77 protein-coding genes, 1 pseudogene and 1 riboswitch are annotated in these 81,343 nt (G+C 45.1%); of the genes and pseudogenes, 34 read left to right on the top strand and 44 right to left on the bottom strand.

From position 1 onward, the window contains the following. Positions 1–145 precede the first annotated feature (145 nt). Positions 146–811 (bottom strand): annotated as a pseudogene (locus tag BLQ60_RS12935) (pseudouridine synthase). A gap of 169 nt (positions 812–980) precedes the next feature. Between BLQ60_RS12935 and BLQ60_RS12930 the strand changes: the two are divergent. Continuing rightward, positions 981–1,220 (top strand): DUF2789 domain-containing protein, encoded by a 240-nt coding sequence (locus BLQ60_RS12930; RefSeq protein WP_092621389.1) that lies wholly within the window; start codon positions 981–983, stop codon positions 1,218–1,220. 62 nt (positions 1,221–1,282) lie between these two features. Here BLQ60_RS12930 and tusA read toward each other — a convergent pair whose 3' ends face one another. Beyond that, positions 1,283–1,546, bottom strand: a complete 264-nt coding sequence (tusA, locus tag BLQ60_RS12925) for a sulfurtransferase TusA (RefSeq protein ID WP_092621386.1) — start codon at positions 1,544–1,546, stop codon at positions 1,283–1,285. A 184-nt stretch (positions 1,547–1,730) separates the two neighbouring features. On the opposite strand from tusA, the gene BLQ60_RS12920 reads away from it, so the two are divergent. Together BLQ60_RS12920 and lnt are read left to right on the top strand one after the other, a co-directional pair. Beyond that, entirely contained in the window at positions 1,731–2,567 is an 837-nt protein-coding gene (locus BLQ60_RS12920; protein ID WP_092621350.1) for a CBS domain-containing protein, read from the top strand. 5 nt (positions 2,568–2,572) lie between these two features. After that, positions 2,573–4,141, top strand: a complete 1,569-nt coding sequence (lnt, locus tag BLQ60_RS12915) for an apolipoprotein N-acyltransferase (protein ID WP_092621347.1) — start codon at positions 2,573–2,575, stop codon at positions 4,139–4,141. Positions 4,142–4,334: 193 nt separating this feature from the next. Here the strand turns inward: lnt and BLQ60_RS12910 are convergent, their stop codons facing one another. The 3 genes from BLQ60_RS12910 to gspF form a co-directional block, all read right to left on the bottom strand. Beyond that, complete coding sequence (locus tag BLQ60_RS12910; protein ID WP_092621344.1) at positions 4,335–4,667, bottom strand: hypothetical protein; 333 nt, start codon at positions 4,665–4,667, stop codon at positions 4,335–4,337. Between the two features lie 277 nt (positions 4,668–4,944). Further along, positions 4,945–5,496, bottom strand: a complete 552-nt coding sequence (gene gspG / locus BLQ60_RS12905) for a type II secretion system major pseudopilin GspG (protein WP_280137884.1) — start codon at positions 5,494–5,496, stop codon at positions 4,945–4,947. A 19-nt stretch (positions 5,497–5,515) separates the two neighbouring features. Next, a complete protein-coding gene (gene gspF, locus BLQ60_RS12900; RefSeq protein ID WP_092621341.1) occupies positions 5,516–6,718 on the bottom strand; it encodes a type II secretion system inner membrane protein GspF in 1,203 nt (400 codons plus the stop codon). Positions 6,719–6,940: 222 nt separating this feature from the next. On the opposite strand from gspF, the gene BLQ60_RS12895 reads away from it, so the two are divergent. Together BLQ60_RS12895 and BLQ60_RS12890 are read left to right on the top strand one after the other, a co-directional pair. After that, positions 6,941–9,199, top strand: coding sequence for a primosomal protein N' (locus BLQ60_RS12895; protein ID WP_092621338.1), 2,259 nt, complete (start codon positions 6,941–6,943; stop codon positions 9,197–9,199). 52 nt (positions 9,200–9,251) lie between these two features. After that, positions 9,252–9,605 carry a hypothetical protein gene (locus tag BLQ60_RS12890; protein WP_092621335.1) on the top strand — a complete coding sequence of 118 codons (354 nt, stop codon included), beginning with the start codon at positions 9,252–9,254 and terminating at the stop codon, positions 9,603–9,605. Positions 9,606–9,663: 58 nt separating this feature from the next. Here BLQ60_RS12890 and BLQ60_RS12885 read toward each other — a convergent pair whose 3' ends face one another. After that, a complete protein-coding gene (locus BLQ60_RS12885) occupies positions 9,664–10,179 on the bottom strand; it encodes a hypothetical protein (RefSeq protein WP_092621332.1) in 516 nt (171 codons plus the stop codon). Between the two features lie 264 nt (positions 10,180–10,443). On the opposite strand from BLQ60_RS12885, the gene BLQ60_RS12880 reads away from it, so the two are divergent. From BLQ60_RS12880 to BLQ60_RS12860, 5 genes are all read left to right on the top strand, one after another. Next, positions 10,444–11,007, top strand: a complete 564-nt coding sequence (locus tag BLQ60_RS12880; protein WP_092621329.1) for a hypothetical protein — start codon at positions 10,444–10,446, stop codon at positions 11,005–11,007. Positions 11,008–11,202: 195 nt separating this feature from the next. Continuing rightward, positions 11,203–13,125, top strand: coding sequence for a monovalent cation:proton antiporter-2 (CPA2) family protein (locus BLQ60_RS12875; protein ID WP_092621380.1), 1,923 nt, complete (start codon positions 11,203–11,205; stop codon positions 13,123–13,125). Positions 13,126–13,316: 191 nt separating this feature from the next. Beyond that, positions 13,317–14,189, top strand: coding sequence for an Hsp33 family molecular chaperone HslO (gene hslO, locus BLQ60_RS12870; protein WP_092621326.1), 873 nt, complete (start codon positions 13,317–13,319; stop codon positions 14,187–14,189). Between the two features lie 160 nt (positions 14,190–14,349). After that, positions 14,350–14,586, top strand: coding sequence for a PspC domain-containing protein (locus BLQ60_RS12865; protein ID WP_092621323.1), 237 nt, complete (start codon positions 14,350–14,352; stop codon positions 14,584–14,586). A gap of 232 nt (positions 14,587–14,818) precedes the next feature. Further along, positions 14,819–15,199 carry a hypothetical protein gene (locus BLQ60_RS12860; protein WP_143005224.1) on the top strand — a complete coding sequence of 127 codons (381 nt, stop codon included), beginning with the start codon at positions 14,819–14,821 and terminating at the stop codon, positions 15,197–15,199. 86 nt (positions 15,200–15,285) lie between these two features. Here the strand turns inward: BLQ60_RS12860 and BLQ60_RS12855 are convergent, their stop codons facing one another. Further along, positions 15,286–16,752, bottom strand: a complete 1,467-nt coding sequence (locus tag BLQ60_RS12855; RefSeq protein ID WP_092621317.1) for a phospholipase D family protein — start codon at positions 16,750–16,752, stop codon at positions 15,286–15,288. Between the two features lie 126 nt (positions 16,753–16,878). Beyond that, positions 16,879–17,556, bottom strand: a complete 678-nt coding sequence (gene fabR / locus BLQ60_RS12850) for an HTH-type transcriptional repressor FabR (protein WP_092621377.1) — start codon at positions 17,554–17,556, stop codon at positions 16,879–16,881. 324 nt (positions 17,557–17,880) lie between these two features. Between fabR and BLQ60_RS12845 the strand changes: the two genes are divergently transcribed. The 3 genes from BLQ60_RS12845 (at position 17,881) to BLQ60_RS12835 (ending at position 20,529) form a co-directional block, all read left to right on the top strand. Then, positions 17,881–18,981: a flavin reductase family protein gene (locus BLQ60_RS12845; protein WP_092621314.1), complete on the top strand. Its 1,101-nt coding sequence runs from the start codon at positions 17,881–17,883 to the stop codon at positions 18,979–18,981. Positions 18,982–19,058: 77 nt separating this feature from the next. Then, on the top strand, positions 19,059–20,153 hold the full coding sequence (locus BLQ60_RS12840; RefSeq protein ID WP_092621311.1) for a fatty acid desaturase family protein: 1,095 nt from the start codon (positions 19,059–19,061) through the stop codon (positions 20,151–20,153). 139 nt (positions 20,154–20,292) lie between these two features. Further along, the gene (locus tag BLQ60_RS12835) at positions 20,293–20,529 is read left to right on the top strand and encodes a hypothetical protein (RefSeq protein WP_092621308.1); all 237 of its coding nucleotides are present in this window, start codon (positions 20,293–20,295) and stop codon (positions 20,527–20,529) included. Positions 20,530–20,705: 176 nt separating this feature from the next. Here BLQ60_RS12835 and urtE read toward each other — a convergent pair whose 3' ends face one another. The 5 genes from urtE to urtA all read right to left on the bottom strand — a co-directional run bounded on the left by urtE (position 20,706) and on the right by urtA (position 26,491). Continuing rightward, positions 20,706–21,404: an urea ABC transporter ATP-binding subunit UrtE gene (gene urtE / locus BLQ60_RS12830; RefSeq protein ID WP_092621305.1), complete on the bottom strand. Its 699-nt coding sequence runs from the start codon at positions 21,402–21,404 to the stop codon at positions 20,706–20,708. 10 nt (positions 21,405–21,414) lie between these two features. Next, positions 21,415–22,311, bottom strand: a complete 897-nt coding sequence (gene urtD / locus BLQ60_RS12825) for an urea ABC transporter ATP-binding protein UrtD (protein ID WP_092621302.1) — start codon at positions 22,309–22,311, stop codon at positions 21,415–21,417. Then, on the bottom strand, positions 22,312–23,382 hold the full coding sequence (gene urtC, locus BLQ60_RS12820; protein WP_092621299.1) for an urea ABC transporter permease subunit UrtC: 1,071 nt from the start codon (positions 23,380–23,382) through the stop codon (positions 22,312–22,314). A 5-nt stretch (positions 23,383–23,387) separates the two neighbouring features. Beyond that, entirely contained in the window at positions 23,388–25,082 is a 1,695-nt protein-coding gene (gene urtB / locus BLQ60_RS12815) for an urea ABC transporter permease subunit UrtB (protein WP_378235214.1), read from the bottom strand. 119 nt (positions 25,083–25,201) lie between these two features. Beyond that, positions 25,202–26,491, bottom strand: a complete 1,290-nt coding sequence (gene urtA / locus BLQ60_RS12810) for an urea ABC transporter substrate-binding protein (protein ID WP_092621296.1) — start codon at positions 26,489–26,491, stop codon at positions 25,202–25,204. A gap of 319 nt (positions 26,492–26,810) precedes the next feature. Between urtA and BLQ60_RS14215 the strand changes: the two genes are divergently transcribed. After that, positions 26,811–26,939 (top strand): hypothetical protein, encoded by a 129-nt coding sequence (locus BLQ60_RS14215; protein WP_280137883.1) that lies wholly within the window; start codon positions 26,811–26,813, stop codon positions 26,937–26,939. Positions 26,940–26,984: 45 nt separating this feature from the next. Beyond that, a complete protein-coding gene (locus tag BLQ60_RS12800; RefSeq protein WP_092621289.1) occupies positions 26,985–27,542 on the top strand; it encodes a hypothetical protein in 558 nt (185 codons plus the stop codon). Between the two features lie 55 nt (positions 27,543–27,597). Here the strand turns inward: BLQ60_RS12800 and BLQ60_RS12795 are convergent, their stop codons facing one another. The 3 genes from BLQ60_RS12795 to BLQ60_RS12785 all read right to left on the bottom strand — a co-directional run bounded on the left by BLQ60_RS12795 (position 27,598) and on the right by BLQ60_RS12785 (position 31,357). Further along, the gene (locus BLQ60_RS12795; protein WP_092621285.1) at positions 27,598–29,043 is read right to left on the bottom strand and encodes a Na+/H+ antiporter family protein; all 1,446 of its coding nucleotides are present in this window, start codon (positions 29,041–29,043) and stop codon (positions 27,598–27,600) included. Positions 29,044–29,214: 171 nt separating this feature from the next. Continuing rightward, positions 29,215–30,126 (bottom strand): alpha/beta fold hydrolase, encoded by a 912-nt coding sequence (locus BLQ60_RS12790; protein ID WP_092621371.1) that lies wholly within the window; start codon positions 30,124–30,126, stop codon positions 29,215–29,217. A gap of 319 nt (positions 30,127–30,445) precedes the next feature. Continuing rightward, entirely contained in the window at positions 30,446–31,357 is a 912-nt protein-coding gene (locus tag BLQ60_RS12785; RefSeq protein WP_092621282.1) for a LysR substrate-binding domain-containing protein, read from the bottom strand. A 118-nt stretch (positions 31,358–31,475) separates the two neighbouring features. Here BLQ60_RS12785 and BLQ60_RS12780 point away from each other — a divergent pair, with 118 nt between their 5' ends. The 6 genes from BLQ60_RS12780 (at position 31,476) to BLQ60_RS12755 (ending at position 36,500) form a co-directional block, all read left to right on the top strand. Further along, positions 31,476–32,159, top strand: a complete 684-nt coding sequence (locus BLQ60_RS12780; protein ID WP_092621368.1) for an FMN-dependent NADH-azoreductase — start codon at positions 31,476–31,478, stop codon at positions 32,157–32,159. 122 nt (positions 32,160–32,281) lie between these two features. Then, positions 32,282–33,220 carry an ABC transporter permease gene (locus BLQ60_RS12775; protein ID WP_092621279.1) on the top strand — a complete coding sequence of 313 codons (939 nt, stop codon included), beginning with the start codon at positions 32,282–32,284 and terminating at the stop codon, positions 33,218–33,220. A 41-nt stretch (positions 33,221–33,261) separates the two neighbouring features. After that, positions 33,262–34,143, top strand: a complete 882-nt coding sequence (locus BLQ60_RS12770; RefSeq protein WP_171259114.1) for an ABC transporter ATP-binding protein — start codon at positions 33,262–33,264, stop codon at positions 34,141–34,143. Positions 34,144–34,246: 103 nt separating this feature from the next. After that, on the top strand, positions 34,247–35,248 hold the full coding sequence (locus BLQ60_RS12765) for an isopenicillin N synthase family dioxygenase (RefSeq protein ID WP_092621272.1): 1,002 nt from the start codon (positions 34,247–34,249) through the stop codon (positions 35,246–35,248). A gap of 1 nt (position 35,249) precedes the next feature. Next, entirely contained in the window at positions 35,250–36,149 is a 900-nt protein-coding gene (locus tag BLQ60_RS12760; RefSeq protein ID WP_092621268.1) for a hypothetical protein, read from the top strand. Between the two features lie 18 nt (positions 36,150–36,167). Next, the gene (locus tag BLQ60_RS12755) at positions 36,168–36,500 is read left to right on the top strand and encodes an SMR family transporter (protein ID WP_092621265.1); all 333 of its coding nucleotides are present in this window, start codon (positions 36,168–36,170) and stop codon (positions 36,498–36,500) included. A 132-nt stretch (positions 36,501–36,632) separates the two neighbouring features. Here the strand turns inward: BLQ60_RS12755 and BLQ60_RS12750 are convergent, their stop codons facing one another. The 6 genes from BLQ60_RS12750 to BLQ60_RS12725 form a co-directional block, all read right to left on the bottom strand. Then, positions 36,633–37,661, bottom strand: coding sequence for an ABC transporter substrate-binding protein (locus BLQ60_RS12750; protein WP_092621262.1), 1,029 nt, complete (start codon positions 37,659–37,661; stop codon positions 36,633–36,635). A gap of 52 nt (positions 37,662–37,713) precedes the next feature. Beyond that, positions 37,714–39,513: an allophanate hydrolase gene (atzF, locus tag BLQ60_RS12745; RefSeq protein ID WP_092621259.1), complete on the bottom strand. Its 1,800-nt coding sequence runs from the start codon at positions 39,511–39,513 to the stop codon at positions 37,714–37,716. 83 nt (positions 39,514–39,596) lie between these two features. Further along, complete coding sequence (gene nikR, locus BLQ60_RS12740) at positions 39,597–40,082, bottom strand: nickel-responsive transcriptional regulator NikR (RefSeq protein WP_092621256.1); 486 nt, start codon at positions 40,080–40,082, stop codon at positions 39,597–39,599. 80 nt (positions 40,083–40,162) lie between these two features. Then, complete coding sequence (locus BLQ60_RS14210) at positions 40,163–40,294, bottom strand: hypothetical protein (RefSeq protein ID WP_280137882.1); 132 nt, start codon at positions 40,292–40,294, stop codon at positions 40,163–40,165. Positions 40,295–40,667: 373 nt separating this feature from the next. Beyond that, entirely contained in the window at positions 40,668–40,910 is a 243-nt protein-coding gene (locus tag BLQ60_RS12730) for a hypothetical protein (RefSeq protein ID WP_092621250.1), read from the bottom strand. Beyond that, positions 40,900–42,111, bottom strand: a complete 1,212-nt coding sequence (locus BLQ60_RS12725; RefSeq protein ID WP_213030479.1) for an MFS transporter — start codon at positions 42,109–42,111, stop codon at positions 40,900–40,902. Before BLQ60_RS12725 ends, BLQ60_RS12730 begins: the two co-directional genes overlap by 11 nt. A gap of 200 nt (positions 42,112–42,311) precedes the next feature. Here BLQ60_RS12725 and BLQ60_RS12720 point away from each other — a divergent pair, with 200 nt between their 5' ends. After that, positions 42,312–43,049, top strand: a complete 738-nt coding sequence (locus BLQ60_RS12720) for a hypothetical protein (protein ID WP_143005223.1) — start codon at positions 42,312–42,314, stop codon at positions 43,047–43,049. 47 nt (positions 43,050–43,096) lie between these two features. Here BLQ60_RS12720 and BLQ60_RS12715 read toward each other — a convergent pair whose 3' ends face one another. The 4 genes from BLQ60_RS12715 to BLQ60_RS12700 form a co-directional block, all read right to left on the bottom strand. After that, positions 43,097–43,432 carry a hypothetical protein gene (locus BLQ60_RS12715; RefSeq protein ID WP_092621362.1) on the bottom strand — a complete coding sequence of 112 codons (336 nt, stop codon included), beginning with the start codon at positions 43,430–43,432 and terminating at the stop codon, positions 43,097–43,099. Positions 43,433–43,618: 186 nt separating this feature from the next. Then, on the bottom strand, positions 43,619–47,239 hold the full coding sequence (gene uca / locus BLQ60_RS12710; RefSeq protein ID WP_092621244.1) for an urea carboxylase: 3,621 nt from the start codon (positions 47,237–47,239) through the stop codon (positions 43,619–43,621). A 17-nt stretch (positions 47,240–47,256) separates the two neighbouring features. Next, positions 47,257–47,910 carry an urea amidolyase associated protein UAAP2 gene (locus BLQ60_RS12705; protein WP_092621241.1) on the bottom strand — a complete coding sequence of 218 codons (654 nt, stop codon included), beginning with the start codon at positions 47,908–47,910 and terminating at the stop codon, positions 47,257–47,259. Positions 47,911–47,964: 54 nt separating this feature from the next. Next, positions 47,965–48,765, bottom strand: coding sequence for an urea amidolyase associated protein UAAP1 (locus tag BLQ60_RS12700; RefSeq protein WP_092621238.1), 801 nt, complete (start codon positions 48,763–48,765; stop codon positions 47,965–47,967). A gap of 66 nt (positions 48,766–48,831) precedes the next feature. Beyond that, a riboswitch (guanidine-I (ykkC/yxkD leader) is annotated at positions 48,832–48,941 on the bottom strand. A 280-nt stretch (positions 48,942–49,221) separates the two neighbouring features. Between BLQ60_RS12700 and bioB the strand changes: the two genes are divergently transcribed. Beyond that, positions 49,222–50,229, top strand: coding sequence for a biotin synthase BioB (bioB, locus tag BLQ60_RS12695; protein WP_092621359.1), 1,008 nt, complete (start codon positions 49,222–49,224; stop codon positions 50,227–50,229). Between the two features lie 152 nt (positions 50,230–50,381). On the opposite strand, the gene BLQ60_RS12690 is transcribed toward bioB, so the two are convergent. The 3 genes from BLQ60_RS12690 to BLQ60_RS12680 form a co-directional block, all read right to left on the bottom strand. Next, positions 50,382–52,097 carry a VWA domain-containing protein gene (locus BLQ60_RS12690; protein WP_171259111.1) on the bottom strand — a complete coding sequence of 572 codons (1,716 nt, stop codon included), beginning with the start codon at positions 52,095–52,097 and terminating at the stop codon, positions 50,382–50,384. Between the two features lie 303 nt (positions 52,098–52,400). Beyond that, positions 52,401–52,757 carry a DNA transfer protein p32 gene (locus BLQ60_RS12685; RefSeq protein ID WP_092621356.1) on the bottom strand — a complete coding sequence of 119 codons (357 nt, stop codon included), beginning with the start codon at positions 52,755–52,757 and terminating at the stop codon, positions 52,401–52,403. A 195-nt stretch (positions 52,758–52,952) separates the two neighbouring features. After that, positions 52,953–54,080, bottom strand: a complete 1,128-nt coding sequence (locus tag BLQ60_RS12680) for a hypothetical protein (RefSeq protein ID WP_092621232.1) — start codon at positions 54,078–54,080, stop codon at positions 52,953–52,955. Positions 54,081–54,265: 185 nt separating this feature from the next. Here BLQ60_RS12680 and BLQ60_RS12675 point away from each other — a divergent pair, with 185 nt between their 5' ends. From BLQ60_RS12675 to BLQ60_RS12660, 4 genes are all read left to right on the top strand, one after another. Continuing rightward, positions 54,266–54,739 carry a hypothetical protein gene (locus tag BLQ60_RS12675; protein WP_092621229.1) on the top strand — a complete coding sequence of 158 codons (474 nt, stop codon included), beginning with the start codon at positions 54,266–54,268 and terminating at the stop codon, positions 54,737–54,739. A 93-nt stretch (positions 54,740–54,832) separates the two neighbouring features. Next, a complete protein-coding gene (phoU, locus tag BLQ60_RS12670) occupies positions 54,833–55,573 on the top strand; it encodes a phosphate signaling complex protein PhoU (RefSeq protein ID WP_092621226.1) in 741 nt (246 codons plus the stop codon). Between the two features lie 155 nt (positions 55,574–55,728). After that, positions 55,729–56,685: a glutathione synthase gene (gene gshB, locus BLQ60_RS12665; RefSeq protein ID WP_092621223.1), complete on the top strand. Its 957-nt coding sequence runs from the start codon at positions 55,729–55,731 to the stop codon at positions 56,683–56,685. Between the two features lie 44 nt (positions 56,686–56,729). Further along, positions 56,730–57,848 (top strand): phytanoyl-CoA dioxygenase family protein, encoded by a 1,119-nt coding sequence (locus tag BLQ60_RS12660; protein ID WP_092621220.1) that lies wholly within the window; start codon positions 56,730–56,732, stop codon positions 57,846–57,848. A gap of 59 nt (positions 57,849–57,907) precedes the next feature. Here the strand turns inward: BLQ60_RS12660 and dusA are convergent, their stop codons facing one another. Continuing rightward, complete coding sequence (dusA, locus tag BLQ60_RS12655) at positions 57,908–58,891, bottom strand: tRNA dihydrouridine(20/20a) synthase DusA (protein WP_092621217.1); 984 nt, start codon at positions 58,889–58,891, stop codon at positions 57,908–57,910. A 244-nt stretch (positions 58,892–59,135) separates the two neighbouring features. Between dusA and BLQ60_RS12650 the strand changes: the two genes are divergently transcribed. Beyond that, complete coding sequence (locus tag BLQ60_RS12650) at positions 59,136–59,954, top strand: AraC family transcriptional regulator (protein WP_092621214.1); 819 nt, start codon at positions 59,136–59,138, stop codon at positions 59,952–59,954. A 33-nt stretch (positions 59,955–59,987) separates the two neighbouring features. Here the strand turns inward: BLQ60_RS12650 and BLQ60_RS12645 are convergent, their stop codons facing one another. Both BLQ60_RS12645 and BLQ60_RS12640 read right to left on the bottom strand, forming a co-directional pair. After that, positions 59,988–60,584, bottom strand: a complete 597-nt coding sequence (locus tag BLQ60_RS12645) for a LysE family translocator (RefSeq protein WP_092621211.1) — start codon at positions 60,582–60,584, stop codon at positions 59,988–59,990. Between the two features lie 189 nt (positions 60,585–60,773). Next, positions 60,774–61,841: an asparaginase gene (locus BLQ60_RS12640; RefSeq protein ID WP_378235213.1), complete on the bottom strand. Its 1,068-nt coding sequence runs from the start codon at positions 61,839–61,841 to the stop codon at positions 60,774–60,776. A 216-nt stretch (positions 61,842–62,057) separates the two neighbouring features. Between BLQ60_RS12640 and yihA the strand changes: the two genes are divergently transcribed. The 6 genes from yihA (at position 62,058) to BLQ60_RS12610 (ending at position 67,452) form a co-directional block, all read left to right on the top strand. Then, on the top strand, positions 62,058–62,906 hold the full coding sequence (yihA, locus tag BLQ60_RS12635) for a ribosome biogenesis GTP-binding protein YihA/YsxC (RefSeq protein ID WP_092621208.1): 849 nt from the start codon (positions 62,058–62,060) through the stop codon (positions 62,904–62,906). 104 nt (positions 62,907–63,010) lie between these two features. Beyond that, positions 63,011–63,943, top strand: a complete 933-nt coding sequence (locus BLQ60_RS12630) for a metal-dependent hydrolase (RefSeq protein ID WP_244516048.1) — start codon at positions 63,011–63,013, stop codon at positions 63,941–63,943. Between the two features lie 279 nt (positions 63,944–64,222). Continuing rightward, positions 64,223–65,173, top strand: coding sequence for a transporter substrate-binding domain-containing protein (locus BLQ60_RS12625; RefSeq protein WP_092621203.1), 951 nt, complete (start codon positions 64,223–64,225; stop codon positions 65,171–65,173). 109 nt (positions 65,174–65,282) lie between these two features. Next, positions 65,283–66,029 carry an amino acid ABC transporter permease gene (locus BLQ60_RS12620; RefSeq protein ID WP_092621200.1) on the top strand — a complete coding sequence of 249 codons (747 nt, stop codon included), beginning with the start codon at positions 65,283–65,285 and terminating at the stop codon, positions 66,027–66,029. Beyond that, positions 66,029–66,712 carry an ABC transporter permease subunit gene (locus BLQ60_RS12615; protein WP_092621196.1) on the top strand — a complete coding sequence of 228 codons (684 nt, stop codon included), beginning with the start codon at positions 66,029–66,031 and terminating at the stop codon, positions 66,710–66,712. The genes BLQ60_RS12620 and BLQ60_RS12615 overlap by 1 nt, the downstream gene beginning before the upstream one ends. Positions 66,713–66,726: 14 nt before the next feature. Next, positions 66,727–67,452 carry an amino acid ABC transporter ATP-binding protein gene (locus BLQ60_RS12610; RefSeq protein WP_171259112.1) on the top strand — a complete coding sequence of 242 codons (726 nt, stop codon included), beginning with the start codon at positions 66,727–66,729 and terminating at the stop codon, positions 67,450–67,452. A gap of 337 nt (positions 67,453–67,789) precedes the next feature. Here BLQ60_RS12610 and BLQ60_RS12605 read toward each other — a convergent pair whose 3' ends face one another. The 12 genes from BLQ60_RS12605 to BLQ60_RS13990 form a co-directional block, all read right to left on the bottom strand. After that, positions 67,790–69,052 (bottom strand): dicarboxylate/amino acid:cation symporter, encoded by a 1,263-nt coding sequence (locus tag BLQ60_RS12605; RefSeq protein ID WP_092621190.1) that lies wholly within the window; start codon positions 69,050–69,052, stop codon positions 67,790–67,792. 182 nt (positions 69,053–69,234) lie between these two features. Next, positions 69,235–71,661, bottom strand: coding sequence for a glucose/quinate/shikimate family membrane-bound PQQ-dependent dehydrogenase (locus BLQ60_RS12600; protein ID WP_092621187.1), 2,427 nt, complete (start codon positions 71,659–71,661; stop codon positions 69,235–69,237). A 144-nt stretch (positions 71,662–71,805) separates the two neighbouring features. Continuing rightward, positions 71,806–73,122: a carbohydrate porin gene (locus BLQ60_RS12595; RefSeq protein WP_092621184.1), complete on the bottom strand. Its 1,317-nt coding sequence runs from the start codon at positions 73,120–73,122 to the stop codon at positions 71,806–71,808. Between the two features lie 54 nt (positions 73,123–73,176). Continuing rightward, a complete protein-coding gene (locus tag BLQ60_RS12590) occupies positions 73,177–74,637 on the bottom strand; it encodes a right-handed parallel beta-helix repeat-containing protein (protein WP_092621181.1) in 1,461 nt (486 codons plus the stop codon). Positions 74,638–74,749: 112 nt separating this feature from the next. Further along, the gene (gene aroD, locus BLQ60_RS12585) at positions 74,750–75,544 is read right to left on the bottom strand and encodes a type I 3-dehydroquinate dehydratase (protein ID WP_244516052.1); all 795 of its coding nucleotides are present in this window, start codon (positions 75,542–75,544) and stop codon (positions 74,750–74,752) included. Between the two features lie 177 nt (positions 75,545–75,721). Further along, a complete protein-coding gene (pcaG, locus tag BLQ60_RS12580; RefSeq protein ID WP_092621175.1) occupies positions 75,722–76,351 on the bottom strand; it encodes a protocatechuate 3,4-dioxygenase subunit alpha in 630 nt (209 codons plus the stop codon). A 15-nt stretch (positions 76,352–76,366) separates the two neighbouring features. Beyond that, on the bottom strand, positions 76,367–77,092 hold the full coding sequence (gene pcaH / locus BLQ60_RS12575; RefSeq protein WP_092621172.1) for a protocatechuate 3,4-dioxygenase subunit beta: 726 nt from the start codon (positions 77,090–77,092) through the stop codon (positions 76,367–76,369). 27 nt (positions 77,093–77,119) lie between these two features. After that, positions 77,120–77,614 (bottom strand): 4-carboxymuconolactone decarboxylase, encoded by a 495-nt coding sequence (pcaC, locus tag BLQ60_RS12570; protein ID WP_092621169.1) that lies wholly within the window; start codon positions 77,612–77,614, stop codon positions 77,120–77,122. A gap of 77 nt (positions 77,615–77,691) precedes the next feature. Then, positions 77,692–79,047 (bottom strand): 4-hydroxybenzoate transporter PcaK, encoded by a 1,356-nt coding sequence (pcaK, locus tag BLQ60_RS12565; protein ID WP_092621166.1) that lies wholly within the window; start codon positions 79,045–79,047, stop codon positions 77,692–77,694. Between the two features lie 64 nt (positions 79,048–79,111). Then, complete coding sequence (gene pcaD, locus BLQ60_RS12560; RefSeq protein ID WP_092621163.1) at positions 79,112–79,897, bottom strand: 3-oxoadipate enol-lactonase; 786 nt, start codon at positions 79,895–79,897, stop codon at positions 79,112–79,114. Next, positions 79,894–81,249: a 3-carboxy-cis,cis-muconate cycloisomerase gene (pcaB, locus tag BLQ60_RS12555; RefSeq protein ID WP_092621160.1), complete on the bottom strand. Its 1,356-nt coding sequence runs from the start codon at positions 81,247–81,249 to the stop codon at positions 79,894–79,896. Before pcaB ends, pcaD begins: the two co-directional genes overlap by 4 nt. A 22-nt stretch (positions 81,250–81,271) precedes the next feature. Then, a partial coding sequence (locus tag BLQ60_RS13990; protein WP_143005225.1) for a hypothetical protein occupies positions 81,272–81,343 on the bottom strand: 72 nt, incomplete at its 5' end.

Genomic DNA, 81,343 nt, shown 5'->3' with positions numbered 1-81,343 from the left:
TTAGCTAAGTCATTGTTTATCAATAATTTTTAATCTGCATCTCCGCCGATAGGTGCGCATTCTACACCATTCCAAAACCAACGCAACCCCATTTCGTACTCTTTTTTATCGGGTGGACGTTTTTTAGGCATATTCCAGCATTTTTCTAAAAGTTTGGTGGACTATTGATCAAAGTTTCATGATTTTGCAATGGATGCATGAATTTAAGCTGTGATGCGTGTAGTGCCATTTGCGTTGTATGGGCATTTTTCGCCTGTGGATTATAGATTTTATCACCGACAATGGGATGTCCAAGATGCATCATATGCACACGCAGTTGGTGTGATCGACCTGTAATGGGATAAAGTTTCACTTCTGTACAATCGTATTCAGCACGATATTGCACAGCTTGATATTGGGTTTGCGCAGATTTTCCGATCTCGTAGTCGATCTTCTGGCGTGGACGATGATCCCAATCAGCCATTAAAGGTACATCGATCACACCCGCTCCGTCTAATTTCCCCTGAACAAGTGCTATATAGGTTTTCTCAATTGTCCGTTGTTGAAATTATCGACTCATTGCCACTTCCGCTTCACGATGTTTGGCAAAGATCAGAATCCCTGAGGTTGCCATGTCTAGGCGATGTAACACTTTTGCTTGTGGAATTTTTTGTAATATACGCCAGTAGGCACTGTCCTGATGTTCTGGCAAGCGCCCCATCACCGACAACAGTCCCGCAGGCTTATTAATAGCGATCAGGTCTGTATCTTCATAGAGAATTTCCAAGTCTGACTGCGGTGGGTCATAAATAAAGTCAGGATCAAGTGGCATGGTCTAATCGCTATATTTTGAGGTGAATCAGGATGATGAAATGGCCTGTTGCTCGACGTAGCATCTTAACTCTATCTTTTTGTATTGTTTTGCAATCCATCTATATTTCAAATCCTCAGCTATGCTATGTTTAATCAAATTGCACGCAATCAAAAGGAATATTGTCATGATGAACACCTCTCAACCCAGTATGACGCATTTGTTCGAACAACTTGGATTGGATGCAGATGAGTCTGCAATTCAAAGTTTCATCAAAGCACACCAGCTCGGTGCGGATGTGTATATTTGCGATGCGCCATTTTGGAATACTAGCCAACGTGCTTTATTGGCGGAAAAAACCATTACCGACGATGACTGGACCATTGTTGTCGATCAACTCAATGAAGCACTGCATGAAGATTCGGTTTAGGCTAAATCAAGTGGGGTAAAACGGACTGGCAATCGTCCGTTTTTTTATGGATAAAATTGATGTTATTGCTTTTGCACTTGATAATAATAAATCGGCTGTCCTTCAAACTCACGTTCCTCTTGAATCAGTAAAGCATGCCCAAGGTGCATACAAAACTTTGGAATATCCCATGAGGTCGACGGATCTGTCGCCAAAACTTCAATCACATCCCCCTGTGCTGATTTACGAATCGCTTGATGCAACATCATCACAGGTTCTGGACAGCGCAAGCCCCGTGTATCAAGCTGTTTGCTGATCTGATGTGTCGATTGCTCTGGTAAAGTCATACGCTCACGCATTGCATTACAAAATAAAGCCGAGATTTTAACATAAACTGCGGACACAGCTATAGCCTGAAAACCGTCTACAGACTGCAATAAATTTCCACATGTTTTTAGATGCATAGCCCATCTTTCTTCGGTATGATGAGTTCACCTTTAGACATTATTTGTTGGTATTTTAGGATCTGTCATGCAAGACGAATCAAGCCCCTCGTGGGCACGTGGCTTAAAGAAATGGTTAAACACTGCGCCTGAAACCCGCGATGAGTTATTAAAACTCGTCCATGATTCACGGCAATATCTCGAACCCGATACGGTCGCAATGCTCGAAGGCGTGCTTGATCTGCCAGCGACCAAAATTCGAGAAGTGATGACACCACGTCCTGCTTTGGTGAGCTTACAAGAAGATGATGATGTGCTGGACATTATTCATGTGCTCATCGAGTCTGCGCACTCTCGCTTTCCAGTATTTTCTGCGGAAAATAGCGATAAAGTGGTGGGTGTTTTGCTGGCAAAAGATCTGTTGCCATTTTTGAATCAACGTGAACGCAAAGTGGATATTACCGCATTAATGCGTCAAGCAGTGTTCGTGCCAGAAAGTGCTCGTTCTGATCAAGTGCTTCGCATGTTAAAAAATACCCAGTCACATCTTGCCATCGTGATTGATGAATATGGTACGACCTCTGGCATTGTGACTTTAGAAGATATATTAGAAGAAATCGTCGGTGAAATCGAAGACGAGCATGATGAAGTTGATCAATTTGCCCAGTTTATTCAGCCTGACCCAGAATCTGAACAGCAAAATGCTTGGATTGTGCAAGCCCTGACGCCGATTGAATACTTCAATAGTATTCTTGCCACAGATTTTCCTGATGATGAAGTGGAAACCATGGGCGGATTATTGTTACAAGAAATTGGTTTGGTGAGCGACTTAGAAGGTCAAGTGGTCGAGCTGGCGGATTGGAGTTTCACCATTATCGAGGCGGACACACGTAGCATCCAACGTATCCGTGCTGTACGCGCATGAGTTCGATGTTTTTTTCCAGTCTTAGACAGCGTTTAATTGCAGCCCCTGCTTTTCAACAGCAACATCGTTTTTCACTTGGGTTAGTGTGTTTGATTGCACTGTGTGCAGGTGCGGTGTTGCCTCTGGCGTTGGCACCCTACCATTTTTGGTGGTTAGCGATTCTCTCGCCTGCACTACTCTACGCCTGTTTACATCAACGCAGTAGCAAACACGCTTTGTTCATCGGTTGGAGCTATGGCATCGGGCTGTGGTTTGTCGGTGCGTTTTGGTTGTACACGTCAATTCATGTTTATGGAGACACGCCTGCTTATCTTGCGGTAATTTTGATTGCCTTGATGGCGATTGCCATGGGCGTGTTTAGTGCGGTGCAAGCATGGCTGTATCGTCGATTCTTTCCTGAGACACCGTTGACCTTTGCGCCAATTTGGGTGTTTTTTGAATGGTTAAAAACATGGATTTTTACAGGATTTCCGTGGTTATTCGTCGGCTATGCCTTTACCAATTATGGCTTGGATGAATATGCGCCGTTGTTGGGTATTTTTGGCGTATCTTTTGTGGTGATTCTGATTGCCTCTGCGCTAACCGAATGTTTATTTGGCAAACGCTTTTGGATTTTACCGATTCTGCTGTTGATTGCAGGCGCTTTTGGTGCAAAACAAATCCAGTGGGTGACACCAAAAGACCAAGCACCGCTCACCGTATCCTTGATACAAGGCAATATTCCACAAGATTTGAAATGGTTGGTGGAATATCAGGCGCAGACTTTAAGCATCTACGCCACCATGAGCCAAACCGAATGGGGACGTGATCTGGTGGTGTGGCCTGAAGCCTCGATTCCGATGTTCCAGACCGATATTCAACCTTTTCTCAATATCATCAGCGACCATGCCAAAGCGCAAGGTTCTGCTTGGGTCACAGGGATTCCGTATTGGGATGTCAATAACTCTACTGCCAATAAGCCATTGTATTACAACAGTATCATGGCAACTGGTGCCGAGTCACACGGCATGTATTTTAAACAACGTCTGGTGCCTTTTGGCGAGTACATTCCTTTTTCTGGCGCGTTGTCTTGGGTCGTGCCTGGGGTTGCCAATGATTTGGCACTCAGTGGCTTTAGCGCAGGTCATGATCAACAACCACCATTGATGATCAAAAATCACCGTTTGGCTTCAGCGATTTGCTATGAAGTGGCTTATCCGAATATCACCCGTAAAAATGCGTTGGATACCGACTTCCTTGTGACCATCTCCAACGATGCGTGGTTTACAGGCACAGCTGGCCCATGGCAACATCTGCAAATGGTACAAATGCGTGCAAAAGAAAACGGGCGCTGGATCATTCGTGCCACCAATACGGGTGTGACGGCGTTCATCAATGAGCAAGGTCATATCGTCAGCAAATTGCCAATGGATGTGCGTCAAGTGCTGCGTGGTGAGTTGCCTGCCTTTACAGGTCAGACCTTGTATAGTCGCTTGGGTGATTGGACGATTTTGTTATTCTGTGCGTTGTTGTTGATACTTGGTTTAGCGTATAAGCCAAAAGTGGTCGATACTCGATTTAAACAGCGTCGTTAATTACAGTCTGAAATTTTACGTTAAACTTCAAATTACCCCAAGTAATCCCCCCACCTAACCTCCCCCTCAAAGGGGGAGGAACTCTCAACAGCACTCCTCCCGTTGTAGGGGGAGAGGTTCTCAAGAAGAACTCCTCTCCTTTTAGGAGAGGCTGGGTGAGGTCATGAACATGACTCAGCTTAAAAATAGACGACTAAATCTGCAACAACGCCGTAATCAATAAACTACTAAAAAACACCATCGGCACTTGGCGATACAATTTAAACACGCATTGTTCAATCTTGTTCTCGGTAAAACTTACCTGCCAAGTCGCAACCTGCAATGCCATCCATACCGCGACTAAGCTACTTGCAATGATAAAACTCAATGCAAAAAATCCAATCACAATTTGACTACTGCCTTCGGCACCTTGTAGCAAATCTATCCAAAATAATGAAATCGCAAAACTGGTTAAAATGACCACATTGACTTTAATCATTTTCCAGTGCAAATGATTGACTTTGTCTTGAACTAAAAATTCAAACATCTCCCCCTCCTAGAAAATGATTATTTTCGTGTTTAATAATTATGCAAAAAATAAATCCAGAAAGTAACTCTATTTTTACTCATAATTCATCAAAATTGTAGCTATCAAAATTAAGAATTATTATTAAGTAAATTACAACATGCTGTTTTATATAAAATTATCAGGATTAATTGATTTTAATTATTATTACGATCGAATATTTCTTATATTTAAATTCGGCTTTAGATATTTTCTCCAAAGCCGAATCTCATGATTATTTATTCAATCTATTTATATTTTAATGTTGATAATAAATATCAGCATCATTTCCTTCCCCACCTTCTTGACCGTCTGCGCCAAATGAATAGAGGTCATAAGGGCGACCTTCGGTACCTGGAACGGTGTATTGCAGATCGTTATCCCAACTGTCGGTTGGATAGCCACCTTTGACATAGCCACCTTGCATCCAGTTTTTCGCCGAAGCAGGTTGTTTGATCAAGGCTTCGAGTCCGCCATCTTGCATCGATGGATAGCGACCATTATCGAGTTTATATTGATCGAGTGCGCCTGCTGTACCGCTCAAAGTGATTTCTGTGGTATCGACTTTGGCTTTTTCACCTCGACCCATGACATTTGGTACGATTAACGCTGCTAAAACTCCGAGAATCACGATTACAACCATAACTTCGATAAGGGTAAAGCCTGAGACACGATGTAGTCGAGCAGCGCTCGACCGTGTCGCAAGGACACAAGCTGTGCTTGGGCAATCAACTTCGGTGACGTGTTGGCTCAAATGATCGACAGATTGTTCATGTTGTTGTTTGTCCAATTGGCGCATCGCTTGACTCATAAAATATAACTCCAAAACCTTAAATTAAATTATTCATATTCACGATCGGTAGCATCACGGCGATCACAATCACTAAAACGATTCCTGCCATAAATACCAACATCAAGGGCTCAAGTAAAGCCAGCAATGTCGTGATCAGGCTACTAATTTGTTTATCTTGCATATCTGATGCACGAATCAGCATGCGATCAAGCTCACCTGAGTTTTCACCGCTACGAATCATTTGTACCATCATCGGTGGGAAATAGCCCGAACGCTCAAGCTGTGTGGCAAGATTACCACCTTCTACAACCCTTTCCGCCGCATGGTTGACTGCATCACGAATCACCCAATTGCTACTCACCGCTGCGCCGATTTTTAAGGCATCGACCAACGGCACACCCGATCGGGTCAGAATGGACAAGGTGCTGGCAAAGCGTGCCGAGTTTATACCACGAGATAATTTACCAAATAATGGCAACTTGAGGATAAATCGATCAAGTGTGTAATGTCCTGCATCCGTTCGTAAAAATCGACCGAGCAGAAACAAGCCTAGCGCACCGAGTACCAGCATGTACATCCAATAATTACGGATAAAATCACTGCTCGCCATCAAGGCTTGGGTAATCCACGGCAAGGCTTGGTCGGTATTGGCAAAGACCTTGACGATATCAGGCACGACATAAGTCATCAATCCCATGATGATCCCAAAGGACATCAGCATCAGAATCACAGGGTAAATCATCGCTCCTTGGATCTTCTTCTGCATGGCAAAGCGACCTTCGGTATAATCTGCCAACTGTTCCAAGATCAAATCCAAGTGCCCTGAACGCTCACCCGAAGCTACGGTGGCAATATATAAAGTCGGAAAATTGCCACTTTGATCCAAGGCTTTGGCAAGCGAATGCCCTTCTAAGACTTTGGCACGTACAGACAGCAATAAACTTTCAACGTGTTTCTTTTCGCTTTGTTTGGCGACAGCTCGAATGGCTTCTTCTAAAGGAATACTGGCGGCGATCAACACCGATAATTGCCGTGTCATCAATGCCAAATCATAAGCAGTCAGTTTCTTTTGAAACCATCGACTTTGACCAGTTTGTTTGTGTTGTACCGCTTCGACTTGCAATGGCGTCAGTGCTTGATCACGCAACTGCTGACGAATCTGCCGAGCAGAATCACCATCCATGATGCCTTTATGTTGTTTTCCTGAAGCGTCGAGCGCTGAATATTGATACGCAGGCATTGCCAACTCTTAACTTTTCGATTTCATTATGCCATTATCTCGGTGATGGATTTTTGCAGTTTTTCCTTGCGAATGTATCGCTTAGATCGTTTTAAATCTATCCATCACAACTTGGACTCAAGCATAACTGAGTATCGTATTTTGCGCCATGTCTGTTTAAGATTTTTCGCTCGACTATTTTCGATTCACAATTTTCGATCCACTATTTAGGTCGCCTATTTTATGACAGATGTGACACCACCAAAGTCAGCTTCACAACACACTGTATATCCTTATCGTCTGCGTGTGGCGATCGCAGTGCACATCTATGATTTGATTGACTATGAAGTCACGGCACAGCAATATGCTGAAGCAGTGATTGGCGCACGGGTCAAAGTGCCGTTTATGAATCGGCAGTTGATCGGCATCATCGTGGAAAAGTTTGATTCCAATACGCCATTTCACGGGCAATTTAAACTCAAAACCATTACAAAACTGTTTGATGAACCTGCGCTACTTGATCAGCAAGTATTACATTTATTGCAATGGGTGGCGCAATATTATCAAGCACCTGTGGGTGAAGTGGTGCTTTCTGCGTTGCCCAACTTCTTAAAACAAGGTCGTCCTTATTTATTGCTTGCGTATCATTGGCAAGCGTTGACGATCAAAGAGAATGATGCAGACACGGCAAAGCTACCACAAAAAACTTCAAAACTTTTTGCCGCCTATCAAGCCTTGCAACTGCATCGCAATGGCGCAACCGAAGCAATTTTAAACATTTCAGGCATTAGTACGACACAGCTGAAACAACTGGAAAAACGTGGACTAGCCGAGAGCTTTCAACAGCCGATTGACTTTCAGCCAACCGCAATGCAACTGGCTCAAATGCCATTGGACGCCAACAGCGAACAAAAGTCAGCAATTAAAAAAATCAGTCAATCTTTGGGTAAATATCAAGGTTTTCTACTTGATGGCATTACAGGCAGTGGCAAAACCGAAGTCTATTTGCAAGTGATGCAAAAAGTCTTGGAAAAAGGACAACAAGTCCTCGTCCTCGTGCCTGAGATTGGACTGACACCGCAGACCATTGACCGATTTAAAGCCCGCTTTCATACGGATATTGTGCTACTGCATTCAGGATTGAGTGACACCAAGCGTCTGCAAGCATGGCAACAGGCGCAGACAGGCAAAGCCAGTATTATTTTGGGGACACGCTTGGCGATTTTCTGTCCTTTGCCAAAGCTGGGTTTAATCATTCTCGATGAAGAACATGACCTATCCTTTAAACAGCAAGACCACATGCGCTACCACGCTCGGGACGTGGCGCTGTACCGTGCTTTTAAGCAGAATTGTCCGATTATTCTCGGTTCTGCCACACCGAGTTTTGAAAGTTTACATTTGGTCGAACAAGAGAAATTACAGCATTTAACTTTGACTGAGCGTGCAGGACAGGCACAGCCACCGCAGTTCAAACTGATCGACCTCAAAGCGCAAAAAAAACAGTTTGGACTTGCCGAACCATTAATTCAACACATCGACGCGCAGTTAAAAAAGCAACATCAAGTCTTAATCTTCATCAATCGGCGGGGTTATTCCCCTGTGTTGATGTGTGGTGCGTGCGCTTGGCAAGCGGATTGTCCGCAGTGTGATACCCATCTCAGCTATCACCTCAAGCCTCGCCCGATCTTGCAATGTCACCACTGCAACTACATGCAACCCGTACCAAAAGTCTGCCCTGCGTGCAATCATGAAGACTTACTTCCGATTGGTCACGGCACGGCTCGCATCGAAGAAAGTTTAAACCAACTTTTCCCCGACTATCCTATGATTCGGGTTGATCGAGATACCACTACACGCCAAGACAGTTGGCAAAAGATTTATCAACGTGCCCATCGTTCGGGTGCGGCGATATTCTTGGGTACGCAGATGCTCGCCAAAGGGCATCACTTCCCTTATGTCAGTTTGGTGACGATCTTGGACATTGATGCAGGGCTGATGAGTGCCGACTTTCGAGCGCCTGAACGCACGGCACAATTGATCATGCAAGTCGCTGGGCGGGCTGGGCGTGGTCAGATCAAAGGCGAGGTATTGTTGCAAAGTCTACGTCCCGATCATCCGCTATTACAAAGTCTAGTGACCAAAGGCTATGCCAGTTTTGCCAAACAGGCGTTGGCGGAGCGTAAAATTGGGCATCTTCCGCCCTATCGCTACTGCGTGTTGATCCGAGCGGAAAGTCAGAATGAATTGTACAATGTCGATTTTCTGCAATTCGCATTACAACATTGGGCGAGTTTTGGTGAGGCAAAAGTCGATGTGTGGGGACCTGTACATGCGCCGATGCCGAAGAAAGCAGGATTTTATCGGACGCATTTGATCTTGTTTAGTGATTCACGTGTCGAGCTACAACGGCAGATTGCGCCGTGGTGGCAATGGTTATTTAAACAACAACGTAAATTTGAACTGCGACTGACCTTGGATATTGATCCGCAAGATTTGGGGTGATTTTAAGGTTTTCCAAAAATCTCTCAAATTTAAATTTTTTTAGGTATGTGCAATGAATATTGAAGAACTATTTCAGCAACAAAATACACTTTTAAATCATAAAATTGAACTTCAAAATGTTCACTTAGTTATTGATCCTCTTGGAAACTGTTTTTTATCTCCTCACCCCCTACATGACAATCAATTTCCTACTTTACTGATCTCATTAGATTGTGAAAATTTAGAAACACTGTTAGAAAGTCACGATGATCTAGGAGCTTGGCTAGGTGGTAATTTCCCTTATCATGATCGGATAGATATTCATGCAACATTAGGTTTAGGTACGACAAAACGTCAACCTCTCAAACTCACGAAAATCTCAAAGTTAACATTGTATCGCTACAATCAAATCTACAAAATTTTGTAAATATTAGATGATGAAAAAGCCCATCAAAGGTGGTTATGTGTGTCTAGAATTTTAGTGGCTATTCACTCCAAACTTCATCTAAATGTTTTAAATCATTATATGCTTCTTCAAAATTAGTAAATTTGAATGTTAGACTAGGAGATGAAAAATTATTTTCCCAAATTACTGATGTTACTATACCGTGTGTATTACCCCATGCCTGTCCAAATCGAATCCATTTGACTTCTGATTGAGTACTGATTTGTTCAACCATAATTACACTACACACAAGATCTAAATCATCAGGACAAATTAAAATTGGAATGACTGTGGATACTGCATCAGATTCACACATTCTAGGTTTTAAAAGTTTCCAAACATTACTCAAAGCAAAATCATCCTGGTGGTCATATAACCATCCCTGTGCGGGTACTAAACTGGTTGAATCACTAAAACTAGTATTTTTACTAATCCATGTATTTAATGGAACCTCGTCGATAGCCAATATCGGAAATGGTTTCAGATTCCCATTTCCATCATGAACACACCCATCTATAGGATGCTCTTTTAATAAAATTGCTGAAATTGAATTCATTTTTTATTTAGTCGTTAAATGATTGTCTAAAATTAACATATTGCGAATGAGATGAAAATTTTTAAAAGCATATTACTTAAATTCTGAACAAAGTAGAAATGATGCGATGCACAGACTTCCATTGCTATTTTTGCATAATCCATCTCAAAACATCCCATTCCGTTGTACACTATTTAACAGGTAGAACCATTCAGGATAGTTGTCCTTTTTGGGTTTATGCCTAAAGCGATGTAGAAAATAACAAAAACCGTAAGGAGAAATGCGATGTACAAATATGCCATCCTCTTCTGCTGTTTCATCTATTCGACAAGCTATGCCAATGTACCCCAATTCGACGCATATCCCGCCGAAATCTATCAAGGCAAAAGTGCCAAACTCAAAATCGACAATCCCACTGCACGCATGTTTAGAACCCGATTCCGTAACGCCTTGCGTGATGGTCAGCCTGATTTTGCAGGAGAATACACTTTGGTATCTTGGGGCTGCGGTGCAATGTGTGTGATGCATTCTTTCGTCAATCTGCGTACAGGACGAGTGCTCGAACATGGCTTCGGCGGTGAGCTCGGCGAATCACTCGATGGCTATCAAGCGGATAGTCGGCTTTTGATCGCAAGCGCACACGAGGATCATGGCGATCCTGATAAAATCAAATATGTGGTCAAATACTACGAGCTTAAAAATCACCAACTGCGCTTGATCGACAAGGTCTATGCAAAAAAACCGCAACCCGTCGAAAAAGTGGCTGAACCACCTGCCGAATCGGTGGATACACAGCCCGAATTAAACGCCCAACCCATCGAAAAGGCACCTGAATCAATCGCCGAGTAGCTCAGCTAAGGCAAGTCGTTGATAAAAGCTATCGAGGATAACAATTCACATCAACAACTCACATCACCAGGCTTAAAGATTGCATCCTTATACGTCCGATGAATGCTAAATTTTGTCGAATCCATCTCAAAACAAGCCATTCCGTTGTACACTGCATAGAAATTGATTGCGACGATTTAGATACATTACATGGAAATCACCCCTCTGGTTCAGATCATTATATTTTTGGCGGCTGCCCTATTGCTTGTACCGCTCGGTAAGCGTTTTGGTATTCCGACCGTTTTGGGTTATTTGGTCACAGGCACGATCCTTGGACCAAGTTTGCTAAATATCGCGCACGATACCGAACAGATCGGACATTTAGCTGAGTACGGCGTGATCATGCTGATGTTTTTGATCGGATTGGAACTGCGCCCTCAGCGTCTGTGGGAGTTACGTCAGTCGATCTTGCTGATGGGTAGCTTGCAGATGCTGATCAGTGGCATCGTGCTGACTTTGGCGATTTGGTTGGTGTTTTCGTGGCAGTTCAATACCAGTGTGGTGATTGGTTTTGCCTTGGCATTGTCATCGACGGCATTTGTATTACAGCTCCTGCGAGATCGTGATCAATTGGCGACGAGCTATGGTCAACAGACCTTTTCGATTTTGCTCTTTCAAGATATTGCGGCGATGGTATTGCTGGCGTTGATTCCCGTACTCGCTGGCAACAATGGCGGTGCGCATCATGGTATCGCTTATTTTGCAGCGGTCATTGCCTCATTTTCAGGCTTGTTTTTATTTAGTCGCTATATTCTCAGACCATTTTTCCGTTTTGTGGCGAAAAGTGCCGCCACCGAATTACTCACCGCCGTAGCATTATTTATCGTGCTCGGTGTTGCGGTATTGATGGAGGCGATCGGACTGAGTACCACGCTTGGCGCATTCTTGACAGGTGTCTTGCTTGCTGATTCTGAGTTTCGTCATGAGCTTGAAGCCAGTATTCAGCCGTTCAAAGGCTTGTTGCTCGGTTTGTTCTTTATGACCGTTGGCATGGGCGTGTCATTGCATGTCATTGTGGAACAACCGCTATTGATCGTGTTCGGTACGCTCGCTTTGATGATGATTAAAATCGTCTGTGTGGCGGGCATTGCGCTATATCGTAAAAGCTCTGCACTGAATAGTTTGCGACTTGGTGTTGCTTTATCGCAAGGTGGTGAATTTGCCTTTGTGGTGTTTGCTGTGGCAGCGAGTGAGGGCATGATTAGTCAAGCGATGACTAGCCCTCTGACCTTGATCGTGACGTTATCGATGATTTTGACGCCGATATTCTTCTGGATCATGGATCATTGGATCGAACCGATTCTAAGCAAAAATGATATACCACAAGCCTTTGATGAATTACCAAAACACGATCAACACATCATCGTGGCAGGCTTTGGGCGTTTCGGGCAGATTCTGACCCGTATTGCGCATTTGCATCAGATTCCATTTACCGCAATTGATAATAATATCGACCACATCGACTTTATGCGCCGTTTTGGAGGGCATGTTTATTATGGTGATGCGACCGTGCCTGAGATTTTGCAGTCCGCAGGTGTGGAAACCGCAAAACTCTTTGTCATTGCCGTGGATGATGTCGAGGATTCACTCTATATCGCACGCCATCTGCGCTTACACCATCCAAGTCTAACGGTGTTGGCACGTGCCCGAGATCGTCGTCATGTCTATCAACTGCGTGAGTTGGGCATTGATCAGGTGTGGCGTGAGAGTGTGCATTCTGCCCTGTCGATGTCTGAACAAATGCTGAATGCGTTAGGCTATGAACCCGAACGCAGTAAAAATCATGTGGCGAACTTTGCCCACTATGATGAAAAACTCATCCGTCAACAGCAAGCCAACTACAATGTCAATCCGCAGAAAATGCGCACCGCTTATGATTCAATGATGCAAGATTTACAGAATTTGTTTGAAAATGATGAATTTGTCCATCGTGAACAAATGCAGAAAATCGAAAAGCATCAACCAATCAAAGATGAAATGAGTGGCTCACTCCATGACGATGAAGATGCAAACGATTCGGCTCACCAACCTTCTGAAGATTCGCCTAAGGAAAATTCATCGCATCATGATATGCGGTAAACTGGCTATCACGAAAGTCAAAGTAATTTATTTCTGATACGAGGCAACTGAGCGAAGGTGTACATGAGGTACTGCGAGTGAAGTTAACGAAGTAGCAGATTAAAGTACTTTGACGATGTCGGGAAATTGAGCTGGAAGAACTTGAGATTTAACCCTTTCGCCACCATAAAATGCAGGAAATGGAGAATATTATGTCTGACATCCGCCAACGCTTTTATATACACGACTGTCCTGTCCGTGGCGAAGTGGTACACCTAGAACAATCCTTACACACCATCCTTGCGCAGCGTGAATATCCGCAAGCGATCAAAGTGTTACTTGGGGAAATGCTCGTTGCAAGTGCATTGCTTGCCAGCACCTTAAAAATCAAAGGGCGACTCAGCCTGCAAATCCAAAGCTCAGGCACATTAAAATGGGCAATGGCGGAATGTAATCATCTCGGCGATCTGCGGGCTTTGGCAGAGTTTGACAATGATCCACGTTTTAGCGAAGCCACAGACAGTAGCACTGTGCTCAATCATCTGCATGGCGGTGTACTGTTTATCAATATCGAGCCTGAGTTTGGCGATCGCTACCAAGGCATCGTGCCACTCGAACATGCTACTTTGGCGCAGTGTTTGATGCATTATTATGACTTGTCTGCACAGATTCCAACTCGTATCTCTCTCGCAAGTAATACACAATCTTCGGGCGGATTATTGATTCAGCTCTTGCCTCGTACCGAAGAAGAGCAAGAAACTGTCGATACCGACCTGTGGCCTCGTCTGACCATGCTTACTGATACTATCAAAGCGGATGAGTTAATCGACTTGCCTGCGCAAGAGATTTTATATCGTCTTTATAATGAAGAAGATGTGCGTCTACCTGACAGTGAAGCACTGCAATTTGGCTGTACCTGCTCCAAAGAACGCTGTGCCAATGCCTTGATTCAGATCGGTGAAGATGCAGTTAAAGAAACCTTGATGGAACAAAATCCGATTGAGATGAACTGCCAGTTCTGTAACACGACCTATCGCTTTAGCGCAGAAGAAGCATTAGGACTGTTTGGACGACATGTCAGCTAAATCACAGCCGAAACTGTCTAAAACCGCGCAGTGATTTTTTAAATCGGATAACAATCCTTAACAATTCAATCGCTGTGCAAAGATTGAAAGTCGAGCCAAAGACCACATATATAAAGTATCGCAATTGAATCATTTTATTTTAGAGGAGAATTTTTCAATCATGCAAAAACAAGGTTTATATCGCTCGACTGGACAAAACATGATCGCAGGCGTGATGGGTGGTATTGCTGAACGCTTTGGTTGGAATGCAAACCTACTACGCATCATCTTCGTATTGGTTTCGGTGATGAGTGCGGGTTTCCCTGGAATTTTGGTGTATTTGGTACTTTGGTTATTGATCCCGAAACAAGCCAAAATCGAACATCAAAATGGACATAACATCCGTACTGTAAATTAATGCAGTCAATCCGTTTCTGCACATTAATTAGAAAAACAATCTCGTTTTAAACCCTTTTAAGCTATTGTTCCCCCCAAGACAATAGCTTTTTTTTGCCTGAAAAGGTGGAATCACTGCTGATCGTATTATTATGGAGTTTCATCCAAAAAAATTTTGAAAGACTTGGCGAAATTGTGCGAATTTCGCATAATACACAAATCAATAAACGACAATTATGCTGAGCAAAACCATTATGTCGATTTTTATACTGCTTATTTTGGCTTTTCTTGCCTTTGCCTTTTATCGCTATCGTCAATATCAAAAGCAACGTGAGATCGAAGAAATGGCAGCCGATGCGCAGGCTTATGTCAGCTCAGAAGTAGTGGAGCTGTTGCAACGCTTTAAAACCATCGCCACTGAAAACGATACGGCAATGTCGGCACAGCACAAAAAAATCCAACTGCATATCAAGAATGTCACGGAAAACCTACTCTGTCATACCGACAGCGAACAAAGTGTGCGTGAATATCTCGCCCAAGCCAAACAAGAATTGGCGTTGATCAATATCGAACTGGAAAAGCTCTCAGGTCAAAGTCAACCTGATGCCGATCAAGCCTTTGATGATTTAAAATAGGCGATGATTTAAAATAGACAAAACGAGAGCATAAAAAAGCCTTGTGATCTGTGCGATGACAAGGCTTTTTTCATGTCAATCATCGCTTAAAACGTCGACAATCCAGACCATTCCATAAAACGATACAACCAATATTTCAGCCACGATTCATCTTTGTATTGATCATAATCGACACTCATGACCTGACCATTTTGGTTTTGCCATGCTTGGTCAAAATACTGCTGTGCAGAGGCAATCGCAGGATAGCTCGCCTGTCCTGTCACAGAAACATTGGTTTCCAAATTATAATTTTTCAGATTTCGAGCCGTATAATTCGCAGAACCGAGAATGACTTGCTTGGTCTGATCTTTCTTCGTAATCACCAACAGTTTGCTATGACATTGTTCACCTTGGGTATTACACCAACGTACAGGTACATTATTTTTGTGGAGTTCCCACGCCACTTGACGATTTGGAATACCATTTTTTTGCATGCCAAACGCATCTTTATTCGGATCAAGCAACACGTTGACCTGCACGCCACGTTGCTTGGCGGCAATCAAGGCTTTGACGATGTGGCGCTCAGATAAATAAAACATCATCAAATCAAGCTGCTCACCCGAAGCGGTCGCATTGATCGCTTTGAGCACATGATCATAAATCTGTTCTTCGGTCAGCAGTTGTACTTGCGGTGCATCGCCAGTGATCTTATTCTCACCCATAATCAGCGCAGGCACATCGCCTTGTGACATTTTGGCGACCGTGGCTTCAGTCGCTAACACTTCTGAGGCAATCTTGCCATGAATGATCATCGCAACATTGCTATGCTCTGAACTGCCATCATGCGGATTCGCCGAAGAAATTAGCGTTTTCCAGCCCGTTAAGGTATCGACCACCATGGTTTTACGATGATTGGCTTTGAAGTTGGCAAGTGCCAGATAGCTGCGCAAAGTGATTTTCTGCGCACCGAATGGATTTGGCAACCAACCTGTTTCGGTATTATTACCAAGGCTTTGACAGCACATATACCACAGTCCTGACCACGCAGGATTGGAGGCACGCAATGGACGCAAATCGGTGACCACCACTTTAATTCCAGCATTTTCAAGCTGATGCAAATGCTCTGGACGCACGCCACCGTAGACCGTATTGATCGGATCGGTAATCAACACGATTTGCATCCGAGGATTGAGCTTTTTCTTATCAATCAGTGCTTTGGTCAATTGTGCCGTGAGCGGTCGATGTTGCATCTTCGACTCACCAAGCTCAGCATTAAACAAGAACATATCCAGCACAATGGTGCTTTGCGCTTGATCAATCAAAGTCAACATGGCATCGAAAATCTGCTGTTCATGTTGGCGTTGACCGCTGCCATCGACGAAGGTACGATCCGCCAAAAACTCGACATTACTGGCACGCGTTTGCCCTGCAAAATCAAGCCCTTCAGGAATCGACTTATAGGTTTGAAAAATCGCTGATGCCACATACGTGATCAGCAAAATCAATGCAATGACCATCATATAGCGTTTAACCGACCAGTTTAATTTACGGTGAATTCGTTGAAATACTCGCATACAGCCCACTCGACACTTTGCCTGAGCTTAAAACCAAACTACAGACAACACAATGACAAATTTGCAACGTCATTGTCACTTTGGAAAATTGAAAATAATTTAAATAACAGAATCTAAATCAATGCATTACAGCTTACGTGCACCGATCAGTAAAATTTGAATCATGATCACGGTTTGCTCGGCAATCTTTTGGCGTTCGGCTTGTGGTAATTCGATCACCTTTGCACCCATATTAAAGACCAACTGGGTAATGGCTTTGGCGACCAAATCAGGATAGGCAATCTGATTGTGATGGTGTTGCTCTAGGCGCACGATGTCATCTTGCAATTCTTTTTGAAAATCATCCAGTTGTTGCTCGACTGCCTGACGATATGACGCCGAACCTGTATATCCTTCACGAAGCAGTAGCGCCAAATTACCCTCATCTGCATCCAGCTCTTGAATAAAAATATCCACTGAACTTTGTACGATACTTTTGCCCTTTTGCGCTTCAAGCCGTGCTTGGCGGATAATCTGACGAAGCACTTTACCAGAGCGACCAATCAAGGCGATGGCAAGCTCATCAATATCACGAAAATGTCGATAAAAGCTATTCGGCGCAATCCCTGCTTCACGTGCAATTTCCCGCAGACTCAATGACGAAATACTGCGTCCAGAACGGATCAGATTCAGCGTTGCTTCAAATAGCTCAGCTTGGGTAATCGATGCTTTACGTCCTGGGCTACGCAATACAGGTTTGTCGGCATCACGTTGATCGCTATCGTGCTCGAAAGATTGCTCAGGATGTTGCAAGGTGCTTGTCATGGGATTGATGCGCTCAGCCATGGCTCGATGCACAGTGATCGAGACCATTGTATCTATAGAAAAGCCTAGTATAACGGTAAGCTATTTTTTTGTGAAATCTGTCGTGATTTTTTAAGCATGACCTTGCTTTTATGGCTGTAGATTTGGATTTTTTCGGCACTTTTTTGTAAATATTAAAATCATTTTAATTCAAATAAATAGCAACAATACTCAGCCTTTAACTGCGCAATTTTTACATAATCGAGGGAATAATTCTGGTGAATAACTATACATACATATATACAAGTGTATAATAATTACAAATCCCTTATTTTTGAATATGTGATGACAACATTATTAAAAAGCAACCCGTGGTTGCGTCTCCTGAGTGACAGTGTGTTTGATCGTTCAACCGCTGATTTTTGGTTACAACGTATCAATCCACTGTGGTCTACCGAAGAAATGCGTGGACGCATCACCCAGCGCCAGCAAATCTCTGACGATATGTATGCGCTAACGATTCAGTGTAATCGTCAGATGGATTTCGGCTTGGCAGGACAACATCATCCTGTTTTTGTGGAAATCAACGGCATCCGTTATGAGCGCAACTACAGCCTCACCCGACTCGATCCACAGCATGTCGCTTTGCATGTTAAGCATGTTGCGGGTGGTTTGGTGAGTACGTGGCTGTGTGAGCAAGCGCAAATTGGTGACATCATTCGCTTTGGTGCGCCTTATGGCGAGGTGGAGTTTCCACATTTCCAGAGCCAGCGTTTGGCATTTTTGGCGGCAGGCAGTGGCATTACACCCGTGTATAGCTTATTGCATGATTTACATGTGACAAAGCGCTTTGCCGACTACCAAATCCATCTGCTGTACTGGGTGTCTAAGCAAGGTGAATTGGCATTTTTTGAACAATTTCAGCAATGGCAAGCTCAATATCCGAACTTCAAAGTGGACTATATCTGCACCCGTGAACCTGCAACGGCAAATGATCCGCTACACACTCGACTCAGTGCACAGCATGTTGCACAGATTGATACCATTGAGGACGTAGCCGTCTTTGCCTGTGGTCCTTCAGGTTTTGTCGAGACAGCGCAATCACTGACGATGAACGCAAAACAATTCCAAGGTGAAGCCTTTTATTTTTCTACACCGAATGTCAGCGATACAGCATCAACAGCGGTCGAATATGTCGATCTACATCTCACTCGCTCTAACAAGCACGTGCAAATCAAAAAAGGCGAATCGATTTTATCTGCACTGGAAGCAGAAAATATCCGTCCACAGCATGGCTGTCGCATGGGTATTTGTAATAAATGCGCATGCCAAAAGGTCAGTGGCAGTACTCAGCATATTGCCAACAAACAGCAAAATCATGAAGCCCATCAGTCGCTACGCATCTGTGTCAATAGTGCGCAAAGTGACCTTGAATTGGATCTATAACAGCGCATGCTTACTCACTGCGCTTGATTTGAACACCTTGCCCGCTTTGCTTAGCTATAGAATTTGAGGAATACACCATGAATATGCCCGTCAAAATCGAATATTTTAAAAATCCTAAAAACCGTGAACTGACACCTGCTGAGCTTGAGCGTTTTGCACAAGAGCTCGATGCAATCAAGCAAGAAGTGCTCGATGATCTCGGTGAAAAAGACGTCAAATACCTACGCCGAGTGATCTCCACGGTACGTTATAGCAATGCGCTTGGTCGTGCGCTGTTATTTGCTGGCTGGTTTCCACCTGCGTGGTTGCTCGGCACAGGTTTACTTTCGGTTGCCAAAATCTTGGAAAATATGGAAGTTGGACACAATGTCATGCACGGTCAATACGACTGGATGAATGATCCTAACTATACTGGTCAAGGCTACGAGTGGGATACCGTTGGCACTTCAGACAATTGGCGGGAAACACACAACTTCAAGCATCACACCTATACCAATATCAAAGGCATGGATGATGACATCGGCTATGGCTTACTGCGTCTATTTCCTGAGCAACGCTGGAAAGCAGGCTATCTCTTACAACCTTTATATAGCATTCCATTTTGCTTGCTATTCCAATGGGGCGTAGCGATTCAAAACCTAGAACTGGGCAAATGGTGGATTGGTAAAAAAAGCAAACAACAGCTCTTGAAAGAGTGGAAGCCAATGCAAGCCAAAATCGGCAAGAAACTATTTAAAGATTATGTGTTCTTCCCCGTGATTGCTGGCCCTAGTGCATTACCTGTATTTTTGGGCAACTTGACCGCCAATGGCGTGCGTAACATTTGGACTTTTAGCATTATTTTTTGCGGACACTTCACCAAAGATGTCGAAGTTTTCCCAAAGACCGTCTTGCTGAATGAATCCAAAGGACATTGGTATATGCGCCAGATTCGTGGTTCATCGAATCTTACAGGTTCGGAAGCCTTTCATATTTTATCAGGGCATCTCAGTCATCAGATTGAGCATCATTTATTTCCCGAAGTACCTGCACGTCGTTATCGCAAAATGGCGCCAAAAGTCGAAGCCGTGTGTAAAAAATATGGTCTAAACTACAACAATGCCAGCCTTGCCAAGCAGTTTGGTCAAGTGGTTGGGCGCATCGTAAAATATGCTTTCCCATTTAAAAAGTAAGTTAAAGTCGAAGCAATGCAAATGAACACTGCATTGCTTCACATCCCAGCTTCATATCTAAGTTTCACATCAAAACTACCCATTCTCGCTCGGAAAATGGCATAATATCCCGCAAATTTTGCACAGTTAAGGTACTGCTATGGCAATGCGTCCAACCGTTCGCCGTCACGCTTTAGTGATCATCGTATTTGCATTGGTTCAATGGGGCTTTGTGATGCTGGCATTACATCATAACTGGTGGCATCTCGATAAGAATGGTCGCATCCTTGCATTCTGTGCCAGTGCCTTCGGTGGCGCATGGCTGTTAATTATTGCGGTGCTCTATATGGTGATCAAAGGCAATGATGGCAAAAACGATAGTCAAGACGTCAAATAAACAACCAACGACGTTCTAAATACAAAAACATTCCTCGACTGAACATACAGTGAGGAATGTTTTTTTTGAAATCAGATCGCTGTTTTGACGACAACAGCGCATCTTGGCTTAAGTTACATTTTTGCTTAAATCATATTTTTACTTAAGTCACATTTTTACTTAAATCACATTTTGGCTTAAATCGCCACCAAATCTTGAATGCCTTTCTCCTGCATTTCACTGCCGACACCCTGCGCAATCACTTGCCCACGTGCCATCACAGTATAGTTATCGGCAAGCTCTTCGGCAAAGTCATAAAATTGCTCCACCAAAATAATCGACATATCACCACGATCTGCAAGTTTACGGATCACTCGACCGATATCTTTGATGATTGACGGCTGAATGCCTTCGGTCGGTTCATCCAAAATCAACACCCGAGGCTCAGATGCCAGTGCACGTGCAATCGCCAGTTGTTGCTGTTGCCCACCTGACAAATCACCACCTCGGCGATGTTTCATCTCATCTAGCACTGGGAAAATATCATAGAGATGGCTCGGTACTTTACGGGTTTTCGCCCCTGAAAATTTTGCCATACCGATCAAGATATTTTCTTCCACGGTTAAGGTCGAAAAAATATCCCGTCCTTGAGGCACATACGCCAAACCAGCCCGAACACGTTGTTCAGGCGTCATTTTGGCAATGTCTTTACCATCGAGTAAGACTTCTCCCGACTTGATCGGCAAGATGCCCATCAAACATTTCAGCAAAGTGGTTTTACCCACACCGTTACGTCCGAGCACCACAGAACATTCACCCACAGGCGCATCCATCGACACATCACGCAAGATATGACTTCCACCATAATACTGGTTGATTTGTTTCACTGCTAACATGTGCTACTCCTTAACGCCCTAAGTATTTTTCGATCACGTCTTCATTGGCTTGGACTTCTGCCAATGTGCCTTCGGCGAGGATTGCACCTTGCGCCAACACCGTGACCTTTTCACTGATGGTGTCAATAAAGCTCATGTCATGTTCAACCACCACAAGCGTATGGTTCTTTTTCAGCTCCAAACACAGCTCTGCGGTACGTTCTGTTTCTGCATCGGTCATGCCTGCCACAGGTTCATCCAGCAAGATCAGCTTGGGACGTTGCATCAACAGCATGCCTATTTCTAACCATTGCTTTTGTCCGTGTGACAGTAAGCCCGCAGGTTTGTTGACAAATTCTTCAAGGCGAATTTGCGCCAAGGATTCATCTAGTGCTTGCTGTGCATCACTGCTTAACTTACTGCGAAAACTTTTAAACACCCGCTTATCACGAGGTGCAGCCAGTAATAAATTTTCCATCACGGTAAAGTTTTCAAAAACGGTCGGCTTTTGGAATTTTCGTCCGATGCCTGCCTCAGCGATTTCTTCAGTACTCATTTTCGCCAAATCATAATTCTGACCAAAAAATGCTGTACCTTCTGTCGGGCGTGTTTTGCCTGTAATCACGTCCATTAATGTGGTTTTACCCGCACCATTCGGCCCGATAATGCAGCGCAATTCGCCTTCTTCGATATACAAAGACAAATCATTGAGCGCACGAAAGGCATCGAACCACACACTGACTTTTTCCAAATACAGCGCAATCCCATGACTAAAATCTGCACCTTGCGTTTTGGTGCGTCCATAACCTTCACTGGCATGTCCACCATGATCTTTTAAATGATTGTTTAATTGCTCCTTTGAATCACTGTTTGAAGGATCGTCATGCTGTGCATTGTGTTGTGCATTGTGTTGTGTAGCGACAGACATTTAGTTGCCCTCCTTTTTAAAACGGTCGAACAAACCAATCACCCCTTTCGGCAAGAAGATCGTCACCACAACAAATAATCCACCCAAAATCAGCAACCATGCTTCAGGATAGGCGACGGTAAAGTAGGTTTTCACCCCGTTAATCAGACCTGCACCCAAGATCGGACCAATCAACGTGCCTCGACCACCCGCAGCCACCCACACCGCCATTTCGATCGAGTTGACGGGATTCATTTCACTTGGATTAATGATGCCGACTTGTGGTACATACAGCGCACCAGCCACGCCTGCGATCACCGCAGACAACACCCATGCCGAGAGCTTGTACCAGAGCGTGCGATAGCCGAGATATTGCAGACGGTTTTCACTGTCACGAATTGCACCAAGCACTCGCCCATAAGGCTGATTCATTAGGTGACGCAAGCCGATATAAAATAGCAGCAAAGTCAATGCGGTCACGAAGCACAATAATGCCCGTGTCGGCGCTGAGGTAATATCAAAACCCAAAATGGTTTTAAAGCCAGTAAAGCCATTATTGCCACCAAAGCCTGTTTCATTGCGAAAGAACAGTAACGCCGCCGCAAAGACCATTGCCTGACTGATAATTGAGAAATAGACGCCTTTGATCTTGGAACGAAAGGCAAAAAATCCAAAGATCAATGCCACAATCCCTGGCACCAACACCACCAAGATCATCGCCCACCAAAAATGCTGTGTGCCTGTCCAGTACCACGGCATCTCCGTCCAACTGAGAAAGCGCATAAAGTCAGGCAGACCATCGCCTGCACTTTGGCGCATTAAGTACATCCCAAACGCATAACCACCAAGTGCGAAGTACAGTCCATGACCAAGACTTAAAATCCCTGCATAGCCCCACACCACATCGAGTGCCAATGCCACCATGGCGAGACACATGATTTTACCGATCAAGGTCACCCAATAAGCAGACAAATGCATCGGCGAATCGGCAGGTAAAAGATGTAGCCAAGGCAATGCCAATAGCACCGCAAAACATAGCCCAATCAACAGCGCACTGCGTGGCTTATCCGATAGTAATTGCATGATTTTCATCGTGTTTACTCCACAAAACGACCTTTAATGGCAAACAACCCTTGTGGTCGTTTTTGAATAAACAGAATCACCAATACCAATAGAATGATCTTGGCAAGCACTGCACCCATACCGATTTCTAATACTGTCCCGCTGACACCGAGACCAAGCGCTGCAAGGACTGCGCCCCACACTTGACCAACACCGCCAACCACCACGACCAAGAACGCATCAATGATGTAGTTTTGTCCCAAATCAGGTCCGACATTACCCACTTGTGCCAAAGCACAGCCTGCAAGCCCAGCAAGTCCAGAACCGAGTCCAAACGCCAACATGTCGATTCGAGCCGAGCGAATACCGACCGCACGAGCCATTTGACGGTTTTGCGTCACCGCACGCACGAACAGCCCAAAGCGGGTTTTGTTGAGTAAAAACACCAGAAGTAAAAGCACGACAATGGTAAAACCAATAATCGCAATACGGTTATATGGCAACATCAGACTTGGCGTGATTTCGACAGCACCACTCAGCCATGAAATATTCGAGACCTCGACATTTTGCGCACCGAAGATCATCCGTACCAATTGCATCAGGATCAAACTGACCCCGAAAGTTGCCAATAAGGTTTCAAGTTGACGACCATACAACGGACGAATCACAAGACGTTCAATCACCATCCCAATGATGGCACTGACCAAAAATGCCGCAGGAATCGCAGCGATCAAATACCAATCCAGCATATCGCCGAGATAGGTTTTAAACAGGCTTTGCACCACATAGGTGGTGTAAGCGCCGATCATGATCAGCTCGCCATGCGCCATATTGATCACACCGAGCAAACCGTAAGTAATCGCCAAACCTAGCGCAGCCAGCAATAAAATACTGGCGGTACTTAAGCCTGAAAAGACATGACCTGTCCATTCACTGGCTTGGATACGGGTTTTGATACTGCCCTGTGCATCGAGCAAAGCTGCTTTCAGTGCTGGATTCAGATTCGCTGCTTCCGATGCGGCTTGTAGCTCCGCCAACACTTCTGGACTATTGCTTTCTTTCAGCGTTTTCACCGCATTGATTTTGGTCAGCACGTCTTCACTTTGAAAATCCATGCGTGCTTTGAGCTGTGCCAATGCCTCTTTGACTTTATTATTTTTCTCATCTGCATAAAGCTGAGAGACAACCTTGCTATCCAATTCTTGATAATTTTTTTCCAGAATTTTTACCGCTTGCAAGCGTTGTTTGGCGTCATCTGATTTAAGTTTGGTGCGTGCTTGTCCATAATTTAACGCTTGACGCAAGGTATTGGTCAGCGTGACTTGAGATAAATCACTCGGCCAAGTGCTAAGTTCAATATGACTTGGATAACTGAATAATTTCTCATCGTTTTCAAGGATGTAGGCGACGCCTTTGCTGTCTTGATACAGTTCATTTTTATCAATCAATTCAACCAACTGATCAAATTCTTCAATCGAAGCTGTCCAGTTATTCAGCATATTTTTACGGGTATTAAAATCGCCTTGTACAAATTGTTGAATCGCATCAACGGCAACGGATGCTATTGCCGCTGAAGTTGGGTTCGCTGTGGTGCTTTGATTTTCTGATGATGCTGTAGATGTTGCGGGTGTTGATGCAGTAGAAATGTGTGGTGCTGATGTAGAGGTGCTATTTGCGGTCGATTGATCTGCCCATGCATTGCTCGAAAGCACATGCATCGACAGTAACATCCCCGAAAACACCTGTAGCAGAGTAGAGAGCTTCATCTGATGCCCCTTTAAAGTCTTATTTTCGGTGTAAAGAATAAAAAATCACCTACTGCAAGTGGTGCAGTAGGTGGGCTACAAAACTATTTTGGAATATATGGGCTCCAGTTTTCCGCACGGATCACTTCAGGGGTTTTGTACACCACATCAAACTGACCATCGGCACGGATCTGACCGATCATGACTGGCTTCCACAGGTGGTGATTTTCTTCATCCATCTTCAAGGTATAGCCAGACGGTGCAGCATAGGTCTGTCCTTTCATCGCTTCGCTGACTTTAGCGACATCGGTTGAACCTGCTTTTTCAACCGCTTGCGCCCACATATGGATACCAACATAGGTCGCTTCCATAGGGTCATTGGTGACTACTTTGTCTGCGTTTGGCAATTTATAATCAACAGCGAACTGTTTGTAATCTTTGACAAATTTGCTATTGGTTGGATTTTTCACCGACATGAAATAGTTCCACGCCGCCAAGTGACCGACCAACGGTTTGGTATCAATCCCACGCAATTCTTCTTCACCGACCGAGAATGCCATCACTGGAATGTCCGAGGCCTTGATGCCTTGGTTGCCTAGCTCACGGTAGAACGGTACATTCGAGTCACCATTAATGGTTGAAATCACAGCAGTTTTCTTACCCGCAGAGAATTTCTTGATGTTCGATACGATTGTTTGATAATTACTGTGACCAAATGGCGTGTACTCTTCCATGATGTCGGCATCTGCCACACCTTTAGACTTTAAGAATGCACGTAGAATTTGGTTGGTGGTACGCGGATAAACATAATCCGTACCCAACAGCACGAAGCGTTTCGCTGCACCGCCTTCTTCACTCATCAAGTATTCCACCGCTGGAATTGCTTGTTGGTTTGGCGCAGCGCCTGTGTAGAAAATATTTTTCGATTGTTCTTGCCCTTCATACTGCACTGGATAGAACAATAAGCCATTGAGCTCTTCAACCACTGGCAAGACTGACTTACGAGAAACAGAAGTCCAGCAACCGAAAATCACATCGACTTTATCCTGCGTCAATAGCTGACGAGTACGCTCTGCGAATAACGGCCAATCCGATGCAGGATCAACCACTACAGGTTCGAGTTTTTTACCTAACACACCGCCCGCTGCATTGATTTCATTGATGGTCATCAAGGCGGTATCTTTGAGTGAAGTTTCCGAGATTGCCATGGTGCCAGACAGGGAGTGTAAAATACCGACTTTAATGGTGTCACCACTTGCCGCAGGTGCTGTACTCTCGGTTTTTGTGGTTGCGTCCGTAGTTTTATCTGCAGGTTTAGAACAGCCAACCAAAGTCACGCTGCCCATCATGGCTGCGACTAAAAAAGACAGTGGCATAATGCGTTGTTTAATCATTTTTGAAGCCCCTAAACAAAGGAAAATTTAAATATGTAGCCAAATTAGCGTAATGAGATAGATTCAATAATTATGCCAAAATAATTATTTTGTTATTTTTCAAAAAGATATCCTTAAATTGGCACACCATTTTTTAAATATCAGGTTGATGTCACACAAGTTCACTGGAAAAGGTACACAAATGGCGCATTTCTAAAAGTCACATTTTGGTGCAATATAAAGCATCTTGATTAAAATAATTGTCAGCACCATGAAAAAATCCAGCATCTTCAAAAAATCAACATGGTCGAAATTTTACATTCTCACTGTCAGCGCTAGCATGTTGCTCGCAGTATCCAGTCTAGGGCTTGCCATAGATCAGGATGCCGAAATTCGTCAAGCCTGTGAAAAAATTCCTAGCCTAAAGCAACAAGGTGCGAAGTTTTACCAACAAAAGAACTATACTTAAGCCTTAAAAGCCTTTAAAAATAACGCTGCACACACTCATTTTTGTTTGATTAATCAAGACACTGTACCCAATCAACTGACCGAAGCCGACCTCGCCACAGCGTACAATAATATCGGGCTCACCTATAGTAAGCTCGGACAATATGCATGGGCGAAAGCATGGTATGCGCTGTTGCCAAAGGATAAAAAAAGCCAGTACAACCTCAGCAAACTGCCGAAAAATCTCTATCGCAACCACAATGTGGTAGGAGAATATGTCAGTTATGCAGGGCAAGGTGCATGGGATATGGTGACGGTCACGGATCAGGGTGATCATTATGGCGTGGAATTTTATGGTTTACGAATGGGGCTTTTCGGGCTGATTTATGGGCCAAATTTGGGCGAGTTTCATATCAAAATGACCAAGAAAAATGGCGGGACGAACAGTAAAGCCAGCAAACATCATGCAGTATATCGCTACGAAGATTGTCAGATTGATTTAGATTTTTCTAATGCGTCACTGAGCAAACAGTTTGTTCAAGTCAAACAAACCAAAGGCGATGTTTCTAGCTGTGGTTTTGGGTATGGTGTCTATGCGAATGGTGTTTATCAAAAAGTGAAATAAACACCATCGCTTAGAGAAGTTAACGTTCTTTCAGATCATGCTTATAAATACAGGCTTATAAATACATCGCCGCAATCCAACCAAAGATCAGCAGTGGGATGTTGAAGTGCAAAAAGGTCGGCACCACGGTATCCCAAATATGATCATGTTGATCATCTGCATTGAGTCCTGCTGTCGGGCCAAGGGTCGAATCCGAAGCTGGAGAACCTGCATCACCGAGCGCCGCTGCTGTTCCAATCAACGCCACAGTCGCTAAAGGTGAAAAACCAAACTGGGCACACAGTGGCACATAAATCACTGCCAAAATCGGTACGGTCGAGAACGATGAACCGATGCCGAGTGTCACAAAGAGACCAATTAACAACATCAAAAATGCCGCCAACGCCTTATGCCCACCAAGCTCAGCCATCACGCCTTGGATCAGACTTTCGACCTGACCTGTGGCTTGCATCACCGAGGCAAAACCTGATGCGGCAATCATGATAAATCCGACCAATGCCATCATACGCATACCTTGTACAAAGACATCATCGGCTTGTTGCCATTTAAAAATCCCTGCTGCCGACAACACTGCAAAACCAACCAATCCACCCAAAATCATTGAGCCCGCATAGAGCTGTACGCTAATGGTGAGTAGCACGGCAAGACACGCCATCAATAAGGTTTTCTTGGCAATTTGAGGCACATCATGCGCTTCGGACTGTAAACTTTGTCCGTCTTGCTTTAATACCTCATCTTGCTTTAATACGTTGTCTTGGTTGAGCTGATTTTCGGTTTGAAGCGGTTGTTCCAAGTCCATTTTTTGTACACCAGCAACCGCCTGCATCTGATAATGACGTGGTTTGCGGTAGCTGATAAAGACCGCCACCAACATGCCGAGGAACATCCCCGCAACAGGAATCGCCATTCCCACAGGCAACATCCAGCGCTCGACTTGCAGATTATATTTGGCGCCAACTTCATTGATATTGCCCATCAAAATCTGCTCTAAGAAGATCGAACCGAATCCGACAGGAAGCAACATATACGTCCCCACCAAGCCCATAGTCAGCACACATGCCACCGCACGGCGATCTAGTTTCAGATGATTCATGACTTTGAGCAGTGGCGGAATCATCACTGGAATAAAAGCGATATGTACAGGAATTAGGTTTTGCGAGAAGATCGCTGCCACAAATAAAATCGCAAATAACACATATTTGAGTTTTGCCGTCTTGGCTTGCTCCGCTTCTTGACCAAGTAAGCCAAGGAGCTTGTGTGCCAATAAATCGGGCAAACCCGACTTAGACAATGCCAAAGCAAATGCACCGAGCACCGCATAGGATAATGCCACCTCAGCACCACCGCCCAAGCCCTCATTAAAGGCTTTGACCGTATCCGAAATCCCCAAACCTGCAACCAGACCACCGACAATGGCAGAGATCACCAAGGTTAACACCACCGATACCCTCGCCAACGACATGGCAAACATCAGTAAAATTGCAATCACAACTGCATTCATGAAAAGTACATCAGCAAAAATAATGCGCTATTCTACCAGCCACATTGCGCAAGGTCGAAAAAATCTCAGTCATTCCCTGCAATGTCTTTTAAGTATTTCATTTTGCGAATATTTATAACGATGATCTTTTTAAAGTCACTATTTTTTCAGCGGATGTTTTAAGTCACAGTTTTACGACGGATGTTTTAAAGCAAACGATCGAATATATTTTGCAATCTCTTTTGGCTGACTCAAAATTGCCCAATGATTGGCATCGACTTCAACTCGGCTAAAATCTTTGACCCAACAGGGCATTTCATCCATATATTCTGCACTGACAAAACGATCTCGCTTGAGCACGATCGCCTGCACAGGACACTGCGCATAACGGGCTCGAGGATGGCGCAATGTCGCCATAAAATTGGCACGATAGAGTGCAATACCCTGCCGACCATCTTGTGTCACCAAGGTGCTGGCAGGCAAATGATCTTGTCGCTCCAACTGCGTCAACAGCTTTTGCCAGCGCTGTGCGGAACTCAAGCGCCAATAACTCGGTGCCAAAAACGGCAGATGAAATAAGCCGATATACCACGATTTTCCCAACATCTTGAGTGCATGGATTGGCTGAAGGCGCATGGCTTTTTGCAAATAAGAATAAGCATGATCCAAGCATGGCCCTGAAATGGTCGAATAGGACAAAATCTTGCATTGAAAACTAGGCTCAGTCACCGACTCCCAAGATTGAATCGAGCCCCAATCATGCGCCGCCAAATGAAAGGCACGATTTGGAATCACTTGTGTGGTTACTGCATTCAAATCTGCGGATAACTGCGCCAAGCGATAGCTGGATAATTTCTTCGGCACACTGGAACGACCAGCACCTCGCACATCATAGCTGATCACATAAAAGTCTTGGATTAAATACGGGATCACCAATGCCCAGACGTCTTGATTGTCTGGATAGCCATGTACCAGTACCATCGGTGGGTTGTGTGCGTCTCCCCAGCATTGCACAAAAAGTTGTTCGCCATCTGAGCAGTTGACCCAATGTTGTGATGTGGCGGGCTGTGCCGATGTTGGTACGAATGCTTGTACGTTTTGCATATTCGTTTTTTGTTTTGTGCGCATGTTTTTTCCAATTCATTATTTCAGTTCAAAGCAATTCATTTAAAAGTGATTCATTTAAAAGCGACTCAACTCAAAACTGTTGATTTCAAACAATTCCTTTTAACAGCGTCAACTCAACCCAATGAAATCCGATCGGTGCTTCATGGATGCCACAAGAGTATGACCTAGAGCAACTGGCGATGAATTGACCTGAATCAGTGCAATGGCTTAAAAATGGTCAAATGATCCAGCGTTCAGCGTTATGATGAAGCGCCCGAACCATCACATTAAAAGCGAAAAGTCATTTTCAACCGTATCAAACCCCATCCCGTGGTCTCGTTTGCGTCTGTTGTTCTAACCATTGGCAAAACACCTGAACCGCTTCATTATCCTGCGACCGTTTTGGTATCATGGTGTAATAATCCAAACCCTCAAGTGGCGCTGAAAGCTCCTGCATATTACAACTGAGCCATTCATTTTCCAGACTTTGGGTAATCAGCATTTGATTAAGTATGGCAATACCCTGCCCAGCCAGCGCCGCCTGATAGACCTGCATTTCATCTTCAAAATATTGAATTTCAAAATCAAAACGTGTTTTTAGAAATGACGAAATCGCCTGCTCATAATCGAGCTGTTTCAGATTTTTATTTTTGAGCTTCACACATAAGAATTTCCACACTGTTTGCTCTGCCAAATGTTGCCAATAGCTCGGTGTTGCCACGCACTGTAGATGATCCGCACACAAGCGCTGACTATTTTCCTGCGTGTTTTCCTGTGCTGAAAACGCACCATAACGAATCGCTAGATCACTGTTCAGATCGTGCTCTATGTCGATGAGCTGATCATTGGCTCGAATCTGCACATCAATCTCTGGGTGCAATTGCTGAAATTGACTGAGCCGAGGCACCAGCCACATCGCCGCAAAGGCATGTGTGGTGGAAATGGTCAGCGTATTGGCGCTGCTTGCGATTTGCTCAAGACTATGCTGAATCATCGCCAAAGACTGCCGTACACTTTGCGCCAAAATTTCACCTTGTGGGGTCAAGCTCACCGCACGGGTTTGACGATGAAACAGCTTGATGGAAAGCTGATCTTCCAACAGCCGAATCTGGTGCGAAATCGCCGTTTGCGACACAGATAATTCCTGCGCCGCCAATTTAAAACTGTGTAATCGAGCTGCCGACTCAAAACTTTTTAATGCTTTTAATGAAGGCAATTGTGCAAACATGGCAGGTACTCAAAAGGTCATGGCTGAATTATTTGCATCTATACGAAAATTTATCCCTTTTGTCAAAAGCACAACGCATCCGCACAATAAAAATTTCCTTGATCACGAGTACATACTCATGCGCCACATTTTAAGATTAGATGCCAGTGTCCGCCACAATGATGCAACACAGCCTCAACATCGCTCCATTTCCAAACAGCTGGGTGACTTATTTATAGACACGTTTCTCGCCACAAGGCTGAATACGACTGCTGAAATGTCAATCATGCATCGAGATTTAAGCCAACATCCACCGCACTTTATTGATGCCGAGTGGCTGGCTGCGGTGTTTAGTGAGCCGTCGGCACGAAGTGAGGCACAATCTGCGTTATTGGCAGAATCAGATCAGTATATTGCCGAAGTTGAAAAAGCCGATGTGATTTTGATCACCACGCCGATGTACAACTATGGCATGCCTGCGGTACTCAAAGCATGGTTTGATCAAGTGATTCGTATTCACAAAACCTTTAGTTTTGATCTGGAGCGAGGTGATTTTCCACTGGAACCGATATTTTCCAATAAAACCTTGGTTTTGCTCAGCTCTACAGGCGAGTTTGGCTTTGAACCTAGCGGGATTCGTGAACACATGAATCACTTAGGCACGCATATTAAAGTGCTCAGCCATTATCTTGGTGCCCAATATTTTTATGACATTCGCTGTGAATACCAAGAGTTTGCAGATCAACGCCATCAAGATTCTTTGGAAAATGCCAAGCAACACACCATCGCTTTGGCAAAGCGTTTAAGCAATAGCGCACATTAAAAAGTACACCATCTAAAAATCGCACTATCTGAAATCACATCGAATGAGTACGCTCAAAATGGCATCAATATTGCTTAAATAATATTACGATTCTCAAAAAAAGTAATACTAGGCGATAGATTATGGTGAATACTGCGCTATCCAAGCGAAAAAAGCTGATTTACAGCCTTTTTTCCTTTCTGATACCGATCCTGATTTGGTGTGCGGTGAGTTATTTGCCCTTTGTTTGGCATCCGCAAGTCGAGATTACCAACTCGGGAAGTGTGTCGTACTTCCAAGTCGGCAGTCGCATCGACAAAAGTGTGTTTTATCTTGAAGCACAAAATGCCGTCAATGAGGGCAATGCACCACCTGAAGGCAAATTAGCCAATCCAATTTATTTGCCTGCGCCACATGAGGTCGCCAAAGCGCTGGTGACTTCGTTTACCACACCGCCTGCGCAAGCTGATGCGCCGTGGTTACATCAAAGTCTGTGGCACAGTATCAAGATTGTCTTTATCGCTTTTTTTATCTCCTCGATGATCGGTGTCCCGCTGGGGATTTTGTGTGGATTTTCTGGCACGATTTCCAAGCTCACCGAGCCTTTTGTCGAGTTTTTCCGCTATTTGCCTGCGCCTGCTTTTGGTGCTTTGGCGGTGGCGATTCTGGGGATTAATGATGCGCCAAAGATCGCCATTATTGTGATCGGGACGCTATTTCAACAGATTTTGATCATAGCCAATACCACCCGCATGGTCGATCGTGGCTTGGTTGAAGCTGGCTTTACCCTCGGCACCAATAAAATGAAAAGTTTATTGCATGTGGTGATTCCTGCGGCACTGCCTGATATTTATCAAAATCAACGGGTCTTGCTCGGCTGGGCGTGGACATATTTGATCGTGTCTGAGCTGATTGGTGCAACCTCGGGGATTACATGGTTTATCACCCAACAAGCTCGCTATCAAAACTTTGACAATGTGTATGCGGCGATTCTGATCATCGGCATCATCGGCTTGGCATGTGACTTTATCCTAATGAAACTCGGTGAGCGCATGTTCAAATGGAAACAAGGAGCAAAATAATGACTGAACACTTCGATGCAAATGTCGTTGACGAACACATCTTGGATGAACAGAGATATGATCAACACGCCTATTTTGAACAGATCTATGCCCGTCCAGTGATCTTAGAATCCAAAAAACTCACCCAAGTTTTCCAACATGACAATGTACAACGTACGATTTTGAATCAAATTGATCTAAAGATTCATCAACGTGAATTCATCTGCATCATTGGCCCATCAGGTTGTGGTAAATCGACCTTGAGCCGTGTGGTGGCTGGACTGGATCATTTTGATAGCGGTGAAGTGCTGATGGATGGTTCGCCCATTCACGGCACCTCGCCTGAACGTGGCATGGTGTTCCAAGGCTACACCCTGTTCCCGTGGAAAACCGTCAAAGAAAATGTCATGTTTGGTCCGCTGATGAAAGGCATGAGTCGTACCCGTGCCGAAGAAATGGCACGAGAATGGATTCACATCATCGGTTTGGATAAATATGAAAATCAATATCCACACCAACTTTCTGGTGGCATGAAACAACGTGTTGCGATTGCACGTGCCTTGGTTAATGAGCCCAAAATATTACTGATGGACGAACCTTTTGGTGCACTCGATCCGCACACTCGACAAAAAATGCAAAAGCATCTGCTCGATCTGTGGCAAAACATCAACATCACTATCTTATTTGTCACCCATGATATGGATGAGGCAATACTACTCGCCGATCGCATCGTGGCGCTTAAAGCCAACCCAGGTGAGATCAAAGAAATTATCGAAGTGAATTTGCCTCGACCACGCACGCCAGAACTGATGCAAAGTGATGCCTTTAAACAGCTCAAAGCGCATGTCAATCAGTTGGTACATGCCGATGATGATGCACATGATCCTGCGATGGATAATTTGCCAGAGATTCCTCGGATGACGCATGTCAGCAACACGAAATAAACCATTTTAAATCATTAATTTCAGAGGTGCTGAATTCGGACTCGGGACGACCCGATGTCTATTATCCTATTTTGCTGGACGACCAGCCCAAAGGTGAATGCACATGCAAACAGATCAATATGTTCTACCGATGGTCGATATTTCCAAACTCAATAGCAACGATTTGAATGATCGCCTAGAGGTTGCAAAAGCACTTGATCAGGCTTGTCGTGAAGTTGGCTTCTTATATATCAAAGGTGATCAACTTCAGCCCAAGCTTTTTCAACATCTCATAGAGATTTCAACGCAGTATTTTGCCCAGCCTGAAACCGAAAAAATGCGCCACTATATTGGTTTATCGAAAAATCACAGTGGCTATGTACCGATCGGTGAGGAACAATTCAAAGAAAATGTCTACGATCTCAAAGAATCTTATGACATCAATTATGATTATTTGCTCGAGGATACTCGCCCCCTACTCGGTCCGACCCTATGGCCCGACTTTCCAGATTTCAAAACCACTGTGCAAAGCTATTACCAACAGGTTAAAAGTGTTGGGCATCAGTTATTCAAAGGCTTTGCACTGGCATTGAATTTAGATGAAGATTACTTCGGCGCCCACTTACAGCATGCACCAAGTCAATTGCGTTTGATTCACTATCCGTATAATCCTGATGCACAAGATGCTTTCGGCATTGGCGCTCATACCGATTATGAATGCTTTACCTTATTACTGCCAACTGCACCAGGGCTACAAGTTTTGGACAAATCAGGCGAATGGATCGATATACCGCTCATCGAAAATAGTATGGTGATGAATATCGGCGATATGATGGAAATCCTCTCCAACGGACGCTATCTCGCCACCAAACATCGGGTCAAAAAAGTCAAAGAAGAACGCTACTCTTTTCCGCTATTTTTCTCCTGTGATTACGATTATGTGATCCAATCAGTGATCCCAAATGAAGCCCCAAAATATGCACCGCTCAAAGGGGGTGAGCATTTATTTAATCAAACAGCACAGACTTTTGGCTATTTAAAAAAGAAAGTTGCGTCAGGAGAGATCGTGCTGGAAAATGCCCGACCGCTGTATTCCTTTGGCATGAACGAACAGCAGGAGGTGTGATATGGCACATCTCTTGGATTTATGCGCGCAACTGCCGATCAGTCAAATAGAGGATGTTCAGTTCCCAAACTATCTTTTGGGCTGTTTTCGCCGAAAAAGCATTAGCTTTTTCAATGGACTCACCGATGAAGAAACCATTGTCTATTGGTTTCAATCACGCACATTTAGCATTGATTTGCGTCTCAGCGATGGACAGGATACGCCAATCTGCGAACGCCAAGCATGGATTGGTGACACACTTTGGGATGATCAGCAACAGCTTTTGTCATGGCATATTGATCAAGGTTATCAAACACGAACCCAGTGGCCAGAACCTGCAAAGCTCTATCCTATCGGCAATGCCGTGCTGGAGTTTTCACCATCGAATGCCTATGTCGAAGATTGGCGCCAACAAATCAAGACAACACAGCCTGTATCCCTGCTTGGCTTAAGGCTGAAATATGTCAAACATGTTGAAACTGGTGTACAGCACATGATGGATGGTGGATTAATTGTTTGTGGTGACACATTAGTATTTTGCCGAAGTCGCTTGCCCGATCAGCAACAAAAATGCGCCCAATATTCAGACCTACAACTTGCACTCAATGCGGGCAATCTTAGCGAACAAGACATCAATAGCTATCTGCTTTCGATTGCCTTGCAGGATGGCAGTATCGCTCATAGCACACAGGATCAGCAGGTTGGCCAGTCGATTGCATTGGATCATTTTGAGTTACTTGATACTGGCATGCTCAAACAACATAGTGAAATTGCGGGGATAGCCTACGATTTTTATTTTGAGCTAGACCTGTATTTGCCTGTATTTCATCCACTGCAAAGCACAACCACGACTGCACAAACTGAAAGATGGATGGATCAAGAGCAATTACATTTACGCCATCATGCTACCGTGGTGCACTAATTTACCGAGTGAGGACGCATGTTGCCCTATCTTTATCTTGCTGTAGCGATCATCGCTGAAGTCATCGCCACTTCAGCGTTAAAAGCCTCCAATGGCTTTACCGTATTAGTGCCATCATTGATCACAGTGCTTGGCTATGTGGTGGCGCTATTTTTCTTATCGATGACTTTAAAATATTTCCCTGTCGGCATTGCTTATGCGATCTGGTCTGGGGCGGGCATTATCCTGATCTCATTGGTGGGCTGGACGGTGTTTAAGCAGTCTTTAGATCTGGCTGCGATCATGGGCTTGGGGTTGATGATTTCAGGAATTATTGTGATTAATCTATTTTCTAAAAGTACCCATATTTAACTGTTGCGCTGATGCGTTTGGCTCATTCATTTTGATCCAACATGACCTCGTAAACTCATTTGATCTACTTATTTCGTCCCATAAAAAAATCCGCACGCATTAGATGGTGCGGATTTTTTGCAGCTTAATCGTTTATTTTAAACTTTCGATCAACGCCGGATTGATCAAGCCATCGGCATCCACTTCGGCGGTGTAAATGCCATTTTCCACGTTGAACTTATTGACGTGATAAGTTGAACCATAGATTGAGTCAAAACCTGTACCTTTGGTAAACACGGTTTTATTGGCAGCCAAATCAAGCAGATGCGTCCCACCGACAAATTGTTCATATTGTGCTGGATCGACACCAACTCGCTTCGCCATGATTTGCACAGCTTCCTCATGTGTGGCTGGATCATTGATAAATTTAACGGTTTTATCCCACACTTGGATGACTTTTTTCCACTCTTCTTTGTGCGCAGACAGATGGGTCATGTTCACGGAAAGCGTGTCATAGATCAGACCCGGCTTGTCTTTGGATGAATAAATAATTTTTGAACCAGCCACCGCTTTTAGCGCTTGGTTGGCTACGGGTTGCCACACTGCAATCGCTGAAATATCTGGGCTGGCAAAGACTTGTGGCAATTCATTGGTGACTGAGTTGACCAATTTGATGTCTGCACTTGGAATTTTCGCATCAGTTAATGCAGTTGATAACAACAAATGATCTACCAAGCCTTTTTCAGTCGCAACAGACTTCCCTTTGAGATCAGCAAGACTGTTGATGCCATCTTTGGCGATGATCACATCATTACCTGCCGAATAGTCGGTTGCCATGATCATGATGCCTTTGGTGCCACCCGTTGAGGTAATCAAGTTATCGCCATTGGTGACCAGCACCGCATCAAGCTGATTTGCCGAAAATGCATTCAATGAGGATGAATAGTCAAACCATTTAAAATCCACATTTAAGCCTGCTTCTTTGAGCCAGCCTTTCTCAATGGCAACTTGCCAAGCAACAAAGCCAGGCCAATCACTATAACCAATACTAATCGTATCAGTTGACGTGCTAGCACTTTGCTCGGCTTTTGGCTGAGCTTCTGGGACTTTGGCGGTGTTGTCACACGCCGTTAAAAACATACTGAGCATCACGCCCATCGATAAAGTTGCGGTACGAATCATAGGACTTCCCCTTTTATAACTGATAAGAACGTGCTGATTTAAACGTGTGAATTTAACCGTTTAGCGAGGCGATATATTTTCGCCAACCGCCAAATTCACTGATATTGATTGCATCTTCGAGCGCATAGCCTTCACAAATAAAACCTTTTACCCACGAGCCATCTGCAAGTTGGACATTGCCAATGCCAAGTGGTGCAGGTACTTCAGCTACGATTGCACCGAATAATGCCTTTGGAATCTCCCAAACTTCGACCTCGATCGACCGTCCTTCGGGGTGATATTGCAAACCTGGTTTTGGCGGTGTGGTATTTTTGAGGGCATACAGTTGATAATTTGCACTGGTCGTCGTTTTTTGCAGTAAAACGCCTTGTCGTGTGGTCAATTGAAAATTGAGTGGCATGCCCGACAGATGTGCGCCTACAACCGCCAAACGTACAGAATGCGTTGATTCTATTGCCCCTGTAGATTGATAAGTCTGCGCTGAACGCCCCAATGGTAGATTTGAAAGCGCTTGCCAAGCCTGACCAAATCGTGCCAATGCCTGATCATGCCAAGCCTGACTAATCAATGTCATGCCACTCGGCAAGCCATCTTCACGCATCACATTCGGCAGCGCTAAGGCGCTTAAATCCGCCAAATTGACAAAATTGGTATAGGCACCCATATGACTATTCTTGGTCAATGGATCGGCTTCAACCTCATCAATGCGATAAATCGTCGGTGCAGTCGGCACCATCAACGCATCAAACGGCGCAAGCGCTTGTTGAATCAGATTTTGTAAATGCGCCCGACGATATTCAGCCTGCATCACATCCGTTGCGCTAAAGCCATCTGCTTGACTGATGATCGAAGCAATCACAGGATGACAATCCTGACGTGTCACCATGCGCTCAACTGCCACCGTTCGCTCTGCCACCCATGCATCGTTATACAATGCAGATGCCAAGTCATTAAAAATCGTAAAATCAATGGCTTCGACTTCATAGCCGAGTGTTTTGACTTTTTCGATCGCCAACTGAAAAGCCTGTGCACTTTGCTCATCCCCATAAAACTCCAGTTGCTGGGGCACAGCAATTTTGCCTTTGCTAAAACCGACAGGGACATTTTCTGGATGTGTTCGTGAATAGTCATCTGAGGCATCTTTGCCCTGCATGATACCTGCCACTTGCCACGCATCATCGACAGTCAGAGCAAAGATCGAGATCACATCCAAAAGGCGACACGCTGGCACCAAACCCGTGCTGGAGAACCAGCCTTTAGTCGGCTTGAGTCCCACAATATTGTTGTGTCCCGCAGGCACACGTCCCGAGCCCGCAGTATCCGTACCAAGCGCAAATGGCACCATGCATTTTGCGACCACAACGGAAGAACCTGAGCTTGAGCCACCACTAATATAGTCTGCATTAAAACTATTTTTGACTGCGCCATAAGGCGAGCGTACACCGACTAGACCTGTAGCAAATTGATCAAGGTTGGTTTTACCAATCACGATTGCACCTGCCTGCTTGAGCTTTTGTACCACCGTTGCATCGTCACTTGCCAAATACTTGGCGGCTTCACAGGCTGCGGTGGTATGAAATCCAGCCACATCAATATTGTCTTTGACCGCAAATGGAATGCCAAACAATGGAAATTTTGCATACAGCTCAGCCATTTGCAGCTCAGTGTGTAGATTAGTACAGTGCGCTTGCAATTGATCGATTTGCTGTTGCAGTTGTGCGTGATCCGCACGTTCAATCCACGCATGATCATCATTATTCAACGAATCCACATAAGCCAATAAATCGCTTAATTGAATGCGTTGCTGTTGATACGCCTGTTGCCAATCTGTCAGTGTCCACAAGTCTTGCACGTGATTACCCTTCGTCTGTATTTGCCAATCTGTATAAAAATAAATCGTGTGTCGTCAAATGCATCATGCTGTTACGATGCACTTTATTTCAGCGCATTCTGTTCTTGCGCATTCTGTTCCTGCTCATTTTGTTCCTGCTCATTTTGTTGTAGCGGTGGCATCACCGCATCCATCAACTCCAAATGTCCTTTGATCACACCTTTGACTGCGACAAATTGTTGGCTAATGCATTGCAATTCATTACTCATGCCTTGCAACAGCATCACCTCTAGGATTTTGTCTTGATCCAGCTGTACCGTCAGTGAGCTAATCACTTGCTCCAAATGCTGATGTTGCAACTCTGCCAACTGCGCCCGAATATTGGCAAAATTACGGTCATAAAGCAGGGTCATGGTGCCGACCATCACGGCATTCGCCGTGGCTTGCTCAGCGATCAGACGGTAATTGATCATATCGACCAAGGCTTTAGAACGGCTGTCGAAGCCTTGTTGTTCCACCAACTGATCGAGCAAACTCAGGGTTTCTTCGGGCACCGTGATGCTAATCCGTGTTAATTTCTGCTTTGCCATACGCCGACGCCCTGCACTTATGATGTCTGTACTTATTGTTTCTAAACTGGCTATTTCTGCACCTACTATTTCTGTACTTGCTATTTCTGTGCTTGGTCATTGGCACCATAATAATGGCTACGATAAAAATTGGCTCGAGCAGTCAAAAGCTGTGCCATACACGCCAAGAGTTGACGGCTCATCTGTTGAAATCGTTGTTGAATCTGTGACATATTCATACTCCACATTAAAATATTACTTTTATGAAATTTCGTAATACTTGTATTGATTAATGCAGAATCTATGCCATATTGCGCAATTGACAATGCAATGGCTGGATAAGCGTGAGTTGGTGCGATGTTTATCATTGTTTTGCTTTAATTTTTATTGAGTTTTGTCGCTGTTTTTCTTTAGTTTTTTCTTTGCTTTCGCTTTATTTTTTTCTAAGTGATCAATGGCAACTCTGCCCTTTTCTAGGCATTGTGCTGTTAAGCGTTTTATATGAATGATTTTGTTGAAAAATGCATCAATCTAGCGCAAAACCCTGCGCAGACGACTTGAAATAGTGCAAAAGTAAAGCATCTGTGAAATATCAACAGACCCCAATTAATGTGGGCAAAACACTGCACTGATATGCTCAAATAAATCAGGCGTTTGAGACCATAAGCCAATTGAAAGTCCCAATAGCAACACGGCAATAGATATGATCCACCAAAACTGTGGACGTCGAAGTAGTGCAGTGTTTTGCGGGGTGAATGCCGTCACCGTGTTGTTGAGTTCTGTTTGATTTGACTGTGCTTGATTTGACTGTGCTTGATTTGATTCGGCTAGACTGATTTTAATTGTCATGGATCACCGCCTGCTCTTTGACCATCAGATGCACCAATACCCCAAACACACTCAGTGCTATCGAAAACATCCAAATGGTATTGTAGTTGCCTGTCACATCATGGTTCAGCCCACCGAGCCAACCACCGAGGAACGAGCCCACCTGATGGGTGAGAAAGACGATACCGCTCAGCATCGACAAGTAACGCACACCAAACATTTGCGCCACCAAGCCATTGGTTAACGGTACGGTAGATAGCCACAAAATACCCATCACCACCCCAAAAGCATAAACACTATAGACCGTCAGTGGCAACAGTAAAAATGCAACAAAGGCGATGCCACGCAAGCCATAGATCAGCATCAGCAATCGGGTCTTGGAATAACGATCACCCAGCCAACCTGCACCATACGTGCCGACGATATTAAACAGCCCAACCAAGGCGAGAAATACCGTGCCCGTGGTCGCATCAAAACCATGATCAATCAAATAACTCGGCAGATGCACACCCAGAAAGACCACCTGAAAACCACAGACAAAAAAGCCTGCTGCCAACCACCAAAATGATGCATGTTTGGCGGCGATCTTCAGCACACTGGAAAATTGTAAAGGTGGAGACGATGCCGTGATCGGTTTGGCTTGACCATTTTCACGAATCCATAATGAGAGTGGCACGATCAAGGCGATCAATACCGCAGAGATCAATAACGCCGCCGACCAGCCATAATGTTGTATCAACAACAATGTGGTCGGCAACATAATAAACTGCCCGAACGAGCCCGCCGCACTAGCAATCCCCATTGCCATACTACGCTTCTCTGGCGCCACCGCTCGCCCTACCGCCGAAAGCAATACCGAAAACGAGGTTGCAGATAATGCTAAGCCAAGAATAATGCCCAGACTGAGATTGAGCAGCCAACTACTTGAGCTAAATGCCACCAAAATCAGCCCGAGTGTATACAGCACACCACCCACCGCCACCACAATCCGTGTACCAAACCGATCCGCCAATGCACCAGTAAACGGCTGTACAAAACCCCAAATCAGATTTTGCATGGCGATCGCAAGGCTAAATACTTGATGTCCCCAATGAAACTCCGCACTCATCGGTGTCAGATATAAGGCAAAACCATGACGCACGCCTAACGACAGCCCGAGAATCAAGGCACTGGCAATAATCATATATAACAAGGTTTTGCGGTGATCTTGTGCAATACTCATCGGCGGACTCAACGGCTAAGGTACAAAGCGGAAATACATTCATCCCATATGAAATGTCGAGGCATTATAAAGTGTTCTCAATCTGTTTCTCTAGCCATTCTCTTTCAAAAGCACCCAGACTTTAGACCAAGGCAAAACATAGAGTTCAACAGGAATTTCATTTACAATGCGGATATGCAGTGTGCAATGGACAATAAAAGATGAAAAAAATATTCGGATTATGTTTCGCAGTGGCGCTCATGGGATGTAGTGAACAAAAAGAGCCCGTGAATGTCGAAAAACCACAAGCCAAAGTCGAACCAGCACAAGCTAAAAAAGAAGACGCCATACAATTTACTGAACAATTAGAAGTTGCGCCTGAATTAAAAGATTTTCAGCCCTATGAGCTAGGTGAATTGGTGAAAAACTTAATGCCCGATGCGCAACAAAATCAACCGCTCCAAGTCTGGCAATGGGAGCATTTAGCCAATGATGCAAAAATTCTATGGCTCACAGATAGTTATAAACAAGAGGAAAATGCCTATACCTCGAGCACAGTGTCCTCTCGTGAAGGATTGGCACGTGTGCATCAGCTGGGTGCACGTGTTTCAGAACTCAAAGACCGTAAATATGAGTTGCCTTGGCTTATTCGTTTTGAAGGTGCTGATGCAAGATTTGGGGTCACCTTAATCAATTTACGTCCGAATACCGATGTCATGGTCGGCTTTGATGATCCGATCCCATCACTGAAAAAACAAGGCATCAAGATCACGACCATTTGTGATCAACGCTATGCTGGTGAGGAGGTCAATGTATCGTTATTGGAAGCATCAAACAAGCAACCGACCTATTTGATTGATCGTACCAGTAGTGGCTCTCGAGGGGAAAGTCGTTGGTTAGAGCTGAGCTTACAAAATTTAAGTACCGAATGGTGCCCTGATGATAGCTCTGAAGTGTGATATGCCATTTCAGATGATGGCTCTGAATAACTAAAAGTAGAGAAAATTTAATTTGACATACCTGTTATTTTTATTTTGAATTTACTCCACAATGTTATTTCTATAATGACCTGATAAGGGGAATTAAATATTATTTTCATGACTTGCTTACGTCCATCTAAATGAAAGTTTTCTAAATTTTCCAAATAAATATCAGTGATCACGTTAGACATGTTATTTAGGACTATTCTAACACTATCCTCTACATGACCGATGTATACTATTAATTCATTATCCTCCTCATCTAAGAATCGTAATTTTTGTACATAATTTTCATCGATACTACAATCACAACCGAATTCGGAAGCTAATTCATCACATGATGGAATAACAAATTTTGGCATTATGTTCTCTTTAATGATGGTCATCGGAAATATACAAGCAAGTCTAAAAATTTCTGACGCCTCGCAATTTTAAACCAACATATCGAATCCACATTGCCCCTAATACATTAAAACGCAAAAAACCTTGCTCACGAATGAACAAGGTTTTTTAAGGATGGTATTTACAGCTTCTCGTGACAGCGTTCGCTAGATGGCATCAAGGACAAACAACACCTGCCCTGTCTTCACCGCATTGCCCTTATCTGCCAAGACTTGATGCACTTTCATACGCTCTGGCGCAACGATCGGGATTTCGATTTTCATCGCTTCGATCACCGCCAGAGTCTGCCCTTCTTCGACCACATCGCCAACAGCACATTCAACTTTCCAAATCGAGCCAGGCATGTGCGATTCCACCGCCATACCATGTTCAGGAATGTCGATTTCACTATCATCACTGACATCATCGGCACTATCTGAGATATATTCAGCAAGTCCTGCCTCATGCCAGCGCTGACGTTCAGCTTCAAAGTTGGCTTGTTGCACCTGTTTGAAGGCTTGGATACTCTCGGCATTTTCATTTAAGAAGGCATTGTATTCCTTGAGATTGAGCACGCCTTCTTCAATGCGAATTTGCAAACGCCCCGCTTTGAAATCTTCTCGCATGTCGAGCAATTCGGCTTCGCTGACTTCATAAAATTTAATTTGGTCAAAGAAGCGTAGTAACCACGGCTTATCCACCTCGAAGTTGTCATTACGACGATAGCGACTCCACATTTGCGTGGTACGCCCAACGAATTGATAGCCCCCCGGTCCTTCCATGCCGTAGACACACATATACGCACCGCCGATACCGACTGCATTTTCAGGTGTCCATGTCCGTGCAGGATTGTATTTGGTGGTGACCAGACGATGGCGTGGATCAAGTGGCGTTGCCACTGGCGCACCAAGATAGACATCACCCAAACCCATCACCAAATAGTTGGTGTTATAGACCACATCTTTGACTGCTTGTTTAGACGCCAAGCCATTGATACGGCGGATGAATTCGACATTGTCAGGACACCACGGCGCATCCTCACGCACCAGTTGCGTGTATTTTTCGGTGGCAAGTTGGGTTTGTGAATCTTCCCAAGCCAATGGCAAATACACGGTACGAGATGGGACTTGCATATTTTCAATATCAGGCAATTCGCTTTCTGCCTGTTGCAACATCTGAAGTAAAGTTGGCTGATCAAGCACGGTCGCATCGAAATGGATTTGTAGCGAGCGAATCCCAGGTGTGAGATCGATAATGCCGTCAATTTGATTATTTTGGGTGTGATCTTTGACCCATTGCATCAACGCATGAATACGGAAGCGCAAATTAAGATCTAAGACCAAATCGCCATATTCAACCAACAGATAATGATTGCCTGCAGGACGGTAGACCACGTCAGGCGCACCATTTACACCACTTTGACGAGCCAATACCGCATCTTGCAAAGTCTCTGTTTCAGCTTGGAAAGTGGCGGAATAATTCCCCATTGCCACGCTGTCTTGCTGTATCTCGGCTTTATATTTCAAATTTAACTGTTGCGCTTGTGCATAACTGACAGGGATAAATTGTACCTTATCCCCTGCTTTGAGCTGTCCGAGCTTCCACAGCTCCGAATGAATCACCACCGCAGGACAAACAAAACCACCCAAACTCGGGCCATCTGGACCAAGGATAATCGGCATATCACCTGTAAAGTCGATCGCACCAATCGCATAGGCATTGTCATGAATATTCGATGGATGTAGACCCGCTTCACCGCCATCGGTACGTGCCCAATCTGGCTTCGGTCCAATCAGGCGAATCCCTGTACGGCTCGAGTTATAGTGAATCTCAAACTCATGCGCAAAGAAGGTGTCAATATCACTTGGCGTAAAGAAATCAGGCTCACCGTGAGGGCCATACATCACAGCGATTTGCCATGTTTTTTGGAAATTTGGCTTGTCGTTTTCACTGAGTGCGTGTTGGCTTTGTTGTTCGACTGGATTGGCAAAAATCGGCAACATATCACCAATCAATAGGTTACGCCCTGCATGCCCGCCAAACTGACCGAGTGTAAACGTCGCCTGACTGCCTAAATACTCAGGTAAATTCAAACCGTCTTTGATACCGATATAACTACGGCAACCCGTGCTGATTTTGCCACATTTCAGCACTTGTCCTTTTTTCACGGCGACCGTGGCATACATGGCTACTGCTTCACCGTCTAGGGTGGCACTCATCTCACCGCCTGTGATGACGATCTGACTATCACAATGAAACTTTAAGGTTGGCCCTTGCAAGGTGCATTCGAGCCCAGCGGTGTTGTAGGCATTACCGAGTAATTGGTTAGCAACATTCAGACTCAAGGCATCCATCGCGCCTGACGGCGGCACACCGACATCCCAGTAGCCCAATCGTCCTGTGACATCTTGCACCGCTGTCTGAATCCCTGCCTGCAAGACTTCGATTTTTTGCACTTGCCATGTGAAGCTGTTGAGGAAACGAGTGGTCTGTGTGCCTGCTTGGAATACTTCACCTGCAACGATGTTTTGTAGATATTCCAAGTTGGTTTCAATGCCTGCGATTTTGGTCTGTGCCAAGACATCGCTCATCGCCTGAATCGCATCTTCACGATCATCTGCCGTGACAATGATCTTGGCAATCATCGGGTCATAATATGACGACACATTTGAGCCCGTTTCTACCCAAGTTTCCACACGAGCACGTGGGTCAAACTGCACATCTGTCAGCAAGCCCGCACTCGGCTGGAAATTTTTCACAGGGTCTTCGGCATACAAGCGCACTTGGATCGAATGTCCTCGTGGCGCAGGCAAGCTCGCAGGCAGCTGCAAATCGCCACTTGCCAAAGTCACCATCCACTCAACCAAATCCACCCCAAAGACTTGCTCAGTCACACCATGTTCGACCTGCAAACGGGTATTCACCTCAAGGAAATAAAATTCTTGCGTATCGGTGTCCATCACGAATTCGACCGTACCCGCTGAGCGATATTTCACCGACTGCATCAGTTGAATCGCAACTTTTTGGATGTAATCTCGCTGTGCATCGGATAGATGTGGTGCTGGGGTTTCTTCGATCACTTTTTGGTTACGACGTTGCACTGAACAATCCCGTTCACCCAATGCCAACACATGCCCTTGTCCATCACCGAAGATTTGTACTTCGATATGACGGGCATTTTCGACAAATTTCTCCAGATAAATGCCTGCATCTTTAAAGTTGGCTTGCGCAAGATAAGATACGGTGGCGTAGGCTTCTTTGAGTTCTGATTCATTCCATACCAAACGCATGCCGATCCCGCCACCGCCTGCGGTACTTTTCAGCATCACAGGATAGCCAATGCGTGTTGCTTCGCTGAGTGCTTCGGCTTCATCCGCCAACAAGCCACTACCTGGGAGCAATGGTACTTGACTTTGAATCGCCAACTCCCGAGCCGTGTGTTTGAGTCCAAATGCCAGCATTTGATCGGCGGTCGGTCCGATAAAGGCGATGCCGTTTTGATCACACAAATCACTAAATTCTGCATTTTCAGACAAGAAGCCATAACCAGGGTGAATGCCTTGTGCCCCTGTGCTTTTGGCGATTTCGAGGATTTTGTCGACATTCAAATAGCTTTTGTTGGCAGGCGCTTCACCGATGCAATAGGCTTCATCCGCCATACTGACATGCAAGGAATCACGATCTGCTTCGGAGTACACCGCCACCGATTGGATGTTGAGTTTTTTTAAGGTGCGGATAATACGACAGGCAATCGCCCCACGATTCGCAATCAGTACTTTATTAAACATATCAGCTCCTTGGGTGCTTAAGCCTGATCACGAACGATCAATTGGATACGGGTTGGGTTGTAGGCATTACATGGATTATTCAGCTGTGGACAGTTGGAAATCAGCACAATTAAATCCTGCTCGGCACGCACTTCGACATATTTTCCTGGTGCCGAGATGCCATCATCAAACTTGAGGTGCCCGTCACTGGTCACGGGCACATTCATAAAAAAGTTAATATTTGGACCAATGTGCTTGACACTCAGCGCATGTTTTTTGGCGATTGGATGGGTTGCCAAAGCATACATATAGTTGTTGCGACAGCTATGCATCGGATATTTATCATGCGAGTAACGCACGGTGTTGCTTTCACAAGAACACGCACCGCCCAAGGTATCGTGACGCCCACAGTTATCATCGACAATGGTGGCGATCGGCTGGGCAAAGTTAGAGTACAAAGTGGTGCCTTTCTCAAGATAAATCCGTTGATTTTGCGCAATAGTATCGGTGGCGCTATAACGCTCTTCGGGATTGTTTGCCGAGAAGAATAAGGTGTCTACGGCTTGATTGCCTTCAAGGTCGACGATACGAAATAATTGCCCTTTTTTGACTTCGCACATCCATGCGTCGCCCGCAAGACAGACTTCACTTAAGGTACTGTTTTCAAACTGTTGTAGTGCTAAATTGCTCATCATAATGCTCCAAATGCCGATATTGATCTTTTTTCTCAGTGCTGATGCAACACTTTAGTACGCACCTTGCAGGGCGTAGTAGCGTGCGTTATTGGCAAAACCATTCTGGTTTTGCTGGCATGAATCTCGACAGACGTCCTGCTCAGCCAACGCATTGGCTTTGAAAAGTTTCATCTGAATATCCGCAGGTGCATAGGTTTCGCTACGATCTAAGCCGTGTGGCGCATTGGATAAAAACACTAAACAATCCATTTCAAAGCGCAGTTCGAGCACATTACCTGTGTTATCACTGTCGATATAACTGAGCTCACCCGCATCATTTGGACTGACTTTGGAAAAGAGATTGACCGTTGCAGTCAGATCACTGGCACTGAGTGAAAACTTGGTCATCTCGATTAACAGACTTTCTACACCATTGCGATACATGGCATTGCGTGCATCTTGAAAGCGCTGTGTACCAAACTGCTTGGCAATCTGCGCTGGGGTACTTGGTCCACACATCGCATCATTCCAACCATGATCATCTCGTACAATCGATGCCATCACCCGCCCGAGATCGGAATACAGCACATGACCTGTAGATAAATATGCAGTGTGTTGCCCCTTCAAACTGTCTGGCATGTTGAAGCGTTCGAGTTTATCCGCTGCATTGACACAAAATAGCGAGACATTGGCATGTTTGCCTAACGATTCAAATTGCAATACCGTGCCACGTTGCACTCGACCCGACCAATGATGACCACTCGGCAACAATTCTTCCCACAGCGCTTGCCCATTGTGATAGCTGTTTTGCCCAAGTGCATTGTTTTGGACGTTGCTTTGAGCATGATTTTGAGCATGGTTTTGCAGACTCATAATGACTCCTTAGAGATTTTCGATTTTTCCTGACAGTCTGAGCGCACCCAAGTGCAAAGACCGCTGATCTCCCGGGCTTTTATCCCGCCGTGTAGTTCGTGCGAACCGTCATCTCTCGGTCCAGTCATGTACGCAGATCATCTCATCACGCCATCGGAACCCTAGATCACTTTGATATATGCAAAATAAAGAGCAAAACCTGTGCCAATTTAGTAATACTATTTTTATAAAAAGTAATACTATTTTGGTGCAAGATCCCAGCTGCGTGACAAAAGGTGCACTCTGATCAAGCAAATTGATTCATTTTTAAACAGAATCAGCACAATTTTATGCCGATGAAATTGGTATGCTTTTTGAAATAAGAAAAATCTAAGTAAGGCACTGAAAATTATTTTTGAACGATTTTTTGAACGAGTTATTAATTATCTAATGGCATATATTATGAACACAGCACAGATGCAACACTTGGAACATTGCCGAGTCCCACGCAACGACTGGACTCGAGCAGAAATTCACAGCCTCTATCAACTGCCGTTGATGGATTTATTGTTTCAGGCGCAAAGCATTCATCGCCAGCATTTTGAAAAAAACACCATTCAAGTCAGCACTTTACTCTCAATCAAAACAGGAAAATGCCCTGAAGATTGCAAATATTGCTCGCAGTCTGCACATTATGATGCCGACCTCGAAGCGGAAAAACGCATCGCCGTTGATAAAGTGATCCGTGAAGCGCAAGCCGCCAAAGCCTCGGGGTCTTCACGTTTTTGTATGGGTGCAGCGTGGCGCAATCCGCATGAGCGAGATATGCCCTATGTTTTGGAAATGGTCAAAGAAGTCAAAGCACTCGGGCTAGAAACTTGTATGACTTTGGGGATGCTCAACGCTTCCCAAGCCACCCGTTTAAAAGATGCAGGACTGGATTATTACAATCACAATCTCGATACCTCACGTGAATATTATACCAATATCATCAGCACCCGTACATTTGATGATCGCTTAAATACGTTGGATCATGTCCGTGATGCAGGCTTAAAAGTCTGTAGTGGTGGGATTGTTGGACTCGGTGAATCTGAACAAGATCGCATCGGTTTACTGCATGAATTGTCTACGTTGCCAATTCATCCTGAATCTGTACCGATCAATATGTTGGTGCCTATCGCAGGGACACCGCTTGCTGATGTCGAGAAGTTAGATGTGATTGACTGGATTCGCACCATTGCGACTGCACGGATTCTCATGCCGAAAAGTTATATTCGCCTGTCTGCGGGTCGTGAATCGTTGAGTGATAGTGATCAGGCATTGACATTTATGGCTGGGGCAAATTCGATCTTCTCGGGTGAAAAACTGCTGACCACACCGAATGCAGGACAAGGACGAGATCAACAACTCTTTGCCAAACTGGGCTTAGTTGCAGAAAAACCACAAGTGAGTGTCCGTGAAACTGCCGTCGATGCAATGGCGTAAAATACGATCGATCCCAAATCCTATTTGAAAAAGCCAATCTGAAAAAAGCTAATCTGGAAAAGCCAATAAAAAGCCCCGCAAGATCTTTTGCAGGGCTTTTGCCGTATGTTGTCGAGTACGCCACTTCGACAAGCTGAATGCGAGTTTGCGTGTTAATCAGGATATTGCAGTTGTGCTTTTTTCATCAGTGCAATCATTTCTTGCTTCTGTCCAAAACGATCATCTGTTGCGCCCGCTTGCGCCATTTGGATGATCTGTTGCCAGCTTTGCACAGGAATGTCCTTGCGTTGTTGCAACTTGCTGGCAAACTGCGCTGCTGCAGTGGCAAAATACATATCTGCACCCGCATTTTTCCATGCAACTAGACTCTTTTCACGGATCGGTGCTTCGATCAATTGTGACGTCGTTTGTTGCATCGGCTTATAGCGTAATTTCAGATAGGCAATTTCCCCATTACGTGTGCCTTTTACAGCACTGCCACTATTGTTTTGATAACGGAGTGGGTCGAGCGTCGATTTTGCACCAACAGGGATAATTTCATACAGTGCCGTGACGGTATGTCCCGCACCAATATCACCCGCATCGACCTTGTCATTATTAAAGTCTTCTCGTGCCAACTGACGATTATCATAGCCAATCAAGCGATACTCTTGCACATAGGCAGGATTAAACTCAACCTGCACTTTGACATCTTGTGCCACATTTGCCAAAGTCGAACTCATCTCATGAATCAAGACTTTTCGGGCTTCACCGATCGAGTCCAGATACGAATATTTTCCGTGTCCTGCGTCTGCCAATTGTTCCATCAAGCCATCATTATAATATTGATTCCCGACACCGAGCGTCGAGAAACCAATGCCTTTGGACTGATATTGGCGAATCATTTGCGTCAATGACTTGGTATCTGTCGTGCCGACATTGAAGTCACCATCGGTGAGCAATAGAATACGGTTAATGCCATTTTTGATCAGGTGCGTTTGGGCTTGGCGATATGCCATATTGATGGCATCTTCACCATTGGTCGAACCTTCTGCACTCAAGCCATTTATCGCAGATTTGATTTTACTTTTCTGTGCACCCGATACCCCTGAAAGCACCAATTCCTCTTTGCCACTATAGGTCACAATGCTGATTTTATCTTGCGCACGCAGATGATCGGTCATTTCGAGGAGAGCTGTTTTCACCAAATCCAGTTTATCTTCACTGCCCATCGATCCTGAGACATCAATCAAATAGACCAAATTGGTCGCAGGTAAATCTTTGGCATGGATGTCTTGTGCTTTCAGTGCCACTCTTAACAGTTGATGTGATGAATCCCAAGGCGCTGTGGTCAACAAGGTATTGGTGGTAAAAGGCAGTTTACGCTGGGTTTGTGGATAGTCATATTCAAAATAGTTGATAAATTCCTCAGCACGAATCGCCTCACTCGGCATCTTCTGCCCCTGCCAGATCATTTGTCGTGCATTGGTATATGAACCTGTGTCCACATCGATGGAAAAGGTCGAAACAGGCTGTTCACTGACCCGCTTGATCGGATTTTCGATATGATTTTCATAGTTCTGAGTGTTTTGCTTTGGATCGGGCGCAGGATAAGGTGGCACAGATGGATGGATGGCAATGCGATTCATCCCAGTATGCTTTGCCCCAGCAGACTGCCTATAAAGCATTTGATTTTGAGATACCGCTGCTGCTTCGACCATCGGCGCCGCTTCAACTTCAACCACTGCGGATTCCGTCGCAATCTGAGTATCTGATGCCTGACGTGGTGAAGAGCTACAGGCGCTTAATGCAGATACACCGACGAGCAGGAATAGCGAACCCATCACAGGAGCGCTTGGCTCTAGTCGTTTCATTGCTAGTTGTTTCATTGCTAGTCGTTTCATTATTGATAATGTCACTGCGTCTTGATCCGTGATGTTGTGAACTGTAGTTTTGTGATTTGTGGTTTTCTGCTTCATCGCCATTCCTTATTGCCCATGTTGTTCATTTTTTTACATATTCAATTGATCTAAATTAAAGCATAGTTTTCAACCCGCAAAATACCCTTTAACCACAATCATACATATTGATGTCTCATTCAAAAGCATCCTTCAAAAGAATGCATCACATAGGTTTCTTGCGCAAAAAAAAATTGCGCCCGAAGGCGCAATATGGACATGATATTTTGTATATCACTCAGTCACTGCAGCACCTGCACCGCCACCAAGTGCACCACCAATGGCTGCACCTGTACTACCACCGATGACTTTTTCACCGATGATTGCGCCGACTGCACCCCCAACCGCACTACCTGTTGTGCCTTTGGTTGAGCTACCTTGGCTATTTGAACCAAGACCCGCACCTGCTGCCGCACCAACGCCAGCACCCGTACGTCCACCTGCTTTTTGACCAACCGCACCACCAACTGCACCGCCAACTGCGGCTGCACCGATACGGTTTTGTGATGGTGTTGCGCTAGCACAGCCCACCAATAATGCAGCACTCATCGCCACACTTGCCAAAGCTGCTGTCGCTTTACGATTTTGCATCAACATGGTTATTTTCCTTTCTCGTCGTTTATGGATTCAGTATGCAAACTGAATAGGAATGAATCATGCACTTTTCGTTATCGCTTTGTGACTAGGCTGTAGCTTCGGTCACATTTTGAGTGAATTTTGACAATAAAAACCCGACTTAGTACAGTTCACGGTCGGGTTGTTTTTGATAAAAGCAATGTCTAGCGATTATTTAAACCACGTTTCAAGACGTAATAAAGCACCGACATGATGATCACGATCTTCGTCCTTATCGTTATAATAATTCAGCTCGGCTTGGACGAAAAACCATTCTCGCCATAGCGGTTGACGCCATCCCAAAAACGGCCCCCAACTGTCTAATTCTGGGGTGTTATCTTCGATGTCACCGCCTGTGTAGATGCCATAGTTAAACCAGTGATCATGGAAAAACTGATGCTGACGATAAATGCGATTGTCCCAGCCAAAGTCCTGCTCTTCATCGTCATCGGTGTAGGTCAAGGACAATTGATCGGTAAAATAGGCTTGATTTGGGCGAGCATGACGCAGTTCCAAGTTGGTGCGCAAATAATGCTTACTATCTAAGCCATAGCGATAGATTTGTTCGGCATGGGTGGTAAAGTCGTTATTTAAATCCCAATCCTTTTCCGCTTTGAGTCGTGCATAGACATCGTCCCCAGAGCGTATCCCGAGATCGGCGTCGGTATCGATACCCCACGGATTTTTCCACTGCGACCAACGCAATGCGATGGATGAATTGTCATTTTTGGACTGTTCACTGTCTAAGGTTTTGTTGCGATCACCACGTGGGTTTTCATTGCCCATGGAGACGCTGTTGCGGATTTCATTATCCAAACTGTCATCACCAAACACCACACTGAGCTTATTTTCTAAGGTCGGTAATTTGACTTTACCACGCACACGTGGCTTGACATTGAAGTCATCATACTCATCCCACTCGGTATCGAGGATAATGCGCAAGGTCGCCCACGCAGGCTCATTCGGATCAGGCTCACCGAACCAGTTATCAATGCTATGCGCACGTTTTTGTAGGCTATTGCTATATTTCGCTTGGGCACGATCCCACCAAGAATTGTCTTTGGTTTCTTCGGTTGAGGGAACATTTTTACGATCGGACTGCGGTGGCAATATGGTCGGCGTGCTATCGATGGTTTCAGGAATAATATCCAGTACCGTTCCAGTCGGTGGCTCAGGCTGTGCAATGGCTTGTGGATCCGCTTCAATTGCATCATTTGCAGCGTTCACCACAGTTGAAAAAGACAAGCTAGATACAGCACACACGCCGAACATCGCCAATCTGAGAGAGTTTAATTTCATTTTTCGCCTCAATAATCAGATTCAAAAATAAAAAACGATCGCCACAATGCATCGTAAAGCGCACAAAATTCACATAAACTGTGCAATAGCAAAATATTAACATCATTTTTTATACAAACAGTTAAATATTTTGATTAACCGTGTAAAAAATTTGAATAATTATCATATGGATAGAATGTTTAATTATGGATTATCAGCCCATTTCGCTCAATCTCGCCGTACAAATCGCCATTCTTGCCAGTGCACTTTTTCTGTTGATCGGGATGTGGACTGGGGTGTGGAAATACCTACAAATTCGTAAGTCACCGTCCGCTCGAGCACATTATTATGTCGATATTGCGCACCGTTCTGCCCTGCTCTATGCGCCTGCGTGCTTGATTATTGCGGTATTGTGCTTTTTTTCGATCTTGCCTGAATGGCTGCTATTGGTCTGTGCTGGCGCTAATCTACTGTTTTTCTTGGCATCGGTGCTGAGCTACATCATTCATGGCATGCTCAAAGACACCTCGAATCAATTCCTCAAACCGCATCGTCTCGGAAAATTTCAGCTTCCAGCCTTTTTGATTTCAGGATTTATGTGGGCTTTGATGGTGACGGAACTTGGCGCAACCACGCTATTAAGCCTTGGCACCTTGCTTTATTTTTTTAATCTTGGTTGATTTCTCACGATCCTGCGTGATTTGTCATAAAAACTTCACATCAGCGCTATTTAATATTGGCTAAAAAGTTTACAATTTTTAGGAGTGCTTATCTTGGAACCATCGACCTCAGTGTTTAGTCATCATATTTCATCGCAATTCAACGAGAACCTACAAGACGTCAATACCATGTTTATGGCGATGGGTGGGTTGGTTGAACAGCAAGTTGCCAATGCCATCCATGCCCTGCTCGACACCAATCTCGATCTGGCATTAAAGGTGCAAGAAGAGGACAATGCGGTCAATCAACTGGAACGTGATATTGATGAAGCCTTGACTTTGATTTTGGCACGTCGTCATCCTGCTGCCAGTGATCTGCGTATGGTGCTGGCGATGAGTAAAGCCAATACCGACCTTGAACGCATTGGTGATGAGGCGGCGAAAATTGCCCGTATCGCCCAAGCACTTTCTGAGGACGGCGAATCCCCGCGTGGTTATATGGAAACACGCCATATCGGCAACCAAGTACGCATCATGATCCGTGAAGCACTGGATGCCTTTGCTCGACTAGATGCTGAAGCTGCCTTGCATGTGATGCGTGCCGATGCCGACATCGACCGTGAATATTCTTCTGCGATGCGTGCCCTCATGACTTATATGATCGAAGATCCACGCCATATTAGTCGGGTCATTAATGTGATGTGGGTACTGCGTTCTTTAGAGCGCATCGGCGACCATGCTCGTAACATCTCTGAGCAAGTGATTTATATGGTCAAAGGGTTGGATGTGCGCCATACCGACTTTGAGCAAGTCGAGCAGAAAATCCAAGGCAAATCCAACTCCAAAGATGTTTAAAGTTTTTCAGCCCCCAAAGTCATGGCTTAGAGTCTGTTAAGCCCATTTACCAAAACCAGACAGCAATCGGCACTGCGTATTCCAATTTGCAATACTCAGTGTCGATTTTTTTGACTATACTGTAGCCCCAATGAAAATAGATTGAGTTAAAAATCATGCGTGTACTGGTGGTCATGGATCCTATTCAACAAGTCAATCTAAAAAAAGACTCCACCATGGCAATGCTTTGGGCAGCCACACGTCGTGGGCACCAGCTCAGCTATGCGCTACAACAAGATTTATATATTGACCAAGGCAAAGCCTTTGGCTTGATTGCACCGCTCCAAGTCTTTGAAGATTACAACCATTACTATGAGCTTGGTGAAAAGTCTGCGCAGTCATTGGCAGATTTCGATGTGATCTTGATGCGAAAAGATCCGCCATTTGACATGAATTTTGTCTACACCACCTATATTCTTGAACAAGCTGAACGTGAGGGTGCGTGGATTATTAACAAGCCACAATCGCTACGTGACTGCAATGAAAAATTGTTTGCCACCCAATTTCCAGAATTACAAGTGCCTACTTTGGTGACTTCACAGCAATCACTGATTCGGGAATTTCTCCACACCCATCAAGATGTGATCGTCAAACCACTGGATGGCATGGGTGGTACGGGCATTTTTAGACTGACGGCGGACGGTGCAAATATTGGCTCGACCTTAGAAATGCTCAGCGACAATGGCAAATTGCCGATCATGGCACAGCGCTACATTCCCGAAATCATGGATGGCGACAAGCGCATCCTAATGATCAACGGCGAACCTGTCCCGTACTGCCTCGCACGTATTCCACAAAATGGCGAAACCCGTGGCAACCTTGCCGCAGGCGGACGTGGTGAAGCACGTCCATTGACCGAGAATGATCGAAAAATCGCAGAAAAGATTGGTCCTTTCTTACGTGAAAAAGGTCTGGTCTTTGTTGGACTTGATGTGATTGGCAACTATGTCACTGAAATCAATGTCACTAGCCCGACCTGTATCCGTGAAATCGACGATCAATTTGGCACATCGATTGCCGACGATCTGTTCAATGTGTTAGAGCAAGGTGTCAGCACAAAACGCAATACATAAAGGAATGTGGGTGAGCAGTCATTACTCGCTCGCATGATCAAATTATGAAGAAAAAATTCAAGCAAATTCAGCAGTTTTGGCAAAAGCCACAAACAAAGCAGGCTTGGCAAGAACTGAAACAGATCGCCAAATCAGATCCTGTGAAATTTCCGTGGTGGTTGGCGACGACCTTTTCCACAGCCAGCTCCTTTGTCGATCATCCCATCCTCGGCAATAGCCATCTCAATGATATGGGACTGCATGAGCTGCGGGTCAAACAAGGGTTTCAACTTGCCAATGCACGCCGTGAAAAATTAGCACAATTTTTAAGTCGTGATGAGGTTGCGCAATATCAGCAAAATGGCTTTATTCTCAAAGAAAATTTTCTGCCTGAGGCGGAGTTTCAAACCTTAAAAACCGAACTGACTGAAACACCGTTGCCTACCCGTGAAACCCTACAAGGCGATACAGTCACACGGCGTATGGCGCTGGATTTTCGTACACTCCCCGATCTGCCAAATACACAAAAATTGATCGACTCTCGACATTGGCAAAATCTGATCAACTATGTCGGCAGTTTTAAACTACAGCCTTTGTACTACGTGCAGGTGATCATTTCCCAAGTACGAAAATCTCGCCCTGACCCACAAACAGCACTGCATAGCGATACCTTTCACCCAAGTATGAAAGCATGGTTATTTTTCACCGATGTGGCTGAAGATGAAGGTCCTTTTGTCTATGTGGCGGGCTCGCACATTCTCAATGATCGGCGTTTGGCATGGGAGCGTGAGCGTGCGCTGAACATTCAAGACAGTGATCGTATGTCACAGCGGGGTTCTTTTCGGATCAAGGAAAGTGAGCTGGCTGATTTGGGCTATGGTGCACCGAAAAAGTTTGCGGTCAAAGCCAATACTTTAGTGATTGCTGATACCTATGGTTTTCATGCACGAGGTTTGAGCGCACGTCCATCGATGCGCATCGAGCTATGGGCGTTTGCACGGCGCAATCCGTTCTTGCCGTGGGCTGGATTTGATCCAACACGTTTACCCTTGGTGAAAAGTCGCCTGATTCCCGCATTATGGTGGGGCATGGACATGATGGAAGAAAAAGGAATTCGCAAAAATCCGTGGCGTGATGTCGGGCTAAAGCGTGCCACTGATCCTGCCGAAATTACCTCAAAGTAGTCCTTTAAAATTGATCGCTTAGATTCTCAAATGAAGTGTTGTTGATCATTCAATAGCACTTACGCACCGACTTCGAGACATTGCCTCATCATTTCAACTGCGTGCTCTACATCTTTTAGGCTTTTGGCATTACCCCCACTTAGCGCCTGACGCCATTTTCGAGCGCCTGCAAGGTGTTGAAATAAACCCAAAATATGCCGTGTCAGCACTGAGATTGGTGCGCCTTGCGCAAGACGTTGTTCAAAATATGGCATCATCTGCGCCATGATTTCAAAACGATTGGGTGCATCGAGTTGCCACAATTCGCCCAGTTCTGCTAATAGATACGGATTGTGATAGGCTTCACGCCCAATCATCACACCATCGACATGCGCAAGATGCGCTTTGGTTTCTGCAACAGTTTTGATTCCACCATTGATTTCAATGGTCAAATGCGGACGCTCTCTTTTCAATCGATACACGTCATCATAGCGAAGTGGTGGCACTTCCCGATTTTCTTTCGGGGATAAGCCTTGCAAAATGGCAATCCGTGCATGTACCACAAAGTGCGTACAACCCGTTTTCGCCACGGTATCGACAAAATGTAACATCTCTTCATAGGACTGCATCTCATCAATACCGATGCGATGCTTCACAGTGACGGGAATCGTCACTGCCTGTTGCATGGCATGGATGCATTCTGCAACCAAGTCAGGCTCTGCCATCAGGCATGCGCCAATTTTATTATTCTGTACACGATCACTTGGACAGCCGACGTTGAGATTAACTTCATCATAACCCCAGTCCTGTGCCATCTTGGAACAGGTCGCCAAATCCTGTGGGTTGGAACCGCCAAGTTGTAAGACGATCGGATGCTCTTGTTGGCTAAAGTCCAAATGTCGAGCTGCATCACCATGAATCATCGCACCCGTGGTGACCATCTCGGTATAGAGCACGATATTCGGGTTGAACAAACGGGCAAAATAACGATAGTCTCGTGTCGTCCAATCCATCATTGGCGCAACGCTGATGCGAGGGGTTTGAATAGACGTAGAGGCTGACATAGGTGGCTTATTCCAAGGGAGACAAAACCGCAGTATGCTGATCTACACGCAATAAGTAGATCAATCATCACGCTATACGGTTAAAAATGGGGGGCTAATTCTAACGCAAAACCAGCGATGCATGCCATATTTGCGCAAGAAAAGTACGGTGTATTCCATTATTCAGTGTTTCGATTGCACAATTGCGTATAGGTATCTACAACGAATTCCTCTACACTAATCAAAACCTTTGGGATGAATCAAGGTGTCACAAGCAAATTCTGAAAAAGACTGGATCTTTCATGCCTCCAATCAAAACAATCGGTTTGAACGTATCGAAGCCTATTTTTCGAATTATGCTTATGCAGCCCATCGTCATGATACATATGCTATAGGGCGCACACTGTCAGGAGTTCAAAGTTTTCACTATCGTGGAGAAATGCAACATAGCCAATCTGGTATGGCAATGGTGCTTTATCCTGATGAAAAGCATGATGGACATGCGGGATCAGCACATGGCTTTCGCTATCAAATGGTTTATATCGAACCTTCAATTATCCAAAATATTTTACAAGGACAAGCCTTACCTTTTATCAAACATGGATTGAGTACAGATACTCGTGTGATACGGGCGACTCATCGATTTTTACAGCATATGGATCGTCCACTTGAATTGCTTGAGGAAGAAGATGCGCTGTATGACTTAGTTATCGCCCTCAATCAAAGTACAGAAAATATTCAAAAAAATAATAATAAATTCGACTATCAAGCAGCACAAAGAGCCCGCGAATATATTTTAAGTTATCCTGAACAAAGCATTTCATTAGATCAGCTCGAACAGCAAACGGGTCGAGATCGGTGGAGCCTATCTCGAGATTTTCGGCTGTTATTTGGCACCAGTCCGCATCGCTATATGACTATGCGACGTTTAGAATTGGTCAAGATTCATCTTTTACATGGTGAACCGATCATTAATGCGGCGCTTTTGGCTGGCTTTTTTGATCAAAGCCATATGACACGTCACTTTATTCAAGCCTTTGGTTTATCGCCTGCCCAGTGGCGTAATATGCAAAAAGCACAGTAGTCCGCTAATTGCAAAGCAATCATTTCTAAACTTCTATAATAAATGCAACCCTACAACAAAATCTTTCAACATAAAGATTGCCACCCAAATCAAAAAGACTGCCATAATCTTGTTTAACCAATTAAACCATTTCGGCTGTGCAATCTTACGCCCAAGCACCTGTCCTGCGAAGGCGTAAAGCATCGGCGCTGCAGCTGCACCAATTGAAATCAATATAGAAATCAGGTAAATCATTTCACCAGTAATTTTCGCAGCTGGATACATCACTGTGGTCACTGGTAAAATGACTAATATGCCTTTGGGATTTAATAGCTGTATCCAGAACCCATTCATAAATGTCAATGCTTGGGTTGACTGTGCCGTACTTTCGACCTTTGAAAAGAACATTTTGAATGCAAGATAAAATGTATAAATTGCACCCAGCAAAGAAATGATATGCAAACCCTGCTCTGGAATGACCGCATCGCCAACCACTCCCATGATGATAAATAAAATCAACATGGCACAGCCGACACCTAAAAAGAAACCAATGGTTTTTCGAAGCTGTCCCGTCAGTCCTGCATTAAGTCCCATAAAATTCACAGGTCCGGGGCTGTACATCACACTCAATGCATATAAAAAGATTTCCATAATTGACTCACCTAACCATCTTTTTTGACTTGGGTGAGCAATGTAACGCATCGATTTTTTGGCGTATTGTACGTTTGTGCAGGTAAGAAATAAAAGTGCTACAAAGACCAATAAACGCTCGTAATAAATCCCACCAAGCATTCACTTGATGGGATTTCTTTTGAAAAATTAAAGCAAAAATTTAACAGATTAATACTGCCAGAACATACGTTGCAACTCTTTGGTTGAGTTGGTTTTGGTCAATGCCAAAGCAGTTAATAGCCGTGCTTTTTGTGGGTTTAGGTCATGTGCCACCACCCAATCATACTCATCATCAGGCTTTTCCGCATTACGCAGTACAAAGCCATCTTGCACACGTGAGGCACGCACGATGATCATGCCCTGTTGTCTCAGATTGCGCAGCGTATCAACCAAATAGTTTGGCACCGAACCATTGCCCGTGCCTGCATTGATGATCGCTTTCACTCCAGCTTTGGCATAGGCTTCATAGGCGACAGGTGTCATCGAGTCAGAGCCATACGTGATTTGCACCAGTGGCAAGCTGTCACCTTTGATATCTTCGATGTTAAATTCAGAATTGTTGGTTTGGCGTTTTACCCCTTGACGGAACCAGTACGGCTTACCTTCGACCACCATGCCCAGCGCACCCCATTGGCTATCAAAGGCATTGGTGTGGATATTAATGCGCTTACTACTATCACGTGCAGCGAGAATGGTGTCATTCATAAACATCATCACGCCTTTGCCCTTGCTCTCTGGTGAGGCAGCCAACGCCACTGCACCATAAAGATTCAATGGCCCATCCGCAGACAGTGCAGAAGGTGGACGCATCGAGCCAACCACGACGATCGGCTTATCGGTATGCACCACCAAATTTAAGAAAAATGCGGTTTCTTCTAAGGTGTCTGTACCGTGAGTAATGACCACACCATTGACCTCAGGCTTTTTCACCAAGTCATTGACCTGTCGAGCGATGGACAGTAGCTCTTTGTCGGTAATACTTTCTGAGGCAATTTGGAGTGCTTGCACACCTTTGACGTCAGCTAAGTCTTTGATTTGCGGGACTGCATTGATCAGGGTGTCTACAGGGACTTTGGCTGCGGTATAGGTTGCGCTATTGGTGGCACTTGCGCCTGCACCTGCGATGGTTCCCCCTGTTGCCACCACCATCACGGTTGGTTTTGCCAAGGCACTGATGCTCAGCATCGCCCCCATACTGAGTGTAAGTAATGTTTTGACCATTTTATATTGCGTCATGTGTAGATATCCTTCAATTTGACCCACACAGATTTAGCAAAGATTACGCCAGATTGTCCATCATGCTTAAGTCTCAAGTTTAACTGTTGTCAATTTATCCAATACGAATCATTTATCGCTCAGCTTGTGGATTGATCCGATTGATTGTCCTGAAAAACTTCACATCTCGCCGACATGACTTATAATACCCATCAAGCAACGACACAATGAATTGAAATGCACCGCTATCAAAAGTCCAAAGACACCAAAGCCAAACTCGCACCAAAGCATAAAATCAGCTATGCCAAAAAGACGGACGATGCCACCAGTGCCTATTCATCGCAAGCGTTGAACTGGCTACGTCAGGCGGAATTTTTGATGAGTGCGCCAAAACTCGATTTGTGTGTCGAAGATACGGGATATGAAATTGCTTTTGCAGGGCGATCAAATGCAGGCAAGTCCAGTGCAATCAATACGCTGACCAATCAAAAGCAACTGGCTCGTGCATCGAAACGACCAGGTCGCACGCAGATGATCAACTTTTTTACACTGAGCAATCCTGAGCAACGTCTGGTCGATTTACCAGGTTATGGCTACGCCGCTGTACCTGAGGAAATGAAAAAAGTTTGGCAAAAAGAACTGGAAAACTACCTCATCCATCGGGAGAGCTTGCAAGGTTTGGTCTTATTGATGGATATTCGCCATCCACTACAACACTTTGACCGCATGATGCTGGAATGGGCGCACGCACGGAACCTGTTTGTGCATATCTTGCTGACCAAAGCGGACAAACTCAATCGTGGTCCTGCCAATAAAGCCCTGCTTGAAGTGAAAAAAGACTTGAATCAACTCAAACTCAAATTTTCAATCCAGCTTTTTTCATCGCTTGACCGCCAAGGTTTGGATGAGCTGGCGATGGTGATGGCAGGTCGTCTTGGTTCTACCATTACACAATCTGACGACTCAAATAGCGACACTGAAACTGACAATGCTCAAGCGCATATTCAAGAGCTTGATCTCCTTGAAGGCATTGACATTGATGCCATTCCGATCTTAGGTGAAGTAGACGATCCAAACGAGAAGTAACACTCGCAATGTTTGGTATCCACACAGGCAATTTATTCAGGTCGCTCAAAACGCATGGTCAACGGCTTAAGCAGTCCCTTCAAAACGTACAGCTAACGAAAAACGTGCAGCAGCAGCGATCGATTGAGCATCAAATCACCGTGCGCAAAGTACAGTTTGATTGGCAGGACACGCCGATAGACTGGATTCCAAAACAGCCTTTCGCCAGTTATTTTATTAATGAAATCAATCTGATTTTACCCGAAGGTGAGTTTTGGTTTTGTCGGGTGTTTCATAAAGTGCTCGATCAAATCAACGATCCTGTGCTCAAGCAAGATGTGCAAGCCTTTATTCGTCAAGAAGCCCTGCACGCCAAAGCGCACGACCAGGCGAATCATCACTACCTCAACCAACGTGGCATCAATCCACAGCGCAATCTGCAACGCATGCATGTTTTATGTCATCAGATTTTGGCGGATCAACCTTTGGGCGTCAAACTGCCAAATTTTTTGGCGAAAAACTGGGATCTGACTCGACTCGGTATCATCGCCACGATTGAGCATCTCACCTGCGTGACTGGACAATACGCATTACAAAATCAATATTGGCAACAGCTTGGCGCAGACCCAACCTTGACCCACCTGATCAAATGGCATGGCGCTGAAGAAGTTGAACATCGTAGTGTCGCTTTCGAGCTATATCAGCATTTTGGGGGAAGCTACTTTTCTCGATATCTGCTCAGTGCGATAGTCACGCCGATCTTGTTTTATATTTGGATTGATGGTGTGGCGCATTTGATGGTGCAAGACTCTCGCTTTCGCACCAAAAAACTGCATTTTTTCAAGATTTGGATTTGCCGTGAATGGTATCGCATCGCCAAACAGCACCATAACCAACTATTGCCCAGCCCATTTTGGTTAATTCAGCAACAACTTCGCTATCTTCTGCCCCACTATCATCCACGATTTGAGGCAAATCACGACGAAGCGCTCGCCTATCTCAACCAGATGGAAAATCTGCTCACACCTTGCGCTACACAACATTTAAAAGCTGATTAATTGTCAAACAATTTAACAAAAATGTAATTAAAAATGTGTCTCAATTCAAACTTATTTGAATTAAATTTATGCAAATCTCATTAAAATTTCATGAAACGGTCATAAAACAAGCAAATCATATTATGCTTTAGCATGGTATTTGCATCAGCCATCTTGTGCAGTTTTTTTTAATCGTATATTTTTGTAGTCGTAATGGATATACACAGTCTATGTTTATAGATTCACAATGATAGATCAAAAATCTGTTCGCTCTACATCTACACAAGAAGGAATTTAGCTATGCCTAAACAACGTATCCTGCTTTCAGCACTTTGCGCAAGCACACTTATGTTCGGATTAACCGCATGTAGCAAAGGTGATAAGGCACCAGAAGCTGCAGGCACAGACGGTCAACCAGCGACAACACATCAAGCGGGTACATTAGACAAGATTAAAGAGTCAAAAACCATTGTTCTTGGTTATCGTGACTCATCAATTCCTTTCTCCTACATCGCTGGCAATCCAAACCAGCCTGAAGGTTATGCGCATGATCTACAGCTCAAAGTTGTGGATGCAGTGAAGAAAAACCTGAATATTCCAGACCTCAAAGTGCGTTATAACTTGGTGACGAGCCAAAACCGTATTCCTTTGGTGTCTAACGGTACAGTTGACCTTGAGTGTGGCTCAACCACCAACAATAAAGAACGTCAACAACAAGTTGCCTTCTCAGTGGGTTACTTTGAAGTGGGTGGTCGCCTCCTCACTGCAAAAGACTCTGGTGTTAAAGACTTTGCAGACTTAAAAGGTAAAAAAGTCGTCACTACAGCGGGCACAACCTCTGAGCGTTGGTTAAAGCAACATGCGACAGAGCTTGGGGTTAGCGAAGTGATTTCTGCGAAAGATCATGCGGAATCATTCTTGATGCTACAAAGTGGTCGTGCGGCAGCATTCATGATGGATGACATCTTGCTTGCAGGCGAGCAATCGAAAGCCAAAGATCCAGCGAATTGGGTCATCGTTGGTACAGCACCGATCAAAGAAGTGTATGGCTGTATGATGCGTAAAGACGACACTGCATTTAAGCAAGTGGTCGATGATGCGATCAAAGCAACCTACACTTCTGGTGAAATCAATACCATGTACAAAAAATGGTTTGAGTCGCCAATTCCACCGAAAAACATCAACCTCAACTTCCCAATGTCTGAAGACGTGAAAGCGCTCATTGCGACACCTCACGACCGAGACCAGTAATTCATCCAAACTCTAGTCCCGTGATCACGATGATTGCGGGATTTTTCAATCGTTGTATTAAATGTAAATTGATGATGTTTAAAAGCACTGTAAAAATACTGGAGTGCGTATGAATTACAATTGGAATTGGCCCGTACTCTTTCAGTCCACTGGTGTCGATAACACCACGTATCTTGACTGGGTGATTACTGGTGTAGGATGGCTGTTCCTGATCGCCATCCTCGCTTGGAGTATCGCCCTCGTTCTTGGTAGTATTCTCGGGATTATGCGTACGCTACCGAGTAAGCTGTCTCAGTCCATCGCTACCACCTATGTCACCATCTTTCGTAATGTGCCGTTATTGATCCAACTCTTTATTTGGTTTTACGTGGTGCCCAACTTTTTACCTGGTCCGATCAAATCTTGGTGGATGAATGATTTAAGTGCCAGCACGACGGCATTTTTATCTGCCAGTATCGGTTTGGGATTATTTACCGCTGCACGTGTCTGTGAGCAGGTGCGCACAGGGATCGAAGCTCTGCCTAAAGGTCAGATCAACGCAGGTTATGCCGTGGGCTTTACTACGCCACAGCTCTATCGTTATGTGATCTTGCCACAATCGTTTCGGATGATTTTGCCACCACTGAGCTCAGAGCTCACCAACTGTGTGAAAAATACTTCTGTTGCATCGCTGGTCGGTGTATCCGAGCTAATTGCACAGATGAAAACCATCAGTGAATACACGCAAAGTACCATCGAAATCTACACCTACGTGACCTTGATCTTTATTACCATCAATATCGTATTGATTCTATTTATGAACTATTTGGAAAAACGCTTCCAAATTCCAGGCTTGATCGCTGAAGGAGGTAAATAATGGAGTGGTTAACTTCTTTTATTGCCGACTTACAGGTCTCAGCGCCAGCACTTTGGCATGGTTTTAAGATTACCTTACAAGTCGTGGTCACTGCGGCGATTGGCGGTGTGTTTATCGGAACGATTTTGGCGTTAATGCGACTGTCTTCCTTTAAAGTGCTAAATTTTATCGCCAAAAGCTATGTCAATTTGTTCCGCTCCGTGCCGTTGCTGTTGGTATTGATGTGGTTTTATTTTGCCGTACCGTTTATTTATACAGGCATCACCGGCAAATATCTGACCATTGATACGGCATTGGTGTCGAGTATTGTGGCATTTATGCTGTTTGAAGCGGCGTATTTTGCAGAGATTGTGCGAGCAGGGATTCAGTCGATTCCCAAAGGTCAATCCGCTGCTGCCTATGCGCTAGGAATGAGCTACGGTCAAAATATGCGTTTGATCATTTTGCCGCAAGCCTTTCGCAAAATGACCCCACTACTGCTACAACAAACCATCATTATGTTCCAAGACTCCACCATGGTCTATGCGATTGGTTTGCTGGATTTCTTCCGTACCAACTATGTTCGTGGCGACCTGATGGCGTTGCTGACTCAATATATTCTGTTTGCGGGATTGGTGTATTTCACCATTAGTATGATCGCAACCTATACCGTGAAAAGATTGCAAAAAAGGTTACAAGTATGAGCATGAATGAAGTCATGATCGACATTAAAAATGTCAACAAATGGTACGGTCAATTCCAAGTCTTGACCGACTGCACCACCGAGATCAAACAAGGTGAAGTGGTGGTGGTCTGTGGTCCTTCTGGCTCAGGAAAATCAACACTGATCAAAACCGTAAATGGTCTCGAACCCTTTCAAAAAGGCGACATCGTGGTCGATGGAATGTCGATCGCCAATGCCAAAACCGATTTGACCAAATTGCGTAGTCGGGTCGGTATGGTGTTTCAGCATTTTGAACTGTTCCCACACTTGAGCATTACTGAAAATCTGACCATCGCCCAAGTCAAAGTGCTCGGACGTAAGCCTGAAGATGCCAAGAAAAAAGGCTTGGCATATCTAGATCGTGTTGGTCTGAGTGCACATGCACATAAATTTCCATCACAGCTCTCTGGTGGTCAACAGCAACGTGTGGCGATTGCCCGTGCGCTGAGTATGGATCCCATTGCGATGTTGTTCGATGAACCAACCTCTGCACTTGATCCTGAGATGATCAATGAGGTGCTGGATGTGATGGTGCAACTTGCCAAAGAAGGCATGACCATGATGTGCGTGACCCATGAGATGGGCTTTGCCAGACAGGTGGCGAGCCGTATTATCTTTATGGATCAAGGCAAGATCATTGAAGATTGCTCTAAAGATGACTTCTTCACAGGGCAACGTAGTGAGCGTGCACAGCAATTCTTAGATAAGATTCTGCATTAACCTCCGTTCGACACAAGATGAGTAAAAAATCTTCTGGGTCGTGGGAACGGTAGTCGCATTGTTCGAGGTCAGCACAACTTTATTCAAATGAAGTTTCTCAAGGTATTCGAAAAATTTTGGTATCCGACCGAGTTTGCGACTGATAAATGGTTTTGCCTACTTTTCCCGAAAGAAAAGTAGGTCGAACCTGAGCAAAGCCAAAGCATTGCTTTGGCTGTAGCGTAAGACGCAGTGGTTAATTCTTGTATACGATCACACACCTTGCTAACTTTTATAAAATTCTTTTTTCATTATTATTCAACACACATTTCATCAAACTCAGATCAATTAATAACTGTTAGGTCGCCCTCTGTTCAAGCAAATCCGTATCTTCAACATGATGCTGTACTACCGCACTGATCATCATATCACCCTGCACATTGACCGCTGTACGCACAGTATCAAGCAAACGATCGATCGGTAACAGAATCGCAATCGCCTCGGCAGGAAGCCCCACCGATTGCAACACCATGATCATGGTCACCATACCCGCACTTGGAATCCCTGGCGCACCGAGCGATGCCAGCATTGCGGTTAAACAGACGATAATCTGCTGGGTTAAACTCAGCTCCAGCCCCATCAAATTGGCAATAAATAGCGCCGCCGCCGCTTCATACAACGCCGTTCCATCCATGTTGAGCTGAGCACCCAGTGGAATCACAAAGCCTGAAACTTGCGGGCTCACCCCGAGCTCTTGTGCACAGCGCATCGACAGGGGCATCGTTGCCGAACTCGAACTGGTGGCAAATGCAGTAATTAATGCAGGACGCGCAACCTTAAAAAATCGCCACGGCGAAATCCGCCCAAATAACCATAACAACAGTGGCAGCACCACCAAACCATGAAAGATGGTAGTGCCTGTGACCACCGTAGCAAACTTCGCCAAACTGCCTAGCACTGCAAAATCAGAGGTCGCCACCAACTTGGCAAGCAAGGCAAAAATACCGATTGGTGCAATATACATCACCCATTGCACCAGTTTCATCATCATCTCAAAGCCTTGCTGAAAAAAGCCATGCACCACATCGAACTGCCCACGACCCGCCACGATCACCGCACCGATCAATAACGCAAAAATCACCACGGACAGCACATTACCCTCGGTAAAGGCTTTAAAGGGATTGATCAAGGTATTTTGAATAAAATTGCTAAAAAATGCCGATGGACTCAACGTATCAGGCGCTTGATGATCCGCCATGGCATCTTGGAATAAGGTAATGTCCAGCCCTTTCCCCGTATCGAAAAGATGCGCACACGCCAAGCCTAAAATCAACGCACAGGTGGTTGTGGTCACAAAGCACAGCAGAGTAATTTTCCAGACTCGACCAAAACGCCCAATGGCTTGAAGATTTGCCACACCGACCACGATGGAGCAAAAAATCAGTGGAATCAACAGCATTTTCAGTAAACCAATGAATACGCCACTGATCAAACCGAGCACATAAACACTGACACCCGCCCATGATGCACTGTCGCCAACGTCACCCAAGGACAATAGCCAGCCAAAGCCTAGCCCGAGTATCGCCGCCAAAAATATTTGTGTATTTAAGGATTTCCACATGGTTGCACGGTGTCCTTTTGATCATTCACTGTGTTTTTGATTCTAATAGAAACTATTGCAAATATCTGCATTTGTTGTCATTACCAGTAATTGCAATCGCTTGTTGGCATAAAAAAACCAAGACCGCTGACGATCTTGGCTTTTTAGCTGGTTTGGATGATCACCATCCAAGTTCAGCGAGATTACTCTAAAGCATAAGCAATCACATAGTCGCCGTGATCAGGGGATTGTCGTGCACCACCTGCGCTAATGACCACATATTGCTTGCCTGTTTTCGGTGAAACATAAGACATTGGCGTACCCTGACTACCGACAGGTAGACGTGCTTTCCAAAGTTCTTCACCGTTAGATGAATTAAATGCACGTAGATAATAGTCTTGGGTTGCAGCGAAGAAGACTAAGCCACCTTGAGTTGCCATTGGTCCACCGATGGTTGGCATACCAATTGGGGTTTTGATACCCATTTTAATGCCCATCGGTCCAGTATCTTGCACTGTTCCTAGTGGGACTTGCCATGCAATTTGACGGGTTTTCATATCGATCGCCGTCATGGTGCCAAACGGTGGTTTTTGACATGGAATACCTAAGGCTGACATAAAGCGGTTTTTATTCACTTTATAAGGTGTGCCTTGCATCGGGACTGCGCCCATGCCTGTATTGACTTTTTCGCCACCACTTGCCTGAACTGCAAGATCTTCAGGGGTTTGCTCCATGAGCTGAATCCATAAACCCAGACGCATATCATTGACGAACATATAGCGATGGGTTGGATCAAAGGCGATACTGCCCCAGTTCATGCCACCCAAAGATCCTGGGTAACTGAGCGACACATCCGTACCCGGTGCGGTAAACAAACCTTCATAACGCATTGATTTAAAGTTGATACGACACATCAACTGATCAAATGGCGTTGCCCCCCACATGTCGGATTCGGTCAACGTTTCATTACCAATCTGTGGCATTTCTACCGAACGTGGTTGGGTCTTGCTGTACTGCTCATTTGGAATGTCCGCCGCTTTGACAGGTTGTTCAACCACTTTGGTCAGCGGTTGACCTGTTACACGGTCTAAAACAAAGAATTGACCAGACTTGGTACCGATCACCACTGCGGGTTTGGTTTGACCATCGTTCATTGGGAAGTCGACCAAGCTCGGTTGCATTGGCAAGTCAAAATCCCACAAATCATTATGAACCGTTTGATAGACCCATTTTTCACGACCTGTGCTGGCATCAAGCGCTAACACAGAGGTATTGTATTTGTGATCGACAGGTTGACGATTGCCACCCCAGACATCCACTGATGAGCTGCCCATCGGTAAAAATACGGTATTCATCGCTGGATCATAAGACATGGCTGCCCATGAGTTGGCTGAGCTACGTTTATATTGTTCGCCCGCTTTGAGCATATAGTTTGGATCAGGATTACGTGGATCAAACACCCAGCGCAGTTGTCCTGTGATCACATCATAGGCACGAATCACGCCCCCTGGCATATCGGCTGCCACGTTATCGGCAATACGGCTACCGATCACCAAGCTGGTGCCAGCAACCGTTGGTGCTGAGGTCACCTCAAAACGTGGAGCTTTGGTACCTTCACCTAAGCCCTCCAGCAAGTTTACTGTACCATTGACACCAAAGTCTTGACAGCGTTCACCTGTATCGGCATTGACGGCGATCAAACGTCCATCCGGTGTATTGGTATAGACACGACGAGGACAACTGCTATCGCTAGCGACTGCCGTGACTGGACTTGCGCCCGCCAAGGTCGGCTGTGCCAAAGGTTGGGTCGAATCAAAATACGCTACACCACGGCAACGCTCCCAAGCATCTGCCTTGGAGTTGACTTCGGCTTTCCAGAGTTGTTTGCCTGTATCTGCATCCAGCGCAATGATGTTATTGTGTGGGGTACATAAAAACACTTTGTCACCGACTTGCAATGGTGTCATTTGATCTTCAGCACCGTTCCCTGTACCCGTCGTCATGTCACCCGTTTGAAAACGCCAGACTTCTTTGAGTTTGGACACATTGTCACGGTTGATTTGATCAAGCGCAGCAAAACGACTCCCCCCTGCATCATTCCCATAATGCGACCAATTCACCTGTTGAGTGTCTGCGGTGACAGGCACCAACGGTAAGTCTTGACCTGAGGCCTTGACTGTTGGATGCGGAATAAACATGCCGTATAAACCACCGATCATGCCCAAAGCGGTTAAACCACCCAACCCATATCCAACTGCGGACATTGGCGCTTTAAACTGATATTTGCGTAGTGCAGGCAAAGTAAATAGCAATGCTGCCATCAATCCCGCAGGGAACATCAGGCGTGAATGTAACGGCCAAAAATCCCAGCCCGCATCAAGCAATGCCCAGATCACCGTACCGACAAAGGCTAAGGCAAAAATCCCTACGCCAAGGGCTTTTTTCTTAAAAATAAAAATTGCTGAAATCGTGATGAGTAAGCCTGCAATGAGAAAGTACCATGACCCACCAAGACTGATGAGTTTGCCACCACCAATCAGATAAAATAGCCCTGTGATCAGCAGTGCTAAGCCCAAGATAACACACCATATTTTTAATATGGGATGCGATTGTGTGTGCGAATTTGTCATGCCGCTCACTCCTTTCGATTTCTCGATATATTGCTAAATATATTGATAGACATATTGTTTGAATGATCGAATAAGACAGCAAAGCCTTAGCGGATTGACCGAGACTTTGCTGATATTTTAACCACATTTGCTGACTGATGTCGCTTAGAAGTTGAGTTTGACGCTCAGACCTGCAACCCACGCATCATCGACCTCTTTTACTCCAGATGGCTGATGCACATATTGAATATTCGGACGCAACAGCACTGCTGGCGACCACTGATAGCTATAGTTCAACTCGACATTCAGCTCATCATGCTGCACTGGCACATAGTTGCTAGCGAGCGCATCGTAGCTGTCATAACCACGACTTTGATTGGTGGCGATTTGACGATCGGTGACACGGTCATTGACGCTATAGTTGGCTAAGCCAAAGCCAATCGAATCATTCGGACGGCTGTCAAAAGGTCCTTTGTACCACAGCTCCAATTGTTGGGTACTTTCAACCGCCGTGGTATCTCGGTCGTTGACCACCGCATTGACTGAGGCATACAAACCACGTTTCGGATCAGCGCCATGTTGGGTCAGTTGTTGCTGTGCATTGATCCAGAAGCTGTATTTGCCATCTTCCACTTCACCTGTTTTGACATTGTTGGCATCGGCTGTGGAATACAGTGCACCGACTTTATATTCGCCAGGCAGACCATTAAAGGTTGCCAATTTTGGTTTCCATGCCAGCTCAACAGGAATGGTGGCACCTTCAACATTGTCCATATCAAGGTTAAAACCATCACTGTCCGAGTCGGTTTTGACATTATCAGGATTGACTTCGTAGACCCCAACGCCGATTGTCCAATCTGGTGCAAATTGATATTTGGCATTGGCACCCCACACACTGACAGGCCAGTTATACCAAATCGAACCAATCGATTTACCGAGTTGACCACCGCATAGAATCAGATTTTGAAATTCGCATTGAGAACCATTAAAGTCCTCAGACATGCCCATGCGTCCAAATTTGAGTTGTAATGCGTTGTCATCAAACCCTTTTTTGATCCATGCTTGGGTCAGTCGCCAGATTTTTCCACGACCATAGATTTCTTGGCTATTGCCCAAGGTGCTGGCACGTGGATCTTTGATTCGCTCTAAAGTCACGGCATTACCATCACGTTTAGTGATCGCAAGTGCCGCTGTAGTATCTTGCCAGCCTGCGATTTTGCTCAAGTCAAAGTTGGCACCTAAGGTCAGCTGCGCCGCATTTTCAAAATCACTGTCATCGTTATAGCCACCAGAGAGATTGGTCGCCGCTTGGCTCATGATCGAGACGTTAAATTTATAACCTTGATCTTCCAATTGTTGACGCTGACCATTCCAGTCGCCAAACAGCCACTGACGATCACTCGAATAAAATTCGTTGGCACTGGTAAGTTGACAGGTCGTCAGTGCTAAAGACACACAGCCCAGTTTAAATAATTGTTGCATCGCATATCCTTTTTCATCGGGGTGTGCTGTGAAAACACGCCCCCTTTTCATCATTTATCGAATCGTCGCTGGTGCGCTTAACTCAGAGGTTGCGCCAAGGTTATTGGTCACCGTCGCAGTGACGCTTTTCTCGCCATGTAAGCTGTTCCACGTTGCCACGCCTTTACCTGATGCGTCGGTGGTGAGGATTTGCTGACCAAGAAATTGTTCAGCTTCACGACCATTCGCCTGCGTATTGCCAAAGAATTCGATACGATAATGTCGATTGGCTTGCGCCTGAATGCTTGCCTGTACTTTGCCAGCTACATAACGCACTTGAGGTGCTTGAATGGCTTGGTTTGGCATGGCATTACAGCCTTGTTCGTTCGGCTGGGTACAGGTTTTTTGTTGCTTGGCTGGTTCGACCATCACACCGCCACCACGTGATCCCTCAAAGCCCGCATGCTCAAGTGCAGGCACGGCAAATACGATGGCGCCAAGACGTTGATTCGGTACGCAAGAACCGCCCGCCTCACAGCGCTTAATGTCTTTGCCATTATTCCAAATTTGGTTTTTGGTCAATGTGGTACGGGCATTGGCGTCTTTTTCCGAGCGAATAGCGATACCGAGACGATTGTCATGCACTTTATTGCTGTCAAAAATATTGCCGTCACCTGTCAGGTTAAAGCCAATCGAGTTTTTGCGCAGTTCGTTATAGGCGATGTAGTTGCGCTTGCCCCAGTTGATTTGTAGACCATCCGAATAGTTTTCAAAGGTATTCCCCAACACGGTATTGTCATTGCCCCACAGGATTTCGATGCCTTGTGATGGCTCTGGATTGGCTTTGGTTGAGGTAAATAAATTGTTGGCAACCAAGTTAAATGCCGCACCACGGGTCAGCTCCAAGCCATCACCATTATCAACGAAGAGATTATTCAAGACTTTGTTGTTATTGGTGGTGGTCGAAGTCGGATTGCCCTTGCCATCATCGCCTGTCAGCATCACACCCGAACCACCGTAGTTATTACTGATACGGTTATGTTGAATCAGATTATTGCTGGAACGATTAATCAACACGCCAATACAAAAGCGATGAATGTCCAGACCTTTTAAGGTCACGCCATTGACATCTTGCAACACCAGACCTGGCAAAGTCATGGTACGGACATTGGTGCCATATTGTTCAGGATTCGCGCCTGGACAGGCTTTAGCACCCTCGCCTTTGATATAGTTCGAACCATCAATGGCGATAAATTCACCCGTCTTATCCCACTGTGTACCAATAATTTTCACCGCTGATTTGATTGGGGGTAAGGCTTGATCCAGTTTGATCACGTACGGCGCTTTGCCCACCGCTTGAATGTGAATTTCATTTTCTTGCGCTGCATTGGCATTGGACTGCTCAATCGCCCAGCGGAGTGAACCTTTGGCATTGTCATCTTGGTAACGATCGACCACATAGGTGGTGGCGTGGCTGATCGCGGTTAAACTCAATCCGAGCGCAACTGCGCTTAAACGAAAACTTAATCCTGTCATGGTCAAATCCTTTAAATTTCAAATACGCTGTATGGCTTTATGCCTTGTTATGAGAGCCAGATGGCTTATGGCTATATGGGCTTATGGCGCTGTTGTATATGGTGAATTGGCTTTATGGGCTTGGCTGAACCGTTTTTAAAAACTGTTTCAATTGCATCACATCAATTTGCCCTGGTGCAGAGGCTTCGCCAATCATGCCAAAACTCATGCTACCGCCCATATTGGCAGTGGCAATCCGAGAAATCGTGCCAAGCTGACCCATCGACATGGTCAACAATGGTTTCTTCGACTTTTCGCTCACGTTCAGTGTGGCATTCATCAAGATATAGACATCTTGTTTAGACTTTGGCATCACTGCAATTTTGAGAATATCCGCGCCCATCTGATCTTGTTTGAGCAGACGGTTTTCGATCTCTTGTTGCGCAGGCGTTTTGTCAAAATCATGATTCGACATGATCACCAACACGTTGTGCTGATGCGCCAATTTGGTCAAGCTGTCCACTGTTTTGGCATCACGGAACATTTCAATATCAAGCAATTGCATAAACGGCTTTTTCAAATATTCACGATAAATTTTTTCATACTCTTTGTCGGTGACTGTGAGTTTTCCGCCTTCGTTATGGGTACGAATGGTGGCAATGAGTGGCTTATCTTTGAGAATTGCATTCAGCTCTTGACCGAGTGCGATGACTTTTTTGCTATCTGCGGCAAAGTCCAATAAATCAATACGAAACTCTGCCAAATCAACATCTGCATTTGCTGCAATCACTTTGGCTTGTGCAATCGCTTGATCGGCAGTTTTGGCAGTAATTGGCACAATGGTTTTGACTGGAAGCTGACCGATATGCACATTTTTAACGGTGTAATGTGGTGCTGTGCCCTGCGTTGACTCAGCGGCAAAACTCATTGCTGTTGCTGAAAGGAATAGCGCACTGAACGCAAGATTTTTTGCGAATCTGTTGATTTTCATGATGACTCATCCTTGTACAATATATCGTCCACGTCTCGTCGACATCTCATTCGTGCTGTGGCGTCAGCGTGGCTGCCACAGCAGGTTTCGGGTGATTTCGTATGTTGCTTCGTCTTAAATATCGAGAAACACGGTTTCATTTTCGCCTTGGATGCGAATGTCAAAGTGATAGACCACCTCGCCATCTTTTTCCTTGCGCTTTGCAATCATGGTCTGACGGCGCGGTGCCCATTCGATGCCATTGAGCAACGGATCTTGTGCATTGGCATCTTGCTCATCATCAAAATATACACGGGTATGCAAGCCAATATTGATCCCACGAGCAAATACCACCAAGGCAATGTGTGGCGCTTGCGTAGAACCTTTGCGACCTGGTACTGCACCTGGTTTAATGGTATTAAAACTCCAAAAACCTGTCTCGAAATCTGCGCCTGTACGCCCCCAGCCAAAGAAGTTTGGATCGGCTTTTTTATCTTGTGTATCGGCTGCACTTGGATAAACCCCGTTGGCATCGGCTTGCCAGATTTCAATCAAGACATCACGTAGCGGTAGACCAAGACCATCAAACACTTGCCCTTCTAGGCGAATACGTTCACCTTGGGTGTTGTCCTGTACCAGTTGATTGTCATAATTGTGTTCAAAACATTCGATCTCAGCTTGGTGTGGCAAGAGACCAATGTGTACATAAGGTCCACCTGTTTGTGATGGGGTTTCATGTAATTGTTGAAAGTTCCAATGATTCATGTCGTTCTCCATAACTTAGGTCAAATGATTTTCAAAATAAGTTGCACGACGACCACGCAAAGTGATGTCAAATCGATAGCAACGACTATCTGCTTCAATGAAGTTGCTCTTATCTTCGAGCGCAATCAATGCACGGCGCTGTTCATCCGATGGAATGGTTTGGATAATCGGACACGAGTCGATCAAGGTATCGCCTTCAAAATACAACTGCGAAATCAAGCGCTGTGCCAAGCCATCAGCAATCAATGAAAAGTGAATATGTGCAGGACGCCATTCATTGATACGGTTACGCCACGGATAAGGGCCGGGCTTGATGGTACGGAATACATAATAGCCATTGGCATCGGTCATCATGCGACCACAACCGCCAAAGTTAGGATCCATCGCACCAATGTATTGGTCATTCGGATGGCGATAGCGTCCAGACGCATTGGCTTGCCACACTTCGACTAAGGCATTTTTGACAGGACGACCAAACTGATCTCGCACATAACCATGCACAATGATGCGCTCACCAATCGGCAAACCATCTTTGGCATAATTCAAGATTAAATCATTGTCCTTAGGACCAAACTGATCCGCAGAAAAATGCGGTGCAGTCACTTCAGTTAAGGTTTCCACAATCGAGATCAAGGCATTCTTGGGCGAGCGTAATACACTGGTTTTATAGCCGGGTGCATATGCTGGCGGATGATCGTCGGTATTGCGTTGTGCATACGCACCTAAAATTAATTCTGACATCGTGAGTCTCCCTCTACGCTGTGTCCATCATGGAATGTTGTGGGGTGTATTATCATCAGGATTTGATGTGTGTTCTGATGTTTGGTTTGGTGTTGAAGTTGAGTTTGAAGTTTGGCTTGATGTTTGATTGAGCTTCTCAGGCGCAATCCCGAGATCGGCAAACACCGCCTCTGCCATATGCATCGCTGCATTGGCAGCAGGTAAACCTGCATAGAGCGAACTATGCAAGATCAGCTCTTTGAGCTCATCTTTGGTCACGCCATTATTAAAGCAAGCCCGCAAATGCATTTTCAGCTCATCTTCACGTCCTAGCGCAAGCAATATGGCAATGGTCACTAGACTGCGGGTATGGCGTGGTAGACCTGGTCTAGACCACACCTCGCCCCAAGCATAGCGACTAATAAAATTTTGAAAATCTGCATTGAAGTCGTTGAGATTGTCGATCGAGCGATTGACATGGGCTGCACCCAAAACTTCGGTACGCACTTCAATGCCTTGTTGATAACGCTGTTCATCATTCATGCTGTAGACCTCGTTTTCCTAATGTGACTTGAGATATTGCTGTTGATTAAAAAATTCATGTTGACTAAAACATCGTTCTAAGTGGCATCGGTATGCGCCACCAACGACTTGACGAAAATCGCCACCGCCGCCGCCGTCGCAGGAATCAGCAATAAGCTCAAAATCGCAGTAAATGACCAGTCATTACCGAGCAATACCGCACCGATCCACGCACCGAATACTGCTCCAAAGCGTCCGATCCCCGACATCCACGCCACACCTGTTGCACGGCACTGGGTTGGATAAAAGCGTGCACTGAGTGCTGGCATCGCAGACTGCGCACCATTAATCGCAATCCCTGCACACAACACCAAAATCGCCAGTAATGTTGGATTACCAAGGCTTTGACCTACAGTAAATGCGAAGATCCCCGCCACCAAATAAAAGCCTGAAATAATGCGGTTCGGGTTGAATCGATCCATCGCCCAGCCGATAAATAGTGCACTCAGCACCCCACCGAACTGGAACAATCCACCGATGAACGCTGCACGTTCCATGGTCGCCCCTGTTTCACGCATCAAGGTTGGCAACCAACTGGTCAACAGATAGATCACCACCAAGCCCATGAAGTAGGTCAACCACAATAACAGCGTGCCTTTGGCGTATTGCTTGGAAAACAGCATGCCAAACACATTCTTTTTCTCAGCGCCTGCAATTTCTTCTTCAGGCACATGAAATTCAGTCGCACCTTGCACACGATTTGGTGCAATGCGTGATAGGATTTTTTGTACCTTGTCATTGTCCTGACCTTTAACGATCAAGAAGCGATACGATTCTGGTAGGAAGAAAATCACCAAAATCATCAAGATCAACGGTGACCAGCCACCCATCAAAAATAGTGCATGCCAGCCAAAAGTTGGGATCAACCAACTACTAATAAAACCGCCGATCGCCATGCCCAAGTTATAACCACAGAACATACAAGTGACGAACAATGAACGAGAACGCTTTGGACAATATTCGGCAAATAGTGTGGTCGCATTCGGCATGGCAGCGCCCAAACCAATTCCCGTCAAAAAGCGCAATGTAGTCAATGTGGTTAAGTCATTGGCATAGGCAGATGCAAGGGTGAAGCCACCAAAAATTAGCATCGATACACTCAGCACCACTTTACGCCCAAAACGATCCGCCGTAGGTCCTGAGACCAGCGCACCGATGATCATGCCACCTAAGGCGGCACTCATCACTGGCCCAAGCTGTGAACGATCAATGCCCCAGTCTTGTGCTAAGGCAGGTGCAATAAAACCCATCGCCGCCGTATCAATCCCATCGACAAAAACAATGAGAAAACACACGATGGCAATCAGCCATTGATAGCCACTAAATGGTGATTCATTAATCACCGCTTGTGCATCAATACTGGTTTTTGGGGTAGCGTATTCCTGAGACGCCATATCTGCCTCCTTAGGCTTAAATTCCGTTTTTTTAACGCTTTAAATTATTCAGCGATCAATTCAATCAATGTGTGGTGACAAACTGCCTAAAGAGCTGATTAAACTGCTCAGGCTGCTCAATATTAGATACGTGCGATGCATCAATCAGTGCCAGCACACTGTCTGGAATCTGTGCTTGCATCAATTCACCATCAGCGACTGTGGTTACTGGATCAAAAGTGCCCGCAATAATCAGCGTTGGGATAGCGATGTTTTTCAGTTCATCTCGAACATCCGCCGTTGCCAGTGCTCGACAAGATTCGGCATAGCCGAGCGCTGGCGTGTTGGCTAAGGCTTGGATGGTACGCTGTGCGAGTGCATCATTCTGATAATCAAACTGCTCACTGAACCAACGGCTATGAGTGGTTGCGACAATCTCCGTCAAACCATTGGCAGTGACCGCATCAGCACGTGCATTCCAGCCGTCCTCAGTCCAGATTTTGGCAGCCGAGTTGGCAACCGTAATACTGTGAAAACGATCAGCATGATGAATACCCAGCCAAAGTGCGGTCATACCGCCCATTGAAATTCCACAAAAATGCGCCTTTTCAATGTTTAAGCCATCTAAGATATCGATCACATCTTCAGCAAGATTCTGCACCGACGTGTCTGCAATCACATCACTTTGACCATGTCCACGGGTATCGTAGGTCACCACTTTGAACTGCGCTTCAAAGGCAGCAACTTGTGGTTGCCACATGCCTTGATCAGTGCCCAGAGAGTTTGAAAATACAATCACAGGTGCATTGTCTTGCCCACTCACTTGGACAGCCAAATGTTTGCCCTGACGATTGCTGATGGTGTGCTTCACTTTGCCTCTCCTTTTGCCTGCATCAATACCGCATCAATCTGCTCTTGAATATTGCCAAGATACGATTCGGGTTGAAAAATTTCGTTGATTTGTTCAGCACTAAAATACTGCTGTACATCGTCCATTGCTGCGATCACATCTTTTAAATGTCGCCCGTTTTCAACAGCAGTTTTGCACGCCGATTCCACCAAGTGGTGTGCTTGCAAACGACCAAGATGAGGCGCTAATGCCATCATCACCGCTTCCGCCATGATTAAGCCTTGAGTACATTGCAAATTGGCGTGCATATTGTCCGCATTGACTTGCATACCTTGCAGCACATCCAAAGTGCGCGCTAACGCACCTGCACAGAGCTGGAAAATCTCTGGAATCGCCAACCATTCTGCATGCCAGCCACCTAGACTGCGTTCATGCTCTTGCACCATACTTTGATAGACACTTGCCATCAGTGCAGGCACGCGATTGGCAGCAGCCAATACAGATGCAGCCGCAACGGGATTGCGTTTGTGTGGCATGGTCGATGATCCGCCACGCCCTTGTGCTGTCGGTTCGAATACTTCAGCAATTTCGGTTTGCATCAACAGCGACCAGTCTCGTGCCATTTTGCCCAGACCACCTGTAATCATCGCTAATGTACTGGCGATTTCAACGATACGATCTCGCTCGCCATGCCAAGTGCATACAGGGGTACTCAGCGCTAACTGCTGTGCAAATGCCTGCACCACCGCACTGCCTTGATCTTGTAGCGATGCCAATGAACCCACCGCACCGCCCAGTTGTGCAGTGAAAACCCGTGACTTCATCGCTTGAATTCGTGCTAAATCACGCTGAAATGCTGATGCGTAGCGTGCCAACTTATGCCCAAAGGTAATCGGTAAGCCTTGTTGTAACCACGTTCGACCGATCATCACTTGTGAACGATAGGTTTGTGCTTGGGTTAATGCTGTCTGATAGCACTGCGTCAATAAAGTTTCGACCTGCGCCAGCGCATCACGACATTGCAAAATACACGCTGTATCCAAAATATCCTGACTGGTTGCGCCCCAATGCACATAACGTGCAGCTTCGGCATCTTGCGCTTTGACGATTGCGGTCAACTGTTTGACAAATGGAATGGCAATATTTCCCGCCAAGCCCGTCGCCACCGCCAAAGCATCAACATCAATCTGCGCTAAAGCCGTTTGAGATACCTCGACAATGGCACTCGCCGCAGTGGATGGAATTACACCAACCTCCGCCTGTGCTTGTGCCAATGCCACTTCGACTTGGATCATATAAGACAGCAAGGCACGATCACTGAAAATTTCAGTCACCTGTTCTTGATAAAATAAGCTGGCATATAACTGGCTCATGACCGCAATCCTTAACGCTGTATTAAACCCGTTGAATAATCATGGCAATACCTTGCCCGACACCAATACACATTGAACATAAGGCATAGGTTCC

Origin of the sequence: Acinetobacter marinus (assembly GCF_900096915.1) — a bacterium.
Lineage (GTDB): Bacteria > Pseudomonadota > Gammaproteobacteria > Pseudomonadales > Moraxellaceae > Acinetobacter > Acinetobacter marinus.
This window is presented reverse-complemented; position numbering and strand designations above follow the sequence as displayed.

Coding starts and splice junctions, on each gene's coding strand:
- gspF (WP_092621341.1), bottom strand. CDS start 6,718: ATGCCTGCGTATCAATATTCAGCGCTCGACGCTTCAGGAAAACAACAT.
- BLQ60_RS12835 (WP_092621308.1), top strand. CDS start 20,293: ATGGCAATGCGTCCAACCGTTCGCCGTCACGCTTTAGTGATCATCGTA.
- urtD (WP_092621302.1), bottom strand. CDS start 22,311: ATGTCTGTCGCTACACAACACAATGCACAACACAATGCACAGCATGAC.
- BLQ60_RS12590 (WP_092621181.1), bottom strand. CDS start 74,637: ATGACAGGATTAAGTTTTCGTTTAAGCGCAGTTGCGCTCGGATTGAGT.
- BLQ60_RS12600 (WP_092621187.1), bottom strand. CDS start 71,661: ATGACAAATTCGCACACACAATCGCATCCCATATTAAAAATATGGTGT.
- BLQ60_RS12840 (WP_092621311.1), top strand. CDS start 19,059: ATGAATATGCCCGTCAAAATCGAATATTTTAAAAATCCTAAAAACCGT.
- BLQ60_RS12890 (WP_092621335.1), top strand. CDS start 9,252: ATGAATATTGAAGAACTATTTCAGCAACAAAATACACTTTTAAATCAT.
- urtC (WP_092621299.1), bottom strand. CDS start 23,382: ATGAAAATCATGCAATTACTATCGGATAAGCCACGCAGTGCGCTGTTG.
- yihA (WP_092621208.1), top strand. CDS start 62,058: ATGCACCGCTATCAAAAGTCCAAAGACACCAAAGCCAAACTCGCACCA.
- BLQ60_RS12725 (WP_213030479.1), bottom strand. CDS start 42,111: ATGAGTATTGCACAAGATCACCGCAAAACCTTGTTATATATGATTATT.
- BLQ60_RS12865 (WP_092621323.1), top strand. CDS start 14,350: ATGCAAAAACAAGGTTTATATCGCTCGACTGGACAAAACATGATCGCA.
- BLQ60_RS12930 (WP_092621389.1), top strand. CDS start 981: ATGAACACCTCTCAACCCAGTATGACGCATTTGTTCGAACAACTTGGA.
- hslO (WP_092621326.1), top strand. CDS start 13,317: ATGTCTGACATCCGCCAACGCTTTTATATACACGACTGTCCTGTCCGT.
- BLQ60_RS12885 (WP_092621332.1), bottom strand. CDS start 10,179: ATGAATTCAATTTCAGCAATTTTATTAAAAGAGCATCCTATAGATGGG.
- pcaC (WP_092621169.1), bottom strand. CDS start 77,614: ATGAATGATGAACAGCGTTATCAACAAGGCATTGAAGTGCGTACCGAA.
- BLQ60_RS12645 (WP_092621211.1), bottom strand. CDS start 60,584: ATGGAAATCTTTTTATATGCATTGAGTGTGATGTACAGCCCCGGACCT.
- lnt (WP_092621347.1), top strand. CDS start 2,573: ATGTTTTTTTCCAGTCTTAGACAGCGTTTAATTGCAGCCCCTGCTTTT.
- uca (WP_092621244.1), bottom strand. CDS start 47,239: ATGTTTAATAAAGTACTGATTGCGAATCGTGGGGCGATTGCCTGTCGT.
- BLQ60_RS12895 (WP_092621338.1), top strand. CDS start 6,941: ATGACAGATGTGACACCACCAAAGTCAGCTTCACAACACACTGTATAT.
- BLQ60_RS12675 (WP_092621229.1), top strand. CDS start 54,266: ATGGATTATCAGCCCATTTCGCTCAATCTCGCCGTACAAATCGCCATT.
- BLQ60_RS12845 (WP_092621314.1), top strand. CDS start 17,881: ATGACAACATTATTAAAAAGCAACCCGTGGTTGCGTCTCCTGAGTGAC.
- BLQ60_RS12620 (WP_092621200.1), top strand. CDS start 65,283: ATGAATTACAATTGGAATTGGCCCGTACTCTTTCAGTCCACTGGTGTC.
- BLQ60_RS12705 (WP_092621241.1), bottom strand. CDS start 47,910: ATGAGCAATTTAGCACTACAACAGTTTGAAAACAGTACCTTAAGTGAA.
- BLQ60_RS12765 (WP_092621272.1), top strand. CDS start 34,247: ATGCAAACAGATCAATATGTTCTACCGATGGTCGATATTTCCAAACTC.
- BLQ60_RS14215 (WP_280137883.1), top strand. CDS start 26,811: ATGTTGCTCGCAGTATCCAGTCTAGGGCTTGCCATAGATCAGGATGCC.
- dusA (WP_092621217.1), bottom strand. CDS start 58,891: ATGTCAGCCTCTACGTCTATTCAAACCCCTCGCATCAGCGTTGCGCCA.
- BLQ60_RS14210 (WP_280137882.1), bottom strand. CDS start 40,294: ATGTCACAGATTCAACAACGATTTCAACAGATGAGCCGTCAACTCTTG.
- BLQ60_RS12700 (WP_092621238.1), bottom strand. CDS start 48,765: ATGAGTCTGCAAAACCATGCTCAAAATCATGCTCAAAGCAACGTCCAA.
- pcaG (WP_092621175.1), bottom strand. CDS start 76,351: ATGAATCATTGGAACTTTCAACAATTACATGAAACCCCATCACAAACA.
- BLQ60_RS12880 (WP_092621329.1), top strand. CDS start 10,444: ATGTACAAATATGCCATCCTCTTCTGCTGTTTCATCTATTCGACAAGC.
- BLQ60_RS12795 (WP_092621285.1), bottom strand. CDS start 29,043: ATGAATGCAGTTGTGATTGCAATTTTACTGATGTTTGCCATGTCGTTG.
- BLQ60_RS12910 (WP_092621344.1), bottom strand. CDS start 4,667: ATGTTTGAATTTTTAGTTCAAGACAAAGTCAATCATTTGCACTGGAAA.
- BLQ60_RS12595 (WP_092621184.1), bottom strand. CDS start 73,122: ATGCAACAATTATTTAAACTGGGCTGTGTGTCTTTAGCACTGACGACC.
- BLQ60_RS12610 (WP_171259112.1), top strand. CDS start 66,727: ATGATCGACATTAAAAATGTCAACAAATGGTACGGTCAATTCCAAGTC.
- fabR (WP_092621377.1), bottom strand. CDS start 17,556: ATGACAAGCACCTTGCAACATCCTGAGCAATCTTTCGAGCACGATAGC.
- bioB (WP_092621359.1), top strand. CDS start 49,222: ATGCAACACTTGGAACATTGCCGAGTCCCACGCAACGACTGGACTCGA.
- BLQ60_RS12660 (WP_092621220.1), top strand. CDS start 56,730: ATGAAGAAAAAATTCAAGCAAATTCAGCAGTTTTGGCAAAAGCCACAA.
- BLQ60_RS12785 (WP_092621282.1), bottom strand. CDS start 31,357: ATGTTTGCACAATTGCCTTCATTAAAAGCATTAAAAAGTTTTGAGTCG.
- BLQ60_RS12730 (WP_092621250.1), bottom strand. CDS start 40,910: ATGACAATTAAAATCAGTCTAGCCGAATCAAATCAAGCACAGTCAAAT.
- BLQ60_RS12615 (WP_092621196.1), top strand. CDS start 66,029: ATGGAGTGGTTAACTTCTTTTATTGCCGACTTACAGGTCTCAGCGCCA.
- pcaK (WP_092621166.1), bottom strand. CDS start 79,047: ATGGCGTCTCAGGAATACGCTACCCCAAAAACCAGTATTGATGCACAA.
- BLQ60_RS12690 (WP_171259111.1), bottom strand. CDS start 52,097: ATGAAACAACTAGCAATGAAACGACTAGAGCCAAGCGCTCCTGTGATG.
- BLQ60_RS12605 (WP_092621190.1), bottom strand. CDS start 69,052: ATGTGGAAATCCTTAAATACACAAATATTTTTGGCGGCGATACTCGGG.
- BLQ60_RS12685 (WP_092621356.1), bottom strand. CDS start 52,757: ATGCAAAATCGTAAAGCGACAGCAGCTTTGGCAAGTGTGGCGATGAGT.
- BLQ60_RS12860 (WP_143005224.1), top strand. CDS start 14,819: ATGTCGATTTTTATACTGCTTATTTTGGCTTTTCTTGCCTTTGCCTTT.
- BLQ60_RS12680 (WP_092621232.1), bottom strand. CDS start 54,080: ATGAAATTAAACTCTCTCAGATTGGCGATGTTCGGCGTGTGTGCTGTA.
- BLQ60_RS12750 (WP_092621262.1), bottom strand. CDS start 37,661: ATGATTCGTACCGCAACTTTATCGATGGGCGTGATGCTCAGTATGTTT.
- aroD (WP_244516052.1), bottom strand. CDS start 75,544: ATGAGTTTTGCCGCTGAGTCAACGCAGGGCACAGCACCACATTACACC.
- BLQ60_RS12715 (WP_092621362.1), bottom strand. CDS start 43,432: ATGCCAAAATTTGTTATTCCATCATGTGATGAATTAGCTTCCGAATTC.
- BLQ60_RS12855 (WP_092621317.1), bottom strand. CDS start 16,752: ATGCGAGTATTTCAACGAATTCACCGTAAATTAAACTGGTCGGTTAAA.
- urtA (WP_092621296.1), bottom strand. CDS start 26,491: ATGATTAAACAACGCATTATGCCACTGTCTTTTTTAGTCGCAGCCATG.
- urtE (WP_092621305.1), bottom strand. CDS start 21,404: ATGTTAGCAGTGAAACAAATCAACCAGTATTATGGTGGAAGTCATATC.
- pcaB (WP_092621160.1), bottom strand. CDS start 81,249: ATGAGCCAGTTATATGCCAGCTTATTTTATCAAGAACAGGTGACTGAA.
- BLQ60_RS12625 (WP_092621203.1), top strand. CDS start 64,223: ATGCCTAAACAACGTATCCTGCTTTCAGCACTTTGCGCAAGCACACTT.
- gspG (WP_280137884.1), bottom strand. CDS start 5,496: ATGAGTCAAGCGATGCGCCAATTGGACAAACAACAACATGAACAATCT.
- BLQ60_RS12755 (WP_092621265.1), top strand. CDS start 36,168: ATGTTGCCCTATCTTTATCTTGCTGTAGCGATCATCGCTGAAGTCATC.
- BLQ60_RS12640 (WP_378235213.1), bottom strand. CDS start 61,841: ATGACGCAATATAAAATGGTCAAAACATTACTTACACTCAGTATGGGG.
- BLQ60_RS12790 (WP_092621371.1), bottom strand. CDS start 30,126: ATGCAAAACGTACAAGCATTCGTACCAACATCGGCACAGCCCGCCACA.
- BLQ60_RS12760 (WP_092621268.1), top strand. CDS start 35,250: ATGGCACATCTCTTGGATTTATGCGCGCAACTGCCGATCAGTCAAATA.
- BLQ60_RS12775 (WP_092621279.1), top strand. CDS start 32,282: ATGGTGAATACTGCGCTATCCAAGCGAAAAAAGCTGATTTACAGCCTT.
- pcaH (WP_092621172.1), bottom strand. CDS start 77,092: ATGTCAGAATTAATTTTAGGTGCGTATGCACAACGCAATACCGACGAT.
- BLQ60_RS12780 (WP_092621368.1), top strand. CDS start 31,476: ATGCGCCACATTTTAAGATTAGATGCCAGTGTCCGCCACAATGATGCA.
- nikR (WP_092621256.1), bottom strand. CDS start 40,082: ATGGCAAAGCAGAAATTAACACGGATTAGCATCACGGTGCCCGAAGAA.
- BLQ60_RS12720 (WP_143005223.1), top strand. CDS start 42,312: ATGAAAAAAATATTCGGATTATGTTTCGCAGTGGCGCTCATGGGATGT.
- gshB (WP_092621223.1), top strand. CDS start 55,729: ATGCGTGTACTGGTGGTCATGGATCCTATTCAACAAGTCAATCTAAAA.
- tusA (WP_092621386.1), bottom strand. CDS start 1,546: ATGACTTTACCAGAGCAATCGACACATCAGATCAGCAAACAGCTTGAT.
- BLQ60_RS12920 (WP_092621350.1), top strand. CDS start 1,731: ATGCAAGACGAATCAAGCCCCTCGTGGGCACGTGGCTTAAAGAAATGG.
- urtB (WP_378235214.1), bottom strand. CDS start 25,082: ATGTTACTGTCGATGCATGTGCTTTCGAGCAATGCATGGGCAGATCAA.